At 65.0% G+C, this 113,535-nt stretch carries 103 protein-coding genes and 1 tRNA gene (1 of these 104 only partly in view); 55 read left to right on the top strand and 49 right to left on the bottom strand.

The features are described from left to right. On the top strand, nt 1-1,205 hold the 3' portion of the coding sequence (locus QDT69_RS29470) for an acetate--CoA ligase family protein (protein WP_279709979.1). 907 nt of this gene lie to the left of the window's left edge; the window shows 1,205 of its 2,112 coding nt (coding positions 908-2,112); its start codon lies off the left edge, out of view; its stop codon occupies nt 1,203-1,205. Between the two features lie 165 nt (nt 1,206-1,370). On the opposite strand, the gene QDT69_RS29465 is transcribed toward QDT69_RS29470, so the two are convergent. From QDT69_RS29465 to QDT69_RS29455, 3 genes are all read right to left on the bottom strand, one after another. Further along, a complete protein-coding gene (locus QDT69_RS29465; RefSeq protein ID WP_024582673.1) occupies nt 1,371-2,171 on the bottom strand; it encodes an enoyl-CoA hydratase/isomerase family protein in 801 nt (266 codons plus the stop codon). 204 nt (nt 2,172-2,375) lie between these two features. Continuing rightward, nucleotides 2,376-3,536 carry an acyl-CoA dehydrogenase family protein gene (locus tag QDT69_RS29460; RefSeq protein WP_024582674.1) on the bottom strand — a complete coding sequence of 387 codons (1,161 nt, stop codon included), beginning with the start codon at nt 3,534-3,536 and terminating at the stop codon, nt 2,376-2,378. A 31-nt stretch (nt 3,537-3,567) separates the two neighbouring features. Then, nucleotides 3,568-4,635: an acyl-CoA/acyl-ACP dehydrogenase gene (locus QDT69_RS29455; RefSeq protein ID WP_279709978.1), complete on the bottom strand. Its 1,068-nt coding sequence runs from the start codon at nt 4,633-4,635 to the stop codon at nt 3,568-3,570. A 377-nt stretch (nt 4,636-5,012) separates the two neighbouring features. On the opposite strand from QDT69_RS29455, the gene QDT69_RS29450 reads away from it, so the two are divergent. Then, nucleotides 5,013-5,774: an N-acyl homoserine lactonase family protein gene (locus tag QDT69_RS29450; protein WP_279709977.1), complete on the top strand. Its 762-nt coding sequence runs from the start codon at nt 5,013-5,015 to the stop codon at nt 5,772-5,774. 90 nt (nt 5,775-5,864) lie between these two features. Further along, nucleotides 5,865-6,647 carry an SDR family NAD(P)-dependent oxidoreductase gene (locus QDT69_RS29445; RefSeq protein WP_279709976.1) on the top strand — a complete coding sequence of 261 codons (783 nt, stop codon included), beginning with the start codon at nt 5,865-5,867 and terminating at the stop codon, nt 6,645-6,647. An 84-nt stretch (nt 6,648-6,731) separates the two neighbouring features. Here QDT69_RS29445 and QDT69_RS29440 read toward each other — a convergent pair whose 3' ends face one another. Then, a complete protein-coding gene (locus tag QDT69_RS29440) occupies nt 6,732-7,010 on the bottom strand; it encodes a GlsB/YeaQ/YmgE family stress response membrane protein (RefSeq protein ID WP_021080200.1) in 279 nt (92 codons plus the stop codon). Between the two features lie 36 nt (nt 7,011-7,046). Then, nucleotides 7,047-7,649, bottom strand: coding sequence for a YidB family protein (locus QDT69_RS29435; RefSeq protein WP_279709975.1), 603 nt, complete (start codon nt 7,647-7,649; stop codon nt 7,047-7,049). Between the two features lie 175 nt (nt 7,650-7,824). On the opposite strand from QDT69_RS29435, the gene QDT69_RS29430 reads away from it, so the two are divergent. Then, nucleotides 7,825-8,835, top strand: a complete 1,011-nt coding sequence (locus QDT69_RS29430) for a 2-dehydropantoate 2-reductase (RefSeq protein ID WP_279709974.1) — start codon at nt 7,825-7,827, stop codon at nt 8,833-8,835. A gap of 271 nt (nt 8,836-9,106) precedes the next feature. After that, the gene (locus QDT69_RS29425) at nt 9,107-9,529 is read left to right on the top strand and encodes a CAP domain-containing protein (RefSeq protein ID WP_279709972.1); all 423 of its coding nucleotides are present in this window, start codon (nt 9,107-9,109) and stop codon (nt 9,527-9,529) included. On the opposite strand, the gene QDT69_RS29420 is transcribed toward QDT69_RS29425, so the two are convergent. From QDT69_RS29420 to QDT69_RS29410, 3 genes are all read right to left on the bottom strand, one after another. Continuing rightward, nucleotides 9,519-10,172, bottom strand: coding sequence for a hypothetical protein (locus QDT69_RS29420; RefSeq protein WP_279709971.1), 654 nt, complete (start codon nt 10,170-10,172; stop codon nt 9,519-9,521). The genes QDT69_RS29425 and QDT69_RS29420 overlap by 11 nt on opposite strands. A 196-nt stretch (nt 10,173-10,368) precedes the next feature. Next, nucleotides 10,369-11,439: a hypothetical protein gene (locus QDT69_RS29415; protein WP_279709970.1), complete on the bottom strand. Its 1,071-nt coding sequence runs from the start codon at nt 11,437-11,439 to the stop codon at nt 10,369-10,371. A gap of 242 nt (nt 11,440-11,681) precedes the next feature. After that, on the bottom strand, nt 11,682-12,320 hold the full coding sequence (locus tag QDT69_RS29410) for a TetR/AcrR family transcriptional regulator (protein ID WP_279709969.1): 639 nt from the start codon (nt 12,318-12,320) through the stop codon (nt 11,682-11,684). Nucleotides 12,321-12,405: 85 nt separating this feature from the next. Between QDT69_RS29410 and QDT69_RS29405 the strand changes: the two genes are divergently transcribed. The 5 genes from QDT69_RS29405 to QDT69_RS29385 all read left to right on the top strand — a co-directional run bounded on the left by QDT69_RS29405 (nt 12,406) and on the right by QDT69_RS29385 (nt 17,839). After that, complete coding sequence (locus QDT69_RS29405; RefSeq protein ID WP_279709968.1) at nt 12,406-13,911, top strand: NAD(P)/FAD-dependent oxidoreductase; 1,506 nt, start codon at nt 12,406-12,408, stop codon at nt 13,909-13,911. A gap of 117 nt (nt 13,912-14,028) precedes the next feature. Then, a tRNA-Arg gene (locus QDT69_RS29400) sits at nt 14,029-14,105 on the top strand. A gap of 181 nt (nt 14,106-14,286) precedes the next feature. Then, nucleotides 14,287-15,705: a UbiA family prenyltransferase gene (locus QDT69_RS29395; RefSeq protein ID WP_279709967.1), complete on the top strand. Its 1,419-nt coding sequence runs from the start codon at nt 14,287-14,289 to the stop codon at nt 15,703-15,705. A gap of 2 nt (nt 15,706-15,707) precedes the next feature. After that, on the top strand, nt 15,708-17,093 hold the full coding sequence (locus QDT69_RS29390; protein WP_279709966.1) for an FAD-binding oxidoreductase: 1,386 nt from the start codon (nt 15,708-15,710) through the stop codon (nt 17,091-17,093). Then, nucleotides 17,093-17,839 carry an SDR family oxidoreductase gene (locus QDT69_RS29385; RefSeq protein WP_279709965.1) on the top strand — a complete coding sequence of 249 codons (747 nt, stop codon included), beginning with the start codon at nt 17,093-17,095 and terminating at the stop codon, nt 17,837-17,839. Before QDT69_RS29390 ends, QDT69_RS29385 begins: the two co-directional genes overlap by 1 nt. On the opposite strand, the gene QDT69_RS29380 is transcribed toward QDT69_RS29385, so the two are convergent. Next, nucleotides 17,820-19,073, bottom strand: a complete 1,254-nt coding sequence (locus tag QDT69_RS29380; protein ID WP_279709964.1) for a glycosyltransferase family 87 protein — start codon at nt 19,071-19,073, stop codon at nt 17,820-17,822. The genes QDT69_RS29385 and QDT69_RS29380 overlap by 20 nt on opposite strands. A gap of 213 nt (nt 19,074-19,286) precedes the next feature. On the opposite strand from QDT69_RS29380, the gene QDT69_RS29375 reads away from it, so the two are divergent. Beyond that, nucleotides 19,287-20,126 carry a tetratricopeptide repeat protein gene (locus QDT69_RS29375; protein WP_279709963.1) on the top strand — a complete coding sequence of 280 codons (840 nt, stop codon included), beginning with the start codon at nt 19,287-19,289 and terminating at the stop codon, nt 20,124-20,126. A gap of 359 nt (nt 20,127-20,485) precedes the next feature. Here the strand turns inward: QDT69_RS29375 and QDT69_RS29370 are convergent, their stop codons facing one another. Next, complete coding sequence (locus tag QDT69_RS29370) at nt 20,486-21,199, bottom strand: hypothetical protein (protein WP_279709962.1); 714 nt, start codon at nt 21,197-21,199, stop codon at nt 20,486-20,488. A gap of 322 nt (nt 21,200-21,521) precedes the next feature. On the opposite strand from QDT69_RS29370, the gene QDT69_RS29365 reads away from it, so the two are divergent. Further along, a complete protein-coding gene (locus QDT69_RS29365) occupies nt 21,522-23,066 on the top strand; it encodes an aspartate ammonia-lyase (protein ID WP_279709961.1) in 1,545 nt (514 codons plus the stop codon). 148 nt (nt 23,067-23,214) lie between these two features. On the opposite strand, the gene QDT69_RS29360 is transcribed toward QDT69_RS29365, so the two are convergent. Continuing rightward, the gene (locus tag QDT69_RS29360; RefSeq protein WP_279709960.1) at nt 23,215-25,050 is read right to left on the bottom strand and encodes a di-heme-cytochrome C peroxidase; all 1,836 of its coding nucleotides are present in this window, start codon (nt 25,048-25,050) and stop codon (nt 23,215-23,217) included. 288 nt (nt 25,051-25,338) lie between these two features. On the opposite strand from QDT69_RS29360, the gene QDT69_RS29355 reads away from it, so the two are divergent. Next, nucleotides 25,339-26,019 (top strand): alpha/beta family hydrolase, encoded by a 681-nt coding sequence (locus tag QDT69_RS29355; protein WP_279709959.1) that lies wholly within the window; start codon nt 25,339-25,341, stop codon nt 26,017-26,019. A gap of 47 nt (nt 26,020-26,066) precedes the next feature. Here QDT69_RS29355 and QDT69_RS29350 read toward each other — a convergent pair whose 3' ends face one another. Together QDT69_RS29350 and QDT69_RS29345 are read right to left on the bottom strand one after the other, a co-directional pair. After that, the gene (locus QDT69_RS29350; RefSeq protein WP_279709958.1) at nt 26,067-26,846 is read right to left on the bottom strand and encodes an SDR family NAD(P)-dependent oxidoreductase; all 780 of its coding nucleotides are present in this window, start codon (nt 26,844-26,846) and stop codon (nt 26,067-26,069) included. Nucleotides 26,847-26,885: 39 nt separating this feature from the next. Continuing rightward, a complete protein-coding gene (locus QDT69_RS29345; RefSeq protein WP_279709957.1) occupies nt 26,886-27,860 on the bottom strand; it encodes a ketopantoate reductase family protein in 975 nt (324 codons plus the stop codon). A gap of 169 nt (nt 27,861-28,029) precedes the next feature. Here QDT69_RS29345 and QDT69_RS29340 point away from each other — a divergent pair, with 169 nt between their 5' ends. Beyond that, entirely contained in the window at nt 28,030-28,827 is a 798-nt protein-coding gene (locus QDT69_RS29340) for an enoyl-CoA hydratase-related protein (protein WP_279709956.1), read from the top strand. Nucleotides 28,828-28,842: 15 nt separating this feature from the next. On the opposite strand, the gene QDT69_RS29335 is transcribed toward QDT69_RS29340, so the two are convergent. Continuing rightward, the gene (locus tag QDT69_RS29335; RefSeq protein ID WP_279709955.1) at nt 28,843-29,106 is read right to left on the bottom strand and encodes a hypothetical protein; all 264 of its coding nucleotides are present in this window, start codon (nt 29,104-29,106) and stop codon (nt 28,843-28,845) included. 63 nt (nt 29,107-29,169) lie between these two features. Continuing rightward, on the bottom strand, nt 29,170-30,054 hold the full coding sequence (locus tag QDT69_RS29330) for a LysR family transcriptional regulator (protein ID WP_279709954.1): 885 nt from the start codon (nt 30,052-30,054) through the stop codon (nt 29,170-29,172). Nucleotides 30,055-30,170: 116 nt separating this feature from the next. Between QDT69_RS29330 and QDT69_RS29325 the strand changes: the two genes are divergently transcribed. From QDT69_RS29325 to QDT69_RS29310, 4 genes are all read left to right on the top strand, one after another. After that, nucleotides 30,171-31,532, top strand: coding sequence for an FAD-dependent oxidoreductase (locus QDT69_RS29325; RefSeq protein ID WP_279709953.1), 1,362 nt, complete (start codon nt 30,171-30,173; stop codon nt 31,530-31,532). 12 nt (nt 31,533-31,544) lie between these two features. Further along, entirely contained in the window at nt 31,545-32,549 is a 1,005-nt protein-coding gene (locus QDT69_RS29320) for an ABC transporter substrate-binding protein (protein WP_279709952.1), read from the top strand. A 165-nt stretch (nt 32,550-32,714) separates the two neighbouring features. Then, nucleotides 32,715-33,488: an ABC transporter ATP-binding protein gene (locus tag QDT69_RS29315; RefSeq protein WP_279709951.1), complete on the top strand. Its 774-nt coding sequence runs from the start codon at nt 32,715-32,717 to the stop codon at nt 33,486-33,488. Continuing rightward, the gene (locus tag QDT69_RS29310) at nt 33,481-34,308 is read left to right on the top strand and encodes an ABC transporter permease (protein ID WP_279709950.1); all 828 of its coding nucleotides are present in this window, start codon (nt 33,481-33,483) and stop codon (nt 34,306-34,308) included. Before QDT69_RS29315 ends, QDT69_RS29310 begins: the two co-directional genes overlap by 8 nt. Nucleotides 34,309-34,490: 182 nt before the next feature. On the opposite strand, the gene gtdA is transcribed toward QDT69_RS29310, so the two are convergent. Beyond that, nucleotides 34,491-35,531 (bottom strand): gentisate 1,2-dioxygenase, encoded by a 1,041-nt coding sequence (gene gtdA / locus QDT69_RS29305; RefSeq protein ID WP_279709949.1) that lies wholly within the window; start codon nt 35,529-35,531, stop codon nt 34,491-34,493. Nucleotides 35,532-35,684: 153 nt separating this feature from the next. On the opposite strand from gtdA, the gene maiA reads away from it, so the two are divergent. From maiA to QDT69_RS29290, 3 genes are read left to right on the top strand one after another with little or no spacing between them, the layout of a single operon-like run. After that, nucleotides 35,685-36,317 (top strand): maleylacetoacetate isomerase, encoded by a 633-nt coding sequence (gene maiA, locus QDT69_RS29300; protein ID WP_279709948.1) that lies wholly within the window; start codon nt 35,685-35,687, stop codon nt 36,315-36,317. Then, entirely contained in the window at nt 36,307-36,819 is a 513-nt protein-coding gene (locus QDT69_RS29295; protein ID WP_279709947.1) for a MarR family transcriptional regulator, read from the top strand. The genes maiA and QDT69_RS29295 overlap by 11 nt, the downstream gene beginning before the upstream one ends. Next, nucleotides 36,819-38,003: a 3-hydroxybenzoate 6-monooxygenase gene (locus QDT69_RS29290; protein WP_279709946.1), complete on the top strand. Its 1,185-nt coding sequence runs from the start codon at nt 36,819-36,821 to the stop codon at nt 38,001-38,003. The genes QDT69_RS29295 and QDT69_RS29290 overlap by 1 nt, the downstream gene beginning before the upstream one ends. 225 nt (nt 38,004-38,228) lie before the next feature. Here QDT69_RS29290 and QDT69_RS29285 read toward each other — a convergent pair whose 3' ends face one another. From QDT69_RS29285 to QDT69_RS29265, 5 genes are all read right to left on the bottom strand, one after another. After that, entirely contained in the window at nt 38,229-39,839 is a 1,611-nt protein-coding gene (locus tag QDT69_RS29285) for a benzoate-CoA ligase family protein (protein ID WP_279709945.1), read from the bottom strand. Then, nucleotides 39,836-40,966 carry an FAD-dependent monooxygenase gene (locus QDT69_RS29280; RefSeq protein WP_279709944.1) on the bottom strand — a complete coding sequence of 377 codons (1,131 nt, stop codon included), beginning with the start codon at nt 40,964-40,966 and terminating at the stop codon, nt 39,836-39,838. Before QDT69_RS29280 ends, QDT69_RS29285 begins: the two co-directional genes overlap by 4 nt. A 208-nt stretch (nt 40,967-41,174) precedes the next feature. Continuing rightward, nucleotides 41,175-41,387 (bottom strand): hypothetical protein, encoded by a 213-nt coding sequence (locus QDT69_RS29275; protein WP_279709943.1) that lies wholly within the window; start codon nt 41,385-41,387, stop codon nt 41,175-41,177. 107 nt (nt 41,388-41,494) lie between these two features. Then, on the bottom strand, nt 41,495-41,716 hold the full coding sequence (locus QDT69_RS29270) for a cysteine rich repeat-containing protein (protein WP_279709942.1): 222 nt from the start codon (nt 41,714-41,716) through the stop codon (nt 41,495-41,497). 36 nt (nt 41,717-41,752) lie between these two features. Next, entirely contained in the window at nt 41,753-42,532 is a 780-nt protein-coding gene (locus QDT69_RS29265; RefSeq protein WP_279709941.1) for a cysteine rich repeat-containing protein, read from the bottom strand. A 247-nt stretch (nt 42,533-42,779) separates the two neighbouring features. Between QDT69_RS29265 and QDT69_RS29260 the strand changes: the two genes are divergently transcribed. Both QDT69_RS29260 and QDT69_RS29255 read left to right on the top strand, forming a co-directional pair. After that, a complete protein-coding gene (locus QDT69_RS29260; protein ID WP_279709940.1) occupies nt 42,780-43,937 on the top strand; it encodes an efflux RND transporter periplasmic adaptor subunit in 1,158 nt (385 codons plus the stop codon). Between the two features lie 10 nt (nt 43,938-43,947). After that, a complete protein-coding gene (locus QDT69_RS29255) occupies nt 43,948-47,118 on the top strand; it encodes a multidrug efflux RND transporter permease subunit (protein ID WP_279709939.1) in 3,171 nt (1,056 codons plus the stop codon). A gap of 172 nt (nt 47,119-47,290) precedes the next feature. Here QDT69_RS29255 and QDT69_RS29250 read toward each other — a convergent pair whose 3' ends face one another. After that, nucleotides 47,291-48,292 (bottom strand): NADP-dependent oxidoreductase, encoded by a 1,002-nt coding sequence (locus QDT69_RS29250; protein WP_279709938.1) that lies wholly within the window; start codon nt 48,290-48,292, stop codon nt 47,291-47,293. A gap of 217 nt (nt 48,293-48,509) precedes the next feature. Here QDT69_RS29250 and QDT69_RS29245 point away from each other — a divergent pair, with 217 nt between their 5' ends. Next, a complete protein-coding gene (locus QDT69_RS29245) occupies nt 48,510-49,799 on the top strand; it encodes a dicarboxylate/amino acid:cation symporter (protein WP_279709937.1) in 1,290 nt (429 codons plus the stop codon). Between the two features lie 12 nt (nt 49,800-49,811). Beyond that, a complete protein-coding gene (locus QDT69_RS29240; RefSeq protein ID WP_279709936.1) occupies nt 49,812-50,768 on the top strand; it encodes an amino acid ABC transporter substrate-binding protein in 957 nt (318 codons plus the stop codon). A 269-nt stretch (nt 50,769-51,037) separates the two neighbouring features. On the opposite strand, the gene QDT69_RS29235 is transcribed toward QDT69_RS29240, so the two are convergent. The 3 genes from QDT69_RS29235 to QDT69_RS29225 form a co-directional block, all read right to left on the bottom strand. Continuing rightward, nucleotides 51,038-51,265: a hypothetical protein gene (locus QDT69_RS29235; protein WP_279709935.1), complete on the bottom strand. Its 228-nt coding sequence runs from the start codon at nt 51,263-51,265 to the stop codon at nt 51,038-51,040. A 72-nt stretch (nt 51,266-51,337) separates the two neighbouring features. Further along, nucleotides 51,338-51,484 carry a hypothetical protein gene (locus tag QDT69_RS29230; RefSeq protein ID WP_279709934.1) on the bottom strand — a complete coding sequence of 49 codons (147 nt, stop codon included), beginning with the start codon at nt 51,482-51,484 and terminating at the stop codon, nt 51,338-51,340. 118 nt (nt 51,485-51,602) lie between these two features. After that, entirely contained in the window at nt 51,603-51,863 is a 261-nt protein-coding gene (locus QDT69_RS29225) for a hypothetical protein (protein WP_279709933.1), read from the bottom strand. Nucleotides 51,864-52,072: 209 nt separating this feature from the next. Between QDT69_RS29225 and QDT69_RS29220 the strand changes: the two genes are divergently transcribed. After that, a complete protein-coding gene (locus QDT69_RS29220) occupies nt 52,073-52,429 on the top strand; it encodes a response regulator (RefSeq protein WP_279709932.1) in 357 nt (118 codons plus the stop codon). A 10-nt stretch (nt 52,430-52,439) separates the two neighbouring features. Here QDT69_RS29220 and QDT69_RS29215 read toward each other — a convergent pair whose 3' ends face one another. Continuing rightward, the gene (locus QDT69_RS29215) at nt 52,440-53,375 is read right to left on the bottom strand and encodes a RimK-like protein (RefSeq protein ID WP_279709931.1); all 936 of its coding nucleotides are present in this window, start codon (nt 53,373-53,375) and stop codon (nt 52,440-52,442) included. A gap of 349 nt (nt 53,376-53,724) precedes the next feature. On the opposite strand from QDT69_RS29215, the gene QDT69_RS29210 reads away from it, so the two are divergent. The 3 genes from QDT69_RS29210 to QDT69_RS29200 all read left to right on the top strand — a co-directional run bounded on the left by QDT69_RS29210 (nt 53,725) and on the right by QDT69_RS29200 (nt 57,600). Beyond that, nucleotides 53,725-54,498, top strand: a complete 774-nt coding sequence (locus tag QDT69_RS29210) for a ferredoxin--NADP reductase (protein WP_024581583.1) — start codon at nt 53,725-53,727, stop codon at nt 54,496-54,498. 233 nt (nt 54,499-54,731) lie between these two features. After that, the gene (locus QDT69_RS29205; RefSeq protein WP_279709930.1) at nt 54,732-55,601 is read left to right on the top strand and encodes a patatin-like phospholipase family protein; all 870 of its coding nucleotides are present in this window, start codon (nt 54,732-54,734) and stop codon (nt 55,599-55,601) included. A 373-nt stretch (nt 55,602-55,974) separates the two neighbouring features. Further along, nucleotides 55,975-57,600 (top strand): FMN-binding glutamate synthase family protein, encoded by a 1,626-nt coding sequence (locus tag QDT69_RS29200; protein ID WP_279709929.1) that lies wholly within the window; start codon nt 55,975-55,977, stop codon nt 57,598-57,600. A 10-nt stretch (nt 57,601-57,610) separates the two neighbouring features. Here the strand turns inward: QDT69_RS29200 and QDT69_RS29195 are convergent, their stop codons facing one another. The 7 genes from QDT69_RS29195 to QDT69_RS29165 form a co-directional block, all read right to left on the bottom strand. Next, nucleotides 57,611-59,074, bottom strand: a complete 1,464-nt coding sequence (locus tag QDT69_RS29195) for an FAD-dependent monooxygenase (RefSeq protein ID WP_279709928.1) — start codon at nt 59,072-59,074, stop codon at nt 57,611-57,613. A gap of 200 nt (nt 59,075-59,274) precedes the next feature. Beyond that, complete coding sequence (locus QDT69_RS29190) at nt 59,275-61,266, bottom strand: carbohydrate porin (RefSeq protein ID WP_279709927.1); 1,992 nt, start codon at nt 61,264-61,266, stop codon at nt 59,275-59,277. Between the two features lie 313 nt (nt 61,267-61,579). Then, the gene (locus QDT69_RS29185; protein ID WP_279709926.1) at nt 61,580-61,783 is read right to left on the bottom strand and encodes a hypothetical protein; all 204 of its coding nucleotides are present in this window, start codon (nt 61,781-61,783) and stop codon (nt 61,580-61,582) included. 35 nt (nt 61,784-61,818) lie between these two features. Beyond that, nucleotides 61,819-63,507, bottom strand: a complete 1,689-nt coding sequence (locus QDT69_RS29180; protein ID WP_279709925.1) for an Nramp family divalent metal transporter — start codon at nt 63,505-63,507, stop codon at nt 61,819-61,821. After that, on the bottom strand, nt 63,491-63,811 hold the full coding sequence (locus QDT69_RS29175; RefSeq protein WP_279709924.1) for a hypothetical protein: 321 nt from the start codon (nt 63,809-63,811) through the stop codon (nt 63,491-63,493). The genes QDT69_RS29180 and QDT69_RS29175 overlap by 17 nt, the downstream gene beginning before the upstream one ends. Beyond that, entirely contained in the window at nt 63,795-64,286 is a 492-nt protein-coding gene (gene hisE / locus QDT69_RS29170; protein ID WP_279709922.1) for a phosphoribosyl-ATP diphosphatase, read from the bottom strand. The genes QDT69_RS29175 and hisE overlap by 17 nt, the downstream gene beginning before the upstream one ends. Before the next feature lie 195 nt (nt 64,287-64,481). Then, nucleotides 64,482-64,775: a hypothetical protein gene (locus tag QDT69_RS29165; protein ID WP_279709921.1), complete on the bottom strand. Its 294-nt coding sequence runs from the start codon at nt 64,773-64,775 to the stop codon at nt 64,482-64,484. A gap of 339 nt (nt 64,776-65,114) precedes the next feature. On the opposite strand from QDT69_RS29165, the gene QDT69_RS29160 reads away from it, so the two are divergent. Next, nucleotides 65,115-65,384: a metal-sensing transcriptional repressor gene (locus QDT69_RS29160; RefSeq protein ID WP_279709920.1), complete on the top strand. Its 270-nt coding sequence runs from the start codon at nt 65,115-65,117 to the stop codon at nt 65,382-65,384. 133 nt (nt 65,385-65,517) lie between these two features. Here QDT69_RS29160 and QDT69_RS29155 read toward each other — a convergent pair whose 3' ends face one another. After that, nucleotides 65,518-65,781, bottom strand: coding sequence for a hypothetical protein (locus QDT69_RS29155; protein WP_163154304.1), 264 nt, complete (start codon nt 65,779-65,781; stop codon nt 65,518-65,520). 148 nt (nt 65,782-65,929) lie between these two features. Continuing rightward, entirely contained in the window at nt 65,930-66,736 is an 807-nt protein-coding gene (locus QDT69_RS29150) for a creatininase family protein (protein ID WP_279709919.1), read from the bottom strand. 145 nt (nt 66,737-66,881) lie between these two features. On the opposite strand from QDT69_RS29150, the gene QDT69_RS29145 reads away from it, so the two are divergent. The 7 genes from QDT69_RS29145 to QDT69_RS29115 all read left to right on the top strand — a co-directional run bounded on the left by QDT69_RS29145 (nt 66,882) and on the right by QDT69_RS29115 (nt 73,587). Further along, nucleotides 66,882-67,925, top strand: a complete 1,044-nt coding sequence (locus tag QDT69_RS29145) for an ABC transporter substrate-binding protein (protein ID WP_279709918.1) — start codon at nt 66,882-66,884, stop codon at nt 67,923-67,925. Between the two features lie 264 nt (nt 67,926-68,189). Then, nucleotides 68,190-68,996 carry an ABC transporter ATP-binding protein gene (locus QDT69_RS29140; RefSeq protein ID WP_279709917.1) on the top strand — a complete coding sequence of 269 codons (807 nt, stop codon included), beginning with the start codon at nt 68,190-68,192 and terminating at the stop codon, nt 68,994-68,996. Beyond that, nucleotides 68,993-69,781: an ABC transporter permease gene (locus tag QDT69_RS29135; RefSeq protein WP_279709916.1), complete on the top strand. Its 789-nt coding sequence runs from the start codon at nt 68,993-68,995 to the stop codon at nt 69,779-69,781. Before QDT69_RS29140 ends, QDT69_RS29135 begins: the two co-directional genes overlap by 4 nt. After that, nucleotides 69,781-70,764 (top strand): 2-hydroxyacid dehydrogenase, encoded by a 984-nt coding sequence (locus QDT69_RS29130; RefSeq protein ID WP_279709915.1) that lies wholly within the window; start codon nt 69,781-69,783, stop codon nt 70,762-70,764. Before QDT69_RS29135 ends, QDT69_RS29130 begins: the two co-directional genes overlap by 1 nt. Further along, nucleotides 70,764-71,459: an AprI/Inh family metalloprotease inhibitor gene (locus QDT69_RS29125; RefSeq protein WP_279709914.1), complete on the top strand. Its 696-nt coding sequence runs from the start codon at nt 70,764-70,766 to the stop codon at nt 71,457-71,459. Before QDT69_RS29130 ends, QDT69_RS29125 begins: the two co-directional genes overlap by 1 nt. Before the next feature lie 362 nt (nt 71,460-71,821). Beyond that, a complete protein-coding gene (locus QDT69_RS29120) occupies nt 71,822-72,223 on the top strand; it encodes a YciI family protein (RefSeq protein ID WP_279709913.1) in 402 nt (133 codons plus the stop codon). An 80-nt stretch (nt 72,224-72,303) separates the two neighbouring features. Next, on the top strand, nt 72,304-73,587 hold the full coding sequence (locus tag QDT69_RS29115) for a sigma-70 family RNA polymerase sigma factor (protein ID WP_279709912.1): 1,284 nt from the start codon (nt 72,304-72,306) through the stop codon (nt 73,585-73,587). Between the two features lie 20 nt (nt 73,588-73,607). On the opposite strand, the gene QDT69_RS29110 is transcribed toward QDT69_RS29115, so the two are convergent. Continuing rightward, a complete protein-coding gene (locus QDT69_RS29110) occupies nt 73,608-74,045 on the bottom strand; it encodes a hydrogenase (RefSeq protein WP_279709911.1) in 438 nt (145 codons plus the stop codon). A 289-nt stretch (nt 74,046-74,334) separates the two neighbouring features. Here QDT69_RS29110 and QDT69_RS29105 point away from each other — a divergent pair, with 289 nt between their 5' ends. Together QDT69_RS29105 and QDT69_RS29100 are read left to right on the top strand one after the other, a co-directional pair. Continuing rightward, on the top strand, nt 74,335-75,363 hold the full coding sequence (locus tag QDT69_RS29105; RefSeq protein WP_279709910.1) for a putative zinc-binding metallopeptidase: 1,029 nt from the start codon (nt 74,335-74,337) through the stop codon (nt 75,361-75,363). Further along, a complete protein-coding gene (locus tag QDT69_RS29100) occupies nt 75,360-76,394 on the top strand; it encodes an ATP-grasp domain-containing protein (RefSeq protein ID WP_279709909.1) in 1,035 nt (344 codons plus the stop codon). Before QDT69_RS29105 ends, QDT69_RS29100 begins: the two co-directional genes overlap by 4 nt. 7 nt (nt 76,395-76,401) lie before the next feature. Here the strand turns inward: QDT69_RS29100 and QDT69_RS29095 are convergent, their stop codons facing one another. Continuing rightward, a complete protein-coding gene (locus QDT69_RS29095) occupies nt 76,402-76,674 on the bottom strand; it encodes a hypothetical protein (protein WP_279709908.1) in 273 nt (90 codons plus the stop codon). Nucleotides 76,675-77,198: 524 nt separating this feature from the next. Here QDT69_RS29095 and QDT69_RS29090 point away from each other — a divergent pair. The 4 genes from QDT69_RS29090 (at nt 77,199) to QDT69_RS29075 (ending at nt 81,850) form a co-directional block, all read left to right on the top strand. Further along, nucleotides 77,199-78,197, top strand: coding sequence for a L,D-transpeptidase family protein (locus QDT69_RS29090; RefSeq protein WP_279709907.1), 999 nt, complete (start codon nt 77,199-77,201; stop codon nt 78,195-78,197). Nucleotides 78,198-78,407: 210 nt separating this feature from the next. After that, nucleotides 78,408-80,072, top strand: coding sequence for a thiamine pyrophosphate-binding protein (locus QDT69_RS29085; protein ID WP_279709906.1), 1,665 nt, complete (start codon nt 78,408-78,410; stop codon nt 80,070-80,072). 20 nt (nt 80,073-80,092) lie between these two features. Continuing rightward, nucleotides 80,093-80,863 carry a glucose 1-dehydrogenase gene (locus QDT69_RS29080; protein WP_279709905.1) on the top strand — a complete coding sequence of 257 codons (771 nt, stop codon included), beginning with the start codon at nt 80,093-80,095 and terminating at the stop codon, nt 80,861-80,863. 858 nt (nt 80,864-81,721) lie between these two features. After that, a complete protein-coding gene (locus QDT69_RS29075; protein WP_274617391.1) occupies nt 81,722-81,850 on the top strand; it encodes a hypothetical protein in 129 nt (42 codons plus the stop codon). A 51-nt stretch (nt 81,851-81,901) separates the two neighbouring features. Here the strand turns inward: QDT69_RS29075 and QDT69_RS29070 are convergent, their stop codons facing one another. Genes QDT69_RS29070 through QDT69_RS29055 form a run of 4 tightly spaced genes read right to left on the bottom strand, consistent with a single transcriptional unit; the run spans nt 81,902 to nt 85,507 of the window. Beyond that, a complete protein-coding gene (locus QDT69_RS29070; protein ID WP_279709904.1) occupies nt 81,902-82,657 on the bottom strand; it encodes a GntR family transcriptional regulator in 756 nt (251 codons plus the stop codon). Nucleotides 82,658-82,663: 6 nt separating this feature from the next. Beyond that, a complete protein-coding gene (locus QDT69_RS29065; RefSeq protein WP_279709903.1) occupies nt 82,664-83,644 on the bottom strand; it encodes a Gfo/Idh/MocA family oxidoreductase in 981 nt (326 codons plus the stop codon). Further along, complete coding sequence (locus QDT69_RS29060) at nt 83,641-84,528, bottom strand: NAD(P)-dependent oxidoreductase (RefSeq protein ID WP_279709902.1); 888 nt, start codon at nt 84,526-84,528, stop codon at nt 83,641-83,643. Before QDT69_RS29060 ends, QDT69_RS29065 begins: the two co-directional genes overlap by 4 nt. Nucleotides 84,529-84,547: 19 nt before the next feature. Beyond that, entirely contained in the window at nt 84,548-85,507 is a 960-nt protein-coding gene (locus QDT69_RS29055; RefSeq protein WP_279709901.1) for a tripartite tricarboxylate transporter substrate-binding protein, read from the bottom strand. A 136-nt stretch (nt 85,508-85,643) separates the two neighbouring features. Between QDT69_RS29055 and QDT69_RS29050 the strand changes: the two genes are divergently transcribed. The 3 genes from QDT69_RS29050 (at nt 85,644) to QDT69_RS29040 (ending at nt 88,847) form a co-directional block, all read left to right on the top strand. Next, the gene (locus QDT69_RS29050; protein ID WP_279709900.1) at nt 85,644-86,033 is read left to right on the top strand and encodes a carboxymuconolactone decarboxylase family protein; all 390 of its coding nucleotides are present in this window, start codon (nt 85,644-85,646) and stop codon (nt 86,031-86,033) included. A gap of 75 nt (nt 86,034-86,108) precedes the next feature. Then, nucleotides 86,109-87,470, top strand: coding sequence for an adenylosuccinate lyase family protein (locus tag QDT69_RS29045; protein WP_279710015.1), 1,362 nt, complete (start codon nt 86,109-86,111; stop codon nt 87,468-87,470). Between the two features lie 120 nt (nt 87,471-87,590). After that, nucleotides 87,591-88,847 carry an aminopeptidase gene (locus tag QDT69_RS29040; protein WP_279709899.1) on the top strand — a complete coding sequence of 419 codons (1,257 nt, stop codon included), beginning with the start codon at nt 87,591-87,593 and terminating at the stop codon, nt 88,845-88,847. 175 nt (nt 88,848-89,022) lie between these two features. On the opposite strand, the gene QDT69_RS29035 is transcribed toward QDT69_RS29040, so the two are convergent. From QDT69_RS29035 to QDT69_RS29015, 5 genes are all read right to left on the bottom strand, one after another. After that, nucleotides 89,023-89,955, bottom strand: a complete 933-nt coding sequence (locus tag QDT69_RS29035; protein WP_279709898.1) for a GNAT family N-acetyltransferase — start codon at nt 89,953-89,955, stop codon at nt 89,023-89,025. Nucleotides 89,956-89,966: 11 nt separating this feature from the next. Beyond that, nucleotides 89,967-91,016: an amidohydrolase family protein gene (locus QDT69_RS29030; protein ID WP_279709897.1), complete on the bottom strand. Its 1,050-nt coding sequence runs from the start codon at nt 91,014-91,016 to the stop codon at nt 89,967-89,969. 83 nt (nt 91,017-91,099) lie between these two features. Next, a complete protein-coding gene (locus tag QDT69_RS29025) occupies nt 91,100-92,488 on the bottom strand; it encodes an MFS transporter (RefSeq protein WP_279709896.1) in 1,389 nt (462 codons plus the stop codon). A 56-nt stretch (nt 92,489-92,544) separates the two neighbouring features. Then, nucleotides 92,545-93,000, bottom strand: a complete 456-nt coding sequence (locus QDT69_RS29020) for a MerR family transcriptional regulator (RefSeq protein WP_279709895.1) — start codon at nt 92,998-93,000, stop codon at nt 92,545-92,547. 143 nt (nt 93,001-93,143) lie between these two features. Then, the gene (locus QDT69_RS29015) at nt 93,144-93,959 is read right to left on the bottom strand and encodes an MBL fold metallo-hydrolase (RefSeq protein WP_279709894.1); all 816 of its coding nucleotides are present in this window, start codon (nt 93,957-93,959) and stop codon (nt 93,144-93,146) included. A 174-nt stretch (nt 93,960-94,133) separates the two neighbouring features. Between QDT69_RS29015 and QDT69_RS29010 the strand changes: the two genes are divergently transcribed. After that, complete coding sequence (locus tag QDT69_RS29010) at nt 94,134-95,072, top strand: alpha/beta hydrolase (protein WP_279709893.1); 939 nt, start codon at nt 94,134-94,136, stop codon at nt 95,070-95,072. A gap of 18 nt (nt 95,073-95,090) precedes the next feature. On the opposite strand, the gene QDT69_RS29005 is transcribed toward QDT69_RS29010, so the two are convergent. Together QDT69_RS29005 and QDT69_RS29000 are read right to left on the bottom strand one after the other, a co-directional pair. Further along, a complete protein-coding gene (locus tag QDT69_RS29005) occupies nt 95,091-96,611 on the bottom strand; it encodes a permease (protein WP_279709892.1) in 1,521 nt (506 codons plus the stop codon). Further along, nucleotides 96,608-97,360: an ABC transporter ATP-binding protein gene (locus tag QDT69_RS29000; RefSeq protein WP_279709891.1), complete on the bottom strand. Its 753-nt coding sequence runs from the start codon at nt 97,358-97,360 to the stop codon at nt 96,608-96,610. The genes QDT69_RS29005 and QDT69_RS29000 overlap by 4 nt, the downstream gene beginning before the upstream one ends. 293 nt (nt 97,361-97,653) lie before the next feature. Here QDT69_RS29000 and QDT69_RS28995 point away from each other — a divergent pair, with 293 nt between their 5' ends. The 6 genes from QDT69_RS28995 (at nt 97,654) to QDT69_RS28970 (ending at nt 104,494) form a co-directional block, all read left to right on the top strand. Beyond that, nucleotides 97,654-98,529: a branched-chain amino acid ABC transporter permease gene (locus tag QDT69_RS28995; RefSeq protein ID WP_279709890.1), complete on the top strand. Its 876-nt coding sequence runs from the start codon at nt 97,654-97,656 to the stop codon at nt 98,527-98,529. A gap of 10 nt (nt 98,530-98,539) precedes the next feature. Next, a complete protein-coding gene (locus QDT69_RS28990) occupies nt 98,540-99,691 on the top strand; it encodes a branched-chain amino acid ABC transporter permease (protein WP_146992140.1) in 1,152 nt (383 codons plus the stop codon). Further along, nucleotides 99,688-100,446: an ABC transporter ATP-binding protein gene (locus QDT69_RS28985; protein ID WP_050423024.1), complete on the top strand. Its 759-nt coding sequence runs from the start codon at nt 99,688-99,690 to the stop codon at nt 100,444-100,446. Before QDT69_RS28990 ends, QDT69_RS28985 begins: the two co-directional genes overlap by 4 nt. 10 nt (nt 100,447-100,456) lie before the next feature. Next, complete coding sequence (locus QDT69_RS28980) at nt 100,457-101,236, top strand: ABC transporter ATP-binding protein (RefSeq protein ID WP_050423023.1); 780 nt, start codon at nt 100,457-100,459, stop codon at nt 101,234-101,236. 142 nt (nt 101,237-101,378) lie between these two features. Further along, a complete protein-coding gene (locus tag QDT69_RS28975) occupies nt 101,379-103,217 on the top strand; it encodes an AMP-dependent synthetase/ligase (RefSeq protein WP_279709889.1) in 1,839 nt (612 codons plus the stop codon). Between the two features lie 77 nt (nt 103,218-103,294). Next, nucleotides 103,295-104,494: an ABC transporter substrate-binding protein gene (locus QDT69_RS28970; protein ID WP_279709888.1), complete on the top strand. Its 1,200-nt coding sequence runs from the start codon at nt 103,295-103,297 to the stop codon at nt 104,492-104,494. A gap of 149 nt (nt 104,495-104,643) precedes the next feature. On the opposite strand, the gene QDT69_RS28965 is transcribed toward QDT69_RS28970, so the two are convergent. Next, nucleotides 104,644-105,390, bottom strand: coding sequence for a transglutaminase-like cysteine peptidase (locus QDT69_RS28965; RefSeq protein WP_279709887.1), 747 nt, complete (start codon nt 105,388-105,390; stop codon nt 104,644-104,646). A 594-nt stretch (nt 105,391-105,984) separates the two neighbouring features. Between QDT69_RS28965 and QDT69_RS28960 the strand changes: the two genes are divergently transcribed. Beyond that, nucleotides 105,985-111,177 (top strand): VCBS domain-containing protein, encoded by a 5,193-nt coding sequence (locus QDT69_RS28960; RefSeq protein ID WP_279709885.1) that lies wholly within the window; start codon nt 105,985-105,987, stop codon nt 111,175-111,177. A gap of 107 nt (nt 111,178-111,284) precedes the next feature. Continuing rightward, entirely contained in the window at nt 111,285-113,519 is a 2,235-nt protein-coding gene (locus QDT69_RS28955; RefSeq protein WP_279709884.1) for an adenylate/guanylate cyclase domain-containing protein, read from the top strand. Nucleotides 113,520-113,535 lie beyond the last annotated feature (16 nt).

The following is a 113,535-nucleotide window of genomic DNA, read 5'->3' as shown; positions in this document are numbered from 1 at the left end:
CCACCAATCCATTGCCGAAGGGCGACCGCGTCGCGGTGCTGACGGTGTCGGGCGGCGCCGGCATCTGGGGTGCCGACACGGTGTCGATCCAGGGCCTGCGGGTGCCGGAGCTTTCGGCTGCGATCCAGAGCCAGATCAAGCAATGGATGCCGTCCTATGGCGCGGCGGGCAATCCGGTCGACGTCACCGCGCAGGGCGTCTCCTCCGGCGGCCTGCAGAAGAGCATCGAGCTGTTCGATGCGTCCGGCGAGGTCGATGCGACGCTGGTCGTGCTGTCGCTGTCGAGCGAGACGCGGATGCCGTTCAAGGAGGCCGAGCTGAAGCCGGTGATCTCAGCGCAGAACAAGCCGGTGGTGTTCTACTCCTACACGCTGCCGTCGCAATTCGCGCGGCAGGAGCTGGCGAAGTCGGGCGTCGTGGTGCTCTCGGGGCTCACCCATGTCGGCGTCGCGATGCGGCGGCTGGCCGATTATGCCGCCTTCAAGCCCGCTTCGGAGATGGAGGCGGCGCCGTCGGCGCAGGATCTCTCCGCGCATCTGAAGGCGAAGACGCTCTCCGAACATGACAGCAAGGTGCTGCTGCGCGCCGCCGGCATCGCACTGCCCGACGAGATATTGGTGAGCGATCGCGACGGGCTCGACGCCGCGATCGAGCGCGCCGGATTTCCGCTGGTCATGAAGATCCAGTCGCCCGCGATTGCGCACAAGAGCGAGGTCGGCGGCGTCCGCGTCAACATCGCCGCCAAGGGCGCGGCGTTCACGGCCTATCGCGACATGCTGGAGACCGTGCAGAAGGCGCGGCCGGACGCTGCGATCCAGGGCGTGCTGGTCGGTCCGATGGCCCGAAAAGGCGTCGAGATCATCGTCGGCACCATGCTGGATGCGACGTTCGGGCCGATGGTGATGGTGGGGCTCGGCGGCATCACGACCGAGCTGTTCAAGGACGTGGTTTACCGCCCGGCGCCGGTGAGCGCGGAGGAGGCGACCACAATGCTCGAGACGCTGAAGGCCGCGCCGCTGCTGCACGGCTTCCGCGGCGCGCCGAAGGCTGACGTTGCGGCGCTGGCGCGGTTGATTTCGCAGATTTCAGTGCTGGCGGCGCAGCATGCAGACGAGATCGCCGAGATCGAGGTCAATCCGGTGCTGGTGCACCCGGAGGGGCAGGGTGTGACGATCGTCGACGCGCTGGTGGTGCCGAGGGGCTAGCGAGCTATCTCCGTCGTCCCTGCGAAAGCAGGGACCCAATAACCACCGAACGTGGTTGGAGAAGAAGTTAACGCCGCTTGTGCCCGTTCCGCAGGCCGCGGCGTATGGGTCCCGGGTCGCGCTTCGCTTGCCCGGGACGACGTGTTGAGAGAGGCGTGTGAACCCTCACCGCCCCTTGAAGTTCGCGACGCGGCGCTCGGCGGTGGCCTTGACGCCTTCCTTGAAGTCTTCGGTCGCGCGCAGCTTGGTCTGCTCTTCCAATTCGTGGTTGGTCGCGGCGAGCACGCGATCGGCGAGGCCGGCGCGCATGGTGGCGCGGGTCGAGACCAGGCCGAGCGGCGAGCATTCGGCGATCTCCTGGGCGAGCTTCATCGCCTCGGCACGCACCTGATCCTGCGGCACCAGCACGTTGGCAAGGCCCCAGCGATAGGCCTCTTCGCCGGTGACGCGGCGGCTGGTGTAGAACATCAGCTCGGCATTGTTCTTGCCGATCAGCTCCGGCAGCGTCGTGGTCAGGCCGAAACCCGGATGGAAGCCGAGCTTGGTAAAGTTCGCGGCGAAGCGCGCTTCCGGGCAGGCGACGCGGAAGTCGGCCGAGACGGCAAGGCCGAGGCCGCCGCCGATCGCGGCGCCATGGATCGCCGCGACGATCGGCTTCTTGTTGCGGAAGATGCGCACGGCCTGAACGTAGAGATGGTTGATCGGCAGGTTGGAAGCCGGATCGCTCTTGGCGCGCTCCTCCTGCTCCTGGCGGGCCGGGTCGCCGAAATTGGCGCCGGCGCAGAACGCCTTGCCTTGGGCTGCGAGCACCGAGGCGCGGATCTCGATGTTGTTGTCGAACTCCTCAAGCGCGTCGGCGATCTGGTTGATAAGCGCGACGTCGAAGAAGTTCAGCGGCGGCTTGCGGATTTCGATCAGGCCGACATGGCCGTGAGTCTCGACGCCGATATCCGTGTACTTGGTCATGTGTCTTGTCTCCGGTAAGGCTGCAATCTCCCGGCGCAAAAGGTATCACCTCTCCCAAGGGGAGAGGTCGATTTGCGCCAGCAAATCGGGTGAGGGGTTGTGCTTTCTCGAGGGACCGTGATCCCTCACCCGGCGCTGCGCGCCGACCTCTCCCGGAGGGAGAGGTGCAAGAGCTTGCGGTGAGATCATCGGTCCCATTGGTCGTCAGCGCAGACCGAGCCCGCGGGCGATGATGCCGCGCAGCACCTCGGTGGTGCCGCCCTGGATCGTCAGCTTGGGTGCGGTCTTGATGGCGAAATCGAGCTGCTTTTCCAGCGTCTCGCGGTTGGTCGCGGTCTCCTCGACGAAGGCCGCAAGGTCGCGCACGCGATGCGGCAGCTGCTGCTCCCACACCGTGCCGATGTCCTTGACGATGGAAGCTTCCACCACCGGCTCCTTGCCTGCCTGCAACATGCCGGCAACCGACACCGACATGCGGCGCATCGTGTGCACCTGCGCCACCAGACGGCCGATGCCCTCGGCGCTGCGGGTGTCCGGGTTCTTGCCGACCGCGCGCACCAGCTCGGTGAGCACGTAATAAGTTTCGAGGAAGCGCTCGGGGCCGGAGCGTTCATAGGCGAGCTCTGATGTCGCCTGCTTCCAGGCGCCGTCGACTTCGCCCAGCACATGATCCTCGGGCACGAAATAGTCGGTGAACACGACTTCGTTGAACTCGAACTGGCCGGTGATCTGGCCGATTGGATTCACCTGGATGCCCGGCTGCTTCATCTTGACCAGGAACTGGGTCAGGCCGTGGCGGCGGTTTTCCTTGGTCGGCGGCGATGTGCGGAAGATCGCGATCATGTAGTCGGCGATATGCGCCGACGAGGTCCAGATCTTGGTGCCGTTGATCAGATAGCCGCCGTCGGTCTTGGTGGCGCGGGTCTTCGCCGCGAACAGATCGGAGCCGGAATTCGGCTCGCTCATGCCGATCGCGAAGCAGACCTCGCCGCGGCAGATCCGCGGCAGGATATCCATCTTGATGTGCTCGGGCGCGTATTTCAGCAGCACCGGTCCGCTCTGGCGGTCGGCGACGAAGAAGCGCCGGGTCGGCGCGTTCGCCACCCGCATCTCCTCGGTGACGACATAGCGCTCGAGGAACGAGCGTTCCTGGCCGCCGTATTTCTTCGGCCAGGTCATGCCGAGCCAACCCTTGGCACCGACGCGGCGGGAGAATTCCGGCGCGTCATTGTCCTCGCGGTTCGGCGCATGGGGATCGAAGGTGCCGGCGGCGATCTCCTCGGCGAGGAAAGCGCGTACTTCCTTGCGGAGCTGCTCGCATTTTTCGGGCAGGCGGATCGGATCGAAACGAAGGGCTGCAGTCATGATTGTCCAGTCCTGATTGTTCTGCCTGATCTCAGCGCGAAGCCACCAGCGGCCACAATTCATCGGCGCCAAGGTCGGCGACGAGCTTGCCGAGCTCGACCGCCCAGTAGCTCTCCGAGCCGAAATCGTCGCGCCACGCCAGCGCGCGCAGCGAATAGCGATGCAGGATGTGCTCGATGGTGAAGCCGATCGCGCCATGCACCTGATGGGCGATGCCGCTGCCCTTCTCGGCGGCTTCCGAGCAGCGGATCTTGGCCGACGCCGCTTCGAGGAACACCGCGTCAGTGTCGAGCGACTTGGCGTTGACGATGGTGTCGGCCGCCGAGGTCGCGGCGGCCAGCGCCGCGGCATTTTCGCCGGCGAGGCGGGCGAGGTTGTGCTGCACGGCCTGGAATTTGGAGATCTTCTTCTCGAAGGCGACGCGCTCGTTCGAATAGCGCACGGAGATGTCGAGCATTGCTTCCAGTGCGCCTGCGATCTGCAGGCTGCGCACCACACCTCCCATCAGCATCAGCGTGGTCTGGTCGAAGCCCTTGGGCGCCGGCTTGGTCGTGACCGCCTGCACCTTGTCGAGCGTGACGGTGTCGTTGTGATCGCCGCCAAGGCCTGTGCTGGATTCGATCCGGCATTTCGCGGCATCGACCAGCGCGATCGAGACGCCGTCGTTGCCGCTCGCCAGCACCGCGAAATGTTTTGCGTCCTTGGCAAACGGCACGCCGCGGGCGCGGCCGGTGAGCGAGCCGTCGGCGTTGAGCGTGACGCGGTCCTTCGGGCTTGCCGGCAGCACCGTCATCTCGCCCTCCGGCGAGGCGATCTTGGCCTGCGTTAGCAGCCAGCCGGCCAACATTGTTTCGGCCAGCGGAACAGCGATCGCATGGCGGCCTGCGACGTTGAGGACACTAAAACCTTCCGCGAGACTGGCGCCGGAACCGCCGAGATCGTCGGGCACCCAGGACAGCGGCAGGCCGGCTTCAGTCAGCGCCTGCCACAGCGGCGCCTTCCACGCGCCCTGCTTGTCGTGATTGATGGTCTGGGCATCCGCGAGATCGGCGAAAATCTTTTCCGCGGTCTCGGCGACGATGTTTTCACTCTCCGCCACAGCGTTCCTCGTGTTGATTGGCTTGGGTCCGGCGATCAGGCAGGCCCTGCTTGCGGTGTTGTCTTGCGCTCAATGATGCGGAAAAGCCATAGCCGTGACAAGCGTTGCCCGCAGGGCCACTTGCGCGGACGGCATGAAGCCGGTCGTGGCGCATGAATTCCGCAGAGTGAACTTTCGAGCGCTTCGGTTTGTATGCCACCCGCGGCAGCAGATTGGCCGGCGGCACCGGTTCAGTCCGCCAGATGAAACAGGGTCATGGTCCGCATGAGGCGGCGGGTTCACGGCGCTCGGCCGCCCGGCGAGACCAGGCGGAGCGAGGGGCATATGCGTTTCCGTCAACCCATGTTTAGCTCGAAGCCGAAATAGGAGGTGCCGTGATGAAGATGCATATGTTGTCGGGTGGACGGCTGCGGATGTCCAAGCGGACCTATCTGCCTGATGCGCCGCGCGGCGAGACGATCGAGCTTCCGGTGTCCTGCGTGCTGCTGCGACACCCGCAAGGCAATGTGCTGTTCGACACAGGATGCCATCCCGATGTCGCGACCGATCCGGAAGGGCGGCTCGGCACGCTTGCCAAGTTCATGCAGCCAATCATGCCGGCGGACGACCATGTGTTGACGAGCCTGAAGGCGGTAGGCCTTGGTCCCGACGATATCGACGTGGTGATCTGCTCCCATCTGCATACCGATCATTGCGGCTGCAACGCCTTCTTCAAGAAGGCGACGGTCTTCGTCCACGCGCTCGAGCTCGAGGCCGCCAATGCGTCCAACGCGCTCGATCGCGGATACATCAAGGCGGATTGGGATCATCCGCTGAAGATGGAGATCTTCGACTGCCAGATGGATGTGTTCGGCGATGGCAGGCTGACGCTGATTCCCTTGCCGGGACATTCGAAGGGAACGACCGGCGCGCTGGTCAAGCTGGACCGGAGCGGCGAATTCCTGCTTGCCGCCGACGCGCTGAGCGTGCGCGCCAATCTCGATCAGCGAACTTCACCGCGGAACAGCCTCGATGTTGATCAATTCCTGAAATCGCTCGACGAGATCGCCAGGCTCGAGGCGTCAGGTGTCAAGATCATCTGCGGCCATGACGATGCGCAATGGGCCAGCCTGCAGAAGGGCCCGAACGCCTATTTGTAATGGACCGGCGCGGCTTGCAGGTGTATTTCCGCGCGATATGGTATGCCACCGCCGGAGATCATCTGGCTCACAACAACAAGGAAAATGCAGATGTCCAAGGATGGTTTGTGCGCGATCGTGACCGGATCGGCATCGGGCCTCGGCGCCGCTACCGCGCAAATCCTCGCCACGCAGGGCGCGCGCCTCATCATCAACTATTCCAACAGCAAGGCGGAGGCCGAGGCGACGGCCGAGCTCTGCCGCAAGCAGGGCGCGGAGGTGCTGGTGGTGCAAGGCGACGTCTCGCGCGATGAGGACTGCAAGAAGATCGCGGCCGCCGCGCAGGGCTGGGGCCGTCTCGATGTGCTCGTCAACAATGCCGGCACCACCAAGCATGTGCCGCATCACGATCTCGACGGCCTGACCGCGGAGGATTTCCAGCGCATCTATGCGGTCAACACCATCGGTCCGTTCCAGATGGTTCGCGCCGCGCGCGCGCTGCTTGAGGCCGGTGCGAAGGCTTCGGGCCGTCCCTCGGCGGTGGTGAACGTCTCCTCGATCGCCGGCATTTCCGGCGGCGGCTCGTCGGTGGCCTATGCCGCGAGCAAGGGTGCGCTCAACACCATGACGCAGTCGCTGGCGCGCGCGCTGGCGCCGTTGATCCGCGTCAATACGGTGTGTCCGGGTTACATCGATACGCCGTGGTTCACCAAGGGCCGCGGCGAGGCGGGCGCCAAGCAGGTGCGTGATACCGTGATCGCGCGGGTGCCGCTGAAGGTCGCGTCAACAGCTGAGGACATCGCCAACTTGGTTTGCTTCCTCGCGAGCCCGGCGTCGAGCAACATGACCGGTGAATTCGTCCGCATGGACGCCGGCATGCATCTCATTCAGTGACGCGCCTTTTGCGTGATTGCAGAAACGAAAATGCCCGGGCCAAGGCCCGGGCATTTTGATTTTGGAGCAATGTCGTGGCTGGTTTTATTTATTCCCGATATCCGGGATCACGCGCGCCGCGACCAGCCGGTTCCAGATGAACAGCACCACCAGCGCGCCGATCGTGGCGGTGATGAAGCCCGCGCCCTGTTCTGGACCGTAATGGCCGATCGCCTGGCCGATGAAGGTCGCGAGAAACGCGCCGGCGATGCCGAGCACGGTGGTGAGAATAAAGCCGCTCGGATTATTCGGCCCCGGTGACAGGAACCGCGCGATGATCCCCGCAACAAAGCCGACGATGATGACCCAGATGATGCCGCCCATGACTGTCGTCCTCCTCAGATGGAATCAACGCTGCCGCTAAAGCCTGCCGTTAAGCTCGTCGCCGCTCGGCAGCCGTCCGTCCGGCGTCAGATGGTTGACTGCGTCGGGCAGATATTGGCTCAGGCCCTGCAGCAATTGGTCGCGCGACATGCCGCTCTGCGACGCCAGCGAGTCGATCTGGTCGGCGCCGAGCGCGTTGGCGAGATCGCCGGGCGAGATCTGCTTGTTGGGACCATTGCTGACCCAGGAATTGGCCGTGTCGCCATGGCCCTTCTGCTGCAACTGATTGAGCAGATCGCCAAGGCCGCCGCTGAGCACGGTGCCGGCCGCGCCGCCGGCGAGCAGGCCGCCAAGGCCGCCCTTGAGCAAATCACCGAGCCCGCCGCCACCGGCGCCGCCGGGCAGGCCAGCGGTGACATTGCCGGGGAGTTGTGGCGCCTGCGCCGGGGTCGGTTGAGGAGCGGTTGCGCCCGGCTGGCCGCCGGAGAAATGCTTGACCGCCTTCCAGGCGAGCAGCGCCAGGATCGCCATGGTCATCGGCGACATTCCGCCGCCGCTGGAGCTGTCGGATGGTGTGCTTGGCGCGCTCGGTCCGCGGGGGCCGTTCTGCATGCCGTTGAGTACGTCGAGTAAACCCATGATCGTCTCCTGCCGCAACCGTGCCCCGAGCGGGAAACATAGCTTCGGCCCATGACGGTTACAAGGCGGGCCACCCGGCGGCGGCGTATCGAAATAGGCAGGCAACCCCAGGTCTGCTATCGAAGTCTGCTATCGAGGTTTGCTATCGAGCCCTGATGAACGGACGTTTAGCCAGATGAACGTGGACCGGCCGATCGGGATTGCGGGCGCCGGAAGCATCGGTTGCTTCGTCGGCGGCATGCTGGCTGCGTCCGGCCGCCGCGTCGCATTGCTGGCGCGGCCGCGGCTGATCCGGGAGATCGCGGACAACTGCTTGCGGGTCAGCAGTTTCGACGGCTCGGAGCGGATGGTGCCGGCCGACCGGCTCATTCTGTCGGACGATCCGTCGATCCTGCGCGACGCCCAGACCGTGCTGGTGACGGTGAAGAGCGCCGATACCGGCGAGATCGCCGAATTGATCGCGCGCCACGCTCCCACTGACGCCGCGGTGATCAGCCTGCAGAATGGCGTCGGCAATGTGCCGCTGCTGCGCGATCGCTTGCCGGGCCGCAGGCTGCTCGGCGGCATGGTGCCGTTCAACGTGGTCGCGCTCGGCGACGGCCGCTTCCATCGCTCGACCTCGGGCGACATCGTGATCGCGCAGGACGATGCCGGCACCGCGGCACGGCTTTCGGTGTCCGGTCTTGCGATCAAGGCTACCGCCAATATCGACGGCGTGCAGTGGGGCAAGCTGATCGTCAATCTCAACAACGCGCTCAATGCCCTGTCCAACATTCCGCTGCGGCAGCAACTCGCGCAGCGCGGTTGGCGGCAACTGTTCGCCGACCAGATGGTGGAGGGTTTGGCCGCGGTTCGCGCCGAGGGCATCGCGCCGGTGTCGCCAACGCCGCTGCCGTCGAGCTGGATGCCGCATCTGCTGCGTCTGCCTGATGCGCTATTCGGCATGCTGCTTGGCCGGACCATGAAGATCGATCCCGAAGCGCGCTCCTCGATGTGGGAGGATCTTCAGCGTCGCCGCCGCACCGAAATCGATTATCTGCAGGGCGTGATCACGGCGATCGCGGATCGCCGCGGGCTCCAGGCTCCGCTGTCGCGCCGCATCATCGCGCTGATCCGGCAGGCCGAGGCCGACGGCAAGGGCTCGCCGGGGCTGACGCCGGAACAGATCCGCGCGGCGTCGTCGTGAGCGCCGACGATCGTCTGCCATATCGTTCGCACAACCGGGGAGGTGACATCTTGAAACGATCCTGCGTCATGCTGCTCGCACTTGTTGCGCTCGTGGCCGGCCCGGCCCCCGCCGCACCGCCGACCGTGGTGCCCTCGCCAGGCTATGATGCGCGTCTGCAGGAGCAGCGCGCGGCGGCCGCGGGCCGACCGGCCATGCCCGCCCACAAACCGGTCACGCACCGGCACCACAAGCGCGGTCACACGCGCTGATCCAAGAGAGAATGATTGAGATGAAGCCGCTTGGTCTCGCGCTTACCTTTCTGCTTGGCTCGGTTGCGACGGCAAGCGCCGCCGACTATGCCGGCTCGATCAGTGCCTACCGGCGCGCCAACCGCATGCCCGCGGTGAAGCTTGACGCCAAGCTGAATGTGATGGCGCTGAAGCAGGCGCAGGCGATGTCGGCGACCGGTTCAGTCAGCCATTCCGCAGGCGGCAGCTTCTTCACCCGCATCGCGCCGCTGAAGAAGCAACGCGCGGCCGAGAATATCGGCGCAGGCTTCATCGCCTTCGCCGAGATGCTGAAGCAGTGGGAGAATTCGCCGGGGCATCGCGAGAACCTGCTGATGCTGGGCGCCAAGCGCGTCGGCGTCGCCTACGTCGACAATCCGAAGTCGCCGTACCGCAGGTTCTGGGCGATGGTGATCACCGACTGAGGTCAGTTCGCTTAGCCAGCTTGGTTGGTGGCGGCGAGGCCGGCGTGAATAGCTTCTTCAAGCCATCCAGTCCCTCGGAAAGCCGCGGCCATTCGCAGGAGAACGTTCCCTTCGCGCAGTTCCCCGCCTGCGGCCGCACCTTGGGAAGAGGGGGGGCCGCAACGCGCGGCTTGACCGGTCGTGCGACCGGGACGGGGATCTTCACCGGCTCGCTCTGCAGTGAGGCCTGCTGAATCTGCGGCTGCTGCTTTTCCTGGCGCTCCAGCTGCTTTGCGTTGAACGCCGCGACGATGCTCGAACGGCGCTCCTTCTCGAGGTAGCCAGTATATTCCTGGTCGATCTTCTTCTGCTCGTCCGGCGTCGGATTGGGGCCTGCGATGTCGAAGCTGCGGTCCTGCATGAAGTCGTAGTAGGTGTAGCCGCCGCCGGGTTTGCGGCGCCCGGCAAACTTGGCGTTGCAATCGGCAAGTTGCGCGGTCCTGTCTTCCTTGGTCTTCGCCTTCTCGGCGAGGTCGGCGCAATCCTCGAAATCCTTCGGCGCGCTGCGCCACCATTGGGCGTGCGCGGTCATCGGCGCCAGCATGAAAGCGGCGCTGACGACGGCAACGGACAACGCCGATGATCGTGACAGCATCACGGACATTTAAACCAAACTCGAACGACACAGTGTGAGCGGATTGTCGCCATTTTGGTGACGCTTGTCACCCCGGAACCCGCCGATTTCCCTGACCATTTGTCATGCTTGATCTGATGAAATATTCGGCGCGCATCATTGGAATATCTGAGGAATTCGTAGCCGAAGGTACCATGGACCTTGGGAACAATTCGCCTCGAATCGTTCACTTCACCCGGTGCAGCAATGCGACCAGCTCCGCCTGTCGATGCGTGCCCGTCTTCTGGAAGATCGTCTTCAGCTGATTGCGCGCGGTGGCAAGGGCGACGCCGGCCTCCCGCGCGGCCGCTTCGACGGAATCGCCGCGCGCAAGTCGCGTGGCGAGGCGTGCCTGCGCCGGCGTCAGTTCGAAGGTCGCCGCCAGCAGCGCAGAATCGAATGCGGCGCTGCCTTCGAGATCGCGGATCAACAGGATCGCGCGCGCGCCCAGGAACGGTGAGCGCGCGGCGGGCGGCACCGGCTGCATCTGGATCACGATCGGCCGCTTGTCGATCCTGCGCACCACGATCGGCGCTGTCGGGAGCGGGTGCAGGTCCGAACTGTGGGCCAGCAGATCGATCAGCCTGGTCAGATCGGCATTGGCCTGCCGGTCGAGCAGAGTGAGGCGGTTGTTGCGGATCGCGAGATCGTGCCCGAGGCAGGCTTCCGCCTGGCCGTTCATGCCGATGACGGCGCCGAAGCGGCCGACGGCAATCGCCGCGACCTGGATCAGGTCGAGCGCGCTGGTGATGCCCGATAGCGCAGCGCGGCCGACAACCGAGGAGAGTGTCGCGGCTTCGGTGAGCCGCGCCGACACGCGCGAGAGCGCCTTGACCTCGTCGGCGTCGAACATGCCTTCCTTTGGCGAGCGCTGAATGGTCAACGCCCACAGAGCGGAGCCGGCGTGAAATCCGATCCCGGCAAACCATTTCAGTCCGAACTCGCCGAGCGTGGCGTAGAGCGGATCGCGCAGCATGTCCGCCTCGGAGGCGAACAGGTCCGCGTCGGTGATGACCTCGGTGCCGGCGAGCAGCAGCGGCACACCGCGCGCCGCGCGAATGTCGGTGAGGTGAAGATTGTGCGGGAAGTAGATCTTGCTGAAATAGTCGGTGATCGATTGTGTGCGTGGAATGTCTTGAGTACGGACATCGCTCTGAAGCAAGGCAGCCCCGGTCGCGCCGACGGCCGCGCAGACCTCGTCCATGAAGGACGGCCAGGTCGCGGGATCGAGAACCACGTCGCCAAGGCGCGCGGTCACATCGTCAAGCCTGTGCAGGTCGACCAAAGGTTCAGCTCCGCCCTATGCAGAGTTTGTTGTTTCGTAGAGCGAAACAGGTCGCGCCTACTTCCGCCCGGTACCGGGCATAAGAAAACCCGGCCGTCCGACATGCAAGTGAAATCGATCACACATGGAGGAGTCGGGCCGACAAACCTTGGTGAAACACGATCGAAAATCGGCGGGTCCGGCAGGCCGGCATGATCCGGCTGCCGCAAAAAGCGTCAATCCTGCCGGCGATCGGCCGCAGCCAGCGCCACCCGGCAGAAGCTGGCGGCGATCGCGACGACATCCTCGACCGGCTGCGGATATTGCTTCGAGACCCAGCGCAGCGCGATCGAGATGACCGCGCCGACCATGCCGGTCGAGAGCAGCGTCGCAGCCGCGCCCCTGTCACCGTGTTTTGCATCGAGCACCGGCGGCACCAGGATGTCGCTGAAGACACGCCCGGCGTCGAGCTTGACGGCATCGACCGCCGGGCTGATGCCGGAGATTTCCAGCAGGAAGACCCGTGCGGGCTTCGGATGCTCCTTCAGCCGGGTAAAGTACAGCGTCAGCGCGGCGTGCAGTCTTGCTTCGGCGTCGTCGCCGGCGGCCGCGGCGGCAGCCGTCATCTCCTCATGCAGATGGCCGACGACATGATTGTAGGCAGCGATCAGCAGCGCTTCGCTGTTGGCGAAGGACTCGTAGAAATAGCGCTCGGTGAGCTCAGCTGCCTCGCAGATCGCCTTCACCGTCGCGCTGCGATAGCCGACCTCGCCATAGACCTCGATCGCGGCGTCGATCAGCTTCAGCCGCCGCTCGGTGCGGCGCTCCTCGGCGTCCATACCGCCATAGAGGCGGGCTTTCCGGCTGCTTGCCATGAAAAGTGTATTGACATGAGCCATTGTCAGATGTCAAGTTATCTGACAATAATGATTGTCAATTCTGCTGCGGGAGGGTCAGGGCGTGTCCACTCATTTCGACGTGTTGATCGTGGGTGCCGGCTTGTCAGGCATCGGCGCCGGCTACCATCTGCAGACCAACTGCCCGGACCGCAGCTACGCCATTCTCGAAGGCCGCGATTGCATTGGCGGGACCTGGGACCTGTTCCGCTATCCCGGCATCCGCTCCGACTCCGACATGTACACGCTCGGCTATTCGTTCCGGCCGTGGACTGCGCCGAAGGCGATCGCCAACGGGCCGTCGATCCTGAACTATGTGCGCGAGACCGCGCGCACCTATGGCATCGACAAGAAGATCCGCTTCAACCACCGCGTCGTGCGCGCCGACTGGTCGTCGGCCGATTCGCAATGGACGGTCGAAGTCGAGCGCGGGCCGGAGCAGACGATCGAGCGCCTCACCTGCAACTTCCTGTTCATGTGCAGCGGCTACTACAAATATGAGCACGGCTACACGCCGGACTTCCCCGGCATCGCCGATTTCGCCGGCCGCGTCGTCCATCCGCAGAAATGGACCGACGACATCGACTATGCCGGCAAGAAGGTGGTGGTGATCGGCAGCGGCGCGACCGCGGTGACCCTGGTACCGGAAATGGCCAAGACCGCCGCCCATGTCACGATGCTGCAGCGTTCGCCGACCTATGTCGTGGCGCGGCCGGACGAGGACAAGGTCGCCAACTGGCTGCGGGCGCGGCTGCCGGCGAAGCTCGCCTACGGCCTCACGCGCTGGAAGAACGTGCTGTTCGGGATGTATTTCTACCGGCTGTGCAAGCGCGATCCGGAGCGCGTGAAGAAGCTGATCCTCGGCGGTGTGCGCCACGCGCTCGGCCCCGATTACGACGTCGCCACCCATTTTACCCCGAGCTACAATCCGTGGGACCAAAGGCTCTGCCTGGTGCCAAACGGCGATCTATTCCAATCGCTGCGCAGCGGCGAGTCGTCCGTCGTCACCGACCAGATCGAGACCTTCACGCCCGGCGGTATCAAGCTCAAGAGCGGCAATGTGCTCGACGCCGATGTCGTGGTGACCGCGACCGGCCTCGATCTGCAGGTGCTCGGCGGGCTCGAGATCAAGGTCGACGGTGCGCCGGTCGATCTGTCGAAGACCATGAACTACAAGGGGCTGATGTATTCGGGCGTGCCGAACCTCGCTGCGGCCTTCGGCTACACCAACGCATCCTGGACGCTGAAATGCGACCTGACCTGCGAATATGTCTGCCGCATGCTCAACCACATGAAGGCGAACGGCTACGCGCAGGTGACGCCGCGGCGGAACGACCCAACCGTGACCGAACTGCCCTGGGTGGATTTTTCCTCGGGCTATATCCAGCGCGCGGCTGCCAGGTTCCCCAAGCAGGGCTCGCGCCGGCCGTGGCGGCTGTACCAGAACTATGCGCTCGATATCATGACGCTGCGCTTCGGCTCGCTGAAGGATGAGGCGATCGAGTTTCTGCCGGCGCGCCGGGCTGGCGCCGCGGATGCCGCCGCGAATCCGGCGCGGCAGGTCGCATAACGCGCGACGCCGCGAACCAGGCACAACTTCGCGCGCCCGTCGGGGCGCGGGCTGGCGATCATTCGGCGCCTCTGCTATGGGAGGGCTGCGCCCGCACGCTTGAGCCGCGGGCGGTGCGGTCCCGTAGCTCAGCCGGATAGAGCGACGGTTTCCTAAACCGTAGGTCGGAAGTTCGAGTCTTCCCGGGATCGCCATTTTCCGCCTGGTTGCGCGCAGCGCACGCCGCCGGCGACCGCCTCCTCCCCTGATCGAAGCCGCAAACGGCCTTTGCGCGCCGCCTTCCGGCGTCGGTGCGGCGGGCATCTGCCCCCAAATTCACCCCAAATTAGGGAACGCTCCGGACAATGGGGAGGGGGCCACCGGAAGTCCGCGCGCATGCGAGCTAGCGTTCCAGAACGGGTTGAAGAGGGCGGCAGCGACGCCCTTCGCGATCCGCTGCGTTCAGGCGGCCGGCCGCTCGTTGTCGATGTCGACGAGGTGATGGTGCAGGGAAGCGCCGTCCCGGCAGGGATCGCTTCCGAATTGAGCCGTCGCGTTCTCGCGCTCACCACGGCGATTGCCAATGCGTTCGGACCGGAAGCGCGATCGACGCATGTTGCCGATACGTCGGGTTTCGATCCATCCCGCGCTCAGTTCGACCGTGACGCGGTGACCTTCCTCTTGCGGGTGCTGGGCGAAGGCCGCCCGATCTATCTCTGTTCGGAAAACTATTCCGAGCCGTTCGTCAGCGCTGTTGCCCAGCATCTCGGTGTCTTCACCGCCTGGGCTGCCGCACCGGCTGGTCGGTCGCCGGCGGCGCGGAACGAAGAGCCGCCACCCGTGCTGCGCCAAGGCTTTGACTATATCGGCAGCGCAACGGTCGCATTGCCGGACTTCGCATCGCGCGTGACGCGTCCCGGTCGATCCGAACCGGCTGCGTCCGCGCCGGCCGGTGTGCACAGCTGGCTGAAGCTGCTCCGGGTGCATCAATACGCGAAGAACGCCCTCGTTCTGGTGCCGCTGCTGACCGCGCATAAATTTACGCTGGGATCGGCGGCGACGTCGCTGCTTGCGGCGATCGCATTCTCGCTCTGTGCGTCGGGCGCCTACATCCTGAACGACATTCTCGATATCAGGGCCGACCGCGCGCATCCGGCCAAGCGCAACCGTCCGATCGCAAGCGGTGCGATCTCGGCGTCGCAGGCTGCCGGCGCGATGGTCCTGGCGCTAACAGCCGCATTCGCGATCGCTTTGTGCATATCGGCTGCGTTCGGCGGTGTCCTGCTTGGTTATTTTGCGCTGACCACGTCCTACTCGCTGTGGCTCAAGCGCATGGCGATCGTCGACGTCGTTGTGCTGGCGACGCTTTACACCGTCCGCGTGATCGGCGGCGCGGTCGCGATCAATGTGCCCATGTCGGAATGGCTGCTCGCGTTCTCGCTGTTCATCTTCATGTCGCTGGCGCTGGTGAAGCGCCACATCGAGCTCGCCAGCCAGCCGGAGGGCGCCGTGCTGGCGGCGCGCGGCTACCGGGTCGACGACAAGTCGATGATTGCGATCCTCGCCGCGGCGTCGGGCTTCAACGCCGTCGTGATCTTCACGCTCTACATCTCGTCCGATACGGTTCGCGCGCTCTACAGCCATCCGCAACTGCTCTGGGCCGGCTGCCCGATCCTGATGTACTGGATCGGCCGCGTGATGCTGTTCGCGCAGCGCGGATTGATCGACGACGATCCGGTGATGTTCGCGCTCCGGGATCGCGCCAGCTGGATCGCGCTTGGCGCGATCGGCGTCATCATGCTCGCCGCCATCTAGCGATGCCGGCGGCTGCATTGCCAGGACGCGCGACGGCGAGCTCCAATCCGGACCGGATTGGTCTCTCCGGCTGGGGCAATTACCCGAAGGTGTCGACCGAATTGCTGGCGCCGCGAACGCCCGCGGGCGCACGGGACCATCTGCTCGGGCGCTCCGGCGTCGTCGCCCGCGGGGCGGGCCGCGCCTATGGCGATGCGGCGATCGGCACGCACACCACGATTTCGACGCGCGGCCTGAACCGGATGCGGAGCTTCGATGCCGCAAGCGCCGAATTGACGGTCGAAGCCGGCGTGACCATCGCCGACATCCTTGCCGCGTTCGAGCCGCGTGGCTTTTTCCTGAAGGTCGTGCCAGGCACGAAATTCGTGACCGTCGGCGGTGCGATCGCGGCCGACTTGCACGGCAAGAACCACCATCGCGACGGCGGCTTCGGCACGATCGTCGAGTCATTCCGCCTCGCGCTGCCGGGCGGCGAGATCTTGTCGTGCTCGCGCGCGGAGAACGCTGCACTGTTTATGGCGACGCTCGGAGGCATGGGCCTGACCGGCATGATCCTTGATGCGACGCTGCGGCTGCTGCCGATCGAGACGGCCTGGCTGCGGCAGGACACCCGCGTTGCCGGCAATCTAGAGGCGGCGATCGATCAACTGGAAAGCAGCGCGTCGGCCACCTATTCGGTGGCCTGGATCGACTGCCTTGCGCGCGGCGCGGCGCTCGGGCGGTCGCTGGTCTATCTGGCCGAGCACGCCACGCGCCGTGACCAGGAATTGCTGGGGCCCGAGCTCGCGCCGTTCCCCAGCCCTCGCATGTCGCGGCTATCGGTGCCGGAGCTGTTTCCCGGTTGGCTGCTCAACCGCGCCTCGATGCGGGCGTTCAACGAGCTGTACTTCCGCCGCGGCGCTGCGCAGCAGGGTGAACAACGGCTCGTCCATTGGGATCCCTACTTCTTCCCGCTCGATGCGATCGCCGACTGGAACAGGATCTACGGCCGGCGCGGCTTCGTGCAGTATCAATGTGTGATCCCGCAGGCGCACGCGCGCCGCGTGCTCGCTGACATCCTGGACCGGGTATCGCGGCGCGGCGATGCGTCGTTTCTTGCCGTGCTCAAGCAGCTCGGCGATGGTGGCGGGCCGATGTCGTTTCCGCTGCGCGGCTACACCCTAACGATGGACCTTCCGGTCAGCGACACACTGTTCGCGTTTCTTGATGAGCTTGATGCATTGGTGGTTGATGCCGGCGGCCGGCTCTACCTTGCCAAGGATGCGCGGCAGTCCCGCGCGACATTCGAATCCGGATATCCCGGCCTTGCGGCCTTGCGGGACATCCGCCAGCAGACCGGGGCAACCACGCGCCTTGTCTCCCATCTTTCAGCACGGCTTGGAATTTGATGACCGGCACAAAATCAATTCTGGTGATCGGCGGCAGCTCGGATATCGGGCACGCGACCGCGCTGCGCTATGCGAGGGAGGGTTGGCGCGTGACGCTCGCTGCCCGCGATATCGAGGCCGCGCAGCGCAACGCGGATGATATCAGGACGCGAAGTGGCGTCGAAACGACGGTTCAAGCGCTCGACGTGCTGCAGACCGCGCAGTTGGCCGGCTTCGTCGCCGGCCTGTCCGTGCTACCCGACACTGTGGTGTGCGTCGTCGGAGAACTCGGTGACCAGTTGCGCGCGCAGACCGATCCCGAGCTTGCGACGACGATCATGCGCACCAATTTCGAAGCGCCCAGCCTGTTGCTCGAGCAGTTCGCCCAACGCTTCGAGGCGCGCGGTTCGGGAACCATTGTCGGGGTCAGTTCGGTCGCCGGCGATCGCGGGCGGGCGTCGAACTACTATTACGGCGCGGCCAAGGCCGGCTTCTCGCAATTCCTGTCCGGGCTGCGCAACCGTCTGGCGCTTGCGGGCAAGGTCCGCGTCGTCACCGTCAAGCCCGGCTTCGTGCGCACCAGGATGACCGCGCATATGAAGCTGCCGGCGCCCCTGACCGTCGATCCGGACCGCGTCGCCGACGATATCTACCTCGCCGATGTGACGAGGCCGCGCGACGTGATCTATGTGGCCCGGCGGTTCCGGCTGGTGATGACGATCATTTGCGCGCTGCCGGAGGCGATCTTCAAGCGGATGCGCATCTGACGGTCGGTTCGCTGACTGCTTCCGTCCCTGAACTGCGCAGCAGCACAATGCCGACAATGAGTGCGATCAGCGGAATGATTGCAAAACCGCCGATCGAGAACGTGCTGAGCGCCTGTTCGCCGTTGTAGGAAGACGCCATCTGCATCGCTTGCAGGTAGCCGAACGCGCCGATCGGAATCGGCAGGGCGTAGATGATCCCTCGTTCCCATTCGCGCGCGCTCGCCAGCAGCGCCGGCAACAGCAGCGCGAGGCCGACGCTGAAGATCAGGAAGTCGTAATCGTAGGCGTAAGGGCTGATGCAGACCGACACGATCGCAACGAGGCCGAACCGCTCGCGCGCCGGCATCGGCCGGTAAGCTGCAATGAGGACCACGGCAAGCGCCAGCACTGCGGCGACGCCCTGGGCGACGAACGCAGCCGACGCGGATAACCCCGCGGTTCGCAACGCGGCATAGATCGAGATCATGCGATGCATCGGGTAATTGCCGTGCTCCAGGAACACCGACGAATCGCGCACGCTCTGCAGGAATGCGCTCCAGATCTCGACGCCGAAGACCGCCGTGCATATCGCCGAGCTGATCAAGACGACGGCGGCGGCCGTCATCACCACGATCCAGGACCGCCGCAGCACGGCGTAGACCGCGAACGCGATGGCGAGATGCGGCTTGATGATCATGAGGCCGAGAGCGGTCCCCGCAAGGATTGGCCGCTCCTGGAAGAACAGGCAGACCATTCCGATCAGCGCGGCCGTCAGCAGGCTGTTCTGTCCGCAGGCCAGCGTGATCCCGATCGTCGGAAAGAAGACGATGAGCACCAGCACGAAGTTATCGCCTGCGAGACGGCGCAGCACGGCGAGGTACAGCGTCAGCGTCGAGGCCACGAACAGCAGATAGGCAATCCCGACCGGGATCAGCGCGAACGGCGCCAGCAGCAGGCTGAATTGCGGCGGATAGGTCCATGGCATGAAGCCATCGCGCCCGCCCGACACCTCTCTCTGGATGACGATGAGCTTGGCGAATTGATAGGCCTGATCCACCGTGCCCAGCCACACCAGTTTTGCGGTGATGTAGAAGGCGTTAAAGTCGACAAGGTCGCGGCCGTGCCCAAGCCCCAATCGAGCCAGCCACACGGCCTTGAAGACGATGGCGACGGCCAGAAGCGCGAGGATACCGCTGATGTAAGCGGTTCGCTTCGAGGTGGTCGACCGAATGGCTTCCAGGGTAGTTGGGAACATCAAACCGGGCCTTTGTTGCGGCAATTCAGGCTAGGTCGAATAGGTTAAGCAGTCGAAAAATCGGGCGGATAGAGTGGTTCGACGTCTGCCGCCTGACGGTCGCGTGACGGCCGTGGGAACCGACGGTATATCGGTGCCCGGCTGCGACTTTCGCTGGACGCTCCGTCGGCGGCAGTGATAACGGCTGGGAAGAACCATCTCTCGACGGATCGCATGCCGAAACCTCCGCCTCCTTCCGCCAGTCGCGGGCCCGGCCCATCCCCGGCTCTGCAACGCGCCGTGGTCGCCTTGCAGATGGGACAGGTCGTCGAAGCCGAACGGCTCGCGGCGGAGGTCTTGAAGGCGAACCGGACCGATGTCGGCGCGGCCTCGATCCTGGCGCGGGCGCTGATGATGCAGAACCGCAACGAGGAGGCGATCGCGCCGCTCGAGCGTGCCACACGCCGCGTCGAGGATCCCGGCCTCGAGACCTTGCTCGGCGCGGCGCTCGGCAGTGCCGGTCGCCGCAACGAGGCGATCGATGTGCTGCGCCGGACCACCGCGCGGCGGCCGCCGTATCTGCCCGCATTTCAGGCGCTGGCAGCTCAATTGCACGCGGCCGGCCGCATCGACGAGGCCGTTGCCGTCCTTGAGAGCGCGCTTGCGCTAGCCCCCGGGAGCCTCGAGTTTCAGCTTCTGCTCGCGCAGCTGCTGCCCCAGCGCAACGAGCGCGGCCGGGCGCGCGAGATTCTGGAGAGGCTGCGCGTTGCGGCGCCGGGACATCCCGATGTTCTGGCGGCGCTCGCGCGCGTGTTGCTGCTGGAGGGCGAATACGCGGCTGCGGCGGATCTCTTCCGCCAGGTGCTGGCGCAGCGCCCCGACGATCCCCTGACGCGGACCAGCTTCTCCGCCGCTCTTCTGGAGATGGGCGATCGCGCCGGCGGCGAGGCCAATCTGCGTCTGGCGCTGCGCGGCCGGCCGCAAATGATCGGCCGCACCACGTCAGCGCTTACCATGGCATCGCATGGCCGGTTCTTCTTCCGTCCCAGCGGGTTTGCGAAGTTTCTGAGCTAGGCGATTCTGCCGCGCCCTCACGCTCGTCATCGCCCGGCTTGACCGGGCGATCCAGTACGCCGCGGCTTCTCGGTCAAACTCCTCCGTCTCTGGAATACTGGATCACCCGCTTTCGCGGGGATGACACCGGACCTGCTCTGGATCGCGCCACAAACTCGGTGTCGTCCCTGCGAAAGCAGGGACCGATAACCACCGATGCGAATAGTCGCATGACGCTGGAACGACGAGTCCCATCAACAACATCTGCTGCGGCGTATGGGTCCCGGCTTTCGCCGGGACGACGGGTGGAGAGGGTCTTGTCCCCACCCACACCGTCCGCCCGCATGCGCCTCGCCGCGCAGCAATCTCGCGCGCCCGCTCTACGACCGAAACTGCCGGCGATAGAGTCCGGGCTCGCGAGACATCCTGTTGGACAGTTCCTGCGCGCGCGATGTTTCATCCGGCGTCATCGCCGCGGTCTGCGCGACCCAGTTTTCGCGCTTCACCGGGAAGCATTGCGCAACCGGCGTGCCCTTGGGCAAGACGCCGTTGAAATTGGTGTCGTGCCAGCGCGCCGGGAAATGAACCCAGCCGTCGCGAAACAGGTCGCAATCGACGAGGCCGGTCAGCGTGGTGAACGGCAGGTCGAACCGATTGACCGGATGTGTGAAGAACAGCGAGTAGCCCGCCGGCGCCTCGATGGTCCACAGATTGACGAACTTGATGACGAAGCGGTCTGGCTCGAACAGCGGCGAGCCGGCCAGCTGGCTTTCGTCGTGGAAGCCGACCGGCGAGCGCGGGAATTCGAGCGCGCCTCCCGCCGGGAGGTCGTTGTCCCACGTCATCTCGCCATTCTCGACCTTGAGATCGCAGACCAGCGGCAGCAGGAAGCCCGACGTCATCGCATCGACGAATGGCGGGCAGCGCTTGACGGTATCCTCCTCGCGATTGCTCATCGCGTTGAAGGCCTGCGTCGGCATCGCCTTGAGCCATCCTGGAAGACCCATCGACGCCGGCACCGGCTCCGGAATCTTGCCCTCGAGCTCCGCCGGGCAGCGGAATCTGATGATGATCGCTTCGTTGTTGTTGGACACGGTTTTGGTCCCTGGTTCGTTCAATGTCGGCAGCGCCATCGCGCCGGTCGGTGCTGATCTAGCACGCGATAACGCGGCGGAGAAAGCAACCGCGCCTGTCGCGAAGCGCCCCGCGGTCTGGAGCTATAAGTTGTTGTTATCATGACGGATAAGGCAAGTCCTCGATTCCCGGTGCGGCGCGCATTCCGATCCGGCTTTTCCGCGTTTTTCGGCTTGTCGGCGTGCAAGACTTTGCCGATAGGCATTGGCTTCCGATGTCTGTCGGGCGCATCATGGCAGGTGTCGCTGACGACAGGATTTTCAGCAGGTAACGGAGGGACCAATGGCCGAAACGAAGGTTGAGACCGCCACCAGTGCAAGCGCCGCGCCACCCTCCAGCGACAGCGGCGGCGTGAGCGAGCTCGCGATCGCAACCGTCCGCACCGTGCCGATCGAAAAGGCGCAATCCCGCAGCGAGCACGATCTGCTCGGCGAGGACGATGTGCCGGCCAATGCGCTGTGGGGCATCCACACCAAACGCGCGGTGATGAACTTTCCGATCACCGGCGTGCCGGTCGGCCATTTTCCGGAATTCGTCCGCGCGCTGGCGCTGGTGAAGCAGGCCGCCGCCCGCGCCAACAGGCGCCTGGGCTATCTCTCGCCCGAAAAGGCCGATGCGATCGACAAGGCCTGCACCCAGGTCGCGACCGACAAGGTCTATGCCGAGTCCTTTGTCGTCGACGCGATCCAGGGCGGCGCCGGCACCTCGACCAACATGAATGCCAACGAGGTGATTGCCAACGTCGCGCTCAAGCTGATGGGCAAGAAGCCCGGCGACTATCACACGCTGCATCCGAACGACGACGTCAACATGGCGCAGTCGACCAATGACGCCTATCCGACGGCGCTGCGGCTCGCGGTGATCTTTGCCACCCAGCCGCTGGTGCGCGCGCTCGATGATCTCGCCTATGCCTTCAAGGGCAAGGCGGTGGAGTTCGCCGACGTCCTCAAGATGGGCCGCACCCAGCTCCAGGATGCGGTGCCGATGACGCTCGGCCAGGAGTTCGACGCCTTCCACGCCACCGTGAAGGAGGACGTTGCACGACTGAACGAGATCTCGAGCCTGTTCCGCGAGGTCAATCTCGGCGCCACCGCGATCGGCACCGGCATCAATGCCGATCCGCGCTATGCCGCGCTTGCGGTCGAGGAATTGTCGCGGCTCTCCGGCCAGCCGATGGTGTTGGCCTCGAACCTGATCGAAGCCACCTCCGACCTCGGCGCCTTCGTGCTGTTCTCGGGCGTGCTGAAGCGCGTCGCGGTGAAGGTATCGAAGATCTGCAACGACCTGCGGCTGCTGTCGTCGGGGCCGCGCACCGGCATCGGCGAGATCAGGCTGCCTGCGGTACAGGCCGGCTCGTCGATCATGCCCGGCAAGGTCAACCCGGTGATTCCGGAAGTCGTCAACCAGGTCGCCTTCCTCGTCATCGGCCACGATCTCACGGTGACGATGTGCGCCGAAGGCGGCCAGCTCCAGCTCAATGCGTTCGAGCCGACCATCGGCTATTGCGTGCTGAGCTCGCTGCGCATGCTGACGGCGGCGATCGATACGCTGACCAAGCGCTGCGTCGACGGTATCGAAGCCGACCGCGAGCGCTGCCGCAGCCTGGTGCAGGGCTCGATCGGCCTGATCACGGCGCTGGCGCCGGCGCTCGGCTACGAGGCAAGCTCGCGTGTGGCGCGCCGCGCGCTGAAGGAGAACCGCTCGGTCGCCGACATCGTGCTGGAGGAGAAGCTGCTGACCGAGGAGCAGCTCAATCAGCTGCTCGAGCTCGAAGCCATGACCCGCCCGGCGCGACGGCAGCCGGTGCCGAAGTTGAAGAATAGTTGAGAGCAGGCGTTACGGAGCGCGAGCCGGACACGAACCCGCCGTTCGTCGTGCTCGCGCTTCTCGCGGGCGTCTACGCCTTCAATGTCGCCTGCGGAAGAGACGTGGATGGCCGGGCCAAGCCCGGCCATGACAGCAGGTGTGGCGACGGCTACAGCGTCTTGATGAACTCGATCAGCGCGCGGCGCTCGTCTTCCTTCAACTCCGGCCCGATCACGCCGAGGCGCTTCTCGTTCGAGAATTCGTGGCCGGAGTTGCTGTTGCCGCGCTTGCTGGTGTCGAGCAGGAAGGCGTTCTTGACCTTGTCCTTCCAGGCATAGCCGAGATCCTTGGGATCGTACTCACGGCTGCCGAGATAGAAGGACGAGGGACGGTCCTTTACCGGCGACAGCAGCGCGTAGATGGTCGGGACCGATCCGTTGTGCAGGTAGGGCGGGGTCGCCCAGATGCCGTTGAGCGGCCGGACCTTGTAGGCGAGCGGCGCCTGGATATCGTTCGGCCGGTAGCCGTTGATGCGCTTGCGATCTTCCGGCGGGGTCTTGTTCTGGTCGTACCAGTAGTCGACGGTCTTCTCGACCAGTTCGCCGAGCGCCGGCCCGAAGCCGCCATCCTTGATGTTCAGGTTGGCCGGCGTCTCGACGGTGCGGCTCGCAAGGCCTTCGGCCTGCGCGCTGTCGGTGCCGATATGGCTGATCGGGATCATCTCGACGTCGAGCAGCGGCTGGCCGGCGTCGTTCTTGATCCAGCGCTTCTTGTCCTTGAACAGCGCGAAGGCCTCGCCTGCGGGCAGCGCCTTGCTGTCGATCGCGGGGCCATGGCAGTCCTGACAGTGCGTCTTGTAGAGTTCGCCGCCCTTCTTCGCGAGATCCATGTTGATCTGCGGCAGGATGTTCTCCGGCCATTTCGGCGATGCCAGCCCGCCAAAGCCCTTGTCCTCGCTCGGCGGCTCGCCGGCGATCATCCGCTCCATCTCGTGCAGCACGTCGATCCGCGCGCTCGATTTGAACAGGCCCCTGGATTCGTCGAGCAGATTGAGCTCGGCGCTGACGCCGAGCGCCTCGCCGGCATTGCGTACCATCGGCTGCATGATCGAGCCGTCATACTGCACCCAGCTGAACCACGGCGCGTTCCATATCCGCGGGAAATGCACCGGCGCCGAATGCGAGGCGTAGTTGTTGGGATTGTTCAGGTCGATCGAGAACACCTGGTTGCCGATCCGGTTGAGCGCGTCGAGCCGCGCATAGCCTTCCTCGACGCTGTTGGCGGCGACCTTGCCCTCCAGTGCATTGATGTTGGCATATTGCTTCAGCACGAGATCGAGCTGGCCGCGCAGCGCCATGCGCTCATCGAGGCTGGCCTCCTTGCCGAGGATCGCCTCGGCAAAGCGCGCGAAGCGGCCGGGCCAGAACCGGGTCAGCAGCAGCGAGACGCCGACGCTCTTCTGGAATTCGAACAGATTGGTGTTGGCCGGCCCGCCGTCGATCACGATCTCGGTGCCGCGATAACTGAAGCTGCCGGTGTGGCAGGCAGAGCAAGTCAGCCCCACCCCGTGCATGTCCTCCTTCGTGTGCGGGTTGCGCCACGGCGCGCCGTTGGCATCGGCCATCGGGCTGCTCGGCGCGAAGCCGATCGGCAGCGGATCGGGGCTGCCTGGGATCACGGTGTCGGGAATAAAGCCGAAGCGGCCGAGATAATTGGTCTCGCTGAGTTTCGGCGCCGCAGTGAACAGCGGCCACACCGTCGGTTGCTCCAGCGCCATGAACCATTCAAGGGGAATGCCGAACGTCCGCGTGCCCTGATCGGCGTGATAGAACCAGCGCAGCCGTTCGGCGCTGACATTCTGATCCAGCCATACGGTCTTTGCCGGCGGCTGGTAGTCGACGACCTTGATGCGGAAGCCGCTCGTCACCGTCTCGATATCGTCCTTGAAGTAGAGGACGCCGGCGACAATCAGCAGCCCGATGAAAAAGATCGTCTTGCGAGGCATGCCCCGTCCCCCGATTCGCGGTACCCGCGCGTCATATTGATGAGATGTTAAAAATCGCCGAAATAGGTTCGCGTTAAGCGTGTGTCGCGTCGTGCACTATCCTATAGCGGCGCCGCTTGGTCTACCAACGGAAATCTTGCGAAGGAAATGTTGCAAAGGAAATTTTGCAAAGGAAATCTTGATTGGCTGTGAGCCGGTTCACTTGCGGCGTGCGCTCCTCGGCGGCATTTGCGCGCATCGACGCCTGCGGCTAGAAATGGCGGAGCAACAATTCTTCGAGATGTCATCTTGAACGCGTCAGGCGCACAACCGCTCACGATCACGGTCTCGGACGACAGCGCGGTGTCCGCGCTGTTGCTGCGCCCGGAAAAGGCGCGCGCGGCCTATGTGTTCGCCCATGGCGCCGGCGCCGGCATGACGCATCCGTCGATGGCCGTGATCTCAGAGGGCCTGGCGGAGCGCAGCATCGCGACGCTGCGCTATCAGTTTCCCTATATGGAGAAGGGTAGCAAGCGGCCCGATCCGCCCGCCGTCGCGCAGGCGACCGTGCGCGCCGCGGTTCGGGAAGCCGCGCGCCGTTGCGGCGAACTTCCGCTGTTCGCCGGCGGCAAGTCGTTCGGTGGACGCATGACCTCGCAGGCACAGGCCAAGGCGCCGCTCGAAGGCGTGCGCGGGCTGGTGTTCCTCGGCTTTCCCCTGCACCCCGCCGGCAAGCCGTCGCGCGAGCGGGCCAAGCATCTCGCCGAGGTCAAGATCCCCTTGCTGTTTCTGCAGGGCACGCGCGACGCGCTGGCCGAGCTCGAGCTGCTCGCACCTGTCGTGAAGGAGTTGGGCAGCCGGGCGAGCCTGCATCTCGTGCAGGAGGCCGATCACTCCTTCCATGTCCTCAAGCGCTCCGGCCGCGACGACCGCGAGGTGATGGCCGAGGTGCTCGATGCGTTCGCGGCGTGGGTCGCGAAGCATTCGTAGGTTTCTGTAGCCCGGATGGCGCGAAGCGCAATCCGGGCTACGTTCGATCAAGTTGGCGCGCCGCCATAGATGCGGTCGCGCAGGCGGCGCATGCCGGACAGCCAGCGTTCGCGGTTGGCGGCCTTGCGCTGCATGTATTCCTGCACCTGCGGATGCGAGAGGATCAAAAAGCGCTCTTCCGCCATCGCCTCGATCACCATCCGTGCGACTTCGCCCGGCTGCAGCACGCCGTCGACGCGTGCCGCGCTCGGGCCCGGCGTCGTCATGCCCGTCTGCACCGATTGCGGGCAGAGCACGGAGACATGGATGCCGCGATCGCCATACTGGATGGCGAGATGCTCCGCGAGCGCGACTGCGGCATTCTTGGTCACGCCATAGGGCATCGAGTTCAGTGAGGCGAGCAGCCCCGCGGCCGATGCTGTGTTGAGCAAATAGCCGGAACCGCGCGCGAGCATGCCGGGCACCAGCGCGCGCGCGGCGAACACGTGGCTCATCACATGCACGCGCCAGCTCACGTCCCAGTCGGCATCCGACGCGGTCTCCTGTCCCTTGCGCGACAGCCCGGCATTGGAGAAGAACACGTCGACCGGGCCATACTTGTCCTCGGCGGCGGCGATCAGCGCCTTGATGTCCTCCTCCAGCCCGACATCGGCGGTGACCGCGAGCCCGTCGATATCGCCGGCGACGCTGGCGAGCCGGTCGCGCGAGGTCTTGAGGTCGGCGACCACGACGCCGCGCGCGCCGGCCTCCGCATAAGCCCGCGCCACCGCTTCGCCGATCCCGCTCGCGCCGCCGGTGACGACGCAGACCTTGTCCTTGATGTGCATGGTTCGATGTCCCTGCTTGTTATCGTGCTGTCCGGATTGTCAGCCCTGATAGAGTCCCTTGTCACGCGCCTTCTGGATTGCCAGCGCGGCCATCAGATCGAGCATCGGGGTCGCGATGCCGGCCGCGCGCGCAAATGCGGCGGGTGCGCGCACCAGCACGTCGATCTCCATGGCGCGGCCGAGCTCGTAGTCCTGCAGGATCGACGGCTTGTGGTCCGGCGCGGGCCCGCTGCGGGTGACGCGCTTGACCTCGGGGATGTAGTGGGTCGCCACCGCATTGGCTTCGTCGAGCAGGCGCGGGATGACGTCCTGCATGTCAGGATCGTCGCGGACGGCGCGCGCGGTCAGGCCAGTCAGCAGGCAGAGCACCGACATCGACATGTTGGTGAGCAGTTTCGACCAGATCGTCTCGCGGATCTGCTTGACCTCGGGCGATTCGATCGCGGCGTCATTGAGCGCCGCACGCAGCCGGGCGATGCGCTCGCTCTGTCGGTCGTCGCATTCGCCGATCAGGAGACGATTGCGATCCGGTGACAGGTTCGCCACCACGCCGGGCGCGATCACCTCGTTGGAGGAGAAGATCACGCCGCCGATGACGCGTTCCTTCGGGATGGCGCTGCGCAAGCGCCCGCCGGGGTCGAGGAAGCCGAGGTCGGGAATCGCGGGATGCTGCGGCGGCAGGCCGAGATCGTACCACCAGGGAATGCCGTTCTGCGCGAACACGATCGATGTGTCGTGCTGAAGCAATGGCAAAAGCCCGGTTGCGAGCGCACTGACGCCGGTTGCCTTCAGCGTGCTGATGACGACGTCCTGCGGCCCTAGTTCTCCGGGATCGGCCGACGCCTTTACTTTCGCCGTGACGCTGCTGTCGCCGACCCTTAGCGTCAGTCCGTTGGTCCTGACCGCGTCGAGGTGCGGCCCGCGCATCACGCAGGACACATCGTGGCCGGCGCGCGCCAAGCGGACCGCGAAGTGGCTGCCGACGGCGCCCGCGCCGAAAATGCAAATACGCATCAGTGGAACTGGTCCTTGCAGCGTGCCGCGTCAGTTTCCACAAGCGCAGGGCATCGCGCAACCCGTCATGCACGTGGCGGGGCCGCACCCGCTCGAAAGTGATGGATCAAGGCGACTCCTGTCGCCATAGTGTCTGATAACAGCAATGCCGAACGAGGGAGATAACGTCATGTCGGCCAGCCCAGTCCTGTGGAGCCTCGATGCGCGCGGGGTCGCGACCGTCACGCTGAACAGGCCCGAGGTCAACAATGCCTATGACGGCGCGCTGATTGCCGGCGTGCTGGCCGCGATCGACGATCTCTCTAGCAAGCCGGTGCGCGTCGTGGTGCTCAAAGGCAATGGCAAGCATTTCCAGGCCGGCGCCGACCTGAAATGGATCAACGGCGTGCGGCCGAAATCAGCGGAGGAGAACGAGGTGGCATCTCGCGCCACCTTCGAGGCAGTGCAGCGGCTCAACACGCTGCCGGTCCCGACCGTCGCGCTGGTGCAGGGCGGCTGCTTCGGCGGCGGGACGGGCGTGATCTCGGCTTGCGATATCGTGATCGCCGCCGACAACGCGCTGTTCTCGATCACCGAGGTGCGCTGGGGCCTGACCGCTGCGATCATCATCCCGCAGCTCTGCGACGCCATCGGCGTCCGCCAGGTGCGGCGCTATGCGCTGACCGGCGAACGTTTCGGCGCCGAGGATGCGCGCCGCATCGGCCTCGTCCATGAGGTGGTGCCATTGGCCGATCTCGAAAGCGCCGGCGCCAAGGTCGTGGAGCAGCTGCTCGGCAATGCCCCGGATGCACTGGCCGAGACCAAGAAGCTCGCGATGGAAAGCTCGTTCGGCGGCATGGCCGTGGACGATGCGGCCTACAAGCGCCTCGTCCATCTGCATTCGGCCAAGCGGCAGACCGCCGAGGCCGCCGAAGGGCTTGCCTCCTTTGCCGAGAAGCGTGCCGGCCGCTGGGGCGGCGGGGCGTAAGCCCTGCCGCGTCGCTCAGCAGCCGTTGCAGATGCCGCGGATGCTGCGATAGACCTCTGCGTCGTCGCGGCGCATCTGTTCCAGCGATTCAAACGTCTTCGATTCGCTTGACTGCGTGATCGTGGGCGCGGGCTTGCGTTTGGCCGCCAGCTCCTGCTCCTGGCGATGGTAGCAGGCCTCGCGCTCCGCCTTGGGCTCGATGAAGCGGCAGGTCTCGATCGCCGCCGCGGGTGTCGCGGCGATGATGAGGCCAAGCGAAGCTGATACCAGGAGTTTCAAAACGGGCGTTCCTTTCGCGTCCTTGTCTCAGGTCGGTATGCGCGGGGCAAGGCTGCCGTCGCGTCAGAGCGATTGCGACAGCGACTTTTTCAATGTCTTCAGCAGCGCCTGCACCGCGGCGGCATTGATGCGGCGTTCGGGAACGGCGGCCTTCACCCACAGCTCCGGGATCGGATACTCGGCGAGGATCGGCTGCAGCGCGCCGTCGCGCAGCGCGTCCGCGACCAGATAATGCGAGAGCAGCGCGATGCCGTTGCCGGCGATCGCGCTTTGCGTCAGCACGCGGCCCTCGTTCGAGGAGAGGATCGGGCGGACCTGGATATTGATGCGGCCGCGCGGTCCCTCGAACGGCCATTCCGGCCCCGTGGGCAGGAAGCTGAGGCAGCGATGATCGACCAGGTCGCGCGGATGCTTCGGCGTGCTGTGCTTTTTCAGATACGCCGGTGAGGCGCATAGCAGCCGCGGCAGTCGGCACAAAGGCTCGTCGACGACGCCGCCGAAGGAATGCGGAAAGGCGCCGATCGCGATGTCAAAACCTTCGGTCACCGGATCGACCGGACGGTCGATCATCACGATCTCGAGCTTCACGCTCGGATTGTGCCGCTGGAAGATGGTGAAGGCATCGGCGAGCCGCGCCACCGTCAGCGAGGTCGGCGCCTTGACGCGCAGATGATCGGTGAGATCTCGCTGCTTCTCGCCCATCCGCGACAACAAATCGCCGACATCGGCAACCACGCCGCGGGCGCGGTGCACATATTGCTGCCCGGCCTCGGTCAGCCGCAATTGCCGGGTCGAGCGGTGAAACAGCGCGGTGCCGATCCGCTCCTCGAGCTGGGTGACGCGCTTGGCGACGACGGATGTCGCGACGTTGAGCTTGCGCGCCGCGGCCGAGAAGCCGCCGGCATCGGCGGTGGCGAGGAAGGCCTCGAGGTTGACCAGCGTATCCATCTGCCGTTCCCGGACTTTTCTCGATTCGCGAAAGCTGATTACATTATTTGGTGGATTGTACTGCAATCTGCATCAATTCATAGTTGGCCCAATCAACTTTGTTCAGGGCGGAAATGATGCGAGCGAGCACGATCGAAGAACCTGCGCGGCAGGTGCCGGTCTATGGCGAATATGACGTGGTGGTGCTCGGCGGCGGACCGGCCGGCATCGCAGCAGCCGTCGGCGCAGCGCGTGCGGGGCGGCGAACGCTGCTGATCGAGCGCTACGGATTTCTCGGCGGCATGGGTACCGCGGCCGGCGTGACCAATTTCTGTGGCCTGCACGCCAACATCTTCGGCGCGATGCACCGCGTGGTGCAGGGCGTCGCCTCCGACCTGCTGGCGCGGATCGACCGGCTCGGTGGCTTGAACGCGCCGCATCTGATTCTCGGCAAGATTCTTGCGCAGGCCTATGACACCGCGGCCTACAAGATCGCCGCCGACGACCTGCTGGCGCATCACAAGGTCGATATCCTGTTCCACGCGCTCGGCGCCGGCGTCGTGATGGATGGCACGCATATCCGAGCGCTGATGCTGGAAACCAAGGCCGGCCGCCAGGCCGTGCGCGCCGGCATCTTCATCGATTGCTCCGGTGACGGCGATCTCGCGGTGTGGGCCGGCGCGCCCTATGAAATCGGCGACAATGCCGGCGGCATGCTTTATCCCTCGATGATGTTCCGCCTCAACGGCATCGATCCGGCGAAGGCCGGCGATGCCTGGCGGACGATCCCGGCGCTGATGGCGGAGGCCGAGGCTGCCGGCACCCACACATTCCCACGCAAATCCGCGATCGTGCGGCCGCAGAAATCGCAGATCGAATGGCGGGTGAATTTCACCCAGGTGACGCGGGACGATGGCCGCGCCATTTCCGGAATTGATCCCGACGACATGACGCGCGGCGAGATCGAGGGGCGCCGCCAGGCGGTGGAGGCCTTTGCGTTCCTGCGCACGGTGCCGGGCTTCGAGAATTCCTACATTGTCGATCTGCCGCCGCAGCTCGGCATCCGCGAGACCCGGCGCGTGATCGGCGGCTACATGCTCACAGGCGAGGACGTGCTGGGCTGTGCCTCGTTCGAGGATTCGATCGGCGTCAATGGCTGGCCGATGGAAAAGCATGTGCCGGGCGATGTGACCTTCGAGTTTCCGCCGATCCCGGAGAGCCGCGGCTACAACGAGTTGCCGTATCGCATGCTGGTGCCCGAGGGCGTCGACAATCTCCTGGTCGCCGGCCGTTGTGCCTCGATGACCCATGAAGGGCAATCGGCGGCCCGCGTCTCCGGTGCCTGTTTCGTGATGGGCGAGGCGGCGGGAACCGCGGCCGCGCTGGCACTATCGGGCAACACGATTCCGCGCGACATTTCCGTCGAAAAGTTGCAACAACAGCTCGCGCAGCAGGGCGCGTTCATCGGGCGCGACCAGGCCGTGCCTGAAGGATTATAATTGGAGACGGCAATGAAGGGTTGGGCGCGGCTCGCACTCGCGGGCCTCCTGGTGTGGGCCGCGAGCGGTATTGCGCGGGCCGATGATCTCCTGAAGGCGAAGATCGGCGTGTTGCGGCTGTCGTCCTCGGCGCCGGTGTTCATCGCGCAGGACAAGGGGTATTTCCGCGACGCCGGTCTCGACGTCGAGCTGAAATTCTTCGACGCGGCACAGCCGATCGCGGTCGCGACCGCGTCCGGCGATGTTGATTTCGGCATCACCGCTGTGACCGCAGGCCTCTACAATCTCGCCGGCAAAGGCACGCTGAAAGTGATCGGCGGCATGAGCCGCGAGAAGGCCGGCTATCCCTTGATCGGCTACTTCGCCAGCAACAATGCTTACGCCGCCGGCCTGAAGACGCCGAAGGATCTCGCCGGCAAGCGCGTCGCGGTGACCCAGGTCGGCTCCAGCTTCCATTATTCGCTCGGCCTGCTCGCCGACAAATACGGCTTCAAGCTGTCGGACGTGAAGATCGTGCCGCTGCAGTCGCTGTCGAATGCGGCGGCGGCGCTGAAAGGTGAAACCGTCGACGCCGCGCTGCTGCCGGTCTCGACCGCGCGGACGCTGATGGATTCGAACGGCGCGAAATTCCTCGGCTGGGTCGGCGACGAGACGCCGTGGCAACTGGGCGCCATCTTCGCCTCGCCGAAGACGCTGACCAACCCACAACTGGTGACGAGGCTGCTCACCGCGCTGACCCGCGCCGATCACGAATATCACGACGTGATCCTGACCGCGATCAAGGACGGCGTGGCGCCGGTCAACGAGAAAACAAAACCGTTGCTCGAGATCATCGCCAAATACACCAACCTGCCGGTCGCGCAGGTGGTCGGCAATTGCGCCTATATCGATCCCGACGGCAAGCTCGACGTCAAGAACCTCGAGAACCAGATCAAATGGCTGCAGGGGCAGGGCTTTGTCGACAAGGGTTTTGACGCGAATGCGATCATCGCCAAGGATTATGTGAAGGCGGATTGATGTCGAACCGCGCACACAACGCCAGTCCCGTCATCCTGAGGAGCCGCGAAGCGGCGTCTCGAAGGATCGACGGCCCGGATGCAGCAGATCGGCCGTCGACCCTTCGAGACGCGCGCAAGTGCGCGCTCCTCAGGTTGACGGGACTGGAAGCGGGGTCGCGGTGAGATGGACCTGATCGCCGACCATATCAGCCATCGCTTCGGCGCGCTCGACGTGCTCGACGATGTCTCCTTCACCGTCCGCGCCGGCGAGGTCGTTGCGATCGTCGGTCCGTCCGGCTGCGGCAAGAGCACGCTGCTGTCGATCCTCGGCGGCCTGCTGCGGCCGAGCAAGGGCGGCGCGGAATTGCGCGGCGCGCCACCGGCCGGCAGTCTCAATCCGCTGACCTTCGTGTTCCAGGATTTTGCCTTGCTGCCGTGGAATACGGTCGAGGAGAATGTCGCCTTTCCACTGCTGCACACGGGCCTCGGCGCCGGCGAGCGCCGCGCGGTGATCGACGATGCGCTGCGTCGCACGGGCTTAACGGATTTCCGCGCCGCCTATCCGAAGCAGCTGTCCGGCGGCATGCGCCAGCGCGTCGGCATCGCGCGCGCGCTCGCCGTTCGTCCGGCGATCCTGCTGATGGACGAGCCGCTGTCAGCACTGGATTCGCAAACCCGCGAGCTGCTGATGGAGGATTTCGTGGGGCTGCTGGCCGACGGCGCGATGGGCGCGGTCTATGTCACGCATAACCTCGAGGAAGCGGTCCGGCTCGCCGACCGTGTCGTGGTGCTGTCGCGGCGCCCCGGCCGCATCAGGGAAATCGTGACCATTCCGATGACGCGCGCCCAGCGTGGCACGGCGGATGCGCGCGGGGCGATGGCCGCATTGCAGGGCGAGTTGTGGTCGCTGATCCGGAAAGAGGCGATCGATGCCGAGCGCGAGGTCCAGCATGCTTGACCGCGCGCCGCCAGAGGCGAAAGACCAATCGGCGGAAGCGACGCGGCCGGTCGCGTTTCGCGGCGCCGGCTTCACATCAGGCGGTAGCCGTTATTCCGGCTGGATCGCGCTCGCGCTGGTCATCGCGATCTGGCAGCTCGCCGGCAGCGCAGGATGGGTCAATCCGTTGTTCCTGCCGGCGCCGTCTGCGATCGCGGTCGCGATCACTAAGCTCGCGACGTCGGGGGCGCTGTGGCAGCATCTGTCGTGGTCGATCATGCGGATCGGCACCGGCTGGATCATCGGCACGGCCGCCGGCGTCGTCGTCGGCTTTGCGATCGGGCTGTCGACCATGGCGCGCGGCGTCGGCATCACCTTCATCTCGGCGCTGTTCCCGATCCCGAAGATCGCGCTGCTGCCGCTTCTGATTCTGTGGCTCGGGATCGGCGAGGAGCCGAAGATCGCGACCATTGCGCTCGGGGTGTTCTTCTCGACCGCGATCTCGGTCTATAGCGGCGTCGATGCGGTGCCGCGCAACCTGATCCGGATGGCGCAGAGCTTCAACGTGCCGTTCCACGCCATCGTGCGCCGGGTGATCTGGCCGGGCGCGCTGCCCTCGATCCTCGCCGGCTTCCGCATCACCGCATCGGTTGCACTGCTGCTCGTCGTCAGCGCCGAGATGATCGGCGCGCAATACGGCATCGGCGCCTTCGTGCTGCAGGCCGGCAATCTGATGCAGACCGACCAACTGCTCGCCGGCGTCGTCATCCTGTCGCTGTTCGGGCTCGCGGTCGGCAAGCTGATCAATCTGCTGGAGACGCGGCTGTTGCACTGGCGGTGAGGCCACAAACTCACTGTCGTCCCTGCGAAAGCAGGGACCCATAACCACAGGAGGTCGTCGTTAGGAAAGGCTGGGGCCCCAGCACCTCCAACAACACGACCCTGTGGTTATGGGTCCCGGGTCGCGCTTCGCTTGCCCGGGACGACGGTGGTCCCGGGATGACGGCGATTACACGCTTCTGACTACGCGTTCCCCCGATCCTCGCGGAACAAATCCAGCTTCTGCTGCACCGGGCGGTCGGAGAACGAGAACAGCACCGAGTCGGCGTCAGCCTCATGGGTGACCCAATGCCAGCTCGGCACCACAAACAAATCGCGCGGTCCCCATTCAAAAGTCTGGTCGCCGACCCTTGTGCGGCCCTTGCCCTCGATCGCGGCGAACACGGTGGCATCGGTCGAGCGATAACGCGCGGTCTTAAAACCCTTCGGCAGCAGCTGGATGAAGGTGCCGATGGTCGGCATCGCGAAATCGCCGGTCTCGGGGTTGGAGAATTTCAGCTTGAGGCCGTGGCAGGCGTCCCATTCGTCGCTGACCTTGGCCTTCTCCAGCGCCTCGCGGGTGTATTCATAGGGATAGTTGAAGATCGGCGAGGTCTTCGAGGTCCGCTTCTGGTCGATCGGCAGCAGATTGTGGCCGTAGCGCGCGAAGCTGGCGCCGGCCGGCTTGGAGATCGACTGCTGGTCTTCCTTGGCGCCTTCGGCGAACGAGCAGTCGAAGAACTGCACCATCGGGATGTCGAGCCCGTCGAGCCAGAACATCGGTTCATTGGTTTCGTTGGAATGGTCGTGCCAGGTCATCGACGGCGTGATGACGAAATCACCCGGCGACATCGCGGTGCGCTCGCCGTCAACCGCGGTGAAGGCGCCCTTGCCCTCGAGCACGAAGCGCAGCGCCGACTGGGCGTGGCGATGGGCCGGGGCGATGTCGCCCGGCACCACCATCTGCACGCCGGCAAACAGCGAGGTCGTGATCTTGGACTGGCCGCGCAGCCCGGGATTTTCCAGCACCAGCACGCGGCGCTCGGCTTCCTTGGCCGTGATCAGCTTTCCGGCCTCGTTCATGTAGTCGCGGATCTGGTCGAACTTCCACAGATGAGGGCGGCAGGCGCTCTTCGGCTCCGGCGTGATCAGATCGTTCATCACGTTCCACAGCGCCGAGAGGTTTTGGCCGTCGATCTTCTTGTAGAACGCCTCGCGCTCCGGGGTCTTCTGCACGGCTTCCATGGCAAGCCTCCCATCGTTCTTGTTGGTGCAATTTAATTGACAGTATACTCACAATGTGGCTAGCGTCAATCAAGCAGAGCGTTTTCGAGCGAAGTGGATACCGGTTCGCGTGAAGAAAACGCGTCAAAACTAGAATAACAAAGGGAGGTTCCGATGAAGCTGCATGGCTATTTCCGGAGCAGCGCGTCCTACCGGGTCCGGATCGCCCTCAATCTGAAGGGGCTGACTTCAGAGCACCTGCCGCATCATCTGCGCAAGGGCGAGCAATGCGCGCCCGCTTATCTTGCGATCAATCCGCAGGGGCTGGTGCCGACGCTGGAGAGCGATGCGGGTGCGATCCTCACCCAGTCGCTCGCGATCATCGAATGGCTCGACGAGACCAATCCCAATCCGCCGCTGCTGCCGAAGGATCCGCTGCGGCGCGCCAAGGTGCGGGCGTTTGCGCAGGCGATCGCCTGCGACACCCACCCGGTGCAGAATTTGAAAGTGCTGGCGCGGTTGCGCAAGCTCGGCCTGCCGGAAGAGCAGGTGACGGAGTGGGCGGCCTGGGCCAACCGCGAGGGCCTGTCGGCCTGCGAAACCCTGATCGCTGACGAGGCCGGGCCGTTCTGCTTCGGCGATGCGCCGACGCTCGCCGATCTCTGCCTGGTGCCGCAGCTCGCCAATGCGCGCCGCTTCGGTGTCGACATGTCGGCCTATCCGCGCCTGCTCAAGGCCGAGGCCGCGGCCAAACAAGTGAAGGCGTTCGCCGACGCCGCGCCGGATAAGCAGCCCGATGCCGAATAGCAAGCCAACGCCCGTCACCATGGACGCGGTCTACACCGCGCCCGGCTATCTGTTCCGGCGCATGCAGCAGATCGCGGTCGCGCTGTTCATCGAGGAGTGCAAGGCGTTCGACCTGACCCCGGTGCAGTACGCCGCGCTGGTCACGATCTCGACCCATCCCGGCATCGACGCCACAAGGCTTTCGGCGGTGATCGCGTTCGATCGTTCCACGCTCGGCAACGTGATCGAGCGGCTGCAGGCCAAGGATTACATCGTGCGCAAGCCGGCGGCGGAGGACAAGCGCGTCAAGCTGCTCTACCTCACCAAGGCCGGCGCCGGCGTGCTCAGCGAGATCATGCCCTCGGTCGACAAGGCGCAGGCGCGGATGCTGCAGCCGTTGAAGCCGGCCGATCGCAAGACGCTTCTCTCGCTCTTGACCCAACTTGTCGACCTCAACAACGAGGCGTCGCGGGTGCCGCTGCGCGCCGAGGACGCGCTCGAACATCTCGGGAGATCGGGCTGATGGCGGACGGCAAGCCGGTCCTGATCGCGGGCGGTGGCATCGGCGGCCTCGCCGTGGCGCTGGGGCTCGCGCAGAAGGGCATCCGCTCGATCCTGCTGGAGAAGGCCGCTGCGCTCGGCGAGATCGGCGCCGGCATCCAGCTCGGGCCGAACGCCTTCCACGCCTTCGACTATCTTGGCGTCGGCGAGGCCGCGCGCAACATGGCGGTCTATATCGACCAGCTCCGGCTGATGGATGCGCTGACCGCCGATGAGATCACCCACATCGATCTCGGCGAGACGTTTCGCGCCCGGTTCGGCAACCCCTATGCCGTGGTGCATCGCGGCGACCTGCATGGCGTGTTCCTGCGCGCCTGCCAGAATCATGAACTGATCGAGCTGCGCGTTTCCAGCGAAGTGACCGGCTACGAGCAGGATGGCTCGTCCGTGACCGCAAAGCTCGCCGGCGGCGAGCGCATCACCGGGCGTCTCCTGATCGGCGCCGACGGGCTGTGGTCGAACATCCGCAAGCAGGTGACGGCTGACGGCCCGCCCCGCGTCTCCGGCCACACCACCTATCGCTCCGTGATCCCGACCGAGCAGATGCCGGAGGATCTGCGCTGGAACGCGGCGACGCTATGGGCCGGCCCGAAATGCCACATCGTGCATTACCCGCTGTCGGGCTGGAAGGTGTTCAACCTCGTCGTCACCTATCACAACGACGCGCCGGAACCGGTCGCCGGCAAACCGGTCTCCGAGCAAGAGGTGATGAAGGGCTTCACCCATGTCCACGAGCGGGCGCAGAACATCATCCGCCACGGCACCAACTGGAAGCTCTGGGTGCTGTGCGACCGCGATCCCACCGAGCGCTGGATCGACGGCCGCGTGGTGCTGCTCGGCGACGCCGCGCATCCGATGCTGCAGTATTTCGCGCAAGGCGCCTGCCAGGCGATGGAGGACGCGGTCTGCCTGTCGCACATGCTGGCCAGTCATGATGATCAGTCGGCGGCGCTCGACGACTATCGCGCCCAACGCTTCCCGCGTACCGCGCGCGTGCAGCTGATGTCCCGCGCGATCGGCGAGCACGTCTACCATCCCGCCGGCGACCACGCCCGCATCCGCAACGCGATCATGAGCGCGAAGTCGCAAGGCGAGTGGCGCGACGATATCGCGTGGCTGTATGGCGGGACGGGGCTGGGGAGTTAGCTGTCGCATATTGGAGATAGCACCCGTGCGGCCCCCTCTCCCTAGCCCTCCCCCGCAAGGGGGGAGGGAACCCTTCCGCCGGTGCCTTCCTTACGCGACTGCGTGAGGTGAGCACGCTAGTCGGCTCCCTCCCCCCTTGCGGGGGAGGGTGGGGAGAGGGGTGGGGTGGTCCCGGGCGAGATGGTTGAGACTCAGCCCGAAAGCAGTTCGTGGCGCACGCTGCCCCTACATCCGCATCACCGCCTGCCGGTCGATCTTCCCCGTACCCGTCTTCGGCAGTTCGTCGATGAACTTCACCTCGCGCGGATATTTGTACGGCAGGAGCTTCGTCTTGACGTAGTCCTGCAACCGCCGCGTTGCTTCGGCCGCGTCGAAGCCGCCTTTGTTCATCACCACCACGGCGCGCAGCGTCATGCGGCGGTCGGGCAATTCGGCGGCGTAGACCGCGCATTCGCGGACGTCGGGATGATCGGCGAGGCACAGCTCGACCTCCAGCGGATAGACCCATTGGCCGGAGATCTTGATCAGGTCGTCGGCGCGGCCGCGGAAGAAGTGGAAGCCGTCGCTGTCGCGCATGAAGCGGTCGCCGGTGTAGATCCAGCCGTCCTCGCGCACGGTCTCGGCGGTCTTGTCCGGCCGGTTCCAGTACAGCGGCGTCGCGGAATCGCCGCGCACCCACAAGATGCCTTCCTCATTGTCGCCGACCTCGCGGCCGTCGCTGTCGCGCAGCATGATCTCATAGCCGGGCACGCGCAGGCCCGCGGCGCCGAGCTTCTTCTGCTCAGCGCGGTTGCTGAGATAGACGTGCAGCACCTCGGTCGAGCCGAGGCCCTCGATGATCTCGAGCCCGGTGAGCCGCTTCCAGCCGTTGAACACATCGGCCGACAGCACCTCGGCGGCGGAGACCGCCATCCGCAGCGAGGAGAAGTCGGCAGCATCGGCGCCTTCGGCCTTGGTCAGGGTGATGTAGAGCGTCGGCAGACCGAAAAACACCGTCGGCCGATATTGCCCGATCGCCGCGAAGATCGCGGCCGGCTTCGGCTGGCCCGGCAGCAGCAACGTCGCGGCGCCGACCGAGAAGGGAAACGTGATCGAATTGCCGAAGCCGTAGGCGAAGAAGATCTTCGGCACCGAGAAGCAGATGTCGCCGGGCTTGAGCTTTAGCACATTGCGGGCAAAGGCGCGCTCGCTATAGGCCATGTCGTGCTGCAGATGCACGATGCCCTTGGGACGGCCGGTCGAGCCCGACGAATACATCCAGAACGCCATCTCGTTGCGGTGCGTGTCGGCCGCGTCGAGGTCGTTGGGAAATCCTTGCAGCCAATCGCCGGCGTTGCGTGTCTCGGCGACCGCATGGTCGCCCGCGGGGCCGTTGACCACGACCAGTGTGCGCAGCAGCGTGTCCTTGCAGGCCTCCGCGTTGAAGCGCGAACAGAACTCTGTGTCGGTGACGGCGACCTGCGCGCCGGCATCGCACAGGTAGAATTGCAGCAGCTGCGGCGTCGTCAGCGTATTGATCAGCAGCGGCACGAAGCCGGCGCGGACCGCACCGAAGAATGCCGCCGGATAGGCCGGGGTGTCGTCGAGGAACAGCAGCACGCGGTCGCCGCGCTTAAGTCCCAGTGACTGGAAGGCGTGCCCCCAGCGTGCAGCGTCAGCGCAGAGTTCGCGATAGGTCCGCGTGCCGGCCGGGCCGGTCAACGCCAGCCGCTCGGCATTGCCGTTGCCGAGATTGTCAAACAGGATCCGGCTCGCATTGTAGCGCTCGGGGATCGTAAAGCCGATCTCGCGCGCACCGGGACTATCAGGCGGAACCTGGTCGGCGATCCCAGTCATGAGCGTCCCTTTGCGGCTTCGTAGCGGGCCATGAAGGCGGGCGACATCGCGCGCAGCCGCGCGTCGTCGATCCGGCCGGAGCGGGTGATGTAGCTGTAGGCGAAATCCATCAGGTCGTGCTTCATGTGCGCGGGGAAATGCTCGTACCAGTCGGCGCTGGTCCGCGCCGCGGTGACGAGCTTCTTCACGATCGGCTTGCGCTCGGCCTCATAGCGGGCCAGCGCGGCGGCGATGCCGCTCTCGGTCTCCAGCGCCTTGGTGAGCGCGATCGCGTCCTCGATCGCCAGCCGCGTGCCCGAGCCGATCGAGAAATGCGCCGAATGCAGCGCATCGCCGATCAGCACCATGTTGCCGTGCGACCAGCGTTCGTTCCAGATCCACGGGAAATTGCGCCACACCGATTTGTTCGAGATCAGCTTGTGGCCGTGCAGCGTCGCGGCGAACACGTCCTCGCAGATCGCCTGCGATTCCTCGATGGTCTTGTTGGCGAAGCCGTAAGCCGCCCAGGTCGCCGCGTCGCACTCGACCAGGAAGGTGCTCATGTCCTTCGCATAGCGGTAGTGATGGGCGTTGAAGCTGCCGCGGTCGGTCGCCACGAAAGTCTGCGACAGCGTCGCGAAGGTCTTGGTGGTGCCGTACCAGGCGAATTTGTTGGTCGACTGCGAGACCGACGCGCCGAACGCGGCCTCATGGCCGCGGCGAACCATCGAGTTCAGTCCGTCGGCGGCGACGATCAGGTCGTAACCAGAGAGCTCGTCGACCGATTGCACCACAGTGTCAAAACGCGGCGTGATGCCTGTGCTGCGCACGCGCTCCTGCAGGATCGTCAGCAGCGCCAGCCGGCCGATCGAGGAGAAGCCGACACCGTCGATCTCGACGCTCTCGCCGCGCAGATTGAGCGTGATGTTCTTCCAGCTCTCCATCCGCGGCGTGATGGCGTCGACCGTCTCGGGGTCGTCGGCGCGCAGGAAGTCCAGCGCCTGCTCGGAGAACACCACGCCGAAGCCCCAGGTGGCGCCGGCGGCGTTCTGCTCGAACAGATCGATCTCGGCGTCGGGATGACGCTTCTTCCACAGATAGGCGAAATAGAGCCCGCCGGGCCCTCCGCCAATCACGGCGATCCGCAACGTCTGCCTCCCAGATTGACAGTGTACTTACAATTTGGATCCAGACTAATCGCCCTCTGGCGGGAACGCCAGAGGGAAAATGCGCGCGGCGGCCAAAGCGCGATGGATTAAACCCTCATCGCGCTCTAGATTCCTGTTCAGCATGATCTTTTCGGAAAACCGCTTCGCACTCTACCGGATCATGCTTGTCCGCGTGGAGCCGAAAAGTTCAGTAGCAGCGGCGGACCTTGACCCCGCCGACCCACACCCAGCGGCAGCCGGCAACGACGGGCTTGCGGACGACGACCGCGCCGCGATGGCCGGCGCATCCGGCACGATAGGGGCCGCGTCCGCACACCACGGCGTTGGCGTCGGAGGATTCGAAGGTCATGGTCGCGGCAAACGACAGCAGGGCCGCAGCGATCAGCAATAATAAGCGCATGATATTCCCTCTCCCGGAGTGAGGTATGGTTGGCCTTTGGGTGACAACAAGGTGCTGCGGCTTCGTGCCCGGCACTCGCCGGGCACATGTCGCCTCCGCTTGTGCGGCTATTTCTTTTCGGCTTCGGACAGCACCTTCTTGCAGGCGGGTGTCAGCTTGTCGCTTTCCTTGGCGAGACAGGCGATGATGCGCCCACCGCCGGGCGTCACGCTTTTGCAGAACTTTTGGTAATCGCCCATGCACGCGTCGCGTTGTGCGTTGGTTAGCTCCTGGGCGTAGACAACGGTCGAACCGCAAAGCAGCGCGGCGGTCAGGACAATACGCAGCATTGATCGCTTCCTTTGGTCAGTCGCGTGACAACGGGATTACCGCGCCGCGAACGGCGCCAGCACCTCGCGGCACGCCAGCGAGAGCGAGCCGGCATTGGTTGCGAGGCATTGGACGATCCGTCCGCCGCCCGGCTGGACACCGCCGCAAACCGAGCGGACGTCGGCGCCGCAGGCCGAGCGCAGCACGAACAGCTCTTCGCGCGGCCGCAGCGGCCGCAGCACGATCACCGCCGGCGCCGCAGCCGGTGCAGCCGTCGCCGCAGCACCCGCGGCCGGCGCGGCGCCACCGCCGCCCGCGGCAGCGACCGCCTTCTCGCAGGTCGGCGACAGCTTCGCCTTGTTCTTTTCGAGGCACTGCAGCGCCGGTGCGCCGCCGGTCGGCACGCCCGCGCAGACCTTGGGATAATCGGAGCGGCATGCGCTGCGGATCGCCGAGATCTGCGCACTGGACGGCGCCCCGGCCGCCTTCGGTGCTGCGGCTTCAGCCGCGGGCTTCGCCGCCGCCGGGGATGCTTCAGTCTTCGCCGCGTCGGTCTTGGCTGCCGCAGGCGCAGCGGCCGGCGCTTCCACGGCCTTCACGGCGCTGGCGCAGCCGGGGCCGAGGCTTGCCATGTTCTTCTGCAAGCATTGCAGCGACGCTTCGCCGCCGGGCGGAACGCTGGAGCAATGCGCGATGTAATCGTTGCGGCATTGCGACTTGATGGCGTCGCGCTGCGCCTGGGTCGGCGCCTGCGACAAGGCCGGCGCGGTACTCACGAATGCCGCAAGCGCGAGCCATGCGGAAAGCTTCGTTGCACGTGTCAACGCATCGATCATTTGAATAAGTCCTCTCGTTGCGCCGGAAGCCGCCGGCTCAACTGAACTGCGCTCTGAAATGTCTTGCTGTAACAACCTTCGCGAGCGGCATCATTTTCGCTTTCGAGTTCCGCTGCAAGCGGATTGTTGCTATGGAAGAAGCAGGTTGATTTTTTTGCCACCTACCACGTTTGAGTTAAGTCATTTGAACTGAGGCTCGGAAATGAGGTATGCGCGCGCGTCGGCACATTTCGATCGGAGCAATTTCTTGCGGCTGCGAAATGCGCCCCTGACGCGCATCATCTGCGTCATATCGGCCTTCGTTAGTTTAAGTGCCTGCGAGCAAAACAGTTTTGTTGCGCCGCCACCGCCGAAGGTCGAGGTCGCGCCGCCGGTGCAGCGCGCCATCACGCGCTATCTGGACGCCACCGGAAACACCGCGCCGATCAAGACCGTCGATCTGGTCGCGCGCGTGCAGGGCTTTCTGCAGTCGATCAATTATCAGGACGGCTCGTTCGTGAAGCAGGGGACCACCCTGTTCACCATCGAGCCGGAGACCTACAAGCTGAAGCTGGAGCAGGCGCAGGCTGCCGAAGTCGGCGCGCAGGCGACGGTGAAGCAGGCCGAGGCCGACTACAAGCGGCAGCAGGATCTGGTGCAGCGCCAGGCGGTGTCGCAGGCGACGCTGGAAACCTCGACGTCGACGCGGGACAACGCCCAGGCCAATCTGCAGCAGGCCCAGGTCAACACCAAGATCGCCGCGGTCAATTACGGCTACACCAACGTCGCCGCGCCGTTCGACGGCATCGTCAGCAACCATCTGGTCTCGGTCGGCGAACTGGTCGGCGTGGCCTCGCCGACCCAGCTTGCCACCATCGTGCAGCTCGACCCGATCTATGTGAATTTCAACGTCAACGAACAGGACGTGCAGCGGGTCCGGGACGAGGCGCGCCGCCGCGGCATGACGTTCAACGATCTCAGGCAATTGCCGATCGAGGTCGGATTGCAGACCGAGACCGGTCATCCGCACAAGGGCAAGCTCGATTATCTGTCGCCGACCGTCAATCAGTCGACCGGAACGCTCGCGGTCCGCGGCTTGGTGCCGAATCCGGAGCGCGTGCTGCTGCCCGGCTTCTATGTCCGCGTTCGCGTGCCGATCGACAAGCAGGACAATGCGCTGCTGGTGCCTGACGTCGCGATCGGCAGCGACCAGAGCGGCCGTTACGTGCTGGTCGTCAATGCCGACAATGTGGTCGAGCAACGCAAGGTGACCACCGGAGCGCTCGACGAGGGCCTGCGCGTCATCGAGAGCGGGCTGAAGGCCGACGACCGTGTCGTGACCGCCGGGCTGCTCCGCGCGATCCCCGGCCAGAAGGTCGATCCGCAGATGCAGAAGGGCGACGCGACGCCGGCACCGGCCAAGTGAGGGGCGCGCCATGATCTCGAAATTCTTCATCGAGCGGCCGGTCCTTTCCAACGTCATCGCGATCCTGATGATCCTGATCGGCGGCGTCGCGCTGTTCAATCTCGCGGTCGCGCAATATCCCGACGTGGTGCCGCCGACGGTCCAGGTGACGACGCGCTATCCCGGCGCATCGGCAAAGACCGTGATCGACACCGTGGCGCTGCCGATCGAGCAGCAGGTCAACGGCGTCGAGGACATGCTCTACATGCAGTCCTACAGCGGCGCCGACGGCACCTACACGCTGACGGTGACCTTCAAGATCGGCACCGACCTCAACTTCGCGCAGGTGCTGGTGCAGAACCGCGTCTCCTCGGCGCTATCGCAGCTGCCGACCGCGGTGCAGAACCAGGGCGTCACGGTGCAGAAGCGATCGACCTCGATCCTGCTGTTCGTGACGCTGACCTCGCCGAACAAGACCTACGACAGCCTGTTCCTGTCGAACTACGCCACCATCAACATCCGCGACGAGCTGTCGCGCCTGCCGGGCGTCGGCAACGTCACCGTGTTCGGCGCCGGGCAATATTCGATGCGGGTCTGGCTCGATCCGAACAAGCTGCAGGCGCGCGGGCTGATGCCGCAGGACGTCATCCAGGCGATCCAGCAGCAGAGCCAGCAGGTCACGGCGGGCCAGGTCGGCGCGCCGCCGGCGCCGCAGGGGCAGGCGTTCCAGTACACGCTGAACGTCAACGGCCGGCTCGATGACGCGAGCCAGTTCGAGAACATCGTCGTCAAGACCGGCAATGTCGGCGATGTCATCCGCGTCCGCGATCTCGGCTGGGTCGAGCTCGGTGCGCAGACTTACAGCCAGGTGTTCTCGCTCAACCAGAAGCCGGCCACCGGCATCGGCGTGTTCCTGTCGCCCGGCGCCAACGCGCTGCAGGTCGAGAAGGAAGTGCAGAAGAAGGTGGCGCAGCTCGCCAAGCAGTTCCCGCAGGACATCAAATACGACACGCCGTTCGACACCACCAAATTCGTCCAGGCCTCGATCAACGAGGTCTACCGGACGCTGATCGAGGCCGGCCTCCTGGTGCTGGTCGTGATCCTGGTGTTCCTGCAGGATTGGCGGGCGATGCTGGTGCCGGCGACCACCGTGCCGGTCACCATCATCGGTGCGTTCGCGGCGATGGCCGCGCTCGGCTTCACCATCAATTTGTCGACGCTGTTTGCGATCGTGCTGGCGATCGGCATCGTGGTCGACGACGCCATCGTGGTGGTCGAAGGCGCAGCGCATAATATCGAGCAGGGCATGTCCGGCCATGACGCCGCGATCAAGGCGATGGACGAATTGTTCGCGCCGATCGTCGGCATCACCCTGGTGCTGATTTCGGTGTTCCTGCCGGCGGCCTTCCTGCCGGGGCTGACGGGGCGGATGTACGCGCAATTCGCCCTGGTGATCGCGGCGACCGCACTGCTCAGCGCCGTCAACGCCGCGACCTTGAAGCCGACGCAATGCGCATTGTGGCTGCGCCGGCCGGTGCCGCCGGAGCAGCGCAATTTCTTCTACCGCGGCTTCAACGCGGTCTATGACCGGGTCGAGCGGGGCTATACGCGGATCATTGGTGGCATTGCCGGCCACGCCAAGACCTCGGTCCTCGTCGCGCTGATCCTGATTGGAATCGCCGTCTACGGGCTGTCACGGGTGCCGACCGGCTTCATCCCGATCGAGGACCAGGGCTACCTGTTGGCCGCGGTGCAGTTGCCCGATGGCGCCGCGATCGATCGCACCCAGCGGGTGCTCGACCAGGTCACCGAGATCGCCCGCAAGACGCCGGGCGTCGAGCAGGTGGTCAGTATCGCCGGCATCTCCGCGCTCGACAATTCGTCGAGCCTCGCCAATGCCGGTGTCGCCTATGTGATCCTGAAGGACTGGGATTCGCGTGGCCCCGGCGAGGATCTGCGCTCGCTGGTCTACGGCCTCAACGACCGGCTTGCGGTGATCCCGGAGGCGCGCATCCTGGTGATCCCGCCGCCGCCGATCCAGGGCATCGGCAATGCCGCCGGCTTCGCCATGCAGGTGCAGCTGCGCGACGGCAATGCCGACTACGGCAAGCTGCAGGCGGTCACCGGCGCCGTCGTCAGCAACGCACAGACACAAAGCGCGCTGCAGCGGGTGCAGTCGTCGTTCCGCTCGATGGTGCCGCAGTTCGACGTCCAGGTCGACCGCGTCAAGACCGAGACCCTGCACGTCACCACCGACCAGATCTTCTCGACGCTGTCGTCCTATCTCGGCGCGAGCTACGTCAACCAGTTCACCAAGTTCGGCCGCACCTTCCAGGTCTACACCCAGGCCGATGCGCAATACCGGCTGACCTTGCGCGACATCCAGAACATGATGGTGCGCAACAGCAACGGCGACATGGTCCCGCTCGGCACGGTGGCGAACATCACGCCGTCGGTCGGCCCGTCGCTGATCAGCCTCTACAACCTCTATCCGTCGGCCACCATCATCGGCCTGCCGTCGCAGGGCTACAGTTCCGGCCAGTCGATGACGCTGATGGAGGAGATCGCCGCGAAGACGCTGCCGCCGGGGACCGGCTATGAATGGACGGCGATGTCGTACCAGGAGAAGGAGGTCGGCAGCCAGATCTACTTCGTGTTCGCGCTGGCGCTGCTCCTGGTCTACCTCGTGCTCGCCGGACAATATGAAAGCTGGTACGCGCCGATCTCGGTGATCCTGGCGGTGCCGCTGTCGCTGCTCGGGCCGATGCTGGTGCTGACCTCGCTCCGGATCGAGAACAACCTCTACACCCAGATCGGCACCATCCTCTTGATCGCACTGTCGGCCAAGAACGCGATCCTGATCGTCGAGGTCGCACTCGAGCATCACATCCGCGACGGCAAGCCGGTGCTGGACTCGGCGATCGACGCCGCCCGCGCCCGGTTCCGGCCGATCCTGATGACGTCGTTCGCCTTCATCCTCGGCGTGCTGCCGCTGGTGATCGCAACCGGCGCCGGCGCCAACGCCCGCAAGTCGATCGGCATCACCGTGTTCTCCGGCATGATCGCCTCGACCTGCCTCGCGGTGCTGTTCGTGCCGGCGTTCTTCGTCGTGGTGCAGAACTTCGAGAACTGGCGCAAGGCGAAGAAGGGCAAGGCGCCCGGGCCGCAAGCCGCGCCGCAGCCGTCAGGCACGGCGCATTAGCCCCGAGCACCTACCTATCCCCGTCACCCCCGCGCAAAGGCTTCGCCTTTGTCGCTGGAGGAGGCCGCAAAGCGGCCGTCTCGAAGGGTCGACGGCCCCGAGCCGGGCCGTCCATCCTTCGAGACGCGCTACGCGCTCCTCAGGATGACGGGGATGGCATCGTGCTTGCCCCCTACACCTTCACCATGCGCTTGCCGCGGTTTTCGCCGGCGAGCAGCCCGATCAGCGCCTGCGGGGTGTTCTCGATGCCGTCGATGACGTCTTCCTGAACCTTGAGCTTGCCCGAGGCGACCCAGGACTGCAGGTCGGCGAGCGCGGCGTCGCGCTGGTCCATGTAGTCCATCACGATGAAGCCCTGCATGACGAGCCGCTTCACCACGATCAGGCCGGGCACGCCGCGCGGGCCGTGCGCGGAGGGGACGCCGTCATATTGCGAGATCGCGCCGCAACAGGCGATCCGGCCGCGGTTGTTCATCTGGGAGAGGCAGGCCTCCAGGATGTCGCCGCCGACATTGTCGAAATAGACGTCGATGCCCTTCGGTGCCGCTGATCGCAGCGCCTTGTAGGTGGCGCCGTCCTTGTAGTCGACGGCGGCGTCGAAGCCGAGCTCCGACGTCAGCCAGTGGCACTTGTCCTTGCCACCGGCGATGCCGACCACCCGGCAGCCCTTGATCTTGGCGATCTGGCCGACGATCGAGCCGACCGAGCCGGCGGCCGCCGACACCACCACGGTCTCACCCTCCCTGGGTTTGCCGACATGGAGCAGGCCGAAATAGGCGGTCAGGCCGGCGACGCCATAGACGCTGAGCAGATGCGTCATCGGCTCGAGCTTCGGCATCTTCGCCAGGTGCTTGGCGGGCACGGCGGCGTAGTCCTGCCAGCCGGTGTCGCCGAACACGATATCGCCCGGCTTCAGGCCGGGGTCGTTAGACGACACCACTTCGGCGATGCTGCCGCCGGCCATCACGGTGTTGGCTTCGACCGCAGCGCGGTAGGTGGCGCCGTGCATCCAGGCGCGGTTGGCGGCGTCGAGCGAGATGTAGCGCGTTCGCACCAGCGCCTCGCCGTCCTTCGGCGCGGGGATCGTGCCCTTGGTCAGGCGAAAATGCTCGGGGCCAAGCTTGCCGGTCGGCTTTTCAACTAGCAGGATCTGGCGATTGACGGTGTCGTTCATTGTGGTGTCTCCCCCTCGCGTTGGTCGTTTCGCATGCAGTTTGACTGCGACGCGCGCAGCTCAGTGCACAGATTGTGCGCTGCATGAACGCTAGTCCCCACGCTGGCATTCCACAACGGGAACAGATTGGCAAAGTCCCGCCGGAAGCGAAGCGTGTTGCGTAGCTGCGTAAATCTGCCACACTTGCCTTTCGCCGGGAACTTACGGGGGTAAGAGAATGTCGAACAGGTTTACGCAGTACATCCTGATTGCGATGGTCCTTGGCATCGCGATGGGGACGATCGTCTTCAACTATTTTCCTGACAGCCGCGCCGAGATCGCGGCCGACGTCAACCTGATCGCGATGCTGTTCCTGCGCCTGATCAAGATGATCATCGCGCCGCTCGTCTTCGCCACCCTCGTCGGCGGCATCGCCCATATGGGAAGCGGTGCCAAGCTCGGGCGTATCTTCGCCAAGACCATGGGCTGGTTCGTCTCCGCCTCCTTCATTTCGCTGCTGCTCGGCCTCGTGATGGTCAACCTGCTGCAGCCCGGCGCCAATTTCCCCGGCACACTGCCCGACAAGACCCAGTCCACCGGCCTGCCGGTCTCGGCGTTCTCGATCGAGAAGTTCCTGACCCATCTGATCCCGACCTCGATCGCGGATGCGATGGCGCAGAACGAGATCCTGCAGATCGTGGTGTTCGCGGTGTTCTTCGCAGTCGCACTCGGCGCCATGCCTGAGCGGGCCAAGCCGATCATGAGCCTGATCGACGACCTCGCGCACATCATGCTCAAGGTCACCGGCTATGTGATGCTGTTCGCCCCGCTCGCGGTGTGGGCCGCGATCATGGCGACCGTCTCGAAGAACGGCCTCGGCGTGCTCTGGAAGCTGATCGTCTTCATGGGCGGCTTCTATCTGTCGCTGCTGATCCTGTGGGGCATCCTGGTCGCGGTCGGTTTCGTCGTGATCGGGCCACGCTACAGCCATCTGCTGCGGCTGATCCGCGAGCCCCTGATGATCGCGTTCTCGACCGCCTCCTCGGAGGCGGCCTACCCGAAGACGCTGGAGGGGCTGAACCGGTTCGGCGCCTCCTCGCGGATCTCGGCGTTCGTGCTGCCGCTCGGCTATTCCTTCAACCTCGACGGCACGATGATGTACTGCACCTTCGCGAGCATCTTCATCGCGCAGACCTACCACATCGAAATGTCGCTCGGCACCCAGCTCGCGATGCTGGCAACGCTGATGATCACCTCGAAGGGCGTGGCCGGCGTGCCGCGCGCGTCGCTGGTGGTGATCGCCTCGACGCTGTCGCAGTTCGGCATCCCCGAGGCCGGCTTGTTGATGATCATGGGTATCGACACCTTCCTCGACATGGGCCGCAGCGCCACCAACGTGATCGGCAACTCGCTGGCCACCGCCGTGGTCGCGAAGTGGGAGGGCGAGCTGAAGGCCGAGCACGAGCTCGGGCCCGACGATGCCGTGCCGCAGGACGCGGTGCCCGGCGCCGTGATGGCCGGCCATTGACGGGAGGGATGCATGCATCGCGCCCGCTGGAGGCCGATCCGGGCTGAGAGGCCTCACCTGTCGACATGCCTGCTGTCAGCGTGTCTGCTCGCGGCAAGCCTGCTCACCGGACCGGCCACCGCTCAGCCGGCGGGCGAGGGGCTCAGCCCCACGCTCGCCAACATCAAGGCCACGCACGCCGTGCGGATCGGCTATCGCGAGAGTTCGCCGCCGTTCTCGTTCCTCGACCACTCCAACCGGCCGATCGGCTACAGCCTCGAGCTGTGCGATGCGATCGTCGACGAGATCGGGGCCGAGGTCGACGATGCCAACCTCAAGATCGACTATGTCAAGGTCACCTCCGACGACCGCATTCCGGCGGTGGTCGACAAAAAGATCGACCTCGAATGCGGATCGACCACGGCGAACTCGGAGCGCGGCAAGCTGGTCGCGTTCTCGCCGCTGATGTTCGTGGCCGGCACCAAGCTGATGGTGCCGAAGGCTTCTACCGTCAACCAGGTCGCTGACCTGAAGGGCAAGACCGTGGTGGTCACCAAGGGCACCACCAACGAGCAGGCGATGCACAATGTCGACGCCAAGCAACAGCTCGGCCTCAACATCGTCACCGCAGGCGACCACGAGCAGTCTTACCAGATGCTGGTGGACGGCAAGGCGGATGCCTTCGCGACCGACGACATCCTGCTCTACGGCCTGATCGCGCGGCACAAGTCGCAGGACAAATTCCGCGTCACCGGCGACTATCTGTCCTACGATCCCTACGGCATCATGTACCGCAAGGGCGAGCCGCAGATGAAGGACGTGGTCGAGCGCGCGTTTCGCAAGCTCGCCTCGAACCGCGACATCGTCCCGCTCTACAACAAATGGTTCGTCGCCCGCCTGCCGACCGGCGAGAAGCTCAACGTCGCGCTGTCACCGCAGCTCGAAGAAGCCTTCAAGGCGCTCGACGATTCGGCGGGCGGCGCGAACTAGAGCCTGATGAGATTAGGTTGAGCTGGAACGGCGTCGAAGATTCACCTCTCCTTTGGGAGAGGTCGATTTGCGCAGCAAATCGGGTGAGGGGTTACGGTCTATCGAGAGAGCAAGAGCCCTCACCCGGATTGCTTCGCAATCCGACCTCTCCCCAACGGGGAGAGGTGAACCGAGACCGCGCCAAACCGATTCAACCGAAACTCCCGCCTTAGTCTCGAACTTCGACCTCTCCCCAAGTGGGAGAGGTCGAAAGCACGGCGCCGCTTCGTTCATCGCCAATAGCGATACCGCAGATCCAGGCACTGCCGCACCCAGTATCCATTCACATGGATCAACTGGCATGGGCTCGGCGGCGGTTCCTTGATGATCGGATATCCGTGGATGTCGATATTCGTCGGGGCCGTGACGCCGCGCCAGAACACGGCGTTGGCGGCCGGAGGATTGAAGGCGGCGGCGAACGCCGTGGCTGCGAGGAAGCCCAAAAGGAGTTTGCGCATAAATCTGTATCCGGATCGATTAATACGCATCAGCGTACTCCCTTGAGCCGGAGGAGCAAGCCGCTGAATGGATCAAAATGGCGGAGTGAATTTTGCTGCAAGTGCCGTCGCCGCGCGCGCGTAGCCGCCGTGGACCGCCATGCAGGCGAGGGCGACGATGCCGACCGCCGCCAGAACAACCATGACCTGGAAAAGCGCGCGTCCAAGGATCGCTCCCATCAAGACTCCATCGGTCCGGCGGGGATCTTGCTTCGAGTTTCCACGCGCCGCGATCTCTGGAGCATCATCGGCAAGCGAGATTGCGCTGTTGCAGTCTGCGAGCTCGTCGCTTCGCCGGCTAATGTCGCTTCGCGACAAGCCGATCGACCTGCTGCTTCAGCGCTGCTTCCATTTCGGAAATGATGTCGTGCGGGAGGCGTGCGCCAACCGGATCAGCCGTCTTCTGCTCCATCGTCTGACGCCGCACGACCTGAGCATGGCGTTCGAGGGCGTGATCTTCGACCAGTCGTCGGGAGGACGGATAGCCTGGCGCGCCAGCCGTCGCGTCGGCCCTGGAAGGTTCGTCAAAATCCTGATCCGGCTGTCCGGCGTTCTTCATGCGTTTTGCCTCCTGGCACGACTTCCTTTCCTCGAGCCCGAGCGATTCGGCTCGCCGCACGTCAATGACTCCGACATCTAGAAAGTTGTTCCGGACGGAACTTCGAAACATCCGGTGGAACAGTCAGTCATCGAGACTGGAACCAGAACCATAAGCGTTCTCGATCATTAACTTTGGTTGATGACTGTGGTTGATCGTTGGAGGTTGCCATGGGTTACGCGAGGCTAGTTCGGCAGACCGCAATTGTGGTCGAAGACGATACAATCCAGCGCGATATGATTGCGCTGTTGCTGGAAGAAGGTCACTTCGACGTCATCCAATGCGAAGACGCAGAGACGGCAGCGCTGGCCATCAAGATGCGTCACCCGTCGCTGGTGGTCACCGACGTCAAGCTCACGGGCAAAATGAGCGGTATCGAGCTCGCACGTTTGGCCCTCGATTGCGATCCAGGCGTGCGCGTGATGGTGATCTCAGGCCTGCCCTCGGTCGGCGCTCTGCCTGACGGCGTCAAGTTCTTTGCAAAGCCGGTTTATCCACCGGCGCTGCTGCGGGAGCTCGCGCTGTAGCGCGTGGCGCTTACGCGAACACGGCGTCCAGCGCGGCGGAATACGCCGCCTCGACCAGCGCTGGATGGCGGCGGCCCAGTGCCTCCATCTTCACACCCGAATTCACCTCGAGGACCTTCCACGCGCCATCGGCACGGACGACGTCGACGGAGGCGAAGCGGATGCCGACGGCTTGCGCGGCCATGGTCGCGAGCGCAATGCAGGCGTCGCGTGTCGCGGCATCGGTGAGCAGCACCGGCTCGGCGCCGGCATCGAGGTTGTGCCGCCAGTTGAGCAGCAGTCGTTCGCCGGCCGGCGGAATGGCGTCGAGCGCGGCGGCGTCGAAATCCTCAGTCAGGGTCTTGAGCTGCTCCGCCGTCGCGGTCGCCTGCGCTAGCGCGCGGAGTGAATGGATGCCGTCGCCGACCACCATTGGGCGCGTCTTGCCGTAGACGATCAGCGCGCGTGCATCGAGCAGCACCACGCGCACCTCGTCCTCGATCGCGACATAGGGCGAGATCGCAAGGCTCGGATGCGCGGCAAGGACGCGCGCCACTGCGGTCTCCAACTGCGTGCGCGTCGTGACGCGGAAGACGAGCTCGCCGGATGTCCCCTCATTGGGTTTGACGACGAGCCCCTGCGGATGCGCGTCGAGCAGACGCTGCATCGCGTCCAGCGAGTCCGATCCCGGAATGTGCTTGCTGAGCTTGCCGCCGAGAAACAGCGTATGCGGAATGGCTGATACGCCAGCCGATGCCAGCACTTCGGCGCAGGCCGATTTGTCGTTGGCGACCTGATGCGCGACCGCGCTGTTCAGCCCGATGTCGTAGCCGATCGCGAGCCGCTGCTCGCTGCCCCTGGTCATGATGACCAGCCAGCCGCCTGACCGCACCTCGACCGCTATGGAGCGCGCCAGACAATATTTTTTGATGGTTTCCAGGAAGATTCGCTGGCTGATCAGGACCACGAGATCATTTTCCCTTCGCCGCGGTTTTCGTGGCAATTAATTGCCAGATCGGTGCTGATCTCAGCAAGTAAATTACGTGCAGCACCGCGTGTTAACGATGTCGTGGCTGAACCTCTGCGCGAAATCGAACGACTGCCATTCTGAGATCGCAATTGCACGCCAGTTGATCTTGACTATCTCATGCATTGGCGCAATGGACACGCGAGATCTTCAGTGATTTCGGCCACTTCTGCGCCGTCGTGAGCAGTCTAAGCATGACCCGGAAAAGTGGGCACCGGTTTTCCGAACAGGTCATGCGTCAATAGAATCAAACCATTCTAAATCTGGTCAGTCGAGAAAACGAAAACACATGAGCGCGTTCTATCGAGAGAAAGTTCTTTCCGTTCAGCACTGGACCGATACGCTTTTCAGCTTCCGGGCGACCCGCGATTCCGGTTTCCGCTTCCAGAATGGGCAGTTTGCCATGATCGGCCTCGAGGTCGACGGCCGGCCGCTGCTGCGCGCCTATTCGATGGCGAGCGCCAATCACGAGGAAGAGCTCGAGTTCTTCTCGATCAAGGTGCAGGACGGCCCGCTCACCTCCAAGCTGCAGAAGATCCGCGAGGGCGACACCATCCTGGTCGGCCGCAAGGCGACCGGTACGCTGATCACCGACAACCTGATTCCCGGCAAGCGGCTGATGCTGCTGTCGACCGGCACTGGCCTTGCGCCGTTCGCGAGCCTGATCAAGGACCCCGAGGTCTATGATCGCTACGACCAGATCCTGCTGGTGCATGGCTGCCGCCAGGTCTCCGAGCTCGCTTACGGCGAGGAGCTGGTCGCCAAGCTGCGTGACGACGAGCTGTTCGGGCCGCTGCTGTCGGAGAAGCTGTCGTACTATCCGACCGTGACGCGCGAGCCGTTCCGCAACCGCGGCCGCATCACCGACCTGATCACCTCCAACCAGCTCTTCACCGACCTGCATCAGGGCCCGCTCGACATCGAGACCGACCGCATCATGATGTGCGGCAGCCCGGCGATGCTGGAAGAGCTCAAGCAGCTGTTCGAGACCCGCGGCTTCAAGGAAGGCAGCGGCAACACCCCCGGTCACTTCGTGATCGAGAAGGCGTTCGTCGAGCGGTAAAACGGCGCGCGTTGAAATTGTCGTCCTGGCGAAGGCCAGGACCCATTACCACCATTGTCCATTTGACGAAGGCTGGGGCCCCACCGGCTCCAGCTTTTTGCATTCGTGGTTATGGGTCCCGGCCTGCGCCGGGACGACGATGGTGTTTGTGGTGCGCACCAATCCCCCACTGCTATAACCCACCCCAACGCCGCGCAGCCCTTTCCGAACGCGGCGACCCTGGGAGCCGCAGCTTGTCCATCACCGATCTGGATGCACCGAAGACCGCCTTTGTGTTTGCCGGCGGCGGTAGCTTTGGCGCGATCCAGGTCGGCATGCTGCAGGCACTTGCGGCGCATGGCGTCGTCGCCGACATGGTGGTCGGCTCCAGCGTCGGCGCATTGAACGGCGCGTTCTATGCCGGCGACCCGACGGTCTCGGGGGTGGCGCGGCTGGCCGAGATCTGGCGCGGCCTGAACCGGCAGGACGTGTTTCCGGTGACCTGGCGGACGCTGGTGAGCTTCCTGTGGCGGCGCGACTTCCTGATCCCGCATGACGGCGTCCGCAAGCTGATCGACGACTACATCCCGTTCCGCAATCTCGAGGATGCGCGGATGCCGATCTATATCGTCACGACCGACATCATCAGCGGCGACAGCGTCGTGCTGTCGGAAGGCTCCGCCGCCGAGGCGATCGTGGCCTCGACCGCGATCCCCGGCGCGTTCACGCCGGTGCACTACCGCGATCGTTTCCTCGCCGACGGTGCGATCTCCAGCAACACGCCGGTCCGCGTCGCCGTGAAGCATGGAGCAAAACGCCTGATCGTGCTGCCGACCGGACACGCCTGCGCCAACCAGGAGCCGCCGGTCGGTGCACTCGCCAATGCGCTGCATGCGCTGACGCTCCTGATCGCGCGGCAGCTCGTCAACGAGCTCGAGAATATCGGCTCAGATGTCGAGTATTTCGTCGTGCCGCCGCTCTGCCCCCTGGTCGGCTCGCCCTACGATTTTTCCCGAACCGCCGACCATATCGCACGCGCCCTCGACACCACCAATGCGTGGCTTGCCAGCGATGGCCTGAGACCGGGGCACATCCCGCACGAATTGCAGCCGCACGACCATTGAGGGGTCTGCCTCTTATCTCGCCCCGCTTGCGGGGAGAGGTCGGAACGCATGTAGCGTAGCGGAATGCGATCCGGGTGAGGGGGACTCTCCGCGAACGCAACTGCCACCGTCTGTGTGGAAGCGGCCCCTCACCTCAACCCTCCAAGAGCGAGTTGCGCCCGTCTCGACCCCGCACGAGCCGGGCGAGGGAGCAACAAGGGACCGTCGCGCACCTTCGTTGCACTGCAGCGGCGAGACCGCGGCACCCGCACCCGCCCATCCGGGCGGTTGTCACATCTGTGACTGCTCGGCCGTATAACCGTAGTGCACTTGTTCCGCGAGTTGGATTAGGCTCACCCGCCGACAGGGTATTCCAGGCAGACCGGAGGATTCCATGGACACGCTGCTGCTTCCGTTCTCGCCGCGCTTCATCGTGCTGACGATCTGCGCCGTCGTCACCGTGCTCCTGCTGGTGGTTGGAATTTTCGACCACAAGGTCTTCAAGATCATCCTGATCCCGCTGGTCATCTTCGGAGCGCTGACACTGCTCGGCATCCGCGACTTTACCCAGAAGAACCACGCGGTGCTGCGCAACTACCCGATCTCGGCGCATGTCCGCTTCCTGCTCGAGGAAATCCGCCCGGAGATGCGGCAGTATTTCTTCGAGAGCGAGAAGGACGGCATGCCGTTCTCGCGCGACACCCGCGCGGTGGTCTATCAGCGCGCCAAGATGGTGCTCGACAAGCGGCCGTTCGGCACTCAGGAGGATGTCTACCGCGAGGGCTACGAGTGGATGCACCATTCGGTGGCGCCGAAGCCGCGTGCCGATGAGAAATTCCGCATCACCATCGGCGGGCCCGATTGCACCAAGCCGTATTCGGCCTCGGTGTTCAACATCTCGGCGATGAGCTTCGGCGCGCTCAGCCCGAACGCGGTGCGGGCGCTGAATGCCGGCGCCAAGAAGGGCGGCTTCGCCCACGACACCGGCGAGGGCGGCGTCAGCCCCTATCACCGCGAGATGGGCGGCGACATCATCTGGGAGGTCGGCTCCGGCTATTTCGGCTGCCGCAACCGTGACGGCACCTTCAATCCGGACCTCTTTGCAAGCGTCGCGGGCGACGACCAGATCAAGATGGTCGAGCTCAAGATCAGCCAGGGCGCCAAGCCCGGCCATGGCGGCGTGCTGCCGGCCGCGAAGGTCTCCGAGGAGATATCCAAGATCCGCGGCGTGCCGATGGGCGAGGACTGCATCTCTCCCGCCTATCACAAGGCGTTCTCGACGCCGATCCAGATGATGGAATTCGTCGCCCAGATGCGCAAGCTGTCCGGCGGCAAGCCGGCCGGCTTCAAGATGTGCATCGGCCATCCCTGGGAGTTCCTGGCGATCTGCAAGGCGATGAAGGAGAGCGGGCTCTATCCCGACTTCATTGTGGTCGACGGCAATGAGGGCGGCACCGGCGCCGCGCCGCTCGAGTTCATGGACCATTTGGGCATGCCGATGCGCGAGGGCGTCAACTTCGTCCACAACGCGCTGATCGGGATCGGCGCGCGCGATCGCATCAAGATCGGCGCGTCCGGCAAGATCGCCACCGCCTTCGACATGGCGCGCGCGATGGCGATCGGGGCCGACTGGTGCAATTCGGCGCGCGGCTTCATGTTCGCGCTCGGCTGCATCCAGTCGCTGAGCTGCCACACCGATCGCTGCCCGACCGGCGTCACCTCGCAGGACCCGATCCGCAACCGCGCGCTCTATGTGCCGGACAAGATCGAGCGCGTGTACAACTACCATCACTCGACCTTGCACGCGCTGACCGAGCTGCTCGCCGCCGCCGGCCTCGAGCACACCAAGGAGCTGCGCCCGATCCACTTCTCGCAGCGGAGCTCGACTACCGAGGTCAGCACGTTTGCCGAACTCTATCCGACGCTGCGCCCCGGCGAGCTGCTCGAAGGCACCCAGGATCGCCGCTTCCGCGACGCCTGGGCGATGGCGCGCGCGGACTCGTTCCAGCCGGCGGGGTAGGGCGTCCCACTTACGTCGGCGCGCCGAACCATCTGGTCAGCGCTTCGGTGAGCCCCGTCCGGGTGCCGTCTCCGACCCATGCCACGTAGCCGTCGGGCCGGATCAGCACCGCGGTCGGCGCCGCAACCGTGCCCATCGCCGGAAGCTCCCACGCGCCGGCGTAATCGGCGTCGACCAGCTGAACCCGGTCGGTCCATCCCGCGATGTCGATGCTGCCGGGCTCGCCGAAATTCAGCAGAACGGGCCGCGCCTGATGCAACAGCGCGAAGACCCGGCGCGGGCCGTCGGCGGTGACGAGGTCGAGATCGGGCATGCGGCGTCCGAGCAGCGGATGGCCTTCGCCGAGATCGTAGCTGACGTCGAGGCCCGACATCATGGCGGCGAAGCATTTGCGCGGCTCATCCATGCACAGCAAGTCGGAGACGATCTCGTTCAGCGCCTTGCTGCGCGCATCGGTGCGGCTGAGCGCGACGTGCGCCATGGTGTTGCGCAGCACGCGGGCCGCGACCGGATGCCGTTCGGCCTGATAGCTGTCGAGCAGGCTGTCCGGCGATGTCAGCTTGACCACCTGGGCGAGCTTCCAGCCCAGATTCACCGCATCCTGCACGCCGATATTGAGGCCCTGTCCGCCCATCGGCGGATGCACATGGGCGGCATCGCCGGCCAGCAGCACGCGCTGCTTGCGGTAGGTCACGGCCTGCCTTGTCATGTCGGTGAAGCGCGAGATCCAGACCGGATTGTGGATGCCGAAATCGGTGCCGTACGCGACGGCCAGCGCCTCGCTGACGTCGCGCAAGGTCGGCTCTCTTTCGGTGCCGAGCTGCCGTTCGGTCAGCACGACCCGCACCCGGCCGCTGTCCTCCACCTTGCCGATCGCATAGGTGCCGGTGTCGTCCTGGCGAAAGCCCCATTGCGGTTCGCTGGACATCTCGGCTTCGGCGATCAGCCAGCTCCTGGTCGGATCCCATCCGGCGAATTCGATGCCGGCCGCCTTGCGCACGACGCTCCGGCCGCCGTCGCAGCCGATGAGATACTGCGCCCGGAGCCGGCCGTCCGCCAGTTCGACATCGACGCCGGTGTCGTCCTGCGCAAAGCCGGTCACCTCGCGCTCGCGATAGATCGGCACCGCGAGCTCGCTCACCCACTCGCCGAGAATGCGCTCGATATGGGTCTGGAACAGCCCGAGCGTGAAATTGCGCCGGGTCGGAAAGTCGGTGATATCAAGCGGAACCAGATGCGAGTGGAACAGCACCGCGGGATGGCGCGTCCCCCGCGAGACGAATCGATCGCCGATGCCGCGCTGATCGAGCACCTCGATGGTGCGCGCATGCAGGCCGCCCGCCCGCGAGCCGATCAGGTCCGCTCTCGCGCGCCGCTCGACGACAGCGACATCGATGCCAGCCAGCGCCAGCTCGCCCGCCACCATCAGCCCGGTCGGACCTCCTCCGGCAATCACCACTGCATGTTCCCGCATCCCGCACTCCTTTGTTCGATTGGGCGCGCGTTCTACGGGATGACCCCAGGCTTGCGGCAAGCCCGGGGGGTCTACATATATCTGAGTGGGGAGAGGGCGTTTTGTCGCTCGAACCAATTCAAAACATCATTGCGAAGACCGGCGCGGCAAACTCGCTGTCATCCCGGCGCAAGCCGGGACGACGGTTAGAGGTAGCAGCCCTAGAACTCCCCGTGCAGACGGCCGGAGAAGATGTGCACCGGGCCGCGGTCGGCGTTGTAGGCGGGGTTGGCGATGAACTGATAGTCCGCGGTCATCGTGAAGTGCTTGTTGACCGAATAGGCGTAGTAGCTCTCGAAGATGCCTTCGTTGCGGTAGTTGAGCGCGCCGTCGCCGATCAACAGGCCGGTACCGCCGGCGGCGAGGAAGTCGCGATGCGAGGCGGAGAGCCCGTTGATCGCACCGCCGATGCCGATCGTGTCGTCCGGCCGCCCCCATCGGCTGCCCTTGATGGATACGCCGCCCGACAGGCTGCGGTCGACGTCGGTGAACGACAGGATCTCGTTCTGGCCGTCGTTCCAGCTCAGGCGACCGAACACGCCGACATCGGTCACGATCTGCTGCTCGGCGTTGAGGTAGAAGCCGTATTTCAAATTGTCCTTGCGGATGCCCGCCATCACGGCGTTGATGTCGAGCGTCGGGTCGGCGGCGACCATGCCGAGCGCCTGGCTGTAATTGCCGGTGAAGCCGCGATTGCCGAACACGCCGACGCGGAGTTTTCCGGGCTGATCGAAGACCGAGTAGCGGCCTTCGAATTCCACCACAGCACCGCCGGTCTTGAAGGTCAGGACGTCGCTGTTCGGCGCATCCGGCACCTGGAACAGCCCGGCGCGTACCGCCCAATCCTTGCGGTTGAGCTCGGCCACGGCGCCACGGGTATAGCCGGGCAGATCCGCCGGGAAGTCGTAGGCAGCCGACGCCCACATCGCCCAGTTCATGAAGTCGGCGCGCGGGTCCTTGGCGTAGGAGTTGCCGTCGAAGAAATCGCCGATCGCGAAGCGGCCGACGATCAGCGTCAGGCGATCGATGTCGCGCTTGCCCGCGATCTGGTTCGGGCCGTCGGGGACATCTTCCTGTTCGCCGCCGAAGCCGAACGTCTGCTTGATGTAGTAGCGCTGCGGCCGGATCCTCGGATATTCGGCGCCGGCCTTCTGGGCTTCACCGTTCGGGAAGCCGGCAATGCCGAGCGTGCCGTTGAGGCCGAAGCCCTGCGCGGTCTCCGGGTTGAAGTAGAGCTCGCCACCTTCCCACAGCTTGACGCCGAGAAAGGCGGTCGTGGTCCAAGTCTGCTGCGCCTGTCCTCCTGCCGGAAGGCTGTTGGTGCCGCTATAGGCTGAACGAATCGCAGGGTAGCCCTGTCCGATCAACGTCGTCTGCCCGTGGATCGACCAATTGTCGGATTCCGGCAACCGCGGCTGGGTCGGCGTCGCCGACCACGGCGAGTCGCCGAGCTGGTAGTTCAGGCCGAACTTCAGCAGATGCAGGCGCGGGTCCATGGTGACGCCGGGCATGCCGAAATCATTGAGCCCAAGCGTGCGGCGCGAGAGGTCGACATACTCATATTCGATCTTGGCGGTCCAATTGCCGCTCAGCGCGAACTCGGCGCCGACGCCGGCGGTCCATCCGGTCTGGTACTGCCCAGGTTCGGAGACGACACTGCCCGAATCGTCATTGACCCTGACCTGGGTGTGTCCCCACGCGAAGCCGCCGGTGACATAGGGCATCCAGGTGCCAAAGCTGTAACCGGCGCGGCCGCGCACGGTGCCGACATAGTCGATCGAGGCGTTGAAGGGGCCGAGCGTGCGCCGCGGCAGATCGACCGGGCTCACGAACGTCGCATCGGTCTCGACGCCGAGCACGAAGCGGTTGGCGAACTGGTGATTGTATCCGACCTGGAAGCCGCCGACCCCGCCCGTGACACTGTGCGGAAAGAAGACCGCCTGAAGGGGAAGCGGATTGGTATCGGGGCCGAGGCTGCCGTCGCCATAGCCGACATGGCCGCCGACGTAAAAGCCGGTCCAGTTGTAAACCGCCGTGTTCACGGCCGGTGACTTGACGGCCATGTCGGCCGCGGCCGCGGGCGTGCCCAAGGCTGCAGCGCCGAGCGCTGCGCCGGCGGCGATCCGGGCCCGAAACAGGCGGACGCAGGTCATGACACGGCGTTCCCCGACGCGCGGTTGGAGGTATTCCCTGCCATCACTGCAGATTTGGCGGCCACTCGCCACCCGAGATTTGAAGTCATCGCCCGCCGTCCCCGGTCCGATCTGCATCGTTCCATCCAATGCCAGACCAGCAACTAACATCCCCCATTCCTTATTGCAAATGGTTCGCAAGAGCAACTGAGACTCGCCGGATGCCTCCCGGTGTGCACTGCCTCTATGACAGTCGTGTAACGAGGTGAAGCGGCCGGCGCGCTTCGCTGCAATTGGCTGCGCGGGTGTGGCAGTCCGGTCGAGGGCCCACCGCTCATTCGATGCCGTCATCGTCTTTAACTTTCCTTGTCGAGGTGAATTCCGGCCGCGGCCTTCGTCCCAGCGCGATCAGCGCGCCGGCTCGTTCGAAGGTCCGCGCCACTGAGAGCGCCGCGCGCAGCTCGGCGCTCGAGATTGTGCGTTTCAGGTAGAGCGCGGTTGCGCCGCGCAGGATGGCGCTCGCCAGCCTGAACAACACGATCGCGCTCCATCGCTGGCCGCGGCCAAGCGTCGTCACGCCCCGACCGTGGCGAGCTGGACGATCCGCAGCAGCACGAGCCCGGCGGCGACGACCAGATAGCCGCGCAGCACGATCATCCAGATCCGGCTCAGCGGGCTGAGCCGCGCCGGCGGCAGCCGGTCGAGCGGCGGCATCCGCCAGGTGTCGCGATCGAAAAGCGGCGGGTGGTGCCGCTTGAAGCGGAACGAGGCGTTGCCGTGCGACGACATCTCGTACAGCTTGACGAGCGCGGTGACCGCAAGCGCCAGCACGCTGCCGCCGACCAGAATGCCGATGATCCAGGCCTCGCCGAGATCGGGGAACAAAACCGAGGCGGTCAGGATCACCGACAGCATCACCAGCCCCGCCACCACTGCGCCGGTGAACAGGTTCAGCCGGGTCGAGTTGATCCAGGGCCCGAGGATGTGGCGGTCGTTGCAGAGCAAGAGCAGGAACACGGTCGCGCTCGGCAGCAGCACGCCGGCGAGCGTCTGCACCGCGTTGGTGAGCAGCCCGAGCGGCGTGCCCGGCGTCAGCACCAGCACGGCGGCGAGCACGATCAGCCCGCAATAGACGCTGTAGAAGCCTTTCGCATCCCACGGCTTGCGGTGCAGCGAGTGCTTGACCGCGAACACGTCGCCGATCGCATAGGCGGTCGAGAGAGACACTGCCGCCGCACCGATGATGCAGGCATCGAGCAGCGCCAGCGCAAACAGCACCGCCGGCAGCCGGCCGGCATATTTCTCGAGTCCGGCCGCGGTCCCCAGCGCATCGGTGTAATTGCCGAATTCCGGCCTTCCTGCGAACACCTCGGCGCAGAACGAGATCATCGCCACGGCGCCGACCACGACCAGCACGATGCCGATGCACAGATCCATCCGCTCATAGCGGATGAAGCGCGGCGTGATCCGCTTGTCGACGATGTAGCTCTGCTGGAAGAACAATTGCCACGGCGCCACGGTGGTGCCGACGATGGCGACGATCAGCAGCATCACTTCGCCGAGCTTGGCGTCGTGCGGCATCTTCGGCACGAAGAAGTCCGAGGCGATCTGCCCGATCGGCGGATGCACCATCAGGATGATGGGCACCAGCAGCAGGCTGCCGGCGACCAGCACGATGCCGAAGCGTTCGAAGCGGCGGAAGTCGCCGGTGGAGACCGCCAGCATCACGATGGCAGCCGAGGCCAGCACGCCCCAGAACTGCGAGACGCCCAGAAAACTGAGCGCGAAGGTGATGCCGATGAATTCGGTGACGATGGTCAGCGCGTTCAGCACCAGCAGGTCGATGACGCTGAAGGCGCCCCAGAACTTGCCGAAACGCTCGAAGATCAGCCGCGCGTGGCCGACGCCGGTGACAGCGCCGAGCCGCACCACCATCTCCTGGTTGACGTAGAGCACGGGGATCAGCAGCAGCAGCGTCCACAAGAGCGTGGTGCCGTAGTTCTGGCCGGCCTGGGTATAGGTGCCGAACGCGCCGGCATCGTTGTCGCCGACCATCACGATCAGGCCGGGGCCGACAATGGCGAGCAGGGTCTTCAGGCGGGCCGCGAATGTCGCCCGCGGCGCGACATCATCCTTGGCGATGCTGCCAAGCGCACCACGGATATCGCCGAGATGTGCGCGGTCGAGGACCGCGGTCCGGATCGAGGTGGCGGCGTCCGTTTGATTGGGGGCGTGCATGTTCACGTCATTCACGACGGTCATGACTCGTTCCTTCTTGCTTGCGTGGTTTGCTGGTTCGGGTTGCTGGAAAGCGGATGATGTTGGTCGCATCAGGCGCTGGCGCTGGTCTTGCGGCAGGCCGGCGCTTCGGCTCGGTGCTGGTGTCGAGAAGCAGTACGGCGCCGAGCGCGGCGACATGGCGCAGCAAGCCCGCGCTCTCGCTGACGAGTCCGACGATGCTCCGCATCACCGGGACGAACGGATCAGGGTGTGCATTTATGTGCCGGACGGTCGGCGCGGCGGCCGGCCGAGGGGGCGGCGCGAAGATGTCATTTACCTTGATCATGGTCGCCTCCTGTCCGCTTCGGCGCTTGCATGGACGGATTCGAATCCCGGTGGCGGGGCTTCGGTGGCTTCTCGGCAATCCCCAACTCGTCGGCGCGGCGGCGCATCTCGATCCAGACCGAGCCGGGATCGATGCCGGCGCGATGCCACAATGCGACGAGGTGGTAGAGCAGGTCGGCGCTTTCGCTGACGATGGCCTGCGTGTTGTGCTTGACGGTCTCGAGCGCGACCTCGCCGGCCTCCTCGATCACTTTCTGGGCGATCTTGCGAGTGCTCGAGGTGAGCAGCCTTGCGGTGCGCGGGTGGTTATCCGGCGTCACCGCGGCGAGCGACGCATGCAGGCGATCGAGTTCGCTCTGCGAGCCTGACGCCGCCGTGCGCCGCTCGTCGCTGGCCGGATGACCAGCGGCTTGCCGTCGCAAGCGTCGCTGCCGACGGGATGGCTCTGTCTCTGGTTGTCTGGCGGTCTCAGTCATACCTGCTCCGATCGTCTCCGCGCTGCCTGTCAGGCACGGCGCGAGGGACGCGGAGCGGCTTTACGCGCGCGCGTAACCTCCGCTGCCGTGAGCAGCGGCAATTCCAAACGTGATGTCGTTCCCCGGAGGGAGTCCCGTTGCCGCGCCGCGATGGCGCGCAACGGGACAACTAGGCCCTTCGTCCATGTCGGTCCTTCAGGCGGTTGCGGTCATCTTTGCGGCGAAACGCGCGATTGTTGCGTGCGGGCCGGAACGCCGGTCCGCGCGCGGCTGTCGGTCGAGATCATTCGTTGATGATTCGAGGGTGGTTTCGACGATCCACCGGCACTCCAGCCGGCCGTCGATCAGGATCCAATGACAGGCCGGGGTTGGACGCCGGTGGTCCGCCGGGCGGCGAAAACCCGGCAGGTTGTCATTGGAATAGGTGGCCGCCCGCGGCGGAATCTGCCGCGGCTCGAACGGCCGGAATTTTGCGAGCTTTTCGAACATCGCTCACCTCCACTTTCCGCTGGTCGTGCGGCAGGCCGGTGAGGAGCAGGCGGTCAGCTAGGGCGCGACCACCCATCCACGCAGGCGAAATCTGCGCGATCAGTCTTGCTGTGTTGCGGCGTCAACAGTCCCGTCGTGGGTCTACTGTCGCCTGAGTTGCTACTGCCCATGTGCCTTCTGTGTTGGCTCGTGGTCGGGTTGGTCTCCGGGGTAAAACCCCGGCGCGGAACGAATGTTCCGACAATCGGGCACTACGCCTGACACAAACGCGTGTCAAGCCGAATCTGCTATCCTCCGGGGAGGATCATGATTATCCTCCAGGGAGGATAGGAGAACCATATGTCCGACGACCATCCGCACGTTGCCATCGCCCGGCGCCTCAAGCGCGCCAACGGCCATCTCGAGACCATCGTCGAGATGATCGAGCAGGGCCGGCCCTGTGCGCAGATCGCCCAGCAATTGCAGGCGGTGGAGAGCGCGATCGAGAGCGCCAAGAAGGCGCTGATCCACGATCACATCGGCCACAGCCTGGAGGAGACGCTGAAGGCATCGGGGCCGAAGGGCCGCAATGTGTTGCGCGACTTCCGGCTGATCGCGAAATATCTGTGACCCAAGGTAGCATGAGGCGGACTGACAAGGGTTGACCCGCCCGGGGGGATCGCCGGACGGGTCGTGTGCGACACGGGGTGGATGAGGACCCGTGCCGAACGCAGGATCCGCAGCCTTTGGAAAAACCCGTCGATCAGTAGCAGGTGCGCACGCGGCCGATGTAGTTGCCGTAGGCGTCGAACTGGCGCACCCAGCCACAGCGGCGATAGCCGGTGTCGTAGTAGCCGTCACTGGCCGCGATCGCGCTGCCGACGATGGCGGCGCCGACGAGGCCGGCGCCAACGCCCCAGCCCCAGCCGTACGGCTTGGCTTCGGCCTGCGAGGTGGTGGACGCGATGGTGCCGGTCACGGCGAGCGCGGTGAGGGCGAGGGCGGCAAACTTGGTCTTGATCGACATGGGATACTCCATCCTGTTTGAGCGCGGCGCCGGTCTGGTCCGCATGCCCGTTGGACGGAGGCTTTCCGGTTCCGGTTCGAACACCGTGCCGGGAAATATGGTTTCGTGGATTGTTTCGTCGCCTCTGCCGGGATGAAGCAAGACCCCGTCACTTGCCTCCGAATACACCCGGATCGAACCTGTCGACGTCGGCAAGCAGCTCGCAGAACGCGCGTGCGCCGTGCTCGAGCAGCTGCTCGCCCTTGTCCGCAGAAGCCTTGGTCGCATCGCCGACCGCGCCGCTTGGATTGAGGTCCTGCGCCTGCCAGGCGAACGGCGCCGGCCGCTGGGTCGACAGCAAGCGGTGATCCTTCTCGATCTGAATGCTCGCGGGCTTGAAGTCCGCGATTGCATCTTTCCGCACATGTTGCGGATACTTCGCCAGCATGATCGAGGTCTCGACCGCGCCGCCATGGATGCCGTGGCGCAGTTCGTCGGCCTCGAACAGCCCGTCGGGCGTGCCGAAGCGTGACCAGCTCGTGGTCACCACCAGCATTTGATGTTGCGCGCGCAGGTCCTGCGCGACGAGTTGCATCGCGGCGGAGTTACCGCCATGGCTGGTCACGATCGCGAGCTTCCTGATCCCGGCGCGCGCCACGCTCTCGCCGAGCGCCATCCAGCTCTTCAGCGCCACTTCGGTCGGCAGCGTCAGCGTGCCCGGAAAGTCGATGTGCTCGGTGGAGATGCCGACCGGCTGCAAGGGCAGGAACGTCGCCGGGATGGCCGCCGGCAGCAGCGCCTGCACCCGCGCCAGATACGCCTCGCCGATCATGACGTCGGTTCCAAGCGGCAGATGCGGTCCGTGCTGCTCGGTCGCGGCCAGCGGCAGTACCGCGATCCAGCGCGCGGCCGCGCCCTTGGCGATATCGGGCCAATGGATGGCGGTCCAGTCACGGGGCGGAAGCGTCGAGGTCATCAAGCCGGTCGTTTCAATACAAGCGTTTCATTGGATGGATTTGCAGGTTAGTTTGTCTAACATCAGTGGGGCGTTCCCGTCTCCGGGCGCGGTCCACGTCTTCCCGCCTTCCATCATGGGCCATAATGATCGACGGAGTCCAACCATGATCCCGGCCTTTTTGCTGCGAGCGTTAACCACAGCGCTGCTGGCCGCCACCCTCGGCGTTTCCGCAGGCCTCGTCCCGGCGCGGGCGCAGAGCTCGGACAAGACCTTGGACAAGGTCTCGTTCGGTACCAATTGGGTCGCCGAGGGCGAGCATGGCGGGTTCTTCCAGGCGCTCGCCGACGGCACCTACAAGAAATACGGCCTCGACGTCACCATCGTGCCCGGCGGTCCCAACGAGAACAACCGCATGCTCCTGATCGCGGGCAAGCTCGACTTCTTCATGAGCGCGAACTCGCTGCAGACCTTCGACGCCGTCACCAACAACGTGCCGCTGGTCGCCGTCGCGACCATGTTCCAGAAGGACCCGCAGGTCTTCCTGACCCACCCGGAGGTCAAGGTCAGCAAGATCGAGGATCTGAAGCCGCTCACGCTGCTGATCTCGAAGGAAGGCATCACCAGCTACTTCCAGTGGCTGAAATCCGAATACGGCTTCGACGAGAACAAGGTGAAGCCCTACACGTTCAACCCGCAGCCTTTCATCGTGAACAAGCAAACCGCCATGCAGGGCTATGTCACCTCCGAGCCCTTTGCGGTCGAGAAGGCCGCCGGCTTCAAGCCGAACGTGCTGCTGCTCGCCGATTACGGCTTCAACTCCTATTCGACCTTGATCGAGACCCGCCGCGACCTGGTCGACAAGAAGCCGGATCTGGTGCAGCGCTTCGTCGATGCCTCGATCGTTGGCTGGTACCATTACGTCTACGGCGACAATTCCGCCGGCAATGCGATGATCAAGAAGCTCAATCCCGACATGAACGACGAGCTGCTGGCCTATTGCGTCGCCAAGATGCGCGAGCACGGCATCGTCGATTCCGGCGATTCCATCAAGAACGGCATCGGCGCCATGACCGATGAGCGGATGGCGAGCTTCTTCGACAAGATGGTGCGCGCCGGCGTGGTCAAGAGCACCATCGATTATCGCCAGGGCTATACGCTGCGCTTCGTCAACAAGGCGGTCGGCGTCGAGCTCCGGCCGAAGAACTGAGTTAGGACTCGTGATCAAAGCGGTTGCCGCATCGGAGGTCCACCTCTCCCCTTGTGGGAGAGGCATAGGCCGCCTATGGCGGCCGTACTTAGCGACGCCGAAGCAACGCTTCGGCTATGTCGCATCGCCAGATGCGATCCGGGTGAGGGGTGACGCTCTCTCGTGGGACCTGTGCCCCCTCACCCGCGCTTTCAGCGCGACCTCTCCCCGGTGGGGAGAGGTGCCCTTCGCGGCACGATCGCGCTCGGCAAAATCCAGCCGTCGATGGTAGAGAGCATCGTGCCGGAAACCGATGCCAGCAGCCCAGCGGTGCGCCTGCGCGGCGTCACCAAGACCTATGATAGCGGTGTGATGGCGCTCGGGCCGCTCGACCTCGATGTCAAACGCGGCGAGTTCGTCTCGCTGCTCGGGCCCTCCGGTTGCGGCAAATCCACTGCGCTGCGAATTATCGCAGGCCTCGCCGCACCGAGCACAGGCACGGTCGAGCTCGCGCATCACGGCACCGAGCGGCGCGGCAGCCACAGGATCGGCTTCGTGTTCCAGGAGCCGACCCTGATGCCGTGGGCCACCGTGCGCGACAATGTCCGCCTGCCGCTGAAGCTTGCCCGTGCGCCGGTGGCTGACGCCGACATGCGCATCGATGCTGCGCTCGATCAGGTCGGGCTGGCGGAGTTCGCCGGCGCCTATCCGCGCGAACTGTCCGGCGGCATGAAGATGCGGGTATCGCTGGCACGGGCGCTGGTCACCGATCCCGACATCCTGCTGATGGACGAGCCGTTCGCGGCGCTCGACGAGATCACGCGCTTTCGCCTCAACAACGATCTCTTGTCGCTGTGGCGTGACTTGCACAAGACCGTCATCTTCGTGACGCACTCGGTGTTCGAGTCGGTCTATCTCTCCGAGCGCGTGATCGTGATGACGGCGCGTCCGGGCCGGATCGGCGCCGAGTTTCGCATTACATCGGCCGAGCCGCGCGGCGAGGAGTTCCGCACCTCGGCCGAATATGCCGCGTTCTGTCGAGAGGTCTCCCATGCGCTGGCGCCATCCTATGCAGGGCAGGCGGGCGCATGAAGTCTCCGCAGGACCTCATCCGCTTTCTGCTTCCCGTCGCGGTGTTTGCCGCGGGGCTCGTGCTCTGGGAAGCGATCGTCCGCGCCTATGGCATCCAGCCCTATGTGCTGCCGAGCCCGCTGTTGGTGCTGAAGACGCTGGTTGCGGACTGGCCGATCCTGTCGCAATCGCTCGGTGTCACGCTGCTGACCACGCTCGAGGGTTTCGTTGCCGCCGCAATCGGCGGCGTCGTGCTGGCGCTGTTGTTCAACCAGTCGAAATGGCTGGAATATTCACTGTTTCCCTACGCGGTGGTCTTGCAGGTCACGCCCGTGATCGCGATCGCGCCGCTGCTCCTGATCTATCTGCAGCAGCAGACCGCCGTGATCGTCTGCGCCTGGATCGTGGCGTTCTTTCCGGTGCTGTCGAACACCACGCTCGGCCTCAGCTCGGTCGATCGCAACCTCGCCGGATTGTTTCAACTTTACGGCGCGTCAAGGCTGCAAACGCTGCTGTTCCTGAAGCTGCCCGCGGCGCTGCCCTACATCCTCGGCGGCCTGCGCATCGCCGGCGGCCTGTCGCTGATCGGCGCCGTGGTCGCGGAGATCGCGGCGGGCAGTGCCGGCGCCGGCTTGGGCCTTGCGTTCCGGATCGCTGAATCCGGCTACCGGCTGAATATTCCCCGCATGTTCGCAGCACTTCTGCTGCTATCGCTCGCCGGGATTGTCATCTATGGGGTGCTGGCGCTAGTTTCGCACCTGTTGTTGCGGCGTTGGCATGAGAGCGCGTTAGGAAAGGAAAGTTGATGGCCCCGATTTCTTCCGAAAAGATCGATCTGCTGATTTATGGACCGATCCGGCCAATCCTCGAAAACGGCTTTTCCGACCAATACGTGCTGCACAAGGCCGAGAGCCGCGGCGACCTCGAGCGGCTGACGCCGGACACGATGGGCAAGATCCGCGGCATCGCCGTCACCTATCACACGATGGCGACCGACAAGACCGCGATGGCGCTGTTTCCGAAGCTCGAGATCGTCGGCAGCTTCGGCGTCGGCTACGACCACGTCGATTCCGCCTATGCGCGCGATCACAATATCGTGGTCACCAACACGCCCGATGTGCTGACCGAGGAGGTCGCCGACGTCGCGATGGGGCTGCTGATCGCGACGCTGCGCGAATTCGTCAAGGCCGACCGCTACGTGCGCTCTGGCCTGTGGCAGACCCAGAATTATCCGCTCAGCGTCGGTTCGCTGCGCGACCGCAAGATCGGCATCGTCGGCATGGGCCGCATCGGCCAGGCGATCGGGCGGCGGCTCGAAGCCTCGCGGGTGCCGGTGTCCTATCACTCGCGCAATCCATCCAAGGACGTCTCCTACAAGCACTATCCCGACCTGATCGAGATGGCGAAGGCGGTCGATACCCTGATCGTCATCGTGCCGGGCGGCGCCTCGACCGCGAAGATGATCAATGCCGATGTCCTCAAGGCGCTCGGCCCGCGCGGCGTGCTGATCAATGTTGCGCGCGGCTCTGTCGTCGACGAGCCGGCGCTGGTCGCGGCGCTGAAATCCGGCACCATCCTCGCCGCCGGTCTCGACGTGTTCGCGGCCGAGCCGAACGTGCCGGACGAGCTGAAGGCGATGCAGAACGTCGTGCTGCTGCCGCATATCGGTTCGGCCTCGGTGGTGACGCGCAACGCGATGGACCAGCTCGTGGTCGACAACATCAAGAACTGGTTCGCCGGCAAGCCGCCGCTGACGCCGGTTGCCGAGACGCCGGTTAGGGATCGCTGATGGCATTGTCCCGCTTCAACGTCGTGCTGTGTCTGCTGCTGGCCGCGTGCGGTTCGGCAGCGGCGCAGGATGTCACGACGTTGAAGAAGGACATGGTCGGGCAGTGGGAGCTCGCCACCACCGAGCGCAGCAAGACCTGCGTCGTGACGCTGAAGAGCGATGCGACGCCGCAAGGCTTGAAGCTCGAGCTCGAGCCGGCCTGCGCCGCGGCGCTGCCTTTCACCAAGGACATCACCGGCTGGAGCATCAAGGGCCTCGGCGACATCGTGCGGCTGCACAACGCGGCCGGCGAGGCGGTGATCGATTTCACCGAGGTCGAGACCGGCATCTTCGAGGGCATGCGCACCAACGAGGGCGTCTACATCCTGCAAAATCTCGCCGCTGCCCGCTCGCTCGCCAAGTCGATGGACCAGATGATCGGCGACTGGTCGATGGTGCGCGGCAACGGCCAGGCGATCTGCGCCCTGGTGCTGACCAACACCGACGCCGGCAACGACAATTTCCAGGTGTTCATGAAAGGCAAATGCGATCCCGCGGTCGCGGCTTTCAACCCGACGACGTGGCGACTCGACCATGGCCAGATGATCCTGATGTCGGCCAAGGGCGAGACCTGGCAGTTCGAGGCCGACGACAACGCCCAGTGGCGCCGCGTCCCTGACAGTGCTGACCCGCTGATCATGCTGCGGGAGCAGTAGGGGGCTGACGAGTGTCACCTCCGCCGCATGCGGTACCCGCGGACAACATGCGCGATTTCGGAATATTGGAAATATGTCCCTGATTTGCCCGACGTGTCAAGGTGCCGGTGTCGGACGCCGGCAGCCCGCCGGCTCCTTTGCATGGGGTTGTTTTCGATATTTTTGGCCCCGCGCATCCGCGGCGGCTGTAAAGGGGAAGGGGGCGCGCCGCCGATGCGTCCGCAGTTTGCCCTGTTCCGTCGTCTAGCCCGAAAATAATTCCCCACCCCATGTCGATCCGATTGGCGCCGGATCGTCGTCACCAATAGCGAGCCGGTCTTGCGGCGATCATCGTCGCTTCTCGCCCCAACAGGAGTTTTCCGATGCGGTTCATGTATATCGTCACCTCGTCCCAGCCCCCGCGGCCGCCGACGCCGGCCCTGATGGAGGCGATGGGCAAGCTCGCCGAGCGCGAGATCAAGGCCGGCCGCATGATCGATACCGGCGGGCTGCTGCCGGTCGCGATGGGTGCCCAGGTCCGCATCACCGACGGCAAGCTCAACGTCATCGACGGGCCGTTCATCGAGACCAAGGAGATGATCGGCGGCTACGCGATCTTCGAGCTGCGCAACAAGGAAGAGGCGGTGGCTGCCGCCGTGGAGTTCATGCAGCTGCACAAGGAGCACATGCCCGGTTGGGACGGCACCTGCGAGGTGCGCCCCTTCGCCTCCCCGGGCGTCGACGGCGCCTGCCAGGTCGATGTGTCCGCAGCGCTTGATGCGTAGCGGGCGGAGCGTTTCCAGGCGAAGCGGCTTCCGGTTCGCGTGAAGACGACGCGTCCAGGCAACGATCCAGGTCGGCGGCGATGACGGTCGCCGACATCCAGGCCACGATCCTTGCGGTGTGGCGCATCGAGCAGCCGCGGCTGATCACCAGCCTGTCGCGGATGCTGCGTGACGTGCCGCTCGCCGAGGATCTGATCCAGGAAACGCTGATCGCGGCGCTCGAGCATTGGCCGGGCAGCGGCGTGCCGGAGAAGCCGGGCGCCTGGCTGATGGCCGTCGCCAAGCGCCGGGCGCTCGATCACCTGCGCCGCAATCGCATGCTCAGCCAGCGGCACGGCATGCTGGCGCATGACCTGGCGCGGGAGCAGGAGACCATGCCCGATTTCGATTCCGCGCTCGACGACGATATCGGCGACGAACTGCTGCGGCTGATCTTCACCGCCTGCCATCCGCTGCTGTCCCGCGAGGCCCGCGCCGCGCTGGCGCTGCGGATGATCTGCGGCCTCACCACCGAGGAGATCGCGCGCGCCTTCCTGCAGGCGGAAGCGACCATCGCCCAGCGCATCGTGCGCGCCAAGCGCACGCTGTCGGAATCAGGCCTTGCCTACGAGACGCCGCGCGGCGCGGCGCTGTCCGAGCGGCTCGCCTCGGTGCTCGAGGTCGCCTATCTGATCTTCAACGAGGGCTATACCGCTGCGCGCGGCGACGAATGGCTGCGGCCGCAGCTCTGCGACGAGGCGCTGCGGATCGGCCGCGTGCTGACCTCGATCGCGCCATCGGAGCCGGAGGCGCACGGCCTGCTGGCGCTGATGGAGTTCAACGCCTCGCGGATGGCGGCGCGCACCGACGCGGACGGCGAGCCGATCCTGCTGATGGACCAGAACCGCGCGCTGTGGGATCGCCTGCAGATCCGCCGCGGGCAGCTGGCGCTGGCGCGTGCTCGCGAGCTCGGCGGCGCCGGCGGCTTCTACGCGTTGCAGGCTGCGATCGCCGCCTGCCACGCCGAGGCCGATGCGCCCGGCGCGACCGACTGGCGCCGCATCGCCGCGCTCTACGGCGATCTCGCCGCGCTGCTCGACTCGCCCATCATCGAGCTCAACCGTGCGGTCGCGATCGGCATGGCGGAAGGGCCGCAGGCCGCGCTTGCGATCGTCGACGCTCTCGCCGATGAGCCGGCGCTGAAATCCTATCACCTGCTGCCGAGCGTGCGCGGCGATCTGCTGCACCGCCTGAGCCGCTTCGCCGAGGCGCACACGGCGTTCGAGGCGGCCGCCGCTTTGGCCGGCAACGCGCGCGAGCGTGAGTTCCTCAAGCGCCGCGCCGCCGCCGCTGCACGCGCGGCGCAGGACCACGGGCGGCGCTGACGGCGGACCGTCAGGAGAGATCATCGCGCGTCATGGGCAAGCCCGACCTTGCCGCGCAGCCCCCACAGCAGCAGGACCGATGCCGCGATGATCGCAAGGCCGATCGAGATGAACCCCGCGGTCACCAGCGTCTCCTGCCACGGTGCGGCACCGCGTCCTGCCGCGGTGACCGGCGAGAGTGCGCCGGTCCCGAGCACGGCGGCGAGCGTCGTCACGGCCCAGTTGCCATAGGTCCCGCAGAGCAGCGCCCAGTAGGCGAACGCGCGCGGGCCGGACGCCAGCCTGACCTCGCTCCAGATTGCCCCGACCGCGAGCAGGAAGGTGCCGTTCATCACGCCTTCCAGATGCGCCGCGAGCGCCATCCGCACATTGGTGAAGTGCTGCTCGGCAAGGCCGGTCAACAGCCCGATCAGGAACAAGGCCATGCCGTGAAACAGCAGCCGCCGCCGATAATCCATTGTCGCCCCCTCAAATGATCGCCCGGTCAATGGCCGATCATAGCAGACGGTACGAAGACGTCCGTCAGTGACCTGGGGTCGCAGTGGCGGGTCTTGCAATGAGTCGGGTGTGCGGCGGCGGGGGCTCGCTGCGAGGGCGGCCGGCTCACGGCGGAGGCGCCGGCCGGTGCGGACGGGGGCTGCCCCAGGACCAGACGGGCCACGGCCGGCCGCGAAGGCCCGGCGGTTGTTGCCGGCGGCAACCTATGACACCATCCCGATTCCGGTTTATTTTCGACTTTGGAAGCCTATGCCGCGCCGCAAATATGCCTGGGAGAACCTTACGGACGAGCAGCTGCTCCAGCAGCGCCTCAGCAGTCTGAGGGTTGCGGTCGAAGGCACCTGGCTCGCGGATTGCGTCAGCACGCTCTACGAGGAGCTCGAGGAGCGCGGCCTCCGGCTGCGGCCGCACACCTGGATATCGAGCGAATGGTTCAGCCCGGCGGATGTGCCCGGCATCGCCATTCCGTTCTATCTCGCCCATCCCCGCCTGATGAAGCTCGAGAAGAAGATGATGCTCGACGTCGAGGGCGCCTCGTGGTCCGAGTGCATGGCCATTCTCCGCCACGAGGCGGGCCACGCCGTGCAGCACGGCTACCAGCTGCAACGCCGCCGGCGCTGGCAGCAGCTGTTCGGTCCGTCCTCGCAGCACTACCCGCGCTACTACCGGCCCAATCCGGCCAGCCGCAATTATGTCCAGCATCTGCGGCTCTGGTATGCGCAGAGCCATCCGGACGAGGATTTCGCCGAGACCTTCGCGGTGTGGCTGCGGCCGCGCTCGAACTGGCGGACGCGCTATGCCGGCTGGCCGGCGCTGAAGAAGCTCGAATATGTCGACGAGCTGATGGGCGAGATCGCCGGCAAGCGGCCGCTGCTGACGACGCGCGAACGCGTCGATCCGCTGCGTGAGCTCAAGCAGACGCTCGGCGAGCACTACAAGAAGAAGCAGGCGTTCTACGCGTTCACGCCGCCGAAGACCTATGACCGCGATCTGTCCAAGCTGTTCTCCGCCGATCCGCGGCATCAGCGGTATCAGCCGGCGGCGGTGTTCATCAGGCGGCATCGTGCTCATATCAGGCAGCTAGTCGCACGGTGGACCGGCGAGAACCAGCTGACGCTCGATGCCGTGCTCGACGACATGATCTCGCGCTGCCGCGAGCTCAATTTGCGTGCCGTCGGCCCCGAGCATAAGCTCGTGACTAATTTCATCATCTTGCTGACCGCCAAGACCATGCACGCGCTGTTCGGCCCGTCGCGCCGTAAGTGGATCGCGCTATGAAACACCTTCGCATTCTGGTGCTCATGCATCCCGACTGTGTGCCGCCCGATAGCAGCGATGGATACTCGGCGCGGGAAATCAACGAGTGGAAGACCGAATACGACGTCGTGAGCACGCTGCGCACGGCCGGCCATGAGGTTCGCCCGCTCGGTGTGCAGGAGGAAATCAAGCCGGTGCGTGACGAGATCGAAGGCTTCAAGCCGCACATCGTGTTCACGCTGCTGGAGGAGTTTCACTACGACGTCGTGTATGATCAGCACATCGCGAGCTATCTCGAGCTGATGAAGATCCCCTACACCGGGTGCAACCCGCGCGGCCTGATCCTGGCGCGCGGCAAGGATCTGTCGAAGACGCTGGTGCATCATCGCCGGATCCCGGTGCCGGCCTTCGCCGTGTTCCCGATGCGTCGCAAGGTCAAGCGGCCGCCGCGTCTCGAGCTGCCGCTGATCGTCAAGAGCCTGAGCAGCGATGGATCGTTGGGCATCTCGCAGGCGTCGATCGTCGATACCGACGAGAAGCTCGCGGAGCGCGTCGCCTTCATCCATGAGCGGATCGGAACGGCGGCCATCGCCGAGCAGTTCATCGAAGGACGCGAGCTTTATGTCGGCGTGCTCGGCAACAACCGGCTGCGCGTCCTGCCGGTGTGGGAATTGAAATTCGGCAGCATGGGCGGCCCCGGCGCGCGGCACATCGCGACCGAAAAGGCCAAGCACGATACCAGCTATCAGGAGCGCATCGGAATTGCGGATGGTCCGGCCGACGACCTCACGCCGGAACTATCCGCCCACATTCAGCGGCTGGCGAAACGCATCTACCGCACCCTGGGGCTCGACGGCTACGCGCGCATCGACTTCCGCCTGTCCACCAACGGCGTGCCGTATTTCATCGAAGCCAATCCCAATCCCGAGATCGCCAAGAGCCAGGAGTTCGCGACGGCTGCCGGGCATGACGGGCTCGATTACCCGGGCCTGTTGAACCGGATCGTGACGCTCGGAATCAGCCGCGCCAAGGCCGGCGTATCCCTGGGCTGACCCAGCTTCAGAGACTGCGCTGCATGGTGTGGCGCCGCGCGTCCCTGGCGAGAAACATCGCAAACGTTTCCCTAACGCGCGCTGCCGGTGTCGCCCCGGTGGCGGCCGTGGAAGCCGCGGTCGCGGTCGAACGAAAAGCATCCGATTCCGGCCACCGTCGTGCGATGATGTCGTTTACCGGAACCGCCAACAGAATGCTGTCGCTGCGGCAGGTGTCGTAGACGTACAAACCGGCAAGAAAAATCGATACGACAACAAGGATCGTCCTGAAAATCGGCATTGTGTTTGCGCCTTCTTGATTGAGGCGAACAATGCCCGGCGACGGTGAACCGCGCGTTTAGCTGTCGGATCGATCGGCCAGTACGGTTCCCGCTTGGTGAACGCGATGCATAAACCGTTCGCTTACCAACGCCTTCAAGGTTGCGGCAACCAGCTTTCCTCACCAGCCTGCAAGGAGTCTCTGGCATCAAGGGATCAAGAAAAAGACTGAGGAGGCCACCATGTTCGTCGCCATTCGAGTCATGATCCTGATCGCCAGCGCCTATGCAGGCTCGGCCGTCGCAGAGATGCAGTTCGCGCCGCTGCCGAACCTTGCGGCTTCGTCCGCGCCGTAGGATTGGCGAGCCACGCGCTTTTCTTCGCGCCGTCTTGACGCAAGGTTGGCGTCATCGTCGCGGTGCGGTGGCAGCGAAGCCCTAGACCGCCTCGGGCGCCTTCTGCTGCCCGACGCAGTGCAGCGAAAGACATCTTGGAACTTCGCGGCTTTCCGCAGCTTGACGGAAGGTGGCCTTGTTGGGATGCGCGATGTTCCGACGTTTTGCCTTTGCACGTTTTGCCGCTGAACTCTTGTTTTTGTCGACCACGCCCGTGGTTGCAGCGGGTCTCGATGCCGCCTCGATCAATGACGCCGCAGCGCCGCCGGCAAGATTGCCGGACCGTCAACTGCTCAGCCCTTCCATTGCCAGGCTCGAGATCCTGCTTGATCGCGCGCACTTCTCCCCCGGGGAGATCGACGGCAAGCTCGGCGAGAACGCGCAGAAGGCGCTCGCGGCGTTCGCCGAGGCCAATGGATTATCCTTCGACAAGGCGGTGACGGCGGATCTCTGGACCAGGCTCGTCGCCGCCAGCGAAGGCGCTGCTGTCGTCACCTACACGATTGTCGATGCCGACGTGAAAGGTCCGTTCCTGAGCAAGGTCCCCGCGAAGATGGAGAGCATGAAGGACCTGCCGGCACTGAACTACACCAGCCCGCGCGAAGCGCTCGCCGAGAAATTCCACATGAGCGAGGCTTTGCTGCAGGCACTCAATCCAGGCCAGAAGTTCGATAAGCCCGGTGACAGCATTGCGGTTGCGAACGTGCTCGACACCGAAAAGCCGGCACCGGTCGCGCGTATCGAGGTCGACAAGACGCGGCAGACGCTGCGGACCTTCGATGCCGCGGGGAAGCTCATCGCCTTCTATCCCGCAACGGTCGGCAGTACGGAGAAGCCGACGCCGACCGGCACGTTGAAGGTGACGGCGATCAACAAGAACCCGACCTATCACTACAATCCCAAGTACAAGTTCAAGGGCGTCAAATCGAAGAGGCCATTCACGATCAGGCCCGGCCCGAACAACCCGGTCGGCGTGGTGTGGATCAACCTCTCGGGAGAAGGCTACGGCATTCACGGCACCGGCAATCCCGGCAAGATCTCCAAGGCCGAATCCCACGGCTGCGTCCGGCTCACGAACTGGGACGCGCTCAGGGTCGCGGCCGGTGTCGCCAAGGGTACGCCGGTTGCGTTCGTGGAGAGCTCGCGATAGCGAGCGCAGGACCTGACGCCGGAATTGCCGGTTGCCAACCTCATTGCCGCGTCGCGGAATGATGTCGACCTTGCGATGCGCGCTCCTGCCTCGAAGCCATGCGGAAGACGCAGCCGGCCGCGCGCACACCGATCGTCGCGCAAGGTTGCCATGCGCCGCTCCTCGGCTGATGATGCGCAAAACGGATCAAAGCCGATCGAGAGGGAGCGAATGCGTGGGCGTCGTGTGCTGATGGAATCGTTCGTGTCGCATGGCGTGCGCCATATCTTCGGCAACCCCGGCACGACGGAAACGCCGCTGCTCGACAGTTTGCCGGCCTTCCCGCAACTCGAATACATCATGGCGCTGCATGAAGGTGTCGCGGTCAGCGCCGCCAGTTTCTACGCGCAGGCGTCGGGACGCGTCACCGTTGCCAACCTGCACGTCGCTCCGGGCCTCGGCAACGGCATCGGTTCGCTCTACGGCGTGCTGAAGGCAAACTCGCCCGTGGTCGTGACGGCCGGCCAGCAGGATACCCGCATGCGGCTCAACAATCCGTTGCTCGGCCATGATCTCGTTGCGATGGCGGCACCCGTGACGAAGTGGAGCGTGCAGATCGAGCGCGCCGACGAGATCGCCCCGATCATGCGACGCGCGTTCAAGGTGGCGACCGATGCGCCGCAAGGCCCCGTGTTTGTGTCGCTGCCGATCGACGTCCTCGAGCAGGAAACCGCGGTCGATGCGTCGACGCCGGATCATCTGTGGCGATCGACGCGGCCCGATCCGGCAGGCATCGAGGCGCTGGTCGCGCTGCTCCTGAAGTCGAAAAATCCGGCCATCATCGCCGGCGACGACGTGGCGCGGTCGGGCGGCGAGCAGGCGCTGGTGGCGCTCACGGAAGCGCTCGGCGCCACGGTATGGTTCGAGGGATTGCGCCATCACTCCTCGTTCCCGACCAGCCATCCGAGCTATCGTCAGTCGCTCCCGGGCGACGCCCGGCAGGTGCGGAAGGCGCTCGGCGAAACCGATCTCGTGCTGCTGGTCGGCGGTCCGTTCTTCGAGGACATCTGGTTTGCGCCCGGCGGCCACATTCCCGACGGCGCGTCCTTGCTGCAGATCGAGGCCTCGGCCGAGCGTCTCGCGCTCAACAACCGGCTCGATGCCGGCGTCGTCGGCGACATCGCGGTCAGCCTCGTCGCACTGACGGACGCGTTGCGTGCAAAGGCGGGTGCGGACTTCAGTCAAGCCGCGCAACATCGGAATGCTGCGCTGGCCGAACTACAGGCGAAGGAGAAGGAAGCCTATCGCGCCCGTGTCGAGAAAAGCTGGAACCGGGAGCCGAGCTCGATGCCGCGCGTCACCGCGGAGCTTCGTCGCGGTCTGCCCGATGATGTCGTGATCGTCGATGAAAGCATCACGGCGAGCCTCGATCTCGCGCGCGCTTTCGATTATCGCGGCTTCGGCGATTATTTCGGCGGCCGTGGCGGCGGCATCGGGCAGGGCCTTGCCGGTGCGATCGGCGTCAAGATCGCAATGCCGGACCGTCCGGTTGTCGCCGTCTCGGGCGACGGCTCGGCGATGTACGCGATCCAGGCGCTGTGGACTGCCGCGCACCACAGGCTTGCCATCGTGTTCGTGGTGCTCGCCAACCGCGAGTACCGCATCCTCAAACACAATGTGGATGTCTGGCGTCAGAATTTCGAAGCCGGCACCCAGCATCCCTATCAGAATATGGATATCACCGGCCCCGTGCTCGACTTCGTACATCTCGCAGCCGGCATGGGTGTCGAGGCGGTGAGAGTCGAGAAGGCCGACGACATCGCCGGTGCAGTTGCAAAGGCCGTGGCAGCTCAGCGGCCATACCTCGTCGAGATCGCAATCGAAGGCAAGCGCTGACCGCGCCGAAGGAGTTTCCCATGGCAGGCATTCTGGACGGCAAGGCTGCGTTGGTGACCGGCGGCGGCTCCGGCATTGGCCGGGCAACCGCGATTGCCATGGCGCGCGAAGGGGCGCGCGTTGCGGTGTCCGACCTCTCGAAGGATGGCATCGAGGAGACGGTCGCGCTGATCAACGCCGCGGGCGGCCAGTCGATCGCGATCCAGGGCGATGTCACCGACGAGGCTGACGTGGCGAACATGGTGGCCCGCACGGTTTCGGCGTTTGGGCGCATCGATTGCGCGTTCAACAATGCCGGCGTGGCCGGGCGCTCCGTCGGCCCGCCCGGCCAACGCATTCACGAGCTCACGCAGCCGTCGGTGGCGAAGATGTTCTCGGTCAATCTGATGGGCGTGTTCCTGTGCCTGAAATACGAGGTCGCACAGATGCTCAAGCAGGGCGGCGGCGGCGCGATCGTCAACACCGCCTCGATCGCCGGGCTGGTCGGCCTCGCCACGTCGGGCCACTACGTCGCGACCAAGCACGGTGTCGTCGGGCTGACCAAGTCCGCTGCGATCGAATATGCGCAGGACGGCATCCGCGTGAATTGCGTCAATCCCGGATACATCAAGACGCCGATGACCAAGGAAACGATGGACGAACGCTACGACGAGATCATCGCCAAGGTGCCGGTAGGTCGCCTGGGCGTGCCGGAGGAAATCGCCGAAGCGGTGGTCTGGATGTGCTCGGACAAGGCATCCTTCATGACGGGCGCGTCGCATGTGGTGGACGGCGGCTACAGCGCCGCCTGATCGTCTGCCGAACTCTGAGGCGAGGGTCGACAGCACCGTCGGGATGTGTCGCGAGATTGTGGAAGTGTGACTGGTACGAGGAGACCCTTTCGCAACACCCGCCGCAGCGTATGGGTCCCTACTTTCGCAAGGACGACACGCGGGAAGAGCCGTGGACTCACACACTGAATCACCCGCCTTCGCGAAAGCGGGTGATGACACGGAGAGCTTGGCTATTTGACAGAGTCGAATCAGAAACGGCCGCGCATCGCGGCCGCCGACCCTATTGGTCCACCTTCGGCGTCTTGGCTGCAAGGTCGAGGCCGAACTGGAGAGCGCGCTCCTGGCGCTCTTCGGTCAAGAACCTCAGCTCCCGTTCCAGCGACCGCGCAACCTCGTCCTGGGTTTGCTGGGAATGGCGGCGGGAGCCGCCTTGCGGTTTGGCCGGTTGGGCAGTCACGGGAGAACCCTTGTCATCGCAGTGTCACAGGCGCAGGCATGCCACGGCTGAAGTCGCCGCGACAATCAAAAAGAATTCAGCGGGCGTCGTTTGGAATGTTTGTTGTGCATCTGACTCTAATTTGAGCAGGAAATTCTCCGCGGCATCGCAGCCCCGGCTCAAGCGTCGACTCACTCCTTGGCTCTGATGGAGCCGAGCATGGTCGGGCTTGCGGTCTCATCAATTCGGATGAGAGAGCCCGGTTCCCACGAAATCATTTCCGGAATCGCATGAAGACGTCCTGAAACCGACAAGGTCTAACCTTAGTAGCGTTGTGAAGAGCGGGTGCCTGGTGAGACGCTGACGACTGCGGTCGTGAGATTCACGACAGAGGTTGTGAGGCCGGTCGGTCCTGCCGAGACGTTGGGGTGATCCCGGAAATGAAGAAGCCGAATGCTGTGCCATATGTCTGGGCGGCCGCGTTGATCGCGGTCGTGATCTGGGGCGTGAGCGGCACCCCGCAGATGGCACATACCTCCGCCAATACGCATCTCGCCCGGGCGCGTTAGCGCGGTTTCGGAACCGGGTTCGCGTCAGGCGACGACGCCCGAAACGGAAGTCTAGAGCTTCGGCCGCAGCGAGCGCTGCATATCCATCGTGTAGGTGTAGCGCCCTTCCGGGTGCGTGGTGATGGTGACCTCGAACAGTTCCTCGCGCACGCCGTAGTAGCGGCGGACCACGGTGAGCGCCGGCGAGCCGGACTTGACGCCGAGCGCCTTTGCGATCGGCGCCGGCATCCCCCGCACGAAGATTTCCATCTGGGCACGCTCGGTGACCTGGCCGTACATCTTGGCGATCTGCTCGTGCACCGGGGTGCGGCCGTGGTCGCTGCGGGTCACGACATCGGCGAATCGGCGCAGCACGTAGATCTCGGTCCAGCCGAGCGGGGCGGCGAACTGGTCGGAGCGGCGCACCGCCTCGATCAGGAACCAGCTCTTGCCGGGCTCGCATTTCAAAAGTCCGGCCAGCTTGCGGTCGGCGACGATGTCGCTGCTGTTCACGACGTCGCGATAGGTCTCGTTGGAATAGCGCAGCCATTCGCCGAGCGACTTGACGCTGTGGGTGAACAGCACCGGCGGTTCGGAGGCGATCACCACCGAACCAAGGCCGGCGCGGCGCACGATCAGGCCCTGGTCGATCAGGATGCGCAGCGCCTCGCGCACGGTCTGGCGGCTCGCCTGATAGCTCGCCATCAACTCGGTCTCGGTCGGCAGCAGATTGCCGACCGCGTAGGTGCCGAGACGGATGTCCTTCTGCAGCCCGGTGGCGATGTCGCGGTAGCGGGACGATCTCGCCCTGTCCGGTTGTTCAGACATGGCAAATCACTGGTATGCCATATGGCAGGCGACCGGATGTCCCGACTGCATCGACTGCAGCGCGGCCTCGAACGCGGCGAGCGTCGCCAGCACGTCGGCTTCCGGCACCGGGAACGGCTGCTTGCGTTCGACCGCATCGGCAAAGGCCGCGAGTTCCGCGGTGAGCGTGTTCACCGCCGGATAGCGCGTTGTCGCAGGCGCCTCGCCGGATGTCCGTAGCACCATCGTCACCTCGTCGAGCACCTCTGCGGATCCTTTTGTCCCGAACACATGCACGCGCCAATAGAACGGTGTTGCGCGGATCGTCGCAAGGGTTGCACTCACGCCATTCACAAATTCAATCGCTAAAGTTGCAGTGTCGAGCGGCGGCGGTCCCGCCGCGCGTTCACTCAACCGGGCATAGACCTGCCGCGCCGGCCCAAGCAGGCTGACGAAGCCGTCGAGCACATGCAGACCCGCGCCGGTCAGCCCGCCGCCGGGCGACTCCTCGGGCGACAGCCGCCAGCCCTGCGTGACGGCTTGCGAGTTCTCGTTGCTGTTGTGGCCCTCGACATGCAGGATCTTTCCGAGCTCGCCACTGGCCGTGATCACGCGCAGTGCCTGCATCGACGGCCAGAACCTTCGGTTATGCCCGACCGCGAGCGTCACGCCGGCCTTGCGGCAGGCCGCGAACATCTCGGCCGCATCGCCGCGCCGAAGCGCCAGCGGCTTCTCGCAAAACACCTGCTTACCGGCGCCGGCTGCCGCGATCACCTGGCGCTTGTGCAGCGAATGCGGTGTCGCCAGCAGCACGGCATCGATGCCGGGATCGGCGAGGACATCGTCCAGGCTCGCCGCGAGGGAAAGGTCATGCGCTGCGCAAAAGCCCGCGGCGCCGCTGACGTCGGGTTCTACCGCGCTTGTGATCCTCAGCCGTGGCTCGCCCGGCGCAGCCTCGACCAGCGCGCGGCCCCAGCGGCCGAGGCCCGCGATCGCACAATTGATCATGAATGGTCCTTACCTCGGCTGTGTCCGGCCCGGATCGCCTCGATCACGGCGGCGCTGTCGCTGTCCGGGCCTTGGAGCGCGATCGCCGCGCGCAGCAACTCGGCCTGCACTGACGTCAGCGGCAAGGGCAGACCGTGCCGGCCGGCCTCGCGCAGGATCAGCTCGGCGTCCTTCAAGGTCTGCGCGATATGCGATTGCGGCGAGAAATCCCGCGCCAGCATCTTCGGTCCCTTGCTGTCCATCACCTTGGAATATGCCGCCGATTGCCGCGCGGTCGCAAGGAAGGCCGCGGCGTCGAGGCCGAGCGCCTCGGCAAGTGCGATGCCCTCGGCCAAAGCGGCGCGGTTGTTCTGCAGGATCAGGTTGATGGCAAGCTTGGTGCGGCTCGCATTGCCGATCGCGCCGACATGGATCCGCTGCGGGCAGAGGATGTCGAGCGTCGCGGAGGCGGCTGCGATGACGTCGCCTTCGCCCGCGACCAGCGCGGTGGCGGTGCCGGCGCGGACATCGGCGCTAGTGCCCGAGATCGGCGCTTCGATGAAGGCAAGGCGTGAGCGCGCCGCGAGTTCGGCGATGACAGTGATCTCGCCGGGCGCGCAAGTGGTGGTGCAGATGACGAGCGGCGGCAGCGTCGCGTTGGCGAGGTCCGGCAGCAGGCCCTTGACCTCTGCGGCGTCGTATACCGCGATGACGATGACCCGGCACCGCGCCGCGACGTCAGTGGCGAAGGCCGCGAACTCGGCGCCGCTGGCCCTCAAGCCGTCCGTCTTCGCGGCATCGACGTCGAAGCCGATGACGCCGACGCCGGCGTCGATCAGCCGTGCGGAAAGGGCTGATCCCATCAGCCCCAGGCCGATCATGCCGACAGGTGTCTCGCGAGCCATGATGCGCCGCCGCTTCGTGCTATTGCGGCTGGATGCCGGCCGCTTTCACCTCCGCCGACCAGCGCACCACCTCGCTCTTGACGAAGGCGCCGAACTCGGTCGGCGCCAGCGGCGCCACCATCACGCCGACATCGGCGAGCTTCTTCTTCGTCTCGGGCAGCGCGAGGTACTTCGCGCACTCGGCGTAGATCTTGTTGACCACCGGCTCCGGCGTGCCGGCCGGCGCGAACAGGCCGTACCAGATGGTGGCCTCGAAGCCGGGCATCGCCTCGGCGAGCGCGGGCAGGCCGGGCGTGAGCTCGTTGCGGGTCGCCGACGTCACGCCGATCCCGCGCAAGGTGCCGCCCTGCATCTGCGGGATCGCGACCGAGAAATCGCCGAAGGTCAGGTCGATCACCCCCGCCATCACGTCGGTCATCGCCTGCGGCACGCCGCGATAGGAGGCCGCGATCAGCGACAGGCCGCCGCGTGATTGCAGCTGCGCGATCGAGATCTGCGATGCGCCGGAGCCGTAGCCCGCGGTCAGATTGGGGTTGGCCTTGGCGTAGCTGAGGAACTGCGGCAGGTCCTTGGCCGCAAGCTTCGGATTGACCAGCAGCACCATTGCCGTCGTGGTGGTGCGGATCACCGGCGCAAAGTCCTTCACCGGATCGTAGGGCAGGCTCTTCAGCGTCGCGACATTGCTGGCATGGGTGGTGTTGGTGCCCATCAACAGCGTGTAGCCGTCGGGCGCGCTGCGGGCGACTTCCTGGGCGCCGATGCTGCCGAGCGCGCCGGCGCGATTTTCGATCAGCACGGTCTGGCCGAACGCGTCCTGCAGATGCTGGCCGACCAGCCGGGCGACGTTGTCGGGCCCGGCGCCGGCCGGGAAGGGCACGATGATCTTGAGCGGCCGTTGCGGGAAATCGTCCGCGGCCACGGCCGGCAGGACCGGAAGCGCAGCGAGCAGGACGACGAGCAGCCCCAGCCGTAACTTCATCCCGGTCCCCTCCTTGTTCGTTTTGAGGAATTTATACGGACAAATGTGCTTGGGGTGCAAGATCATGGCTTGTAGAAATATTCAGGTGCGACATATTTATCCGTATAAATAGCCCATTCAGGGGAGCCAGACGACGATGGTGGACATCAGCGATCTCCATGCGCGCGGGCTGCGCCGGCGCCAGAAGATGTTCGGTGAGGGCGATGTCGCCAGGCGGATGGCGGCCGCGGGCGATTTCGGCACACCGCTGCAAAACATCATCAACGCCTACGTCTATGGCGACGTCTGGGAGCGCAACGGCCTGTCCGATCAGATCCGCAGCCTCGTGATGCTCGGCATCACCGCGGCGAGCAGCAAGCCCGCCGAGTTCCGGGTTCATGCCAAGGGCGCGCTGGCCAATGGCTGCACGGCCGCGCAGGTGCAGGACGTGCTGCTGCTGGTCGCGATGTATTGCGGCATTCCGGCCGCGATCGAGACCAGCAAGATCGCAGCCGAGGTGTTCGGCGAGGCGCCGCCTGAGGGGTAGGGCAGAGGCCGGTGGCGTGATAGGCAAATTGCCGACTGCGACCGGCAACAGGATCTGCCCATGCCTGCCTTCCCGATGTCCGCCTTCCCGACCTCGACCACCGTGCTCGATTCCGTGCTGTTTCGCGATGCCTTCGGCACAAGCGAGATGCGCGAGGTGTTCTCCGACCTGCGGCTGATCGCGCGCTATGCCGAGGTCGAAGTCGCGCTGGCAAAGGCCGAAGCGCGCTGCGGTGTGATCCCGGCGGGGGCGGCGAAAGAGATTGCAAAACGCACCGATGTCGCCGCGTTCGATTTCGACCTGCTGCGGCAGGAGACCGACGTGGTCGGCTATCCGATCCTGCCGCTGGTGCATCAGATGGCAAAACAGTGTGGCGAGGCCGGCCGCTATGTCCATTGGGGCGCCACCACGCAGGACATCATGGATACCGCCGTGGTGCTGCAACTCCGTGACGGCCTCAAGATCATCGAAGACGACATCAGCGCGCTGCGCGGCATCCTCGCCGGTCTCTCGAAAAAATACCGCAACACGCCGATGGCCGGCCGCACCCATCTGCAGCAGGCTCTCCCGGTGACCTTCGGCTACAAGACCGCGATCTGGCTTGCCGCATTCGATCGCCACGCCGCGCGGCTCGCGGAGCTGAAGCCGCGCGTGCTGGTCGGCCAGTTCGCCGGTGCTGCCGGCACGCTGGCCTCATTTGGCGGCAAGGGCTTCGAGGTCCAGCAGGCGCTGTGCGAGGAACTCGGCCTCGGCGTGCCCGTCTCCACCTGGCACGTCGCGCGCGACGGTCTGGCGGAGGCGGTGAATTTCCTGGCGCTGGTCACGGGCACGCTCGGCAAGATCGCGCTCGACATCATGATCATGGCGTCGACCGAGTTCGCCGAGGTCTACGAGCCGTTCGTGAAGGGGCGCGGCGCGTCCTCGACCATGCCGCAGAAGCGCAACCCGATCTCGTCGGAGCTGATGCTCGCCGCCGCCAAGGCGGTGCGCCAGCATGCCGGCCTGATGCTCGATGCGATGGTGCAGGATTTCGAACGCGCCACCGGGCCGTGGCACGCCGAATGGATGGCGATCCCGGAAAGTTTTGTGCTCACAGCAGGCGCGCTGCATCAGGCAAAGTTCGCGCTCGGTGGCCTGATCGTCGACGAGAAGCGGATGGCTCACAATCTCGACATCAGCCGCGGGCTGATCGTCGCCGAGGCCGTGATGATGGGTCTCGCGCCGGCAATCGGACGGCAGGAGGCGCACGACGTGGTCTACGACGCCTGCCGTGTCGCCAACGACCAGGGCCTGACCTTGGCCGAGGCGCTGGCGGCGGATCAGCGCGTCGCGAGCCGGATCGACCGGGCGACGATCGACCGACTTACCTCGCCGAAAAACTACCTCGGCCTCGCGCCCGAGATGGTCGACCGGGTGCTGACGTCGGTGAAGCGGTAAAATTCGCGGCAATTGCTCGCCGTCGCGTGATCGGCGGCGGCGGGCGGGAACCTTGCGAATGCGGATCGAATTGGACTACGAATCCCTGAAAATCCCTCAAACGATACGGCCGGACGCTTCATGACTGCACATCAACGCAACCTTTCCGCCTCGATCGACCCCGTGAAGCTCGATCGGCTCGCCGAAGTCGCAATCAAGGTCGGCCTGCAGCTGCAGCCGGGGCAGGATATCTTGCTGACGGCGCCGGCCGCGGCGATGCCGCTGGTGCGGCGCGTCGTCGAGCATGCCTACAGAGCCGGCGCGGGTCTCGTGACCCCGTTCTTCTCAGACGAAGAGCTCACGCTGGCGCGCTACCGCTACGGCAACGACGCGAGCTTCGATCGCGCCGCGGGCTGGCTCTACGAGGGCATGGCGAAGGCGTTCGGCGCCAACACCGCGCGGCTTGCGATCGTCGGCGACAATCCGATGCTGCTGTCGGGCGAAGACCCGACCAAGGTGGCGCGCGCCAGCAAGGCCAATTCGATCGCCTACCAGCCGGCGCTGGAAAAGATCGTCAATTTCGACACCAACTGGAACATCATCGCCTATCCGAGCACGTCCTGGGCCAGGCAGGTCTTTCCCGACGATGCCGAGGACGTTGCGGTGGCAAAGCTCGCCGATGCGATCTTCTCCGCCTCCCGTGTCGATCAGGACGGCGCCGTCGCCAATTGGGAGCAGCACAATGCGAAGCTGCGCGAGCGCACCGAATGGCTCAACGGCCAGCGCTTCCACGCGCTGAAATATTCCGGTCCCGGCATGGACCTCACCATCGGGCTCGCCGACGGCCATGAATGGGAAGGCGGTGCCTCGACTGCGAAGAACGGCATCGTGTGCAATGCCAATATCCCGACCGAGGAGGTCTTCACCACGCCGCACTGCCGCCGCGTCAGCGGTCACGTCGTCAGTTCCAAGCCGCTGTCCTATCAGGGCACGCTGATCGACAATATTTCGGTGAGGTTCGAGGAAGGCCGCATCGTCGAGGCCAAGGCCTCGCGCGGCGAGGAAGTGCTGAAGAAGGTGCTCGACACCGACGAGGGCGCACGCCGCCTCGGCGAGGTCGCGCTGGTGCCGCATTCCTCACCGATCTCGAAGAGCGGGCTGCTGTTCTTCAACACGCTGTTCGACGAGAACGCCGCCTCGCACATCGCGCTCGGCCAGTGCTACTCGAAATGCTTCGTCAACGGCGACAGACTGACGCCGCAGCAGATCGCCGAGCAGGGCGGCAACAAGAGCCTCATCCACATCGACTGGATGATCGGCTCCGCTCACACCGACATCGACGGCATCCACGCCGACGGCCGCAGCGTGCCGGTGTTCCGCAAGGGCGAGTGGGCTTAGCGGCTCGCTTCACAATTGATTCCGTCATCCTGAGGTGCGCGCTCTTGCGCGCCTCGAAGGATGCACGGCCCGGATGTGACGGCACGGGAGAGAGGCGGGCGGTTCACCCTTCGAGGCTCGCTCCGCTCGCACCTCAGGGTGACGGGGACGTGTCCGGGATTAGTCCGACAGACCGCTATCGACGTAGTCTATCCCGCGCAGCGATCAGTTCGCCTCGCGTGGCGCTGAAGCGGCAGGTCTCGTGTTGCGGCTTGAAGCCGAGCCGGCGGTAGATCTTCAGCGCGGGAGCATTGCGGCTCGAGACGTTGAGCCAGCAGGGATGCTCGACCGATACGTCATGGGCGCTGAGCACGCGATACACCAGGAGCTGGCCGAGCCCGCGTCCCTGCCGCGCCGGGTCGACGGCGACCGACTCGATCCACATCGAGTTCCGCTCCGGCTCGGTCAGGCAGAAGCCTGACATCTGTCCATCTTCCGACGCGATCCAGACTTCGGTCTCGGTCAGGACCTGCGCCATCTCCTCTCGCGAGTACAGGCGGAAGGCGGCGTCCGAGGCATAGGCGGCATTGTGGATGCGTGCGACCTCGGCCGCGCAGGCGGTCACGTCTGAGACCTGCTCGATGGTGGCGCGGGCGGCCGCCAGCGTGCGCGCCGGTTGCAACGGCTCGACGCACTTCATCCCGATCTCGGACTCGAGATGAATGAAGCCGAAGGCCGCCACGAACGCCATTCCCGCCGGCCAGTCGCTGCTCACCAGCGTCTGCACGATGAGATCCGTCTCGGCGTCGATCGCAAGCACGTCGTCGAACAGCGCAAGACCAATCCGGTGGCGCCGCATCTCGGGCGCCACGACGACCTTGAGGAACCGGGAATGATGCGCGCCCTGGTCGCGCAATGAGGACTCGGCGAGGCCGACGAGCTGGCCATCCTGCTGGGCGATACGAAAGTCGCGGCCGCCGCGGTTCTGCGGCAGCTTCAGGAACTGGTCCCATTGCGGCAGCGTAACAGGGCCTAGCCGCGGTTCCACCGCAGCTGCCTTTGCGTAAAGCGCGACCACCGCTTCTGCATCAGCTTCTCGAAGCGGCCGGATGGTGATGCCGTCATCCATGAGTCGGAAGCTTACCCGATATCGAGCCGATAGACATCCTTTGCCGTCTTCAAGAACAACGCCGTCTTCTCGGCTTCGCTATATTGTGATGCAAGCCGTTTAAAGGTGTTGAAGATCACCTGATAGCTGCACTGTCCCTTGTCAGGTGGGAAGTTGCTTTCGAACATGCAACGGTTCGGCCCGAACGCCTCGATGCAGGTCTCCACATAGGGCCGCCAGGCGGCGGCGAGTTCCTCCGACGAGGGCGGCCTCGGGCGCAGGTGGAAGTCATAGCCGAGCAGGCACATCGCCAGCCCGCCGAGCTTGACCACGACGTTCGGGCATTTGGCGATCTCCCGGATCGACGCCTTCCAGACCGGAAAGGTCTCCTCGCGCTTGCCGGCGAAGCGGCCGGTGCCGACCGGGCCGCCGCAATGGTCGAGCACGATTTTGGTGTCGGGAAAGGCGCGGGCGAGATCGGTCAGCTCGCCGATCTGCGGATGGAACAACCAGGCATCGAAGCTGAGCCCGAGCGGCGCCAGGCAGGCGAACCCTTGACGAAAGGTGGAATCCAGCAGGATGCCTTTCGGCCGGTTCGCATACATGTGGGCGACGTTGGGGTCCTCATCCCAGGCCGAGGAGTGGCGGATGCCGCGGAACCGGCCGTTGCCGGCCGCAATCTCCGCCTCCAGCACCGCCTTGGCCTGGTCGCCGATCAGAAGGTTAACGTGGCTGACGATGCCGGCGCAGATCGCCGCCTTGCCATAGCCGCCGCTCGCCGCCATCGCGGCGACGCCGTTGGCGAATTCGACCTCGCCGACCGGGCGGAACGCCTCCGGCCCGTCGGCGCGGTACATCGACCGGCAGTCGACATAGACCGTCGCCACGATGTTGTGGCCCGATGCGATGTCGTCACGCATCTCCTCGATCAGATAGCGCAGGCCGCCGCGGTCCCAGAGATGGTGGTGCGGGTCGACGATCGGCCTGTCAGGATCGATGATCGCCTCGGTGTATTGGGCGAGCCAGTCTTCGCGGGGATTGGCATAGAGCCCGCTGGCTGAGGCGGGCAGAGTGCTGGCCATGGATGATGCTCCCTGTTCTTGCTCTTGTCGGCCGCCGATCCAGTGTCGGCTGCGCGAAGGATAACGAGCCGCGCGCGAACTGGTCAAATGCGCAACCGCGGCGCCTTTCGCCGCGTCATCAGCCATGCCACGCCGGCGCCGGCGAACTGAACGAGGCTTCCGGCGAGCATCGCAAGCAGCAAGCCGCGGCTGCCACCACCGGCTGCCGCATACAATGCGCCGAGCACCGCGACCCCTATCGTTGCACCGCTGATCCGCGCCACGTTGATCAGCGCCGCAGCCGTTCCGGCCCGCGCAGCCGCGACGTCGCCGATGGCCATCGCCGAGAGCGGTCCTGCCGCGAGGCCGAGCCCGAGGCCAGTGATGGCCAGTCCGAGCTCGGCCAGCGCGATGTTTGGTTGCAGGCCACCAAGACCAATCATCAGCAGACCGGCGCTCATCAGCGTCACGCCGCCCGATGTTGTCACGCGCAGTCCAAACTTGTCCGAGAGCGTGCCGGAGGGCGCCGAGACCAACACGAACACCAGCGACATCGGCAGCAACGCGGCGGCGCTCGCCGCGGCATCGAACCGCCCGCTCGACTGCCACGCCAGCGGCAACACGAAGACCATGCCATAGCCGCCGAAGGTCATGCCCGTGGTGGCGATCATCGCGGCGCGGAACTGCCGGGCGCCGAGTATTTCCGGCGACAACAGCGCCTCGGAACCCTTCCTCCTCTCGATCGCGATCAGCAGCGTTGTCGAAAGCAGGGCGACGACCAGCATGGCGGTCATCGCGCCCGGCGTCGATTGCGCGCCGATGGCGGCACAGGTCAGGCTTCCAAGCGCCAGCGCGCCGCAGAACTGGGCCGGAACGTCGAACGCGCGCCGCTGCGGGTTGGCTGATTCCGGGACCGTCGATCCGGCCATCAGAGCGACGAGCAGGCCGAACGGCACGATCACCAGGAAGATGCTGCGCCAGCCGAGCCATGGGATCAGCAGCCCGCCAAGGCTCGGTCCGAGCGCCATGGCGACGCCGTTGCAGGCGGCCCAGATGCCGAGTGCGCGGGCGCGCTCGTCCGGCCGGTCCCAGACCACACGGATGATCGCAAGTGAAGCCGGGATCATCAGCGCGCCTCCGGCGCCGGTGAGCGCACGTCCGCCGATCAGCACCTGTGCTGACGACGCGGCCGCGCACAGCAGCGATGCGAAGCTGAAGATCAGGGCGCCGCAGATCAGAATCCGGCGCCGGCCGTATCTGTCCGCAAGCATCCCGCCGGGCAGCAGCGAGACGGCGTAGAGCAGATTGTAGCTGTCCACGATCCATTGCAACTGGTCGACGCCGGCACCGAAATGATCGCCGATCGCGCGCGCGCCGAGATTGACGATGAAGGTGTCGATGTGCGCGATCGTGACCGCGAGGCACAGCGTCAGCAGCGTCAGCCGCTGCGATGCGCGCATGGCAAAGGGTTTACGCCGAAGCATATCGTCCATCGCGTATCCTGTTCTCTCGGGTTGAGCGGGGCGCTCAGGCCTTGTTCAGGCCTTGTTCAGGCCTTGGGCATTGAGCGCTTGTCGCGGGCACGCTGCTGGGGTGAGACTGCGGGGCGCACACCGCCCACCATCCATTCGTCGTAGAATTCGACCTTGGCATCGACCAGCGTCAGCGCCTCGGTCCACTTGGCGATCATCGCATGGACGCGGAGTTGATGGGCGGCAAGCAGGGCGCGGCGCTTGGGCAGGCTCGCGCTGCCCTGCTTCACCAGCGCGGTGTATTCGCGGAGTTGCCGGATCGACATGCCGGTCAGGCGCAACCGTTCCATCAGGTCGAGCCAGCCGACATGGTAATCGCTGTAGACGCGGCGGCGGCCGCGGTCTCTGACGACGCCCGGCATCAGGCCCTGCGTCTCGTACCAGCGGATCGTGTGCACGCTGCGGCCGGAGCGGCGCGCGATTTCACCGATATGGAGCGCGCTGAGCGCCTGGGTTGCTCGGGCATCCATCATGGTAAGACCGCCTTCATGGTGCCGGCGGGATCATGCGGTGTGCGGCTGATCCGCCGGACACTTCCGAGTGAACAAGCTAGAGCATACTCTAGGTCAAGCGCGAAAATCGCCGGTTGACGAAATCGTGTCAGGGGCGGGCTGCCTCACACCCCGTCGAGGATGATCACCGTCGGCGTCGCCGGCAGCGTGTCGCGCGAAATCCGCAAAGTTCGCTCGCCGCCGCGGCGGTCGATCTCGAACTGCTGGCCGATCAGGCGCATGAATTCGTCGAGCGGGGTTGCGAAGCGGTGCATCGGTAGCACCACCGAGGCGCGCAAGCGCTTGGTGATCTCGGAGATGCCGTCGAGCGACATCGTGTAAGTGCCGTCGATCGGCACCATCACGATGTCGAGCCGGCCGATCGCGGCGAACTGGCTGTCGTCGAGCTTGACGTGGAGGTGGCCGAGATGACCGATGCAGAGGCCGGCGACCTCGAAGATGAAGATCGAATTGCCGTCCTTGATCATCTCGCCGCCGGAACCTTCGCCCCAGTAGCGGCGGATATCCGTGGTGACATTGCGGATATAGACGTCGCCGATCCGCTCCGAATAATGCGCGGCCTGGCCATTCTCGCCCCAGCCGTGCAGCACGTGGGCAATCTTCGGGTCGGGAAACAGCGTGTAATGCGTCTCGTGCGCCCGGTTCATCGTGACGACATCGGGCAGCCGCCCGGTCCGATAGACGCCGCTGTAGTCGGTCGCGATCCGGATGCCGCCGGGCGTGTCGATGTAATAGGTCGAGTGGCCGGCATAGGTGATCGCGACCTCGTCCGCTTTGGCGGCGACGCGACGGTAACTCACCGGGGTGGCGCGCCGCGGCGCATTGGCCATCGCCAGGCATTCGCTGCGCTGGGCGTCCTGCGCGACCGCGTGACTGGTCAGTGTTCCCAGCAGGACGAGCGCGGCGAGCAATCTCAGCATGAGCTGTTCCGTCTGCGGCGATATCCGCGCGGGCGAGACTATCGCGCAATTGCCGTGCCGTCATGATGAGGCCGATGCATCGCTCCACGGCGCTGGCTGCAATACGATCCGGGCGATTATTCAGCTGGCAAGCGCTATCATGCCGCGCAGATCACTGCGATCAGGGAGTTCTGCGTGACCGACAATACCTCCGCGCCGCGCGCACCATCGACCAATCGGCTCGAGCCGTTGCGCCATGTCGACGCAGGCGTGCTCGACATCGCCTATTACGAGGCAGGCCCGGCCGACGGTCAGGCCGTGCTGCTGATGCACGGCTTCCCCTACGACATCCATTCCTATGTGGACGTCGCACCCAAGCTGGCGGCGCAGGGCTGCCGGGTCATCGTGCCTTATCTGCGCGGCTACGGGCCAACGGCCTTCCGCGACAAGGCGACGCCGCGTTCGGGCGAGCAGGCGGCGATCGCGGCCGACATGATGGCGCTGATGGATGCGCTCGGCATCAAGCGCGCGGTGTTCGCCGGCTATGATTGGGGCGGCCGTGCCGCGTCGATCGGCGCGGCGCTGTGGCCGGAACGGTGCATCGGACTGGTCTGCACCAACGGCTACATGATCCAGGACATCGCGCATGCCATGGTGCCGGCACGGCCCGAGCGCGAGGTGCCGCTCTGGTATCAGTATTATTTCCAGCTCGAGCGGGGGCGCGCCGGGCTTGCCGCCAACCGGCGCGGCATCGCGCGGATCCTGTGGAAACAATGGTCACCGGGCTGGGCATTCGACGATGCCTGCTTCGAGCGCACCGCCGCCGCGTTCGACAATCCCGATTATGTCGATGTGGTGATCCACAGTTATCGCCATCGCTACGGCGTTGTCGAAGGGGACCCGCAATACGCGGACATACAGCGTCGGCTCGACGCGTTGCCGATGATTGCGGTCCCCACCATCACGCTCGACGGCGCCGATGACGGGGTGACGGCTGCCACCGACGGCAGTGCCAGCGCAGCCAGGTACACCGCGCGCCGCGCCTATCGCGTGATCCCGCGCGCCGGCCACAACCTGCCGCAGGAGCAGCCGGAGGCCTTTGCCGCGGCGGTGATGGAGGTGATGAAGGCGTAACCTGTCAGGCTTAGCCGGTCAGATTTGGCGCGGGCTGATCTTCCAGGCGATGGCGAGCGTCAGCAGCGTCATAATCCCGCTGACCAGCGCGGCCACCGGGATCGTCAGGGCCAGTGCCGCAGTTGCGGCCCAGCCGATCGAGGAGAAGGCTTCCGCGAAGGTCGCGATGCGGGAGGAGGTCTGGCGTCGGCGGAACTGACTGCGCTTGGCCTGCGCACGGAACCAGAGCTGGACCGCGGCCGCAGATGCGGTCGCGATAATGATCGCGATCGCGGTGACCGCGGCCTGCTGCGGCGAGGCGAATGTGAGTGCCACTACCAGCGGCGCGAAGACGGTGGCGATGGCAATCAGGACGACCTCGATCTTGGCGCGGGTCACGCGTGACGGCGGCAGCGGTGCGGTCGCGACCAGATCGGGCGCGTCCTCGCCCGAGATGGTCAGCCACGCGAGCCCGCCGGCGAGCTGGCCTGCGGCCATCACGATGACAGGCGTAATCAGCACGATCGCGGTCGACGTGCCGGAGAAGCTTCGCCACAGCATCAGCGCCGGCGGCAGCAGATAGAGCATCTGCATCAGGCTCTGCGACAACAGCCAGGGATCGCGGCGCAGCAGCAGGAATTCCTTGCGGCGCAGCGCCTGCTGGCGCGAGCCGGACCGGAATGCGCGGGCCCGTCCCTGCGTGACCGCCGCCGGATTGGCGGCAACGCTTGCAACCGTGTCGGCAAATCGCGGCGCGAACACCGCCATCACGACGCCGAGCAGCACGAGCGCGGCGGCAAGCAGCAGCAACATGATCTCGATATCGCCGAGCGATGCGCGCGCCGGCCACCAGATCAGGCTGTCGGGCGCGGGAGCAATTCGTGCCGCGGTGTCGGAGGTCAGAAAGGCAAAGCGTGACAGCGTGCCGTAGGACAGCACGGCGACGACCTGCAGAGCGATGACGAAGCCGGCGCCGATGACGGCGGAGACGATCTGCGCCACCAGCCGCGTCCGGCTCGGCCCGATCACGCGAAACAGGAACGCAGTGACGGCGATCGCCGCGGCAGCCGCCGACAGCCCGATCGCAAGTACGACGCCGAAACCGGCGAGCCAGCGCGGGCCGCCGAGATACACCAGCACGTCGATGAACGGCGTCGAAAGCAAGAGCGCCATGCTGCTCACCGTCAGCGCGATCGCGGCGATCCGGATCGAGAAGATGTTGGTGAGCTTGGCCGGCGACGACATGATCAGATCGAGGTCGGCGCGGGCATAGAACACGCGCGTCACCGACTCGATCGCCTGCGAGAGCATCAGCGCCCAGGACAGGAAGATCGTGGCGGTCAGCACGATCAGCGAGGACGGATCGAGCGGAAACCTGAGGTCGACATAGCGGGCGACCACGGCATAGGCCGGCAGATGCAGGATCGCCGCGAAGACCAGCAGGCCGATGACGGCGCGATTGCGCCGTCGCCGGCCGCCGGTCATCATCGCCAGCCATTCGCGCCAGGCCAGGCGGAATTCGTGGCGCGCGAACCAGGTAAGATGGGCGGTCGAGCTCACGCGGCCGCCGCCTCGGTATCGACCAGCGCGATGAACATGTCCTCGAGGGTGGTGTCGTTGCGGCCGTTCTGCTCGCGCAGCTCGTTGAGCGTGCCTTCGGCGATCAGCCTGCCGGACGCGATCACGCCGATCCGGTCGGCCATGCGCTCGGCGACTTCGAGAATATGGGTGGTCATGATCACGGTGCAGCCGGTGCGGACGCGCTCCTGCAACAGCCCCTTGACGTGACGCGCCGACAGCGCGTCGAGGCCGGTCAGCGGTTCGTCGAGAATGATCAGGCGCGGATCGTGCACCAGCGCGCCGGCGAGCGCCACCTTCTGGCGCATGCCCTTGGAGAAGCCTTCGCAGCGCTCGTTGAGATGCGGCTCGAGCCCGAGCGAGATCAGGAGATTGCGCGCCGACTTCTCCGATGTGCGGGGATCGATGCCCCACAGGCCGGCGACGAATTCGAGATATTCCAGCGGCGTCAGCTTGTCGTAGATCATCGGCTCGTCGGACACCCAGGCCATGATCTGCTTGGCGGCGACCGGGTCGGCCAGCGCATCGACGCCGAGGATCGACACCGAGCCGGCATCGGGCCGCAACAGCCCGGCCACCATGCGCAGCGTCGTGGTCTTGCCGGCGCCGTTCGGACCGAGCAGCGCATAGAACTCGCCGACGTGGATGGTGAGATCGAGCGCGTCGACCGCCGGGCGGTCAAAACGCTTGGTTAACCCTCGCAGGGCCAGTGCGGACAGTTGCGATGTCATGATGTGGTGGCGATCCGGGAGTTCGCTCGTCGGTTGCGTGACCTTGGACAAAAACCGTTTCGGTGCAGTGAATCGCACGGGGCAAATCGAACGCGATATCCGTATTAGTCCGTGCTGCGGCATATCTCCGTAAATGTGATGATACAGCCGGATCAGCGGTTTGTTGACAGGGATCGGGCGTTTTGGCTCAATCCGGGCGGACATAGGCGGCTTTCAGCGCTTCCGACACAAGGGCGTGAAGGCGGGATGCAACGAGCGATCGACAAGAATCGCCGGGCATCGGGGAGGGAACGATGCTGGACTTCGTTCAGCAGCTCGTCAGCGGCATCGCGCTCGGCTGCGTTTACGGCCTGATCGCGCTCGGCTTCGTGCTGGTCTACAAGGCAACCGAGGTCGTCAATTTCGCGCAGGGCGATTTGATGATGCTGGGCGGCTTTTTCGCCTTCACATTCATTGGCCTGCTCGGGCTGAATTACTGGGTCGGCTTCGCCGGCGCGGTGATCTGCATGGCGCTGTTCGGCATGCTGGCCGAGCGGCTCGTGGTGCGGCCGATCCTCGGCTATCCGCAGTTCTCCATCATCATGGCGACGATCGGGCTCGGCTATTTCCTGCGCTCGGTGGCCGGCATGATCTGGGGCACCGACGACTTCAAGATCGAGACGCCGTTCAGCCAGGGCGTGCTGCGGATCGGCAGCCTGGTGCTGGCCTATGACAAATTGTCGGTGATCGCGGCGACCATCATCCTGTGCGCGCTGCTCTATCTGTTCTTCAACCGCACCACGCTCGGCACCGCGATGCGCGCCAGCTCCGAGAACATGCTGGCTGCCTATTACATGGGCATCCCGGTCAAGCGCGTGGTCTCGATCGTCTGGGCGATCTCGGCGGCGGTCGCGACCTGCGCCGGCGTGCTGCTGGCCCCGATCACCTTCATCCATTCCAATGTCGGGCTGGTGCTGGGGCTGAAGGCGTTTCCGGCCGCCGTGCTCGGCGGCTTCGGCTCGATCCCCGGCGCGGTGGTCGGCGGCGTCCTGATCGGCGTGATCGAGAGCATGGCGGGCTTCTATCTGCCGCAGGGATGGAAGGACGTCGCGCCCTACATCGTGCTGCTCGCAGTGCTGCTGCTCAAGCCCGAGGGCCTGTTCGGCCTTCACGTACGTAAAAAGGTCTGAGGAACGACATATGCGGTTTCTCTTCAAGACCGACTATGAAGACGACATCAGGCTGTTCCCGCATTCCGGCTACGTCTATTCCTACGGCTTGCTGCTCGCGGTGCTGCTGATCGCGCCCTATGTGCTGTCGAGCTACCTGATGAGCCAGCTCGTCTTCGTCTGCATCTATGCAACCGTCGGCGTCGGGCTGATGATCCTGACCGGCTTCACCGGACAGGCCTCGCTCGGCCATGCCGCGTTTCTGGCGATCGGCGCCTACACCGCGGCTTATCTGCAGCAATTCAACGTGCCGTTTCCGGTCTACTTCCTCGCCGCGGGACTGCTGACCGGCGTGGTCGGCGCGCTGGTCGGATTTCCGGCGCTGCGGCTGCAGGGCATCTATCTGGTGATCGCGACGATCTCGTTTGCCTTCATTGTCGAGGAAATCATGGCGCGCTGGGAGAGCGTGACCAACGGCAATGAGGGCATGCGGGTCAAGGCCATGCAACTGCTCGGCACCACGGTGTCGCGCGACGGCCCGACCTTCTATTATCTCTGCCTCGCGGTGCTGGTGCTGACCATCGTCGGCACGCTCAACCTGCTGCGCTCGCCGACCGGGCGCGCCTTTGTCGCGATCCGCGACAGCGAGACCGCGGCGCGCAGCATGGGCATCAATGTCGCACTCTACAAGGTGAAGTCGTTCGCGATCTCGGCTGGTATCACCGGCTTTGCCGGCGTGCTGTTCGCCCACAAGCTCTCCTTCATCTCGCCGGAGATGTTCACGCTGCAGCTCTCGATCGAGTTCATCATCGTGATCCTGATCGGCGGCACGTTCAGTCTGCACGGCGCGGTGCTGGGCGCGATCTTCCTGGTGATGATCGATCCATTCCTGACCTACCTGAAGGACGACATGCCCGGCGTGATCGCAGGCGCCGCGGCAACGCTCGGCGCCGGCACCGAGCGCGCCGGCCACATCCAGGATGCGGTCGCGGCCTTTGCCTCGGCCAACGGGCTGAAGGGCGCGATCTACGGCGTCATCATCGTGGTGTTCGTGCTCTTTGAACCTCTGGGACTCTATGGCCGCTGGCTCAAGATCAAGCTCTTCTTCCAGCTGTTCCCGCTGTACAAGCGCGCGACCTTCAAGCGGCAGAAGATTTACGTGAAATCGGAGCGGAACAGATGAGCTATTTCCGCGCCGAGAACCTGTCGCTGCATTTCGGTGGCCTGAAGGCGGTCGATGCCGTCAGCTTCGCGGTCGAGAAGGGCGAGATCCTCTCGATCATCGGGCCGAACGGCGCCGGCAAGAGCTCGATCTTCAACCTGATCTCGCGGATCTATCCGCCGACCTCGGGCAAGATCTTCTTCGAGGACCAGGACATCACCCAGCAGCCGGCCTACGACATCGCGAAACTCGGCATCGCACGCACGTTCCAGAACATCGAGCTGTTCGAGAACGCCACCGTGCTGAGTAATCTCCTGGTCGGCCGCCATCGCCATTCCACCACCCGGCTCTGGCAGGAACTGCTGTTCCTGCCGAGCGTGCGCGCCGGCGAGAAGGCGCATCGCCGCCGGGTCGAGCAGGTGATCGAATTCCTCGATCTCGAGCCCTACCGCGACAAGCTGATCTCGGGCTTGCCTTACGGGGTGCGCAAGGTGATCGAGCTGGCGCGGGCGTTGTGCTCGGAGCCGAAGCTGATCCTGCTCGACGAGCCGTCGTCCGGCCTCAACGTCGAGGAGACCGACGACATGTCGTTCTGGATCCGCGACATGAAGAGCGAGCTCGGCATCACCGTCCTGATGGTCGAGCACGACATGACGCTGGTCAACCGCGTCTCCGATCGCGTGATCGCGCTGAACTACGGCCGCGTGCTGGCGATGGGCTCGCCGTCCGAGGTGCAGCATCATCCCGACGTCGTCGCAGCCTATCTCGGCGCATGAGGATGATGCCATGAGCACATCGGACATCATCCTGAAGCTTTCCAACATCGAAAGCTATTACGGGCCGATCATGGCGATCCGCGGCATCAGCCTCGAGGTGCCGCGCGGCCAGATCGTGACGCTGCTCGGCGCCAACGGCGCCGGCAAGACCACGGTGCTGAAGACGATCTCCGGGATCCTCGATCCGCAGAAGGGCTCGATCGAATTCCTCGGCAAGCCGATCCAGCGCATGGAGGCCGACCGGATCGTGCGGCTCGGCCTCAGCCATGTGCCGGAGGGGCGCGAGGTGTTTCCGTTCCTGTCGGTGCGCGAGAACCTGATGATGGGTGCCTATCTGCGCAAGGACCGCGACGGTGTGGCGCAGGACCTCGAGCGCGTCTACGGCTATTTTCCCCGGCTGAAGGAGCGGCTCGGCCAGCCGGCCGGTCAGCTTTCGGGTGGCGAGCAGCAGATGCTGGCGATCGGGCGCGCGCTGATGAACCGGCCGACGCTGCTGCTGCTGGACGAGCCGTCGCTTGGGCTGTCGCCGATCCTGGTGAAGGAAATCTTCACCATCATCCGCCGCGTCAATGAGGAGCAGGGCATGTCGATCCTGCTGGTCGAGCAGAATGCCAAGATCGCGCTGGAGACGGCGCATTACGGCTATGTGCTGGAGATCGGCCGCGTCGTCATGAACGACACCTGCGAGCGGCTGCTCAATTCACCCGATATCCAGGAGTTCTATCTCGGCGCCAAGGAAGCCGGCGCGCGGGGTGAGCGGCGCTGGAAAAAGAAGAAGACGTGGCGTTAGGGAAGACTCCTGAGAAGACTTGGCGCTGACTAAAGTTGGTTTGGCACTGAGAGCGAGTTGGAGCTAGATTTCGGGCCTGTTTCGCCAGCAAGACCGGTACGCGAGCCGGCGCGCGAAGCAGGCGGCAGAGGAGGGAGCGCGCATGGCAGGACCAGCGGTGCTGACGGTCGCCGACACGATCGCGAGGAGCTTTCTGCTCGCGGTGCAAACGCGTGGCGACAGGCCCGCGATCCGCGAGAAGAAGTTCGGCATCTGGCAGCCGACCAGCTGGCGCGAATGGCTGCAGATCTCCAAGGACATCGCATTCGGCCTGCATGCGACCGGCTTCCGCCCCGGCGACGTCGCCTCGATCATCGCCAACGCGGTGCCGGAATGGGTCTATGCCGACATGGGCATCCTGTGCGCCGGCGGCGTGTCGTCCGGCATCTATCCGACCGATTCGGCGGCGCAGGTCGAATACCTCGTCAACGATTCCCGCACCCGGGTGATCTTCGTCGAGGACGAGGAGCAGCTCGACAAGGTGCTGACCTGCCGGTCGCGCTGTCCGACCCTGGAAAAGGTCGTCGTGTTCGACATGGAGGGCCTCTCCGGCTTCTCAGATCCGATGGTGCTGTCGCTCGCCGAGTTCACCGCACTCGGGCGCAATCATGCGCAGGGCAATGACGCCCTGTGGGATGAAATGACCGGCAGCCGCACCGCCTCCGATCTCGCGATCCTGGTCTATACGTCGGGCACCACGGGCCCGCCGAAGGGCGCGATGCACTCCAACCGCAGCGTGACGCACCAGATGCGCCACGCCAACGACCTCTACCCCTCGACCGACAGCGAGGAGCGGTTGGTGTTCCTGCCGCTCTGCCACGTCGCCGAGCGGGTCGGCGGCTATTACATCTCGCTCGCGCTCGGCTCGGTGATGAATTTTGCCGAGAGTCCGGAGACGGTGCCGGACAATCTGCGCGAGGTGCAGCCAACCGCTTTCCTCGCGGTGCCCCGGATCTGGGAGAAGTTCTATTCCGGCATCACCATTGCGCTAAAGGACGCGACCCCGTTCCAGAACTGGATGTACGCCCGCGCGCTCGCGATCGGCAACCGGATGACCGAGTGCCGGCTGGAGGGCGAGACGCCGCCGCTGTCGCTGCGGCTCGCCAACCGCGCCGCCTACTGGCTGGTGTTCCGCAACATCCGCCGCATGCTCGGGCTCGACCGTTGCCGGATCGCACTGACCGGCGCGGCGCCGATCTCGCCGGATCTGATCCGCTGGTATCTCGCGCTCGGCATCGACATGCGCGAGGTCTACGGCCAGACCGAGAATTGCGGTGTCGCGACCATGATGCCGGCGGACCGCATCAAGCTCGGCTCGGTCGGCAAGGCCGCACCCTGGGGCGAGGTGATGATCTGCCCGAAGGGCGAGATCCTGATCAAGGGCGACTTCCTGTTCATGGGCTATCTCAACCAGCCGGAGAAGACCGCCGAGACGATCGACGCGAAGGGCTGGCTGCATACCGGCGATGTCGGTGCGATCGACAATGAAGGCTATGTCAAGATCACCGACCGGATGAAGGACATCATCATCACCTCAGGCGGCAAGAACATCACGCCGTCCGAGATCGAGAACCAGCTCAAATTCTCGCCCTACGTCTCGGACGCGGTCGTGATCGGCGACAAGCGGCCCTATCTCACCTGCCTGATCATGATCGATCAGGAGAATGTCGAGAAATACGCCCAGGACCAGGACATCCCGTTCACCAACTACGCCAGCCTGTGCCGTGCCCGCGAGATCCAGGACCTGATCCACCGCGAGGTCGAGGCGGTCAACGCCAAGTTCGCGCGCGTCGAGACCATCAAGAAATTCTATTTGATCGAACGCCAGCTCACGCCCGAGGACGAGGAGCTGACGCCGACCATGAAACTGAAGCGCAGTTTCGTGAACAAGCGCTACGCGGCGGAGATCGACGCCATGTATGGCGAGCGGGCTGTCGCATAGCGGGGAATAGATTGGCGAAGGAGCGAGAAGGCCCGACCCTTCGCTCACCATGGGCCGTTGTTAAGGAGGAGACTGCAATGTCGAAATCGCTGAAGGCGCTGGGCCTTGCGGTGAGCGCGCTGGCGCTGACCTGTCTGCCGGCCGCAGCCCAGACCAAGGTCACCAATGAAGGCATCTCGCCGACTGAGATCGTGATCGGAACGCATCAGGATTTGTCCGGCCCGATCAAGGTCTGGGGCGTTCCGGTGTCGAACGGCATGAAGATGGCGGTTGAGGAGGTCAACGCCAGCGGCGGCATCAACGGCCGCAAGATCAAGATGATCCTGGAGGACAACGGCTACGACCCGAAGAAGGCCGTGCTGGCCTCGCAGAAGTTGGTCGAGCGCGACAAGATCTTCGCGATGATCGGCCCGATGGGCTCGCCGACCGTGCTCGCCGCGCAGGACATCCTGTTCGACGCCGGCGTGCTGCAACTGTTTCCGCTGACCGCCGCTGAATTCACCTTCAAGTTTGATCCCGCCAAGCCGCAGGAGCGGCTCAAGTTCAACAACCTGTTGCCCTATGTCGAGAGCACGCGCGCCGCGCTCAAATACATGATGGACTGGAAGAACTTCAAGAAGCCCTGCATCATGCATCAGGACGACGAGTACGGTAAGAACGTGCTCGATGGCTTCAATCAGCAGCTCGCTGCGATGAAGGTGCAGCCCGCCTCGATCACGAGCTACAAGCGCGGCGCCTCCGATTTCTCGGCGCAGGTCGCCAAGATGAAGGCCGACGGCTGCGATCTCGTCGTGCTTGGCACCGTGATCCGCGAAACCATCGGCGCGATGAACGAAGCCAGGAAGCTCGGCTGGGATGTGACCTTCCTCGGCGCCACGCCGACCAACGTGCTTGAAGTGCCGGCGCTCGGCAAGGAAGCCGTCGAGGGCCTCTACGCAGCGTCAGGCTTCGAGATTCCCTACGAGGACACGGCCAAGGGCAAGGTGAAGGACTGGCTGGTCAACTACAAGAAGATGTTCAACTCCGACGCCAACACCCAGGCGATCATCGGCTACAACGCGGTGATGACTTTTGCCTTCTACGCCCAGAAGGCGGGCAAGGATCTCACCGGCCAGAAGATGCTCGATGCGCTGGAGTCAGGCGACAAGTTCCTCGATATCTTCAGCTCGCCGCCGACCAAGTTCTCCAAAACGGATCATCTCGCCAACACCATCACCCAGGTGCAGCAGGTCAAGGGCGGCCGTTGGGTTCTGGTGAAGGACAATCTGATGTTCTGAGCGGTGCAGGGCTCCGCCTACCGTCATTGCTAGCGCAGCGAAGCAATCCATAGTCCCGCAAGCGGAAACATGGATTGCTTCGTCGCTTCGCTCCTCGCAATGACGGAGGTGGCTTGCGCTCAGATTCGCAGGCGAACTACGTCTTCAACTCACCGCGCCGCCGGCCGCCACGCCGCCTCGGTGACGAGCGGCGCATCGACATAACGGCTCACGCCGTTCTGGTCGATCACGAAGGTCGGCCGGAAACTCCTGATGTCGGTATCCTCGATCATCGCCATGCGACGGTTGTCGAGTGTCAGCCAGTGACCGTCGAGCCGCGCCGCGACCACCGCATGGTCCTCGCCGCCCAGCAGGTCATGCATGACCACGATACGCAAATCCTCCGGCGCGACGCCGGCCCTGGCGAGCGCCACGAACTTGGCGATCGCATAATCTTCGCAATCGCCGCTGCCGCGGGCGAAGGTGGCGAGCGGCGTGGCCCAGACGTCGGGCTCGCCGTAGGTCGCAAGATCGCTGCCCGGATGGATCGCGAGATTGATGGCGCGGTTGATCTCACCGAGCCGGGCGCGGCCGTTGCGCGCGCGACCAAGATCGACAATCGCCAGGAATCGCAGCGCCTCCGGCGACGCACACCCCGCGCGGTCGCTCTCGCAGGCTGCGAGCTGCACCAATTCGTCGGCCAGCTGGCGCTGCACGCCGAGCCATTTGTCGTGCAGGCCGCCGCCGGCGAGCAGGCTGGTCGCGAGGCCGAACGGTTCGGTTGACTGTCTGAGCAGGGTCGCCGGGCCGGGCGACAGCAGCGAGGCGGCGTTAAGCTCGGCAATTGGTGCGGCCAGAACCAGGCCGAAGCCCAACATGACGGAGCGCACCGCAAACGAGCGAAGCGAGAATCCCATGTGACACCCCCTGTCCGCTCATCGGCGGGTGGACACTACACCGCACACGCGACCGGAACTTTTCATGCCGCGAGCATGACCAGCGATCCCTTCGAATCGACTTAAGATGTGGGGAAACCGGGCCGGACGCTAAAGGGCGCGTGGTCCGGGTCCCGAAAACTTTACCGGTTTGTGAAACGAACCGGCGAACCTTTTTCCACCGCGAAACGCCTCATCCTTGCCTACTGGTTAACCCGGCCAGTCCGCGCACGGGATAGCTGCGATTTGTAAGCCAAGTCACAGCATTAGCCGGAAAAATCGGGTCAAATGCCCTCTCGGGGCTGCGGGGAAATAAAGGCAAGTACAGAAATGCCAGTCAATACCACGAATACGTGGCTCATTACCCATCTTGGCTCAAATCCCATCTCATGGTACCGTCAGGCAAGTTCGGAATACACGACTCATGTGAGAGTGAGCCAAGTCACATCCGCTCAAACCGCGCGACCAGAGCACCTTGCGAAAGCAAAGGATGGTTTCGCCAAGCTTTATCCGATGATATGCAGGCGTAATCATTCGGATATTTTACCAATATTAACCCTCGTGCGGTGATCCGCAGTGAACTTTATCGAGAAATTCGACGGCCATTTGCCGAGCGCGGACGCTTATGCCCGCGGACCGGTATACGTCGAAAGCGTTACCTCGAATGCTCCGCCTGGCGCGATCACGGTCGACGACGGGCAATTGCTGTTCACCGGCGACTTCAAGCGGACCGGGCTCGATCTCGTCATCTCGAAGGACGATCGGGAACTCGTCCTGCACGACTATTTCAAGGGCGAGAAGCGCGCGGCGCTGGCATCGCCTGAAGGCGCGCATCTCACCGGCGATCTCGTCAACGCGCTCACCGGCTACACCCAATATGCCCAGGCGGGCGGCGCGGCGGAGCCAGCCAAGGTCATCGGCCATGTCACCAAGCTGACGGGCAGCGCCACCGCCATCCGCAACGGCGTCGCGATCGTCCTGAACCAGGGCGACAACGTCAACAAGGGTGACGTGGTGCAGTCCGGCGGCGACTCGACGCTCGGCATCACCTTCATCGACGGCACCGTCTTCGGTCTCGGACCAAACGCCAAGATGGTGCTGAACGAGATGATCTACGACCCGAACGGGTCGAGCAATTCGTCGCTGATGAGCCTCGTCTCGGGCACCATTTCGTTCGTCGCCGGCGCGACCGCCAAGCATGGCGACATGAAGGTTGATACGCCGGTCGCGACCATGGGCATCCGCGGCACCGCGGTTCTGGTCGAGATCGATTTCGACGTGCAGGGCTCGGGCGGCGTGCCGCCGGCCAAATTCCAGGTGCTGGTCGAGCCTGACGGCACCACCGGCTCCTACATCCTGTTCGACAAGACGACGCTCAATCCGATCGCAACCGTCGATCAGGCCGGCACCCAAACCATCGTCAACGGCCAGGGCAGCGTCAGCTTCGTCTCGTCGGCGCAACTGTCGACCGATGCGCAGAAGCTGATCTCCGACGTCTTCGCGCTGAAGTTCACCGACAACAACAATCCCAACACCAAGCTCACGACGAACTTCACGGACAGCGTCGTCCCGGTCACGATCGGCCTCAAATTCCCGACCGGCGACGTGATCCTGCCGACAAGCTTCCTGCTGGCCCTGACCGGCAATGCCGGACCAGAGGCCGCTGCCAGCAAGCCCGACCACGCTCCCGGTGCGCCGCATGTCGTGACCCAGAATGCGTCGTTCGCCGAACAGCCCGGGCTGACGCATAGCACGCTGCCCGACACAGTGACCGGACAGATCACATGGACGGACGTCAATCTCGGCGACAAGCCCAGTGCGGCGGTCAGCTTCAGCACGTTCAGCTACCACGATGCCAGCGGCAAGGACGTGACCTCGCAGCTGACGGCGGCGGAACAGGCGGCCATCAACGCGGTCGAGATCCCGTTGCTGCTCGATCCCGATCCGAACAACACCAATGTCGGCTCGGCGACCTGGACCTACAGCCTAGCCGACGGCGCCTTCGACTTCCTGGCCGCCGGCGAAACCCTGACGCTGACCTATCTGGTGCGCGTCGACAACAACTACGCGCCGAGCAACGAGACCGCGTTCAAGACCATCACCATAACGATCACCGGCACCAACGACACGCCGGTCGTGACGTCTGCGCCGCAGGTCGCTTCGATCACCGAGCTGCCATGGACGACGAATTCCGGCGCGCCGGATACCGCGCACGGCACGGTCACGTTCACCGATGCGGATCTGACCGACACGCACACGGTCACCATCACCGGCGTCACCGAGGCCGGCGTCACCAGCGGGCTTGCCAACCAGGCCACGGTGCTGAGCTGGCTGTCGCTGGGCGCGCTGACCGATTCGACCGATGGCGTGACTGGATCGCGCGCCTGGACGTTCTCGGCAACCGACAAGAGTTTCGACTATCTCGCTGCCGGCGAGACGCTGACGCTGACCTACACGATCCAGATCGACGACCATCATGGCGGCGTCGTCACGGTCCCGGTCACGATCACGATCGTCGGCACGGATGACATGCCGGTGATCACGTCGCCGACCCAGGCCGCCGCGATCACCGAAGTCGAGGGGACGACCGGTTCGGTGGCCCACGATACCGCGTCCGGCACGGTGACCTTCACCGACGTCGATCTCAGCGACACCCACAGCGTCACCGTGGCCGGCGTCACCGAAACCGGCGTCACGTCAGGGCTCCCCGATCAGGCGACGATCCTGAGCTGGCTGTCGCTCGGGAAGCTGTCGGATTCGACCGGCGGCGTGACCGGATCGGATGTCTGGACGTTCTCGGCTGCGGACAAGAGTTTCGATTATCTCGCCGCGGGCGAGAAGCTGACGTTGACCTATACGATCCAGGTCGACGACCATCATGGCGGCGTCGTCACCCAGCCCGTCACGATCACCATCACGGGCACCAACGACGTCCCGACATTCACCGCCGAGCCCCAGACCGCCACCATCGCCGAGCAGCCCGACACGACGGGTTCATCCAAGCCGGACGTGGCCCAGGGTGTGGTGGGCTTTGCCGACGTCGATCTCAGCGACACCCACACCGTGTCCATCACCGGTGTGACCGAGTCCGGGACGACCACGGGCCTGACCGAGAACGAGTCCACGATCCTGAACTGGCTGTCGCTGGGGGCGCTGACGGATTCGACCGGCCACGTGACCGGGTCACAGGCCTGGACCTTCTCGGCCGCGGATCAGAATTTCGACTACCTCGCCGCCGGCGAGACGCTGACGCTGACCTATACGATCCAGGTCGACGACCATCATGGCGGTGTGGTCAGCCAGCCGCTGACGATCACGATCACCGGCAGCAATGACGTGCCGACGGTCACGTCGGAGGCGCAGACGGCCACCATCGCCGAGCAGCCCGACACCACGGGTTCGTCCAAGCCGGACAGCGCATCGGGCACGGTGACCTTCACCGATGTGGACCTCAGCGACACCCACACGATGACCATCACCGGCGTCGCCGAAGCCGGAGCGACCGCGGGCCTGCCCGAGGACCAGTCCACCATCCTGAACTGGCTGTCGCTGGGGACGCTGACGGATTCGACCGGCGGGCTGACCGGATCGCAGGCCTGGACCTTCTCGGCCGCGGACAAGAATTTCGACTACCTCGCCGCCGGCGAGACGCTGACGCTGACCTACACGATCCAGCTCAACGATCATCATGGCGGCGTCGTCAACACGCCGGTGACGATCACGATCCACGGCGCCAACGACGCGCCGACGCTCGCCGACGTCAATGCCGGCACGCTCGTCGATACCGCTGCCTACGACACGTTCAGCCCGCTGACCGGCACGCTGCATGGCCATGACGTCGACGACGGTGAGACCGCGACGCTGACCTATGCCGCCCTCAATTCGGACCACGCCGCGGTCACGCAGATCTCAGGCCTTTACGGCATACTCACGGTCAATGCGGACGGCACCTACAGCTACGTTCCTAACGATGCCGCGATCAATGCGCTGCCTAAAGGGAGCTATGCCGACACGTTCACCGTCGAGACGATCGATGTGCATGGCGCGACCGCGACCGCGACGCTGACGGTCGATGTGATCGGCGCCAACGACACCCCGACGCTGGCCTTCCACCCGACCTATCTCAATTTCGACGGCAGCACGACGGCCGTCGGCGCGGTGGCGACGACGCATGTCGGAAACGGCACGGACGGGGTCACGCTTGCGGGCTGGGTGGATTGGAACGGCAGCGGCAAAGCCGGCGATTCTCAGCTTCTGTTCTACGATGGAAGCACGTCCGACGCCGGGCTCGGGGTCAACGGCGTGGTCACGGCCGGTGGCCTACTGGATCTACAGATCCAGAACGGCGGGATCGCGGGCATCGATACAGGGATCACCATCTCGCGCGGTGCGTGGCACCATATCGCGCTGACCCACGTCAACGGCGACTTCACGCTCTATGTCGACGGGGCCGTCGCGTTCACGACCAACGCGAGCGTCAACACCATTCCGGGCTCGCATGCCGACTTCACCTTGATCGGCGGCGTATCCTCGGAGAACGGCAGCAGCTTCGCGGCCGAGGGTTTCACCGGCAGCATCGCCGATGTGAGTGTCTGGAACTCAGCGCTGACGCAGTCACAGGTCCAGGCGCTCGAATCCACGATGCTGGCGGGCAATGAGAGCGGGCTTGCGGCCTATTTTCCGCTGAGCGATGGCAGCGGCACCAGTGCAGCCGATCTGGTCGGTAGCGCCGGCAATCTGACGGTTCACGGCAACCCCGCATGGGTGGTGAACGGCGACGCGAGCTGGCCTGCCACCGGTCTTTCCACCGCGCCAGGCACAGCGCTTTCGATCACGGGTCTGAAAGTCTCCGACGTCGACATCGGTAGCACCGAGCAGGTGACGCTGAATGTGGGGCATGGCGCGATCGCACTCACAAACGCTGCCGGGGTCGAGGTCAGTGCCAACGGAGCAAACGGTACGCTGACGTTCAACGGCACTGTGGCTGCGGTTGACGCGGCTCTGGCGGGCGGCGTGGTCTACACACCGACATCCGGCTACAGCGGCGCCGACTCGCTGCACGTTTCGACGACCGACCAGGGCGGATTGACCGCAACGATGGATCTCGCGATCAATCTGACGCCCGCCTCGCCGCTGGAAATCCACACCGACAACATCATCATCACCGAGAATCCCAACGGGACCGACTCGATCTCCGGCCTGACCGTTACCGATGCCGAAGCAACGGCCATGCAGAATTTCACCCTGGCGGCCACCGCGGTCGGTTTGGGCAGCAGCGTGACGCCGCCGGCGCAAACGGGCCACCTCGCCGATATCAACGCTGCGCTGGCATCGTCGGCTCTCACCTATCACCCCGGCACCGCGCCGACCGACACCGTCACGCTCTCCGTGACCGACGGCAACGGCGCGAGCGATACGGTCAACCTGATCTTCAACGTCCAGCAAAATCCATCCCAGCCGGTGACGCTGACGGGCACCAGCGGCAAGGACGTGTTGTTCGGGACGGCGGGTTATCAGGACCAGTTCGTGTTCGCGCCGAATTTCAACCACGACACGATCCTGAACTACAAGCCCGGCGTCGACCACATCGATCTCACCGCGGTGGTGTCGACCAGCAGTGTCGACACCTGGATCAGCCAGCACGTTGCGCAGTCGCCGACCAATGCGGCCGATACGCTGATCACGATCGACAGCGCGGACACCATCACACTGCGCAACGTCAGCCCCGCGGCGCTCGGCCACAACGACTTCCTGCTTCACGTCACGTGACGGCTGTGCGGCCGAGCCGCCATCGGCGGCGGGGCGGGTCGGGCTGATTGTGCACCGCGCTTGCCGGCTCCATTGGAACAACCCTCCGCGCGTGATATCCAGACGCCATGAGACGGCTGAAGGCGATACGAAGGTGGTTCGGACGGCGCTTCGGCTATGCGCGGCTGGCCTGCGTGGCGCTGTTGGTCGGCTTTGCCGCGTTGCGGGCTGTGGATCCGGCTCCGGTGCAGGAGCTCCGCGTCAGGACGTTCGACACCTTCCAGGTGCTCGAACCCCGCCAGAAGACCGCGCGGCCCGTCACCATCGTCGATATCGACGAGAGGAGTCTCGCCGATCCCCGGCTCGGGCAGTGGCCGTGGCCGCGGACACGGCTCGCCGACATCGTCATCAATCTCACCCGGCTCGGCGCCGTGGTGATCGCGTTCGACGCGGTGTTCTCCGAGCCGGACCGTCTTAATCCCGATATCGCGGCCGACACGTTCAGCAGCCTCGACGAGGAGATGCGCGCCAGGCTGCGGCAGCTGCCGAGCAATGACAGCATTTTCGCCGACGCCATCAGGAACTCGCGCGTGGTGCTCGGCGAATCCGGCGGCCCCAATGTACGCGCCGACCTCAACGAAAAGCTGCCGGTCACCGGGCTTGCGATGCTCGGCGAGGAGCCGCAGCAGTTCATGTTCCAGTTTCCGGGCTTGTTGCGCAACGTGCCGGTGCTTGAGGAGGCCGCCGCCGGGCGAGGTCTGTTCACGATCAGGCCGGAGCGCGACGGCATCGTCAGGCGGGTGCCGATGATGATGGTCGCGCAGGACGTCACCATGCCATCGCTGACGTTCGAAATGCTGCGGGTGGCGAGCGGCTCCGGCACCATCCTGATCAAGGCCGACAAGGGCGGCATCCAGAGCCTCGGCATCAAGGGCTTTGCGATCCCGACCGATCAATTCGCCCAGCTCTGGATCCATTACGCGCGCCGCGACCCTTCGATCTATGTCTCCGCCGTCGATGTGCTGGATGGGCGGGTCCCGCCGGACCGGATCGCCGGCAAGCTGGTCCTGATCGGCACCTCCTCGGTCGGGTTGAACGACATCAAGACCACGCCGGTGACGCCGGCCATGCCCGGGGTCGAGGTTCACGCCCAGGTGCTGGAGAGCGCGCTCACCGGCGACGTCGTTTCGCAGCCGAGCTACGGCATCGCCATCGAATTCCTCGCCGCGATGATCATGGGGCTCCTGGTCATCGCCTTCGCGCCGAAATTCGGTCCGATCACGCTGGTCATCGTCGGCGGCATGTTCGCCTCGGTGCTGACCGGCACGTCCTGGTATTTCTATTCCCAGCACCGGCTCCTGATCGACTTCACCTATCCGCTGATGTCGACCACGGCGATCTATCTGACGCTGATCTTCTCGGCCTTCGTGCGCGAGCAGCAGCAGCGCCGGCAGATCAGGTCGCAATTCGTGCAGTACATGTCGCCGGCGCTGGTCGAGCAGCTGGCGCAGTCGCCGGAGCGGCTCGTGCTCGGCGGCGAGGAGCGCGAGATGACCATCATGTTCTCGGACATGCGCGGCTTCACCACGATCTCGGAAACCTACAAGCGCGATCCGCAGGGCCTCACGGCGCTGATGAATCGCTTCCTCACGCCGCTTTCCAACGCGATCCTCGCCCGCAAGGGCACCATCGACAAATACATGGGCGACGCCATCATGGCGTTCTGGAATGCGCCGCTCGACGACAAGCAGCATCAGCTCAACGCCTGCGACGCTGCGCTCGACATGCTGGAGCGCGTCGACGACCTCAACCGTGCGCGCGAGCAGGAAGCCAAGGCCGGCGGCCATGTCTATGTGCCGCTCAACATCGGTGTCGGTCTCAACACCGGCACGTGCGTGGTCGGCAATATGGGCTCCGACGTGCGTTTCGACTATTCGGTGTTCGGCGACAGCGTCAATCTGGCCTCGCGGCTGGAAGGGCAATCCAAGGAGTACGGCTTCCCGATCATCGTGGGATCGAAGACCGCGCTTGCCGTGAAGGAGAAGTTCGCGATCCTCGAGCTCGACTTCATCATGGTCAAGGGCAAGAAGGAGCCCGAGGTGATCTATGCGATCGCCGGCCGCGAAGACGTCGCCGGGTCCGGCCGCTTCCAGCGGTTGCGCAACCTGACCATCGAGATGCTGGCCTGTTACCGCAGCCGTGACTGGGATGGCGCACTCGCCGCGATCGAGCGCGGCCGCAAGACCGACGAGGCGCAGACGCTGCAGTATCTCTACCGCCTCTACGAGGCGCGCATCCGCGCCTTCCAGAAGGAGCCGCCGCCGGACGATTGGGACGGCGCGTTCGCGCTGCTGACCAAGTAAGACGCCACAAATCCCC

Origin of the sequence: Bradyrhizobium sp. CER78 (genome assembly GCF_029846235.1) — a bacterium.
GTDB lineage: Bacteria > Pseudomonadota > Alphaproteobacteria > Rhizobiales > Xanthobacteraceae > Bradyrhizobium.
This window is presented reverse-complemented; position numbering and strand designations above follow the sequence as displayed.

Excerpts from the sequence above, each read along its gene's own strand:
- QDT69_RS29030 (WP_279709897.1), bottom strand. The coding sequence starts at position 91,016 with ATGGCCAGCACTCTGCCCGCCTCAGCCAGCGGGCTCTATGCCAATCCC.
- QDT69_RS29175 (WP_279709924.1), bottom strand. The coding sequence starts at position 63,811 with ATGATCAAGGTAAATGACATCTTCGCGCCGCCCCCTCGGCCGGCCGCC.
- QDT69_RS29195 (WP_279709928.1), bottom strand. The coding sequence starts at position 59,074 with ATGCGGGAACATGCAGTGGTGATTGCCGGAGGAGGTCCGACCGGGCTG.
- QDT69_RS29380 (WP_279709964.1), bottom strand. The coding sequence starts at position 19,073 with ATGTTCCCAACTACCCTGGAAGCCATTCGGTCGACCACCTCGAAGCGA.
- QDT69_RS28955 (WP_279709884.1), top strand. The coding sequence starts at position 111,285 with ATGAGACGGCTGAAGGCGATACGAAGGTGGTTCGGACGGCGCTTCGGC.
- QDT69_RS29085 (WP_279709906.1), top strand. The coding sequence starts at position 78,408 with ATGCGTGGGCGTCGTGTGCTGATGGAATCGTTCGTGTCGCATGGCGTG.
- QDT69_RS29450 (WP_279709977.1), top strand. The coding sequence starts at position 5,013 with ATGAAGATGCATATGTTGTCGGGTGGACGGCTGCGGATGTCCAAGCGG.
- QDT69_RS29420 (WP_279709971.1), bottom strand. The coding sequence starts at position 10,172 with ATGTCCGTGATGCTGTCACGATCATCGGCGTTGTCCGTTGCCGTCGTC.
- QDT69_RS29110 (WP_279709911.1), bottom strand. The coding sequence starts at position 74,045 with ATGGATTATCGGCGGCGGCTGCTGTTTCACGGCATGGCCTTGTTCCTG.
- gtdA (WP_279709949.1), bottom strand. The coding sequence starts at position 35,531 with ATGGAAGCCGTGCAGAAGACCCCGGAGCGCGAGGCGTTCTACAAGAAG.
- QDT69_RS29050 (WP_279709900.1), top strand. The coding sequence starts at position 85,644 with ATGGTGGACATCAGCGATCTCCATGCGCGCGGGCTGCGCCGGCGCCAG.
- QDT69_RS29310 (WP_279709950.1), top strand. The coding sequence starts at position 33,481 with ATGCTTGACCGCGCGCCGCCAGAGGCGAAAGACCAATCGGCGGAAGCG.
- QDT69_RS29060 (WP_279709902.1), bottom strand. The coding sequence starts at position 84,528 with ATGGCTCGCGAGACACCTGTCGGCATGATCGGCCTGGGGCTGATGGGA.
- QDT69_RS29065 (WP_279709903.1), bottom strand. The coding sequence starts at position 83,644 with ATGATCAATTGTGCGATCGCGGGCCTCGGCCGCTGGGGCCGCGCGCTG.
- QDT69_RS28995 (WP_279709890.1), top strand. The coding sequence starts at position 97,654 with ATGCTGGACTTCGTTCAGCAGCTCGTCAGCGGCATCGCGCTCGGCTGC.
- QDT69_RS29035 (WP_279709898.1), bottom strand. The coding sequence starts at position 89,955 with ATGGATGACGGCATCACCATCCGGCCGCTTCGAGAAGCTGATGCAGAA.
- QDT69_RS29285 (WP_279709945.1), bottom strand. The coding sequence starts at position 39,839 with ATGACTGGGATCGCCGACCAGGTTCCGCCTGATAGTCCCGGTGCGCGC.
- QDT69_RS29425 (WP_279709972.1), top strand. The coding sequence starts at position 9,107 with ATGAAGCCGCTTGGTCTCGCGCTTACCTTTCTGCTTGGCTCGGTTGCG.
- QDT69_RS29015 (WP_279709894.1), bottom strand. The coding sequence starts at position 93,959 with ATGCTGAGATTGCTCGCCGCGCTCGTCCTGCTGGGAACACTGACCAGT.
- QDT69_RS29390 (WP_279709966.1), top strand. The coding sequence starts at position 15,708 with ATGCCGGCGGCTGCATTGCCAGGACGCGCGACGGCGAGCTCCAATCCG.
- QDT69_RS29145 (WP_279709918.1), top strand. The coding sequence starts at position 66,882 with ATGATCCCGGCCTTTTTGCTGCGAGCGTTAACCACAGCGCTGCTGGCC.
- QDT69_RS29430 (WP_279709974.1), top strand. The coding sequence starts at position 7,825 with ATGAACGTGGACCGGCCGATCGGGATTGCGGGCGCCGGAAGCATCGGT.
- QDT69_RS29465 (WP_024582673.1), bottom strand. The coding sequence starts at position 2,171 with ATGACCAAGTACACGGATATCGGCGTCGAGACTCACGGCCATGTCGGC.
- QDT69_RS29440 (WP_021080200.1), bottom strand. The coding sequence starts at position 7,010 with ATGGGCGGCATCATCTGGGTCATCATCGTCGGCTTTGTTGCGGGGATC.
- QDT69_RS29460 (WP_024582674.1), bottom strand. The coding sequence starts at position 3,536 with ATGACTGCAGCCCTTCGTTTCGATCCGATCCGCCTGCCCGAAAAATGC.
- QDT69_RS29325 (WP_279709953.1), top strand. The coding sequence starts at position 30,171 with ATGCGAGCGAGCACGATCGAAGAACCTGCGCGGCAGGTGCCGGTCTAT.
- QDT69_RS29395 (WP_279709967.1), top strand. The coding sequence starts at position 14,287 with ATGCGAGCTAGCGTTCCAGAACGGGTTGAAGAGGGCGGCAGCGACGCC.
- QDT69_RS29200 (WP_279709929.1), top strand. The coding sequence starts at position 55,975 with ATGGACACGCTGCTGCTTCCGTTCTCGCCGCGCTTCATCGTGCTGACG.
- QDT69_RS29250 (WP_279709938.1), bottom strand. The coding sequence starts at position 48,292 with ATGAACGACACCGTCAATCGCCAGATCCTGCTAGTTGAAAAGCCGACC.
- QDT69_RS29095 (WP_279709908.1), bottom strand. The coding sequence starts at position 76,674 with ATGCCGATTTTCAGGACGATCCTTGTTGTCGTATCGATTTTTCTTGCC.
- QDT69_RS29080 (WP_279709905.1), top strand. The coding sequence starts at position 80,093 with ATGGCAGGCATTCTGGACGGCAAGGCTGCGTTGGTGACCGGCGGCGGC.
- QDT69_RS29210 (WP_024581583.1), top strand. The coding sequence starts at position 53,725 with ATGAGCGCGTTCTATCGAGAGAAAGTTCTTTCCGTTCAGCACTGGACC.
- QDT69_RS29125 (WP_279709914.1), top strand. The coding sequence starts at position 70,764 with ATGGCATTGTCCCGCTTCAACGTCGTGCTGTGTCTGCTGCTGGCCGCG.
- QDT69_RS28975 (WP_279709889.1), top strand. The coding sequence starts at position 101,379 with ATGGCAGGACCAGCGGTGCTGACGGTCGCCGACACGATCGCGAGGAGC.
- QDT69_RS29075 (WP_274617391.1), top strand. The coding sequence starts at position 81,722 with ATGAAGAAGCCGAATGCTGTGCCATATGTCTGGGCGGCCGCGTTGATC.
- QDT69_RS29025 (WP_279709896.1), bottom strand. The coding sequence starts at position 92,488 with ATGGACGATATGCTTCGGCGTAAACCCTTTGCCATGCGCGCATCGCAG.
- QDT69_RS29245 (WP_279709937.1), top strand. The coding sequence starts at position 48,510 with ATGTCGAACAGGTTTACGCAGTACATCCTGATTGCGATGGTCCTTGGC.
- QDT69_RS29315 (WP_279709951.1), top strand. The coding sequence starts at position 32,715 with ATGGACCTGATCGCCGACCATATCAGCCATCGCTTCGGCGCGCTCGAC.
- QDT69_RS29140 (WP_279709917.1), top strand. The coding sequence starts at position 68,190 with ATGGTAGAGAGCATCGTGCCGGAAACCGATGCCAGCAGCCCAGCGGTG.
- QDT69_RS29155 (WP_163154304.1), bottom strand. The coding sequence starts at position 65,781 with ATGTCGATCAAGACCAAGTTTGCCGCCCTCGCCCTCACCGCGCTCGCC.
- QDT69_RS29365 (WP_279709961.1), top strand. The coding sequence starts at position 21,522 with ATGGCCGAAACGAAGGTTGAGACCGCCACCAGTGCAAGCGCCGCGCCA.
- QDT69_RS29230 (WP_279709934.1), bottom strand. The coding sequence starts at position 51,484 with ATGGGAGCGATCCTTGGACGCGCGCTTTTCCAGGTCATGGTTGTTCTG.
- QDT69_RS29160 (WP_279709920.1), top strand. The coding sequence starts at position 65,115 with ATGTCCGACGACCATCCGCACGTTGCCATCGCCCGGCGCCTCAAGCGC.
- QDT69_RS29055 (WP_279709901.1), bottom strand. The coding sequence starts at position 85,507 with ATGAAGTTACGGCTGGGGCTGCTCGTCGTCCTGCTCGCTGCGCTTCCG.
- QDT69_RS29255 (WP_279709939.1), top strand. The coding sequence starts at position 43,948 with ATGATCTCGAAATTCTTCATCGAGCGGCCGGTCCTTTCCAACGTCATC.
- maiA (WP_279709948.1), top strand. The coding sequence starts at position 35,685 with ATGAAGCTGCATGGCTATTTCCGGAGCAGCGCGTCCTACCGGGTCCGG.
- hisE (WP_279709922.1), bottom strand. The coding sequence starts at position 64,286 with ATGACTGAGACCGCCAGACAACCAGAGACAGAGCCATCCCGTCGGCAG.
- QDT69_RS29090 (WP_279709907.1), top strand. The coding sequence starts at position 77,199 with ATGTTCCGACGTTTTGCCTTTGCACGTTTTGCCGCTGAACTCTTGTTT.
- QDT69_RS29290 (WP_279709946.1), top strand. The coding sequence starts at position 36,819 with ATGGCGGACGGCAAGCCGGTCCTGATCGCGGGCGGTGGCATCGGCGGC.
- QDT69_RS29350 (WP_279709958.1), bottom strand. The coding sequence starts at position 26,846 with ATGCACATCAAGGACAAGGTCTGCGTCGTCACCGGCGGCGCGAGCGGG.
- QDT69_RS29220 (WP_279709932.1), top strand. The coding sequence starts at position 52,073 with ATGGGTTACGCGAGGCTAGTTCGGCAGACCGCAATTGTGGTCGAAGAC.
- QDT69_RS29240 (WP_279709936.1), top strand. The coding sequence starts at position 49,812 with ATGCATCGCGCCCGCTGGAGGCCGATCCGGGCTGAGAGGCCTCACCTG.
- QDT69_RS29100 (WP_279709909.1), top strand. The coding sequence starts at position 75,360 with ATGAAACACCTTCGCATTCTGGTGCTCATGCATCCCGACTGTGTGCCG.
- QDT69_RS29115 (WP_279709912.1), top strand. The coding sequence starts at position 72,304 with ATGACGGTCGCCGACATCCAGGCCACGATCCTTGCGGTGTGGCGCATC.
- QDT69_RS28985 (WP_050423024.1), top strand. The coding sequence starts at position 99,688 with ATGAGCTATTTCCGCGCCGAGAACCTGTCGCTGCATTTCGGTGGCCTG.
- QDT69_RS29265 (WP_279709941.1), bottom strand. The coding sequence starts at position 42,532 with ATGATCGATGCGTTGACACGTGCAACGAAGCTTTCCGCATGGCTCGCG.
- QDT69_RS29130 (WP_279709915.1), top strand. The coding sequence starts at position 69,781 with ATGGCCCCGATTTCTTCCGAAAAGATCGATCTGCTGATTTATGGACCG.
- QDT69_RS28970 (WP_279709888.1), top strand. The coding sequence starts at position 103,295 with ATGTCGAAATCGCTGAAGGCGCTGGGCCTTGCGGTGAGCGCGCTGGCG.
- QDT69_RS29295 (WP_279709947.1), top strand. The coding sequence starts at position 36,307 with ATGCCGAATAGCAAGCCAACGCCCGTCACCATGGACGCGGTCTACACC.
- QDT69_RS29340 (WP_279709956.1), top strand. The coding sequence starts at position 28,030 with ATGTCGGCCAGCCCAGTCCTGTGGAGCCTCGATGCGCGCGGGGTCGCG.
- QDT69_RS29000 (WP_279709891.1), bottom strand. The coding sequence starts at position 97,360 with ATGACATCGCAACTGTCCGCACTGGCCCTGCGAGGGTTAACCAAGCGT.
- QDT69_RS29040 (WP_279709899.1), top strand. The coding sequence starts at position 87,591 with ATGACTGCACATCAACGCAACCTTTCCGCCTCGATCGACCCCGTGAAG.
- QDT69_RS29070 (WP_279709904.1), bottom strand. The coding sequence starts at position 82,657 with ATGTCTGAACAACCGGACAGGGCGAGATCGTCCCGCTACCGCGACATC.
- QDT69_RS29345 (WP_279709957.1), bottom strand. The coding sequence starts at position 27,860 with ATGCGTATTTGCATTTTCGGCGCGGGCGCCGTCGGCAGCCACTTCGCG.
- QDT69_RS28990 (WP_146992140.1), top strand. The coding sequence starts at position 98,540 with ATGCGGTTTCTCTTCAAGACCGACTATGAAGACGACATCAGGCTGTTC.
- QDT69_RS29120 (WP_279709913.1), top strand. The coding sequence starts at position 71,822 with ATGCGGTTCATGTATATCGTCACCTCGTCCCAGCCCCCGCGGCCGCCG.
- QDT69_RS29225 (WP_279709933.1), bottom strand. The coding sequence starts at position 51,863 with ATGAAGAACGCCGGACAGCCGGATCAGGATTTTGACGAACCTTCCAGG.
- QDT69_RS29235 (WP_279709935.1), bottom strand. The coding sequence starts at position 51,265 with ATGCGCAAACTCCTTTTGGGCTTCCTCGCAGCCACGGCGTTCGCCGCC.
- QDT69_RS29330 (WP_279709954.1), bottom strand. The coding sequence starts at position 30,054 with ATGGATACGCTGGTCAACCTCGAGGCCTTCCTCGCCACCGCCGATGCC.
- QDT69_RS29435 (WP_279709975.1), bottom strand. The coding sequence starts at position 7,649 with ATGGGTTTACTCGACGTACTCAACGGCATGCAGAACGGCCCCCGCGGA.
- QDT69_RS29165 (WP_279709921.1), bottom strand. The coding sequence starts at position 64,775 with ATGTTCGAAAAGCTCGCAAAATTCCGGCCGTTCGAGCCGCGGCAGATT.
- QDT69_RS29275 (WP_279709943.1), bottom strand. The coding sequence starts at position 41,387 with ATGCGCTTATTATTGCTGATCGCTGCGGCCCTGCTGTCGTTTGCCGCG.
- QDT69_RS29270 (WP_279709942.1), bottom strand. The coding sequence starts at position 41,716 with ATGCTGCGTATTGTCCTGACCGCCGCGCTGCTTTGCGGTTCGACCGTT.
- QDT69_RS29360 (WP_279709960.1), bottom strand. The coding sequence starts at position 25,050 with ATGCCTCGCAAGACGATCTTTTTCATCGGGCTGCTGATTGTCGCCGGC.
- QDT69_RS29150 (WP_279709919.1), bottom strand. The coding sequence starts at position 66,736 with ATGACCTCGACGCTTCCGCCCCGTGACTGGACCGCCATCCATTGGCCC.
- QDT69_RS28965 (WP_279709887.1), bottom strand. The coding sequence starts at position 105,390 with ATGGGATTCTCGCTTCGCTCGTTTGCGGTGCGCTCCGTCATGTTGGGC.
- QDT69_RS29385 (WP_279709965.1), top strand. The coding sequence starts at position 17,093 with ATGACCGGCACAAAATCAATTCTGGTGATCGGCGGCAGCTCGGATATC.
- QDT69_RS29105 (WP_279709910.1), top strand. The coding sequence starts at position 74,335 with ATGCCGCGCCGCAAATATGCCTGGGAGAACCTTACGGACGAGCAGCTG.
- QDT69_RS29375 (WP_279709963.1), top strand. The coding sequence starts at position 19,287 with ATGCCGAAACCTCCGCCTCCTTCCGCCAGTCGCGGGCCCGGCCCATCC.
- QDT69_RS28980 (WP_050423023.1), top strand. The coding sequence starts at position 100,457 with ATGAGCACATCGGACATCATCCTGAAGCTTTCCAACATCGAAAGCTAT.
- QDT69_RS29320 (WP_279709952.1), top strand. The coding sequence starts at position 31,545 with ATGAAGGGTTGGGCGCGGCTCGCACTCGCGGGCCTCCTGGTGTGGGCC.
- QDT69_RS29410 (WP_279709969.1), bottom strand. The coding sequence starts at position 12,320 with ATGGCAAGCAGCCGGAAAGCCCGCCTCTATGGCGGTATGGACGCCGAG.
- QDT69_RS29020 (WP_279709895.1), bottom strand. The coding sequence starts at position 93,000 with ATGATGGATGCCCGAGCAACCCAGGCGCTCAGCGCGCTCCATATCGGT.
- QDT69_RS29445 (WP_279709976.1), top strand. The coding sequence starts at position 5,865 with ATGTCCAAGGATGGTTTGTGCGCGATCGTGACCGGATCGGCATCGGGC.
- QDT69_RS29180 (WP_279709925.1), bottom strand. The coding sequence starts at position 63,507 with ATGACCGTCGTGAATGACGTGAACATGCACGCCCCCAATCAAACGGAC.
- QDT69_RS29045 (WP_279710015.1), top strand. The coding sequence starts at position 86,109 with ATGTCCGCCTTCCCGACCTCGACCACCGTGCTCGATTCCGTGCTGTTT.
- QDT69_RS29135 (WP_279709916.1), top strand. The coding sequence starts at position 68,993 with ATGAAGTCTCCGCAGGACCTCATCCGCTTTCTGCTTCCCGTCGCGGTG.
- QDT69_RS29190 (WP_279709927.1), bottom strand. The coding sequence starts at position 61,266 with ATGACCTGCGTCCGCCTGTTTCGGGCCCGGATCGCCGCCGGCGCAGCG.